Below are 84,474 nucleotides of genomic sequence, written 5' to 3' on the forward strand. Positions count from 1 at the left end.
TGAACCACCTGCAGGAGTATTTGCCAATGCTATTGTAGCTAAAATTTCTCCATTTACTCTTTCTGTAAAGGTAACATTACCAGAAATTCCTGATACTGCTTTCTCACCTAAATCGTAGGTAATGGTGTTTTCTGTTAGTGCATTTTCACCAATATCTCCTTGAGCAACGATTGTACTTAAATTATCGGAACTTAAATGAACATTAATGTAACCATCGAAGTTTAACAATTCTTCGTAGGTAATTCTTGAACCATCATCTTTGTTAGAAAATGTGGTAACACTTCTTCCTGTATCTCCATCTACTGGATTTAGACTTACTACAATACCACCACCTTCTAAAGCAGAATTTGCATGTATATGTGCTGGATGTGAACCTCCTTCTGGAGTATTATTTAACGCTAAAACAACAGTTACCGAGGCATCTTGATTTTTTATAAATCTGGCAGTACCTGAAATTCCTGCTACTGCTTTTTCTTCTAAATTATATGTTGTTGCCAAACCTGTTGGTGTTGTAAACAAGTGCTCATCATCATTATCGCAACTTGTAAAGGCGATAAATGAAAACACTAATAATAAAATCGATGTAAATTTTTTCATAATTTTGTTTATATTTTTTATTTATTTGTTAAACAAATCTAACACAATAAAATGTTTAAATGAAGTAAACTTTGAACCTATATTGGCATTTAACAAAGCATTAGCATAGTTGATATTAATTTTACTAAAGTTTTCCCAATTATGTTAAAATCAAATTAATTTAACTCAATTATTTTCTTAGTTGTAGTTTTTTTCAATAAAATGATGCAAAAGAAGCACGCTAAATTTTATGTGTTGGCTTTTTTATTACTTTCGTGCTACGATGATCATCTCAAAAAAAATATTACCTGTTATTGTTATTTCTCAATTCTTTTGTACATCATTATGGTTTGCAAGTAATGGTGTTATGAACAGTTTGGTAGCAACATTCTCTTTAAATGATAATGCTCTTAGCCTACTAACATCTGCTGTACAATTTGGTTTTATTGCAGGCACGTTATTATTCGCAGTATTGTGTATTGTAGATCGTTTTTCTCCATCAAAAGTTTTCTTTTTTAGTGCTGTTTTTGGTGCCATTTTTAATATATCTATGATATATAACAATCAATCCTTGTTTACTTTGTTCATATTACGTTTTTTTATTGGATTTTTTTTAGCTGGTGTTTATCCTGTAGGTATGAAAATAGCTACAGATTATTACAATAAAGGTTTGGGAAAGTCTTTAGGATTTTTAGTTGGAGCTTTGGTTATTGGTACTGCTTTACCTCATTTATTGAAAGATCTTCTTATTCATTTTTCTTGGAAAAGTGTACTTATTATAACTTCTATTTTAGCTGTTTTTGGTGGTTCATTGATGTTGGTTTTTGTTAAGAATGGACCATACAGAAGCCAAAGTACTAATCTAGATTTATCTGCTTGTTTTAAAGTTTTTAGAAATAAAAACTTTAGAAAAGCTGCTTTTGGCTATTTTGGACATATGTGGGAATTATATACTTTTTGGACCTTTATACCTATTTTGCTATCAATTTATGAAAATATGAACAGTAATATTTCTTTTAATATACCTTTGCTTTCTTTTTTAATTATTGGAATTGGTAGTTTTGCTTGTGTTTTGAGTGGATATATTTCAGAAAAAATAGGAATACAAAAAACGGCATTTAGTTTTCTTCTATTATCTTGCTTATGTTGTTTAATATGTCCTTTTATTTTTTTGAGTACTAATCAATATGTTTTTGTTTCTTTTTTAGTTTTTTGGGGAATTGTAGTTATCGGAGATTCGCCTCTATTTTCTACAATGGTGGCACAAAACGCTCCTAAAAAAGATAAAGGGACTGCATTAACTATTGTGAATTGCGTTGGTTTTTCGATAACGATTATTAGTATTTTAGCTTTAAACCAAATAAGAATAATTACTGAATCTAATTTGGTTTTTATGATTTTAGCTATTGGACCAATTTTAGGCTTAATTGCTATAAAAAGAAAAACTCCTGATGAACAGGAGTTTTAAGATATTTTATAACTTATAATTATTACTCATTTTGTTTTTTAATTAAATTTAAAGCAGAACCTTCATTATACCAATCAATTTGTGCTTTGTTGTATGTATGATTTAGTTTGATGGTGTCTTTGCTATCATCTGTATGTACAACTTCTAAAGTCAACTGTTTGTCTGGAGCAAATTCATTTAAATCTACAAAATTAAAAATATCATCCTCTTGAATTAAATCATAATCTGCTTCATTATCAAAAGTTAGCCCTAACATTCCTTGCTTTTTTAAATTAGTTTCATGAATTCTTGCAAAAGATTTAACAATAACAGCAGCAACACCTAAATGTCTTGGTTGCATTGCAGCATGTTCTCTAGAAGAACCTTCTCCGTAATTATGGTCTCCAACAACTACTGTTTTAATGCCCTCTTTTTTGTATGCTCTTTGTACTGCAGGTACAGCATCATATTCACCTGTTAATTGATTTTTTACAAAGTTTGTTTTTTTATTAAACGCGTTTACAGCACCAATTAGAGTATTGTTTGCAATATTATCTAAATGACCTCTAAAGCGTAACCAAGGCCCAGCCATAGAAATATGATCTGTAGTACATTTTCCAAAAGCTTTAATTAATAATTTAGCTCCTGTAATTGAATTTCCTAAAGGCTCAAAAGGGGTTAATAATTGTAATCTTTCTGAATCTTCATTAACAGCAATTTCTACATTACTTCCATCTTCTTTTGGTGCAAGATATCCATTTTCTTTTACATCAAAACCTTTTGGTGGTAATTCCCAACCTGTTGGTTCATCTAGCATTACTTCCTCTCCATTTTCATTAATTAATGTATCTTTTAAAGGATTAAAATCTAAACGACCTGCTATGGCAATAGCCGCTGTAATTTCTGGTGAAGCCACAAACGCGTGTGTATTTGGGTTTCCATCTGCCCTTTTAGCAAAATTTCTATTAAATGAATGTACAATACTATTTTTAGGAGCATTTTTAGGATCTGAATATCTAGCCCATTGCCCAATACAAGGACCACAAGCATTCGTAAAAATTTTTGCCCCTAATTTTTCAAAGATTCCTAAAATACCATCTCTATCTGCAGTGTACCTTACTTTTTCAGAACCTGGATTGATACCAAATTCTGCTTTTGTTTTTAAACCTTTATCTAAAGCTTGTTGCGCTATGGATGAAGCTCTTGATAAATCTTCATAAGATGAATTTGTACAAGAACCTATTAACCCCCACTCTACTTGCATTGGCCAATTATTTTCTTGTGCTTTTTCTGTCATAGCAGCACCAACTTCTGTAGATAAGTCTGGTGTAAAAGGTCCGTTTAACAATGGTCCTAACTCAGATAAATTAATCTCGATAACTTGACCAAAATAATCTTCAGGATTAGCATACACTTCTGGGTCAGCGGTTAAATATTCTTTAACTTTATTCGCAGCATCTGCAACATCTTCTCTTTCTGTAGCACGTAAATAACGTTCCATAGATTCATCATAACCAAAAGTAGACGTAGTTGCGCCTATTTCAGCTCCCATATTACATATTGTTCCTTTTCCTGTACAAGACATAGAAGTTGCGCCAGGGCCAAAATATTCTACAATTGCACCTGTACCTCCTTTTACAGTTAAGATTTCTGCTACTTTTAAAATAACATCTTTAGGAGCTGTCCATCCTGAAAGTTTACCAGTTAGTTTTACACCAATTAGTTTTGGAAATTTTAATTCCCATGCCATACCAGCCATTACATCAACAGCATCAGCACCACCAACACCAATAGCTACCATACCTAAACCACCTGCATTTACTGTATGCGAATCTGTACCAATCATCATCCCTCCTGGAAAAGCATAGTTTTCTAAAACAACTTGATGAATAATACCTGCACCCGGTTTCCAAAAACCAATACCATATTTGTTAGAAACTGACTCTAAAAAATTAAAAACTTCGCTACTTGTGCTATTGGCATGTTTTAAATCTGTTGCTGCACCTTCTTTAGCTTGAATTAAATGATCGCAATGAACGGTTGTTGGAACAGCTACTTTAGGCTTACCTGCTTGCATAAATTGTAATAACGCCATTTGAGCTGTTGCATCTTGACACGCAATTCTATCAGGAGCAAAATCTACATAATCTTTACCTCTTGTAAATTGTTTTGTAGGAACTCCATCCCATAGATGAGAATACAATATTTTTTCGGCCAATGTAAGTGGTTTTCCTGTTATATTACGAGCGGCATCAACGCGTTCTGTAATGTTTGCGTAAACTTCTTTAATCATATCAATATCAAATGCCATAAGTATAAATTTTTTAGTTATTGTTATACCACTAATTTAAATAAATTTATAAGGAAAACAATTGACTTCCTTAATTTTATTTCTATAAAACTATTTTTATAATCTATTTGCATTAATTAACGCGAGTTAGAGACCCTTTTAGGTTGATATCGGTTTATTTTACTAAAAAATAGTAAATCGTTATTTCTAACACTATTGAGTTAAAAATAATTTTTATAGAAAGCAGCTTTCGATGCAAATTGTGTAGCTAAGAAATTTCAAATTTAAAGTAAAATTCCTATATTTTAGTAAAAATGACATTCGTTTTAAAGAATAATAATACATTAATAATTAGCGTTTTTTAAATCGAATTCATGTTAATTTATTTTGATTTTTTCCATAAAAAAAAGCTCAAGTTTAAAACTTGAGCTTTTGTGCTTATTAGTAAACTTTATAGGTTAGCTTACTAATTGTTTTTGTGATGGTTTGAATTTTGTTAAAACAATACCGTCTACTGCTTTTTCGTACTCTGCCATTGTTGGAGTTCTTCCTAAAATTGTAGATAACACCACAACTGGAGTAGAAGATAGTAAAGATTCTCCTTTTTTATCTCCTGTATCTTTTACAACTCGCCCTTGAAATAAACGTGTTGACGTAGCCATTACTGTATCTCCTGGTTCTGCTTTTTCTTGATTACCCATACATAGATTGCATCCTGGGCGCTCTAAATATAACATATTTTGATATTTAGTACGTGCTAGACCTTTAGGAGCATTATCATCAAATTCGAAACCTGAGTACTTTTGTAAAACTTCCCAGTCTCCTTCTGCTTTTAACTCATCAACAATATTATATGTTGGTGGTGCTACAACTAAAGGTGCTTTAAATTCGATTTCGCCTTGTTGCGCTTCGATATTTTTAAGCATTTGTGCCAAAATTTGCATATCACCTTTGTGAATCATGCAAGAACCAATAAAACCTAAGTCTACTTTTTTAGTTCCTCCATAAAAAGATAATGGACGAATAGTATCATGCGTATAACGCTTAGAAACATCTTCATTATTAACATCTGGATCAGCAATCATTGGTTCAGCAATTTCATCTAAATCAATAACAACATCAGCATAATAATTGGCATCAGCATCTGGTTTTAAAGCAGGTTTAATGCCTGTTTTTAGTTCTTGAATTCTGTTATTTGCTTTATCAATTAAGCCTTGTAGCATTTGCTTTTCATTATCCATTCCTTTATCGATCATAATTTGAATACGATCTCTCGAAATTTCTAAAGATTCTATTAATGTATCTTCTTCTGATATACAAATAGATGCTTTGGCTTTCATTTCTGCTGTCCAATCTGTAAAAGTAAAGGCTTGGTCTGAGGTTAATGTACCAATATGAACTTCTATAATTCTTCCTTGAAACACATTTTCTCCACCAAACTGCTTTAACATTTGTTGTTGAGTTGCATGCACTACATCACGAAAATCCATGAAACTTTTCATTTCACCTTTAAAAGTTACCTTAACTGACTCTGGAATTGGCATTGTAGCTTCTCCTGTTGCTAAAGCAAGTGCAACTGTACCAGAATCTGCGCCAAAAGCAACACCTTTAGACATACGTGTATGAGAATCTCCACCAATAATAATATCCCAATCATCAACTGTTATATCATTTAAAACTTTATGAATAACATCGGTCATTGCATGGTACTTTTCTTTAGGATCACGTGCTGTGATTAAACCAAAGTCATTCATAAATTTCATTAATCTTGGAATGTTTGCTTTTGATTTATCATCCCAAACAGATGCTGTGTGACAGCCAGATTGATAACCTGCATCAACAATAGGAGATACGATGGTTGCTGCCATCATTTCTAATTCTTGAGAAGTCATTAAACCAGTAGTGTCTTGAGAACCTACAATGTTTACTTCTACGCGAACATTAGAACCTGCGTGCAATGTTTTTCCAGGAGTAGTACCTACAGCATTTTTGTTAAATATTTTTTCAACAGCTGTTAGACCTTGCCCATCTATAGAAACTTCTTTAGAAGGTGCATAAACTTGAGGAATATCTATACCTAATATTTTACAGGATAAAGTTTGTAATTTTTTACCAAAAACTACAGCGTAAGAACCACCAGCTCTTATAAATTCCATTTTGGGTGGAGTTAGTGCAGCAGAAATATCTTTTAACTCAACATTACCACTATATAATTTCTTTTTCTTAGTGTTGATAGTTAAAACAGTACCTGTGTTTACAGAGTAAACTTGCTTCAAAATTGGCTCTCCTTCTTGATCAACAATTGTATTGCCATCGTCATCTTTTTGCTGTACCCAATTTTTTAAATCGATACCAATACCACCAGTTACTCCAACTGTTGTTAAAAAAATTGGTGCTATACCATTTGTACCAGCGATTACTGGTGCTATATTGATAAATGGTACATAGGGACTTGAAGAGATACCGGTCCATAATGCCACATTATTAACACCAGACATTCTTGAAGAACCTACTCCCATGGTTCCTTTTTCGGCAATTAACATTACTCTTTTATCTGGATGTTGCTCTTTTAAAGCTAACAATTCTTGTTGCATTTCTTTGTTATGTTCAAACATGCACTGGCCATGCAACTCACGGTCTGATCTTGAATGTGCATCTGCTCCTGGTGATAATAAATCTGTAGAAATATCACCAACTCCTGCTATATAAGTAACTACCTCTATTTCTTCTTCTACCTCTGGTAGCTTTGTAAAAAATTCTGCTTTAGCATAACTTTCTAACAATTCTTTAGATATAGGACAACCTTTTTTGTAGGCTTCTTCTAACCTTTCAACATCAGCTTCATATAAAAATACTTGCATTTTTAGCACTTCTGCAGCTTGTTTGGCTATTTTGATATCTTTACCTAACAGCACTAAATCTAATAAAACTTTGATAGAAGTACCTCCTTTCATGTGAGACAATAGCTCAAATGCAAATTCAGTGGAAATTTCTTTAACTTTAGATTCACCAAGAATAATTTCTTTTAAAAACTTTGCTTTTACACTAGCAGCACTGGTTGTACCAGGCAAAACATTATAAATAAAAAAATTTAGAGAATCTTCTCTAAACTCATTATTTACATCTTTAATTTGGTCGATGATTTCGCTTAGTAACTCTGCCCCGTCAATTGGCTTAGGATGAAGCCCTTGACTTTTACGATCTTCTATCTCTTTGAGATAATCTTTGTAAGTATTCATGAAGTAAATCTTTTTTAAACTTATGGCTTTACAATTTGTAGTTTTTAAAAGCTTAAAGTTTGAATTTTTATAAATTTTAGCGTCGCAAACTTACATTTTTTATCTTTATTTTGAAAGATAAATAATAGATTAGCGCTATTAATAAATAAAAAAAGATTATTAACTGAAAGATTGAGTTTTTCTTAATGAAATATCAAAAAATATATCAATATTTAAAGGCTTTTAAAAAATAAAAAGCAGACTTGTAAGCCGAATTCTGTTCCTTTTTTAAAAAGGCTCTTATCATTTATCTAGTCTCGATATTGCTATCGAAATCTATCTGCCTACCCTTTAGAATCGAGCGAGTAGCTCTCAAGCTCTAATATACATGGCATTGCACCTCATAGAGTTTACCTGGTTTCACTACAGCCTAACTGTACTTGCTTTCTGTTGCACTTGTCCTCAACTTACGTTGGACGGATGTTATCCGCTATGAATACTCTGTGGTGTTCGGACTTTCCTCTGTGTTCTAAACTTTATTCGATATCTTTTGTGAAAATTATTTCTATTCACATATAAAATACGGAAAGAAGTTTAGAACAAAGCGATAAGATAAGTCTGCTTTAAATTTTAATATGTTTGATGTTGAACTTGAATTGTTTTAAATTAAAACCTTGTAATAAAATTCTTTTTATAAAAAACCCACTCAAATGAAATTTGAGTGGGAAAAATTGCTATGAAAAAGAAAAAGTGTTATTGATTTCTCAATAACGATACAAATATATATTAAAAATGATTACCAAAAAACATTTATGATAAATTTTACACCTTTTTTTTTAATTTTTAATACTTTTTTAAGAAAACATGTCTTTAACTTTCTCAAAAAATGATTTGTCCGATTTATTTGGGTTAGGTGAAAAGTTATTGTCTTCTACCATATTTTCAAAGAATTGTTTTTGCTCTTTGTTTAATTCTTGAGGTGTCCAAACATTTATATGAATTAAAAAATCTCCTGTACCATAACGTTCTATGCTAGGTAAACCTTTTCCTTTTAAACGTAATATTTTACCTGATTGTGTACCAGGCTCTATCTTAATTTTTACTTTACCTGTAACCGTTTCTACTTCTTTACTTGTACCTAAAACAGCTTCAGAAAAGTTGATATACAAATCGTAATGAATATTTGTACCTTCTCTTTTTAGGGTTTCGTGAGGTATCTCTTCGATTAAAACCAATAAATCTCCAGAAATTGAATTTTTACCAGGAGCATCGTTTCCTTTACCTCCTACTTTTAATTGAACACCTTCAGTAACCCCTGCAGGTATGTTTATTGGTACAGTTTCTTCTTTTATAACCAAACCTTGAGCATCTGCACCATTAGGTTTAGAACTAATAATTTCTCCAGCTCCAGAACAAGTACTACATGTAGTTGCAGTTTGCATTCTCCCTAAAATGGTGTTTTGAATTCTCATCTCTTGACCAGATCCATTACAAGTAGTACACGTTTTATACTTTACACCACTGGCCTGTACTTTTCTACGAACTTTAACTTTTTTCTCTACACCTTTGGCTATTTCTTCTAAGGTTAACTTTACACGAATGCGCATATTACTACCTTTAACTCTGGCTTGTCTTTGGCCTCCACCACCAAAACCCCCAAAGCCACCACCAAAACCACCTCCATTTCCGAAGATATCTCCAAACTGGCTGAAAATGTCGTCCATATTCATTCCACCGCCACCAAAACCACCACCTTGTGGACCATCAAAGGCTGCATGCCCATATTGATCGTAACGTGCTTTTTTGTTTTCATCACTTAAAACTTCGTAAGCCTCAGCTGCTTTTTTAAACTTTTCTTCTGCGGTAGTATCTCCAGGATTTTTATCTGGATGATATTTAATCGCCATTTTCCTGTAGGCTTTCTTTATTTCTGCTTGTGATGCGGATTTAGATATTCCTAATATTTCGTAAAAATCTTGTTTTGCCATTTTCTTTTAGTTTGCAGTTTGCAGTTTTCAGTGAGCAGTCAGTAATTACTGGCTACTGCTTACTGTATACTGAAAACTAATTACTGTCCTATTACTACTTTTGGATAACGAATAATTTTTTCGCCTAATTTATATCCTTTTTCAACACAGTCAATTACCTTACCTTTTAAATCTTCTGATGGTGCTGGAATTTGAGTGATTGCTTCGTGAATTTCTGCGTCAAACACATCTCCTGCATTCACTTCAATTGAAGTTAAGCCTTTTTGAGTTAAAGTGTTTTTTAATTTATCATTAATTAACTGCATTCCTTTTAATAATTCTTTGTCTTTTGCTTTTTTAATTTCTGACAGTCCTCTGTCGAAATCATCCATAATTGGCAACAAAGCTGTCATTAATTCTTGACTTGCAGTTTTAAATAGTTCTATTCTTTCTCTTGTTGTTCTCTTTTTATAGTTTTCAAACTCTGCAAATAGACGTAAGAATTTATCTTTTTCTGCTTGAATTAATTCTTCAGCAGTTGGTTCTTCTTTTACATCTTCTCGCTCAACTTCTTTCTCAACTTCTTGATTTTCTTCTGCTTGAGAATTTGTTTCTTCTTTTTTGATTTCTTCTTCTTTTATTTCTTCTTGCTTACTCATTTTCAGTAATCGTTAAATTGTTTACAATTTATTGTCAAAAACGTTGCCAATAAAAAAATAGTGTCAAATTGACACTATTATAAATTATTTTTAAACATGAGACCAATTTTCGCCAGACTTAATTCGATGTATTTGAGTATCAGAAACCCCAAAACGTTTGGCTATCATTGATATCCTTGTCCGATTATTTTTTAATTGACGTTTAATTATTTTTACTTTTCCTTCAGTTAATTTACCTATATTTTTACTTCTTTTTTCAACAACCTTATCCCAGTTTGGATGACTGAATTGATGTAACTCTTTTTCTCGTTTGGTAGCCCATTTTAAGTTATTTACCTCATTATTATCTTTATCATAATCTAAATGAATTACAAAGCACTGCTCATCGTTTTCTTTTTCTAGAAAATGTTGAGCTACTAATTTATGTACATATCTACTGGTAGATTTGTTATTTACTTCTTGTTTTAGAGATATGGTTTCGTAACCATTTATAAATGTGCGTTTTCTGAGAAATTCTTTGTCATTTTTACAATTAATTACTCTTCCGTAATTAGAAATTTTAAATTTCTCTTTCTTTGAAATTTTTTCATCAAATTGAATTTCTTTCCACTCTTCTTGCCATAAATTTCTGATCATTCTTTAAAAGTTTAATTAATAATAAACAAAACTTTTTCTTTTTCTTATTTAAAATTTTCTTTTTCTAGCAATGTTATTTTTTAATGTTCTATTCTTTCAATTTTTGCTCCAATAGATTTTAGTCGAGCTTCAATATTTTCGTAACCCCTGTCTATTTGTTCTATATTATGAATAATACTAGTGCCTTTTGCAGAAAGTGCTGCAATTAATAAAGATATACCTGCTCTAATGTCTGGAGATGTCATTGTTGTTGCTTTTAAAGTACTTTCAAAATTTTGCCCAATAACAGTGGCTCTATGAGGATCGCATAATATAACTTTTGCGCCCATATCTATTAATTTATCCACAAAAAACAAACGACTTTCAAACATTTTTTGATGAATTAAAACGGTTCCTTTTGCTTGGGTTGCAATAACCAAAACAATACTCAATAAATCTGGCGTAAAGCCTGGCCATGGAGCATCTGCGACTGTTAATACAGATCCGTCTATATAATTCTGAATTTCATAAGATTGTTGTTCAGGTATATAAATGTCATCGCCTATTTTTTCAAATTCAATTCCAAGTTTTGCAAACACATTAGGAATTTGTCCTAAATTCTCCCAGCTTACATTTTTAATTGTTAATTCTGAACGTGTCATAACAGCAACACCAATCCAAGAACCAATTTCAATCATATCTGGCAGTACTCTATGCTCACAACCTCCTAGAGTATCAACACCTGTAATTGTTAGTAAATTAGAGCCTACACCAGTAATGTTTGCTCCCATTTTATTTAACATTTTACACAATTGTTGAATGTAGGGTTCGCAAGCGGCATTGTAGATTGTAGTTGTACCTTTAGCCAAAACAGAAGCCATTAAAATATTGGCAGTACCAGTTACAGAAGCTTCATCTAACAACATATCTGTACCTACTAATTCATCTGCTTCTACTCCATAGAAATATTCTTCTTTATTGTACCTAAAGGTAGCTCCCAAATTAATGAAACCTTCAAAATGTGTGTCTAATCTTCTACGACCAATTTTATCTCCTCCAGGTTTAGGTATATAGCCTTTTCCAAAACGTGCTAGTAATGGACCAACTATCATTATAGAGCCTCTTAATGAGCTACCATCTTTCTTAAATTCAGGAGATTTTAAATATTCTAGTTTAATTTCATCGGCTTGAAAAGTATAAGAATTCCTGCTTAATTTATGTATTTTAACTCCTAATTCTCCTAGAATAAAAATCAATTTATTTACGTCTATAATATCTGGAATATTATGAACTGTAATTTTTTCTGGCGTTAATAAAACTGCACAGAGTATTTGTAAAACTTCATTTTTTGCTCCTTGTGGAGTGATGGTTCCTTGTAATTTATACCCACCTTCAATTTTAAATGATGCCATTGTTAGTACCTTTTTCTACCTTTGTTATGGTGAGTTTTTTTGTGATTATTTTTAGAATGATTTTGCCCTTGGGAATTTCTTTTTCTTAACAAATTTTTACTCTCAGTTAATATTTCATCAGAATTTCTTAAATCGATTTTACCATCAGACAAATCATATAAATGTTTAAAAATAACAGCATCATCTACAGTATCTTTGTTCCAATTTAGGTAACATTTTTTCATGTGATTGGCTATGGTAAATACTAAAGCTTCTTTCATATCTCCTTCATCCCAACTTAAAGCAACATCTATCATTGTTTGTATGTTGTTACCATAATAACGATATCTTGATGCTGATTTTGGGTACGCTAAAGGTTCTGGTTTTTCTTGTAATTCTTCTTTAGAAGGTTGTGGGTAAGGAGAATCTACATCTAAATCAAACTTTGCCATTATAAAAAGTTGATCCCATAATTTATGTTTAAAATCTGGAACATCTCTTAAATGCGGTTGTAAATTTCCCATAACATCTACAATTGCTTTTGCCATTGTGTTACGGTCTTCTTTGGTTTCTAAAGCTACACAATGATCTACTAGTTTTTGAATATGACGTCCATATTCGGGTATTATCATTAATGTTCTTTCTGAATTATATTCTAAATCGAATGTCATTTATCTATTTTTGTGAAGTATTTTATCTAATTGTAATTGAAAACTCTCAAAAAGATTTTTATTGCTTTTCAATCAAACAATTATTATATGTAGTTATTTAACGTTGCAAAATAATTAATTATTACGAATTAGTAATTATTAATTAGAATTAATTATCCAATTACCTTTAATTTTGCAAATTGTAGCAACAATTTCTTTTTACCAACTGTACTAAATTTGATTTCTGCTTTTTTATTGGGTCCTTTTCCTTCTAAAGCAATAACCTCTCCTGCTCCAAACCTATTGTGCTCAACAATATTACCTACTGCCACATCACTATCAAATAAATTTGTTTTTGTTGTGGCCTGTGTTACTTTTTTTAAATTTTTAGGAACAATAATTTCTTTCTTTTTTAAGATTTCTCTTTCCTTTTTTTTACGCTGAATAGGTTTCTGAAAACGAATTCCTTTAGGAGCATCATCAAAAATACTTTTATCAACAAAACGATTTACAGAAGGTTCTGGAACTTTAGGGGTAATGTAATATAAATATTGATCGTCTATTTCTTCTAAAAATCGGCTTGGTTCAGCATCTACCAATTTACCCCATCTGTAACGTGTTTGTGCATAACTTAAATAAGCCACTTTTTCTGCCCTTGTTAAAGCTACGTAAAACAACCTTCGCTCTTCTTCTAACTCACTTCTGGTATTCATGCTCATTGCAGAAGGAAATAAATTTTCTTCTAAACCAACAATGTATACATATAAATATTCTAATCCTTTAGATTGATGAATGGTCATTAAAGAAACACTCGGTTTATCGTTATTTTTCTTAGAATCAAAATCTGTAGCTAAGGCAACATCCTCTAAAAACGTGGTTAAAGAAGCATCTTCACCTTCTTCTATTTTATCGGTAATAAAATCTTTAATTCCGTTTAATAATTCTTGAACGTTTTCTACTTTGCTTACAGCTTCTGGTGTACCGTCTTTTTCTAAGTCTTTTATTAAACGTGTTTGTTTTACAACCGTTTCTGCAATTTCAAAAGCATTTTTAGCTTGCGATTCTATTTGTAATCGTAAAATCATATTCATAAAATTCTGGAGCTTATTTTTTGTTCCTGAATTAATTTTTATATCGATTTTATCAATATACTTTATGATTTCAAAAATGGATTTTTTATAGTGATTTGCAGCAATTGTAAGTCTATCAATGGTTGTAGCTCCAATTCCTCTTGCTGGGTAATTGATAATTCGTTTTAAAGCTTCTTCATCATTTGGGTTGATGAGAATTCGTAAATAAGATAAAATATCTTTTATCTCTTTTCTTTGATAAAAAGAAATTCCTCCATAAATGGTGTACTCGATATTTTTTTTACGCAAGGCATCTTCAATAGCCCTTGATTGTGAATTGGTTCTGTATAACACACAAAAATTATCAGGAGTCATTTGATTGGTTTTCATATTTTCCCAAATAGATTGTGCTACAAAACGACCTTCTTCACCATCAGAAATGGTACGCATCACATTTATGGAATCTCCTGCATCATTAGAGGTCCAAACTTCTTTATCTAACTTGGTTTTATTTCTTGCAATTACAGAGTTAGCTGCGTTTACAATATTTTTTGTGGATCGATAATTTTGCTCTAATTTAAAGGTTTTTACATCAGGATAATCTTTTTGAAAATTTAAAATATTCTGAATATTAGCCCCCCTAAAACTATAAATACTCTGAGAATCATCACCCACTACACAAATATTACCAAATTTATCTGCTAAAGCCCTTACAATGATGTATTGTGAGTGATTTGTATCCTGATACTCATCAACCATAATATATCTAAATCTGTCTTGATATTTTGCCAAAACATCAGGAAAACGAGCCAGTAATTCATTGGTTCTTAACAATAAATCATCAAAATCCATGGCACCAGATTTAAAACATCTGTCTACATATTCTTTATAAATATCACCAACTTTTGGTCTGCTTGCGTGTAAATCTGCTTCTTGTAAATCAGAATTATTAAAGTACGCTCTAACTGTTATTAAGCTATTTTTGAATGATGAAATTCGTCCTAAAATTTGCTTGGCTTTGTAGCGTTCTTTATCCAAGTTCATTTCTTTAATAATTGCAGTTATTAAACGTACTGAATCTTGAGTATCGTAAATTGTAAAGTTGCTAGGAAAACCTAACTTGTCTGCTTCTGATCGTAAAATTCTAGCAAAAACCGAGTGAAAAGTTCCCATCCAAAGGTTTTTGGCTTCACTTTGGCCTACAACTCCTGCAATTCTTTCTTTCATTTCACGAGCTGCTTTGTTGGTAAAAGTTAGCGATAAAATATTAAAAGAATCTACTCCAGATTGCATTAAATGCGCAATTCTATAGGTTAAAACACGTGTTTTTCCAGAACCTGCACCTGCTATAATTATCATTGGACCATCTTTTTGCAAGACAGCCTTTTTTTGTGCTTCGTTTAAAGTATTTAAATAAGTATTCAATGGTAAATTTTGAAAGAATTTAAAAACGTGAAATTAGCCAAACTATTCGTTTTTATAAAGTAACCTTGTTAGTTTTTATTCACAAATTATTTTACAAATATTCGTTCTAAAACCCGAATTAACAAGAATTCGTCTTAAAACCCGAATTTATTAAAATTCGTCTTAAAACCCGAATAATTTTGAAATTGACGATAAAAAAAGTATTTTTACTAAAAATTTACAATGACAAGCATTTTAACAGGCGATATTATAAACTCTAGAAATGTAGCTACACAGCTGTGGTTACCGATCTTAAAAGATGCATTTAATGCTGTTGGAACATCACCTAAAACTTGGGAAATATACAGAGGAGATAGTTTTCAAGTTGAAATTAATTCGATAGATGAAGCATTATTATTTGCTATAAAATTAAAAACAGCCTTAAAGAAAATTAAAAATTTGGATGTTAGAATTGCAATTGGAATTGGAGCAAAAAACGAAACGTTTAAAAACATTACAGAAGGAAATGGAGAAGCGTTTATAAATAGTGGGTTTGCTTTTGATAATCTTTTAAAAAAACAAAATTTAGCAATTAAATCTCCTTGGCCAGACTTTGATAACATCTTAAACACCTCTTTAGCTTTAGCTTTATTAACCATGGATAACTGGACCATAAATTCGGCTACTTTTGCAGAAATGTATTTAAAAAACCCAACACTTACTCAGAAAATTATCGCAAAAAAATTAAATATATCAGAAAGTAGCGCAAGTGAACGTAGAAAAAGAGCTGGTTTAGATGAAATTATGCAATTAGAACAGTTGTACAGAGATTTAATCAACAATAAAACTACAAATTAATGTTACTCTTTTTAAAATTCTTATTAGCACATATTTTGGGTGATTTTGTTTTTCAGTCAGAAAAATGGGTAACAGATAAAGAAAAAAAGAAAGTAAAATCTTTACGTTTATATTTTCATATTGGTGTGCACATTTTATCTTTATTGCTTATCCTTTTATTTGATATACAACAATACTGGTTAGGTTTTCTGTTTATAATTACAACTCATTATAGTATAGATCTTTTAAAATTATATCTTCAGAAGAAAAAAACAAAGCGAATTTGGTTTTTTATAGATCAAATTTTACACTTGTTTATGTTGATGATTGCTGTTTCTTTTTATGAAGATTTTAATTTATCTCTAGAAAATATCATCACCAAAAAAACGTTATTACTACTAATTTTTATATTGATGGTTGTTTTTGTGTCAGCCATTATCATAAAAATAATAATAACACAATGGAATCCTGAAAAGAAAAAAGAAAACGACGATTCACTTGCCAAAGCTGGTAGATATATAGGTATTTTAGAGCGCTTATTTGTTTTTACTTTTGTAATTACAAATCATTGGGAAGGCATAGGATTTTTATTAGCGGCAAAATCTGTTTTTAGATTTGGAGATTTAACATCATCTAAAGACCGAAAACTAACAGAATACATTTTAATTGGTACTTTATTAAGTTTTGGCTTTGCTGTCTTTTTAGGAATTTTATATTTGTATGTTTTAAATAAATTGTAATTTATGGAAGATAAATTGTTAGAAAGCATTGCTTACATTTTACCTGCAGCAGTAACTGGTTTTGTGGCTTATTATATGTTTAATGGATTTATTCAGCAACAAAATAATGAGAAAAAAATGATGTTAATGGCCGAAAGGAAAAAGGAATCATTACCTATAAAACTGCAAGCCTACGAGCGTATGTTGTTGTTTTGTGAGCGCATAAACCCTGTAAAAATGTTGTTGAGGGTAAAACCTTTATCTGAAGATACTTCTGATTATTTGCAGCTAATTATCGCTAATATTGATCAAGAATTTGAGCATAATTTAGTGCAACAAATTTATATTTCTAAGGATGCTTGGCTATCTATTGTTGCATCTAAAAGAGCCATTATTAATAAATTAAAACAAGTGGCAGAAGTTTCTAGTTCTGCAAACAATTTTAGAGAGAATATCTTAATAGATTATTCTAAAACTTTGCCACCTACTGAAACTGCCATCGATTTTATTAAAAGTGAGGTACGAAGATTAATATAATCAAAGAGGCTGTCTGAAAAGTAGGTTTGGATGTCGTTTTTATTGAAGTCAAAAAAATCTATGTATTTAATTATCAATAAATAAGATTTCTCCATTACAGTTGAAAATAACAAATTTTAATACTTTTCAGACAGCCTCTTCTAATTACAATGAACCATTGTAATAGGGGAAAAAACTAAAAGTGTAACCTTACCCCTATTTTGTAATTTCTACCTCTTGTTGAAAACCCAAGGATATCATCATAATCTTCATTTAACATATTGGTTATACCTCCAAAAAAGGTTACGGTTTCATTTAATACTTTATAATTAGCAGTTAGATCTAAAACTTGGTAGCTTTCTAAAATAACATCTTCTTCTGCATTACCAAAAGAACCATATCTATCAAAAACAGTTCTTTCTCCAACATTTTTATAGGTTATATTAAAAAAAGTATTTTTAAGTGGATTATAGTTGATGCTAGCTGTAAACTTATTAGCGGGTATGTAATCGTCAAAATCTTCAAATTGATCTCTATCTATAAAGGTATATGAAAAATTAAACGTTAAAAAATCTGTAGGAATAATGTTTGTATTGAACTCAAAACCATTGGCATCAGATGAACCATTGGCATATTTAAAAGTAGTATTATTAAAAATAATAGCATCTTCTTCATTTCTATTAAAATAAACAACGTCTAGATGAATCCAATCTTGATAGCCAGCTTCAAAACCTATTTCAAAAGTTTGGTTCGATTCTGGTTTTAAATCAATATTACCAGCAAAACCATCATATAATTGATACAAACTTGGTGCAATAAAGGCAGTACTGTAAGATGTAATTAGCTTTAAAGAGGTTTTATCATTTTTAAGCGCCGCAAATGCCAAGTTTCCATCATACACCAAATGGTTTCCATAAATGTTATGCATGTTATAGCGTCCTCCAACATTTACACTTAATCCAGAATTACTAATATATACCAAACTAGCATAAGGGTCAACTGTATTAAAATTGGCAATATCTTTATCTATTATTGCAAACGGAGTTTCGGTTTGATTGGAATGTTCTTGGTAATTGATTCCTGTAATTAATTGTAATTTATCAGAATATTCGTATTTGTTTACCAAATCTAAATTTATACTTTGCCCATTAAATTGATAATTGTCTAAAGTATTTGAGAAAGAATTGAATTGATCTAAACCTCTTTTTACCTTATTTAAAGAAGCTAAAAGATATAATTGCCCTTTTTTGTAAGTAAAACTAGGCTTTATTCCAAATCTTACTTGTTTTTGATTTCCCTCATTAACCTCGCTATCTGCAAAAGCACCAGTATCAAAACCATACTCAAACTCATCAAAATTAAAAAAAGATTGTATAGAAAACTTTTTATGAAATGTATAGCCTAATTTTAATAAAATATTTCTACTGTAAAAACCATCTTCCTCAAAAGTGGTATTTGAATTGCTTTTTGCAGACGACATTCCATCAACTTTAGTCATACTAAAAGAACTCAAAAAATTGAATTTCCCTAAAGTGCCATTCACAGAAACATTTTGATTGTTATCTGCCGAATTTTCTCCTTTTATTGTTGCTGTATGATTAGTTCCCACACTAGTTTCAAAAGTACCTGAAATTTTATCTTTTGATGATTTCTTTAAAATGATATTAATCACTGCAGTTGCAGCACCAGAGCCATATAAGGTAGATGAAGCACCTTTTAAAATTTCGATACTTTCAATTTGGCTAACTGCCAATAAACGCAAATCAAACTCTTGATTAATACCTGATTGATCTGTAACAGGTACACCATCAATAAGCACTAAAACCTGCCTACTTCTGCCACCTCTAACATAAATATTTCTTGGTTCTGCTGCATTAGCGTTTACACCTCTAACATCTATTCCAACAACGTTATTTAAGATTTCAATAACATTTTTACCTGCATTTTCTTGTAATTGTTTTTGGGTAATTTTAGTAATTACTTTACCTGTGTTTTCTTTTTTTAAAGCAAACTTTGTAGCCGTAACTACAATTTCTCCTAAAGATTCTACATTTTCTTTTTTCTCTTTTTGTGCAAAAAGATTTTTACTGATAAAACTGCATACCAGCAAGCTTACAATTAATAATTGTTTTTTCATTATAATGATTTAGTTTAAAATTTGTCTTTAATTATTTTTATAAAAGACAATAGTTAGTTAGTCCGAAACCATTTTCGGATTTTTTTAAATAAATCAGGTAAATTTTGTGTACAAATAGTTATTAGTACATAAACTTTTATCCCGAAAGTTTTTACTCGTGATAATGGCAGGTCTCCTGACTTGTTTTTATGTTATTTGCCTTCCCAACAGTATATGTCAGTGGCTTCAGAATAAATAACATCCTCTACAGAGGTACTGAAACTAGTTCAGTATAAACTTACAGTTGCGGGTACAGTTCTGGTTTTTCACCAGATTCCCTTTTAATTCAATACAAAATGATTTTTTGCATTAAAACCAAAATCTTTGCAAATGTATATGTATTCTTTTTAAGAATCTAATAAAATCTATCATCAATTTTATATCTTTAAAAATTCAATATTTAATGATTTATGAGAATAGAAAATGACTTAAAATTAGGTTTTAAAGATGTTATGATTCGCCCTAAACGTTCCACTTTAAAATCACGATCAGAGGTAAATTTAGAAAGAGAATTTAAATTTTTACACAGTAATATTGTTTGGAAAGGAGTGCCAATTATGGCTGCAAATATGGATACTGTTGGCACATTTGAAATGGCAATTGCTTTAGCTAAACATAAAATGTTTACCGCAATTCACAAACATTATTCTATAAACGAGTGGCGTAATTTTGCGACAAATTCATCCGAAGAAGTTTTAAAAAATATTGCTGTAAGTACAGGAACTGGAAAAGAAGATTCTAAAAAAGTAAAAACCATTTTAAATGAATTTTCTCAAATAAATTTTATCTGTATTGATGTTGCCAATGGCTATTCTGAACATTTTGTAGATTTTGTTAAAAAAATGAGAGCTAATCATCCTAATAAAATAATTATAGCAGGTAACGTAGTTACTGGTGAAATGGTAGAAGAATTATTATTAGCTGGTGCTGATATTGTAAAAGTAGGTATTGGCCCAGGTTCTGTATGCACAACCAGAGTAAAAACAGGTGTTGGATATCCACAACTATCTGCAATTATAGAATGTGCTGATGCTGCACACGGAATGGGAGGACAAATTATTTCTGATGGAGGTTGTAAAATTCCTGGTGATTTATCTAAAGCTTTTGGAGGAAGTGCAGATTTTGTAATGTTGGGTGGCATGTTAGCTGGGCATACAGAAAGTGGAGGCGAATTGATTGAGAAAAATGGCGAAAAATTTAAAGCTTTTTATGGCATGAGTTCAGAAACTGCAATGAATAAACATTCTGGAGGGGTTGCCAATTATAGAGCTTCTGAAGGAAAAACAGTAAAAGTGCCATTTAGAGGAGATGTAGAACACACCATCATAGATATTTTAGGAGGCATACGATCTACCTGCACTTATGTAGGTGCCAAAAGGTTGAAAGAATTGACCAAAAGAACAACGTTTATTAGAGTTCAAGAACAAGAAAACCAAGTATATTCATGATTAAAAAGGTATTGGTTTTTAGTTGTTGGTTTTTAGTGTTTTTTTCTTGCAAAAAAGAAATTCAAAAACCTGAAGATGAAATAGTTCAAAAAAGCAACATAAAATATGCAAAGGGTTTTGATATTATTAATCAGAATGGAAGTAAAAAGTTAATTATAAAATCGGCATTCCAAAACTCTAAAAATACTTTTGAGTTTCTTATTAAAACTAAAATTACAGATACAAATATTAATCATAAATATAAAGTAATAGAAGTTCCTGTCAAAAAAATTGTTGTTACATCAACAACACATATTCCAATGGTAGAATTATTAGGTGAAGAAGCATCTATAATAGGTTTTCCTTATTCTAAGTATGTATCGTCAGAAAAAACAAGACAATTAATTGATGCAGGTAAAATAAAAGAAATTGGCAAAGAAAGTGCTTTAAACACCGAAATTTTATTGGATTTGCAACCACAATTGGTGGTTGGTTACAGTGTTTCTGCTGCAGATAAATCATTAACCACAATTCAAAAATCTGGAATAAATGTGATTTATAATGGAGATTGGCTAGAAGAAACTCCTTTAGGAAGAGCAGAATGGATTAAATTTTTTGGTGTATTATACAATAAAGAACAAAAAGCCGATAGTATTTTTAAAGAAATTGAATCTAACTACCTAGAAGCAAAACATATAGCTTTAAAAACCTCTAAAAAACCTACAATTTTATCTGGAGCCATAATGAGCAAGGATATTTGGAACTTACCTGCTGGTAATAGTTTTGTAGCACAATATTTAAAGGATGCCAATTTGAATTATTTATGGAAAAATACAGAAGGAAAAGGAAGTCTTTCTTTGAGTTTTGAAAGCGTATTTGATAAAGCGCATAATTCTGATTATTGGATTGCACCTGGCTATTTTTTATCAAAAGAACAAATGATAAGAAGCAACAAATTATATGCAAAATTTAAAGCATTTCAAGAAAACGCTATATATACTCCAACTACTAAAAAAGGAAAAACTGGTGGTGTTCTTTACTACGAACTTGCACCTACAAGGCCAGATTTGGTTTTAAAAGATATTATTAAAATTACCAACCCAAAAGTATTACCCAATTACCAATTGACTTTTTTTGAACAAATGCAATAACTTTTATTGTTGCTGCTGTTCTTGCTGTTTTTTGTTTAATTTTTCCTTTTCTTGATATTGATTCCTTACAAGAGAAGCAGCTTTTTCAGATTCTTTTTCTTCGTTATCTTTTTCTATCATATGGTTATTGAGTTTATGTGTTTACAACTATAAACATAAATGATAAATATTAAAAATATTATTTGATTTTATTTTATAAAAAAACTCCAGAAAAACTGGAGTTCGTTATTAAAAGTTGGGGAATTATTTATTTGTTAGTATTACAAAAGTAAGTAATAGAAGTATTTTTAACTGTTTTTTATAGGGTAGTTTTTGGGTAGTTTATCAGGTATTTCATCGTATATATGTTTTATAAAATTAATTATCAGACAAGTTATACGCCTCTTTTCTATTTTTAATATGTAACTTTTCATAAATATTTTTAATATGAAATTTTACAGTATTAATAGAAATATTTATAGATTCGGCAATTTCTTTATTTGATTTTCCTTGTAAAATTAAATCAAAAATTTCTCTTTCTCTTATACTTAGATTTTGGATATTATTTTTGATTGATTTTGTTTTACTTTTTTTATTTTTTTCCTTTAAGAGATTAGAATATGTAATAATCTCTTGTGTCATAAATTCATTTTCTTTTTTTAATGCTTTCATTCTATACAATACAGCTACAGATAATACTATCATTTCTGTAAATGCACCAATTTTTATGTTGTTTTGATTTGTATGAAATATAGAAAATCCTAAAAAATTTAACACAAAAAAATCTATTGCAAGAAATAATATTATAACAAATGAAAACGCTAATATTTTAGTGTAAAAGTTCTTTTTAAATAATAAAACTGAACTAAACCAATAAATTGTTAATAAAGAAAAAACCAATATATTAACAAATAGCAGATAATAGTAATTTTTACTTTTTAAATATAATAACCCAAGTATTATAATAATGGTTCCTAATGCATAACTAAATCTTTTTAGCTTTGGATAATAATGATCTAAAAACAAATAGCTATTTGCAAATTTTGATGAAAAAAACGCTAAAAAATAATAGTTCGAAATCATCAACACATCATTAATATTTTTATCTACATTTAAATAATTTAGCATTCCATCCATAATAAAAACACCAAATGATGTGCTACCTAAAAACAACGCATAATATAAAAAAGCATCATCTTTAAAAAGCACATAATAGCATATATTATAAATTATCACTAAAAAGGCAAAACCATAATAAAACCCATTTAGCAATAAATGATTGTTCTCTTTTACAATAGAAGTTTCTAAACTATTAAGTTCTACAGGAATATAAGCGTGTAATTTAGGCGATACTTTTACATAAACATCAGATTTTCTGGTAAATTGATAGCTTAAGTAACGTTGATTTTTAAGTTTCTGTAGTTTCTTGTTATTTTGATATGCCTCTACTCCACTAATTCTTTCATAAACAATTTTAAAAATATATGCTTCCTTGGTAGAATCTGATGGAATTTTAAACCAATACACATCATCAGAATATTTTTCTAAAATTTGTTTGTCTAGTTTTTGAAAACTACCTGAAGAAATATTTTCTTTAGTGAATGTATGAGAAGAATCTTTTAAAAAATAAACTTTATTCTGACAAATACTATGTAGAGAAAAGCAAAGAAATAATAAAAATAATTTAAACCTCATTCTTTTTATGCTCAAGTGTTATTTCTCTCAAATATAAGAATAATGGAAAAGTAAATGCAACTGCAACTAAAAACGTTAAAGGAATTAAAGTCCACCAATATTTAATTTTTAAGCGAAGTGACTCAGGAATCATAAAAGCAAAAAAAGTTAAACACACTACAGTTAAATCTGCTCCAAAAGATTTACCTGCAAAATTTTGCTGTGCATCTTTAAAAAAACCAATAAAATTAGCGTCTTTTACTGTGTTAAAATATTGAATATTGTAATACCAGGTATAGCAAATTCCAAGAACAGCCAGTGCTAAATAAATATGTTTACGTTTCATCTTTTTTATCTTATAATTTAATCTCATTTGCAATGTATAACAATCCGCATTTTTATTGTGTTAAGCAATTTATTCATTTGATTCAATCAAACTTAATTGCAATTATTAAGATTTAAGCTCACATAAAATGTACCTAATTATCTTGAAATACATCTTTATTTTATTATCAATTATTGTTGTTTTTAATCAAACTCAATGTTAATCGATTAAAACGAACAAACAATAAAACTGAAGCTGTAGATAAACCTGCTAGCAAACCTAACCAAATACCAAAACTACCATACATGTTTTCTTTTCCTAAAAAGTAAGACACAGGAAAACCAACACACCAATAAGAAATAAAAGTTAATATTGTTGGTATTTTTACATCTTGTAAACCACGCAAAGCTCCTAAAACTACCACCTGAATACTATCCGAAATTTGAAAAATTGCAGCAGCCAACAATAATTTTGATGCTATAGAAATTACCTCCATATTATCTACATAATTAACAGTATCGTCTAAATCCACATAAATTTTTGGTAAAACTTGATGGAATAAAAAGAAAAAAGTCGCAAATATAGTCGCAAAAATAATCCCTAGTAAAAAAATAGAAAATGCTATTCTACGCAATTCTTTAAAATTTTGTAATCCTTTTTGATTACCAACTCTAATCATAGAAGCCACACTTAAACCCATTGCCACCATAAATGTCATAGATGACAAATTTAACGCAATTTGATTGGCTGCCTGCGGATTTTTACCCAATAAACCACTCAACCAAATGGCTGCTGTAAAAATAGCCACTTCAAAAAACATTTGCATAGCGCTTAAAGAACCCAAATTGATGATTTTTTTTATCATTAAAATGTCTAAAACAAAGAATTTCAAATTGCTGATAATTCTTTTAGAACGCGCTTTATTTTTTAACAAAAGCCATAAGTAAATCACCATAATAATTCGCGATACTAAAGTTCCGTAAGCAGCACCAACAACGCCCATCTCTGGAAAACCAAACTTTCCGAAAATGAATAAATAATTCAAAACAACATTTACAATATTGGCAATTAATGTAGCATACATTGGGTATTTGGTCATAGACATACCATCACTAAATTGTTTAATGGCCTGAAAAATAATTAACGGAATTAAAGAAAAAGCCACTAAATTTAAATACGGAATTGCCAAAGCCACAACCTCTTCTGGTTGTTGCATAAAATGCATTAAAGGTTTTGCAAAAAAGACCATTAAAAACAATAAAACACCCAAAGAAGTACATAAAAAGAGTCCGTTTTTAAAAGTTGCTCTTGCTTGTTTTAAATTATCAGAAGCATCTGCTTCTGCAATTAAAGGTGTAATTGCAGTAGAAAAACCTATACCAATAGACATAGCAATAAACATAAAACTATTCCCCAAAGAAACTGCTGCCAATTCTGCAGTACCCAGTTGCCCAACCATTATATTATCAATAAAAGCAACAAAAGTATGCCCAAGCATCCCTAACATTACAGGCGCTGCAAGTTTCCAATTGTATTTAAATTCTGATGTATACTGCCTTATATTCACGAAATTCATTGAAATTTGAACTGCGAAGATACAGATTACATATTCTTTTTTTAAGATGAACTTCACAGTTTTTACAAATCTATTTCAATAAAAATACCTATTTTTGATCATCATAAAAAAATATAAAATGGCAAATATTACATTAAAAGGAAATGCAATTCACACAGTTGGAAATTTACCTGAAATTGGTAAAGAGGCTCCTAATTTTACATTGGTAGCCGGAGATTTATCTCATAAAAGTTTGGCCGATTTTGAAGGAAAAAATATTATTTTAAATATTTTTCCTAGTATAGATACTGGTACTTGCGCAATGTCTGTAAGAGAGTTTAATAAAAAAGCAGCCGATTTAGAAAATACAGTAGTATTGTGTATCTCTAGAGATTTACCCTTTGCTCAAGGCCGTTTTTGTGGTGCAGAAGGTATTGAAAATGTTGTAATGTTGTCGGACTTTGCCAAAGGAAGTTTTGGCGCAGACTATGGATTAACTATAGAAGATGGACCACTAGCGCAATTACACTCTAGATGTATAGTAATTATTGATACTGATGGAAAAATTATTTATACAGAACAAGTTCCTGAAATAGCTGACGAACCAAATTACGACGCTGCCTTAAACGCTTTATAAAATGAAAAACCCTAAAGATGGTTTTATTAGAGGTAGAATTCGAAGTTTAAAATTCGCCTTTAAAGGTCTATGGATTTTAATGACTACAGAAGATAGTATAAAAGCTCAGCTGTTTTTTACCTTAATTGCCATAATTTTAGGGTTCTTTTTTAATATTTCTCTGACAGAGTGGGCTATACAATTTTTAGCCATCGGTTTGGTACTTGTAGCAGAAGCTTGTAATTCTGCAATAGAAGAAGTAGCAGATTTTATTCATCCAGATTATCATGTTAAAATTGGACTTATTAAAGACATCGCTGCAGGAGCGCCTACCTTTGCTGCTTTAATATCATTAGTTATTGCATGCATTATTTATATCCCTAAAATTTCTGCTTTATTTTAAGCAAATATGTATATTTACACCCTTAAAAATAGTCAACATTTTTAATGGTAAAAAAGAAAGAAAGCACTAAGAAAACAACGAATACAACAACGAAAAAATCGAATATTTTTTCCTCGTTTAAATCAAGACAAACCCAAACTATTGTTGGTTTTTTCTTAATTTTATTCGGGTTGTTTCTTTGTATTGCTTTCATTTCGTTTTTCTTTAGTTGGCAAGAAGATCAAAGTACACTAGAATACCTTACAGATAAAACTATTAAAAGTAAAAATTTGTTAGGTAAAATTGGTGCAAACTTAAGCCACTTTTTTATATACGATGGTTTTGGTTTGGCTGCATTTATTATTGCATTTCAGCTGTTTTTATCTGGTTTTTATATTTTAGCCAAAAAGAGGTTTTCAGAAATAATTATTTCTTGGAATTGGAATATGGCTGCTATGCTTTGGCTTTCTTTAGCATTTGGGTTTTTGAGTCATAAATATGCTTTATTATCTGGCGTTATTGGTTTTGAAATTAACAATTATCTACAAAATTTTATAGGTAAAACAGGCTTGGTAATTGCTTTAATATTTTTACTGATAACGTATGCTGTATTGCGTTATAAAGTAAATATTGATGCTTTTATTGAAAAAATGAAGCAAAGAAAAGCTGAACGAGAAGCAGAAAAAGAAACTCAAAAATTACAAGATTTAGAAAATACTAAATTACAAGAAAGCACAAAAAAAACAGTTCAAGAAACAAAATCATCAGTAATAGATAAACAAAAACCTGTTATTGAAGAAGATAAAGAGGATAAATCAGAATTTGAATTATCCGTTAAAAATTTAAAGCCTACAATTAGTAATTATTCTGATGTAAAAAATAACATTGAAGAAAAAACTTTAAAAAAGGAAAATGATTCTGAACCCTATTTTAAAGTAGAACAACCTCAAGAAGATACAGTTGAAGATATGAATGATGTTGGTATAGATGTAGCTGTAGCAAGAGAAGAAGAAGCATCTACAGAAAATTTATCAGATAAAATTTTAAAAGATTTTGGTGAGTTTGATCCAACATTAGAATTATCTAACTTTCGTTTTCCAACTTTCAACTTGTTAAAACAATACAATGAAAGTATTTCTATAGATCCTGAAGAATTAGAGGCAAACAAAAACAGAATAGTAGAAACTTTAAAGAATTATAAAATTGGCATTGCTGAAATTAAAGCAACTGTTGGTCCCACAATTACACTTTATGAAATTGTACCAGAAGCAGGAATTCGTATTTCTAAAATTAAAAATTTAGAAGATGACATTGCTTTATCTCTATCTGCTTTAGGAATTCGTATTATTGCACCTATTCCAGGAAAGGGAACCATAGGTATAGAGGTACCCAATAAAAAATCGACCATAGTTTCTATGCATTCTGCAATTTCATCAAAAAAATTTCAAGAATCACAAATGCAACTTCCAATTGCTTTGGGTAAAACCATTTCTAATGAAACTTTTGTGGTAGACTTGGCAAAAATGCCTCACTTATTAATGGCGGGTGCAACAGGACAAGGTAAATCTGTAGGCTTAAATGCAGTACTAACATCACTTTTATACAAAAAACATCCAGCAGAAGTAAAGTTTATTTTGGTTGATCCTAAGAAAGTAGAATTAACACTATTTAATAAAATAGAACGTCATTACCTGGCAAAATTACCTGGTGAAGATGAAGCCATTATTACAGACACCACTAAAGTTGTACATACATTAAATTCGCTTTGTATAGAAATGGACAATCGTTACGATTTGCTAAAAGCAGCCATGGTGCGTAACATTAAAGAGTACAATACTAAGTTTAAAAAGCGTAAATTAAATCCTAATGATGGCCATCAATTTTTACCCTATATTGTTTTGGTGATAGATGAATTTGCAGATTTAATTATGACTGCTGGTAAAGAAGTAGAAACACCAATTGCACGTTTGGCGCAACTTGCAAGAGCTATTGGAATCCACTTGATTGTTGCCACACAAAGGCCTTCTGTAAATGTAATTACTGGTATTATTAAAGCTAATTTCCCCGCAAGAATTGCCTTTAGAGTTACCTCTAAAATTGATTCAAGAACTATTTTAGATGCTGGAGGTGCTGATCAATTAATTGGTCGTGGAGATTTGTTATATACAAATGGAAACGATATTAAAAGAATTCAATGTGCTTTTGTAGATACACCCGAAGTTGAAAAAATTACGGATTTTATTGGATCGCAAAAAGCCTATGCAGATGCACATTTATTACCAGAATATGTAGACGATGAAAATGGCACAAGTGTTGATATAGATATAGCAGACAGAGATAAATTATTTAAAGAAGCTGCAGAAATTATTATAACCGCACAACAAGGCTCTGCTTCTTTGTTGCAAAGAAAATTAAAATTAGGTTATAATAGAGCAGGTAGATTAATCGATCAATTAGAAGCTGCTGGCATTGTTGGCGGCTTTGAAGGCAGTAAAGCTAGGCAGGTTTTAATACCGGACTTTACAGCGTTAGAAGAATTATTAGAAAACGAAAAGAATTAATAAAATGAAAAAAATTATAGTTTTATTTTTAACTGTATGTTATACGAGTATTACATTTTCACAAAACTCAGCTGCAGCAAAATCATTGTTAGATGATGTTTCAACAAAAATGTCTGCATACAACAACATGTATTTAAGTTTCAGCCAAACTTTAAGTAATAAAGAAGCTGGAATTAATGAAGGTGATGAACCCCCAATTCGTGGCGAAATTAATTTACAAGGCGAAAAATACAACCTTAATTATTTAGGAAATAACTTTATTTATGATGGCAAAAAATTATACGTTATCAATAATGAAGAAAAAGAAATTTCTATTACAGATGGAGATATGGGTGAAGATGATGGTTTTATTTATCCGTCTAAATTATTAACCTTTTACAAAGAAGGCTATAATTTAGAAATGGGCGATTTAAAAAACATGAATGGAAGAAAAATTCAATTTGTTACCTTAAATCCAATAGATAGCGATTCTGAAATTATAAAAGTTGAGTTAGGCATAGATGCCAAAACAAAGCACATTTATAAATTAATTCAAACAGGTGCAAATGGTGCAAAAACAAGTTTTACCATTACCGATTTTAAAAGCAATCAATCTTTATCTGAGAATTTTTTTAAGTTTAATAAGCAAAAGTATTTGAGTAAAAATTATATGATTGATTAAAGAATTCAATTAACAATAAATTAGTAGCATCTTACTATTTAAGATGCTACTTTTGTTTTTTTATGAAGATTTTAGATAAATACATCTTAAAGAGCTTTTTAGTACCTTTTGTAGCTACATTTCTAATTGTGCTATTTGTTTTGGTGATGCAACTTTTGTGGCAAGCTTTCGAAAACATAGCTGGTAAAGGTGTTAGTCTTATCTTTATTTTAAAATTTGTTTACTATTCTACTTTAATGATCATTCCGCAAGCGTTACCTATTGGCGTACTGCTATCCTCTATAATGGCTTTAGGTAATTTAGGCGAAAACTATGAATTTGCTGCTGCTAAATCTGCTGGTATATCATTACAAAGGTTGGTAAGACCTTTAGGCATTTTAGCCATTGGTTTAAGTTTGGTTAATTTTTTATTTTTAAACAATATTTTTCCTTATGCCAATTTAAAACAAAGAAACTTATACAGTAATATTAAAAAGAAAAAACCAGCAATGGCGCTTGTTGCTGGAAGTTTTAATTCAGATATTCCTGGTTATCAAATTAAGTTTGATGAAAAATATGGTGAAAACGAAAACCTCTTAAAAAATGTTTTAATTTACGATTTAAAAGCAAGAAGAGGTAATCAAAAAGTAATTACTGCTGATAGTGGTAAAATTGTTTCTGAAGAAGGTAGTAGATACATGACCTTGGTTTTATACAATGGCAATTATTATGAAGAACATGTAAAATCTGCCAAAACAGCTATCAAACGAAAAAAAATGGCAGCATCTAGTGCCACTTTTAAAGAATACGAATTTAATATTGATGTAGGCGACTTGTTAAATGATGGGGCTTTAGACAGCATAAATTCTAAAAATAGCCCTATGATGTTTACACTAAAACAAATCAAAGACACCATACCTAAACTAAAAGGAAATTACGATGAAGTGTTATCTTTAAGAGCAAAAAATATTTACATCAGTTCACAGGCTAAAGAATTATATCAGTATACAGATTCTTTAAAAAAGAAAAACTTAGACAGTATTACCATTAATAATTTTGAACTACAAGATCAAATAACCATTCTTAACTCGGCTATAACCAAATTAAGTAGAATGGTGAGTACTCTAAAAACCAACAAAACTAGTATTAAGTATAAACGCAAAGTATTAAATTTTTACGATACCGAATATTACAATAGAATTGCATTTTCACTATCTTGTGTAATTCTCTTTTTTATTGGAGCCCCTTTGGGTTCTATCATTCGAAAAGGTGGTTTTGGTTTACCAATGATACTAGCCATTGCAGTATATGTAACTTACTTTTTTACAAATACTTTTGGCAAAAATTTAGCAGAAGAAAGCAGTATTTCTTCTTTCTTAGGCTCTTGGATATCAGCCATAATAATGGTTCCTATTGCTATTTTATTAACAAGAAGAGCCACAAAAGACAAGGGAATATTTAATTTAGATTCCTTTTTACAACCGGTTACAAATTTTCTAAAAAAATTAGTACCTAAAAAAAAGAATAATTTATGAGTGCTCAAATTTTACATAAAAAAACGAAATTAGATACTATAGAAGCTGCCATTAACGACATTAGAAATGGTAAGGTTATTATTGTTGTAGATGATGAAAATCGTGAAAATGAAGGCGACTTTTTAGCTGCTGCAGAAAAAGTTACACCAGAAATGATCAACTTTATGGCTACTCATGGGCGTGGTTTAATATGTGCACCATTAACCGAAAAACGTTGTAAAGAATTAGAATTAGGAATGATGGTAAACAACAACACAGATCCTATGGAAACTGCGTTTACAGTTTCTGTTGATTTGCGAGGTAAAGGAGTTACTACAGGAATTTCTGCTTCAGACAGGGCGTTAACCATAAATGCTTTAATTGATAAAGAAACAAAACCATTTGACTTAGCAAGACCTGGTCATATTTTTCCTCTAAAAGCCAAAGAAGGTGGTGTTTTACGTAGAACTGGTCATACAGAGGCTGCCATAGATTTTGCAAGATTAGCGGGGTTACAACCTGCAGGAGTTATTGTAGAAATAATGAATGAAGATGGAACTATGGCTCGTTTGCCTCAATTATTGGATGTGGCTAAAAAGTTTGATATTAAAATAGTTTCTATTGAAGATTTAGTGGCGTATAGAATGGAGCATGATTCTTTAATTGAAAAGAAAGAAGATTTTGATATTGAAACTCGTTTTGGCAAATTTAGACTCAGAGCTTATCAGCAAACCACAAATAACCAAATTCACATTGCTTTGACCAAGGGAATTTGGACAAATGAAGATAGTGTATTAACAAGAATCAATTCTACCTTAGTAAATAACGATATTTTAGGAACCTTAACCAATGATGCTGATAAAAAACTGGATCAGATGTTTAAAGTAATAAATGAATCTGGTAAAGGTGCTATTTTGTTTATCAACCAACAAAATCAATCTAAAAATTTATTGAGTAGATTGCATATTCTTAAAGAAAATCAGAAAAATGGTGAAATTAAAGCACCAGCAATTGCCATGGATCAAAGAGATTTTGGTATTGGAGCTCAAATTCTGCACGACTTAAACATCAGCAAATTACAATTACTAACCAACAGCCCTCAAACAAAAAGAGTGGGTATGATTGGTTATGGATTGGAAATTGTGGATTATATTGGATATTAAATGGTATTACAAATAATAAATTTGAAGTTAAGAGAAATATCAAGATCGCTTACCTCCTACTTCAATTTTCCAACTTCTAACTCTATAGCAGATTTATCTTTTTGAAAAAGTCTTGCAGTTAACTTTCCTCGTAGATAAATTTCATCTCCTAAAACCTCTAACCAACTCCCCTCACGTAAACCTAAAACTGGGGTTTCATTAAAAACGTGAAACTCTTTAATTCTAGTTTCACGAGTTTCACCCATATGTTTAGAACCTTTTATTGGGTCTAAATAATGTGCATTGATGTTAAATGGAATACAACCTAAAGTAGTAAAACTTGGCGGATAAACAATAGGCATATCATTAGTATTCATCATAGAAACACCACAAATATTACTACCTGCACTTGTTCCTAAATATCGAGTACCATTTTCTATAGCTTCTTTTAAGGTAGCCAAAATATTATTTTTGTAGAGCTGGTTAACAAGCTCAAAGGTATTGCCACCTCCTGTAAAAATAGCCTCAGCACTTTGTACTGCTTTTTTAGGGTTATCAAATTGATGAATACCTTTAACAGTAATATTAATTGTAGCAAACGCTTCTTTAACTTTATGGGTATAATCGTCATAAGAAATTCCGCTTGGCCTGGCATAAGGTATAAACAAAACTGTTTTAGTATTTTTAAAAAAAATCTCTAGATTTGGTAGCAGATAATCTAAATAGCCACTACCATGAACAGTTGATGTACTTGCAATTATCATTTTTTTCATAAAACAAATTTATGAGTTAGAATTGATTTAATTTCGTAATTTTACAAAAAAGGCGGTAAAACATCACTCAAAAACAGCTTTTTAATCATTTTTAAAACATACTTATGAAATCTAAAATACTTATTCTTGCGTTATGTATAACATCATTATATTCTTGTAAAGTTTCTAACACGTCTTTAGTAGCAATAACTAGCAGCGATTTAGTTGGCACTTGGACAATTCAAAATATTACCATGGATAATGCCATTTTAAATGTAACAGACCCTGTAAATATAACACTTACTGGTAATGGTTTTGGTAAAAATTTTAATACAAACATTACATTTTCAGAAAATCCAAATCGTGTAAACATGACTGGAGATTTTGTTTTTGAGTTAACCTATACAGAACCAAGTGGTGTTGAAAAAACAGAAGACTTACTTTTTGATAATTTTTTCTTTAACGATAATTTCGGGTTTACTTCTAGTACTTGGGTGCTAGATGAAAACACTTTGCAATTAAGTGAAAGCGGAGAAAATTTGACAATAAATGTAATTTCTTATGTAAATAATGTGTTAACCATAGAAACAGATGTAAACAAATCAATAACCTTAGATGGGGTTACATCAACAGTTGTGGGTAAAGCCGTAATTAGCATTCAAAAATAAAATACTCTTGCATATTTCTTAAAAGCATCATAAAATTTATGATGCTTTATTCGTTTAACAAAAATTTACCAATGTGTTAATAGAGTTTTAAGAGGCATCTCTCTTTCCTTTGTTGACATGAACAATCAATTATTTCTATGTTGTTTTCTTTTTTGGGCTTTTGCTTACAGTCAAGAAAACAAAAAAAACATTACTGGAAAAGTTTTTTTTGAAGGTGATGTAATGTCGGATGTGCATATAATCAATAAAAATTCTAATATTGGTACCAATACGAATGATTTTGGCTTGTTTGAAATTTCAACTACTATTGGCGATACTTTAGTGTTTTCTCACATCAATATAAAAGCTAAAACAATAGCCATTACTAAGGAAATTTTTGTCCAAGAAATTTTTATTGTTGATGTTGAAGATAAAACTTATGTATTAGATGAAATTACTTTAAGTACAGCAAAAAGTATTTTTTTTGTTGATCCTGAAATTATGCCTCCAACAAGGGTAAATGCAAAAACACTTCATTTGCCTTACGCCAATTCAATTGCAAAAAAAGACTATTCTGTGGTTAAATTTAGGTCTGGTGGCGTAGTTAGTTTAGATAATTTAATGAATGCATTAAATGGAAATAACAGAAGACGAAAACAGCTAGAAAAAATTACTCTTGAAGATAAAAGACTCGCCAAAATTAGAAAGTATTTTACAGACGATTTTTTTATAACAGACTTAAACATCAAACAAGAAAGCATCAACCCTTTTTTAAACTATTGCTTTAAGAAAAATATTATCTATTATTTTAACAAAAACGATAATTTAAAAGTAACCACAATTTTAATGCAAGAAAGCAAGACTTTTCCTCAAGATAAAACCGAAGTAAGTTTGATTAAAAAAGATTAATTTTAGAGCTTAGTTTAAAAAAATACATACTTTTTATGCTTAAAAAAATACTTTTCCTTTTTTCTATACTTTTTACACTTATATCATCTGCTCAAAATCAAAAGCGGTTTATAAAAGGGATAGTTTTAGACTCTTTAGGAATTGTTAAAAATGTGAATATTATTAATCAAAACACCAAATTAGGTACATTTTCAAATGACCAAGGCGTATTTGGGATATATGCTTCCAAAGACGATACTTTAAAGTTTTCATCAGTACAACACATCAATAAAATTATTGTAGTAACTGATAGAATATTTTTTAAACAAAACATCAAAGCAATCCTAAAATTAAACACATATACACTAGATGAAATCACTCTTAAAAAACACAATTTAACAGGAATCTTAACTTCAGATATCAAACAAATCCCAAAAGAAAAAAGAGATTCTATTTTAAAGGATAATCTCGATTTTTCAAATATAGATATTAATCAAAAAGATTCAAGAATAGATAAAAACAATAGAGCTGAGGCTCCTGTAGTTACTGTAGATCCAACCCAAAAAAATCAAGGTATAAATCTATTGGGTTTTCTATCTTTAAAGAAAAAAAAGTTTACACCAATTGTTAAAAATGAATTTGATAAAACCAAAGTACCCCATAAAATACGAGCTCAGTTAGGTGAAGATTATTTTTTAAACAAACTAAAAATCCCCAAACAAAACTATCATCAGTTTCTAGAGTTTTGCAACTTGTCTAAAGTTATAAACCTGTTCAAAAAAGAAGATTTATTAGAATTAATTCAATTATTTGAAAATCAAAGTATTCCTTATTTAGAAACTATTAAAAAAAAGTAACTTTTTATTGCAATTAATTTTAAATTCGTTTATTGCAATTTTTAACATAAGTTTCCAGCAATTTTTTTAGGTATTCAGCAGATAAATTTATAATTTGTGGTTTGGAAATTAATCTATGCTAAAAAAACTCCTCCCTTTATTTTTACTATTATTTTTAGTAAACATAGTATCGTCACAAGAAAGAAGAAAACTTATTACAGGAAAAGTTTCAGACTCTTTACGTATTGTAAAAAATGCGAATATTATTAATTTAAAAACCAATCAAGGAACTTTTTCTAGTGATCAAGGTCTGTTTCGCATCTTTGTATCTAAAGGAGATACCTTAAGTATTTCTTCTATACAACATCAACTAAAAAAAATTGTAATCACTAAAAAAATTTTAGAAGAAAGAGAATTATCGGTTTTATTAAAACAGAATGTTTACATTTTAGATGAATTCGATTTAAAACGACATAATTTAATGGGCAGATTAACTGCAGATAGTAAAGACGTGCCAAAAGATGTAAGAGATTCTTTATTAAGAAATTTTTTAGACTTTTCTAACGTAGATTTTTCGGAAATAGACCCAACTATTGACGAAATTGAAAAGGTGAGGCCACCTATTGTAAATACTATGGAAGGTGCCATACAAATGGCTGGTGCAGGTGCTGCAGTTGTAATGCCTTTTAAAAATTCTGAAAGATTATGGGCCTTGCGTAAAAACTTAGCACAAAAAAAGGCATTTCCATATAAAGTACTATCTGAGCTTGGAGAAAAATTTTTCTTTGACGAACTAAAAATTCCGATTGAAAGATATTTTCACTTTTTAGAATACTGTAACCCTTTAAATATTGAAAACTTGCACAAAGAAGGTAGAATTTTAGAGCTTATTAAAATTCTTAGAACAGAAAGTGTTTCTTACCTTAAAATCATAAAAAAAGAGTAATTTGGCGGCATAAATTATTTTTTATATCAGAATGAAAACAAACAAAATAGCAATATTCTTTTTTATAATTCCGCTTATATCATTTACCACGCACAAATATTATTTAAGTTTAACTCAAATCAACTACAAGAGCGAAGCAAAATCCATTCAAATAATTATCAATGTTTTTATGGATGATATCGAAACTGCTTTAAATAGTGATAATAATATAGACCTGCAATTAACCACTAAAAGAGAATTAAAAAATAACGATGTCTATTTCGAAAAATATATCAAAGAAAAACTCTTTTTTAAAGTTGATGGTACTACAAAAAACTTTAATTATATTGGCAAAGAATATGATGGCGATTTGGTCTTCTTTTATTTAGAAATAGAAAATATAAACCAAGTACACAGCATAGATATTACCAACAATATTTTAACCAAACACTTTCCTAAACAACAAAATTTAATAAAATCTAAAGTTGGGACGAAAAATAAAAGTGTTTTGTTAACAAAAGAAGACAATTCAGCACAATTAAAATATTAAATCATTCAGTAATCAAACAAACAACTAATTTTATGAAAAAAATCGGATTTTTACTATTTTCTCTTGTTTTAGCGGCAAGCTCTTATGGGCAAATTACAAAACAAGGACACACAAACACCAACAAATTTAGGCAACTAAAGCAAGAATTAGCTACACCTAATTTAGAAAGAACAGCCTCTGGTGCACCTGGAAAAGAATACACGCAACAAAAAGTAGATTATGTAATGGATATTGTTTTAGACGATGCCAATACCAAAATTACAGGTTCAGAAACCATTACATATCATAATAATTCTAGAGATGAATTGCCTTATTTATGGGTACAATTAGATCAAAATATGAGAGCTGCAGATTCTAAAACTCCAGACATTAGTCCTAGTAGAATTAGAACAAAAATGAGCAAAGGCAGATACGAAAGAGCTTTTCCAGAAGAAAAATTCGATGGTGGTTTTAATATTATGAGCGTTACCAATACAGATGGTAGCGATTTATCTTATACCATTAACCAAACCATGATGCGTATCAATTTACCAAAACCTTTAGCTTCTGGTGATACTTTTGAATTTAATATTTCTTGGTGGTACAACATTAACAATCACAGAACACAAGGAGGTAGATCTGGTTATGAACATTTTGATGAAAATGATAACAACAATTACGTAATTGCACAATTTTACCCAAGAATGTGCGTATACGACAATGTAGAAGGTTGGCAAAACGACCAATTCTGGGGAAGAAGTGAATTTGCATTAGAATTTGGAGACTTTAACGTAAACATTACAGTACCAGAAGACCACATGTTAGGTGCAACAGGTGTGTTGCAAAATATTGATGAGGTACTATCTAAAAAAGAATTAAAAAGATGGGAAAAAGCTCAAAAAACATTTGATAAACCCGTAGTTATCAGAACCCAAAAAGAAGCTGAAAAGATTGAAAAAACAAAAGCTACAGGAACAAAAACATGGAAATTTGTTGCTAAAAATGTTAGAGATTATGCATTTGCAACATCAAGAAAATTTATTTGGGATGCAATGGCTGTAGACATAAATGGCAGAACTGTTATGGCACATTCTTTATATTCTAAAGAAGCAAACCCTTTGTATGGAGATCATTCTACAAGAGCTGCTGCACAAACATTAAAAACGTATTCTAAATATACGTTTGATTATCCTTACCACAAAGCTATTTCTGTAGACGGACAAATGGGGATGGAATACCCACAAATTTGTTTCAATCCTGGTAGACCAGATTTACCAAATGGTGGTTACTCAGATAGAATGAAATACAGAATGATTAAAGTTACCATTCACGAAGTTGGGCATAACTTTTTCCCAATGATTGTAAATTCTGATGAAAGACAATGGACATGGATGGACGAAGGTTTAAACTCTTATATGGAAATGTTAGCAGAGTTAGATTATGATAAAGATTTTCCAATAGTAAGAGGATACCCTAAAAATATTGTAAGATACATGTCTGGTGATCAATCTAGAATTGCACCAATAATGTCTAAAGGAGATAACGTTTATAGTTTTGGTAGTAATGCTTATGGTAAACCAGCAACTGCCCTTTGGATATTAAGAGAAACCATTATGGGTAAAGAATTGTTTGACCATGCTTTCAAAACCTATTCTCAAAGATGGATGTTTAAACACCCTACTCCTGCAGATTTCTTTAGAACTATGGAAGATGCTTCTGGTATAGATTTAGATTGGTTTTGGAGAGGTTGGTTTTACACCACTGATGTTACAGATATAGGTATTAAAGGTGTTAAAAAATTTGCAACTAAAGAAGTAGCAAATACAGTAGAGTTTGTAGAAGATACTTCTGAAGGTTTAGGTTTTTCAAAAAATCAAAACAAATATCATTATGAAATTACTTACGAAAAGCCAGGAGGTTTAGTAATGCCAATAATTGTAGAATTTACTTATAAAGATGGTACAAAAGAAAAGAAAACCTATCCTGCACAAATTTGGAGGTATAATGATAAAGAAGTAACAAAAGTGTTTACTTCATCAAAACAAATACAAAGTATTCAAATTGATCCTGACTTAGAAACTGCCGATGTTGATACTTCAAACAACAGTTTCCCGAGAAAAACAGACAATAAATTTGATCAATTTAAAAAGAAAATGAAAGGTTAATTTTTATTAAAATTATATAAAAAGGCAATATGAAATCATATTGCCTTTTTTTTTGGTAAAGGTTTGTTAAAATTTAACAATTTGTTATCATTTTACATTCAAATTCTTAATTTTAACGTGTTAAATACAAATCAAATCAAATGAAAAAAATCTCTTTATTCGTATTTTCTTTATTCTTTGTAGCAACTGCAAGTTTTGCTCAAGAAACTAAAGAACAAAAGAAAGTACAACAAGGACACACAGACCAAAACAAATTCAGACAAATGAAAGATGTTTTGGCAAGTCCAAACGACCAACGAACAGCTTCTGGAGCTCCTGGTCATCAATATACACAACAAAAAGTGGATTATGTGATGGACATTCGTTTAGAAGAAAGTACCAATAAAATTTATGGTGATGAAAATATTACTTATCATAATAACTCTAAAGACCACTTAGAATATTTATGGGTACAATTAGATCAAAACATGAGAGCAGACGATTCTAAAACACCCTTAGCAAAATCTAGTGGTGCTTCTGCCTTTTTAACGCCTAGTAATTTTAAAAGCACCTTTTTAAAAGAAAGTAAGGGTTTCGGATTTAACATCGAGAAAGTTGAAAGTGATGGCAAACCACTATCTCATTTCATTAATAGAACAATGATGAGAATAAATTTATCACAACCTTTAGCTCCTGGAGAAATTTTTAAATTCAGAATTAAATGGAATTATAAAATAAACGATATTAATAAAGATGGTGGTCGTTCTGGTTTAGAAACTTTTCCTGATGGAAATAATAACTACACTATTGCACAATTTTTTCCTAGGCTTTGTGTATACAATAACGTTGAAGGATGGCAAAATATGCAATTTTGGGGACGATCTGAATTTGCATTAGAATTTGGTGATTATGAGGTAAATTTAACTGTACCTGCAGATCATATTGTAGAAGCTACTGGTGTTCTACAAAACGAAAAAGATGTGTTAACCAAAGAACAACGCAAGCGTTTGGCAAAAGCAAGAAAAACATTCGATAAACCAGTACTAATTGTAACTCAAGAAGAGGCTGAGAAAAACGAAAAAGGACGTTCTACAAAAACAAAAACTTGGCAATTTAAAGCTGAAAAAGTCAGAGACTTTGCTTTTGCAACTTCTAGAAAGTATATTTGGGATGCTATGGCTACAGATATTAACGGTAAAACTGTTATGGCTGTGTCATTATATCCAAAAGAAGGAAACCCATTATGGGAAGAGCACTCAACAAGAGCTGTTGCCACTACATTAATTGAATATTCTAAATTAACTTTCGATTACCCTTATCCAAAAGCAGTTTCTGTACATTCAGAACGTCAAGGTATGGAGTATCCAATGATTTGTTTCAACTTTGGTCGTCCAAATCCTGATGGAACCTATTCAGACAGAACTAAAAAAGGAATGTTAGGCGTTATTATTCATGAAGTTGGGCATAACTTTTTCCCAATGATTGTAAATTCTGATGAAAGACAATGGACTTGGATGGACGAAGGTTTAAACTCGTTTGTAGAAATCTTAGCAGAAGAAGTATATGACCCTGAATTATTTGCATCAAACCCTGCCAAAAACATTACACGTTATATGGGTGGAGATCAGAGTAACATCTCTCCTATTATGTCTCAAGGAGATTATGTAAAACAGTTTGGGCCAAATGCATATTCTAAACCAGCTGCTGGTTTATATATCTTACGTAAAACAATTATGGGGCCTGAGTTATTTGATCATGCATTTAGAACTTATTCTCAAAGATGGATGTTTAAACACCCAACTCCAGCAGATTTCTTTAGATCTATGGAAGATGCCTCTGGTATGGATTTAGATTGGTTTTGGAGAGGATGGTTTTATACTACTGATGTTACAGACATAGGAATCAAAACAGTAAAACCATTATATTTAACTGATAAACCAAGTGAGAGAGTTGCCAAATTAAAAGAACAATACAAACAATATTTTGATAATTTAGGTGATTTGGTATATATTACTGATAAAAAGGAAGACGCAAATCCTAAGGCAATGGATAAATATGTAGCTGCTGGTACAGAAATACCTAGCTACATCTATTCTGTAGAGTTTGAAAAACCAGGAGGCTTAGTAATGCCGTTAATCGTAGAATTAACTTATGCAGACGGAACTAAGGAAAAACAAACTTTTCCAGCTCAAATCTGGATGAAAGACGACAACACTGTAAAAAGAGTATTTTCTTCAACCCAAGAGATTAAAAGCTTTAAAGTAGATCCTGATTTAGAAACTGCTGATGTTGATTTATCAAACAATAGTTGGCCAAAAGAAGATAACGATAAGTTTGACCAATTTAAAAGCAAAGTTAAAGGATAAATAAAACTTTTCTTTACAATTTAAATTAAAAAAAACCTCATTTCGGATTGATATATCAATTTGAAATGAGGTTTTGTAATTCAATTCTGTTATACAGAAAACCCAAAACTTTGACTCACTTAAAATGATGTGTATTAAAAAAATCAATAATAATTATTGCAAAACTCAAAAATGATTTTATATTTGCAATCCTTTACCAAGCGAAAGTAGCTCAGTTGGTAGAGCGTCAGCCTTCCAAGCTGAATGTCGCCAGTTCGAACCTGGTCTTTCGCTCAAAAAGACTTAATTAGAAATAATTAAGTCTTTTTTTTGCTATTATTTAAAATTATTGTGAATTAAAAATGTGCATAAATAGTGCACAATAAAAAATGTAGAAAAACTTACAATTAACTATTTTTTTAGATTTAAAATCTCTTTAATTTATCGCCAAAAAAGAGTAATAAAGCAATGGGTATGGCTAAAGCTATTACAAAAATAGAATTTGTTTTAATTAACACCGGATTTAAAACAAGTGTTAAAACAAAACCACCAATTGCACCTCCTAAATGGGCAGCATGTCCAATATTACCCAATTGATTTTTCATTCCGTAAATCGAATATAATAAATAACCTACACCAAAAATATATCCAGGTATGGGTATGGCAAAAAACAGATAGAGTTGCATTCCTGGAAATAATAAAATTGATGAATATACAATTCCTGATACTGCACCAGAAGCACCTACAGCACTGTAATACGGTTCATTTTTATGATTATGCAAAGTATATAAACTACCTGCCAATAAACTTCCAAAATAAATAATTAAAAAAGACGTAACGCCTAAAATATTAGTAATTATATTTCCGAAAGCATACAAAACGTACATGTTTAAAATAAGATGCATCCAATCTACATGTAAAAAACCAGAAGTAAGCATTCTAATTTTTTCATCACCCCTTACTCTATTGATTTGAAACTTGTATTTGTCTAAAAAAGCATAATCGTCAAAGCCTTTCATAGAGAATAAAACATTAGCCACAATAATGAGCAAAACAATAGGATTTGTACCATCTAACATTTTACAAAAGTAGCAAAATCCGACTGGTTTTACTATATAGTTTTAATTTTAATATAGATATTTGCAATATTAAAGTACAACAATGCAATTCTTAATTTTTGTTATCGTTTATCCTTTTGTTTGGCTACTTTCTAAACTACCTATGCGTATTTTATATGTTGTTTCTGATATTCTTTTTGTATTTGTATATCATATTTTTAAATATAGAAAAACGGTTGTTTTAGAAAACCTAAATATGGTTTTTCCTGAAAAATCTTCGGCTGAAAAAAAGAAAATATCTAAAAAATTCTTTCAGCATTTTACCGATTCGTTTATAGAAACTATAAAAGCAATTTCTATTAGTAAAAAAGAAATTTTAAAACGATATCAATATAAAAACCCTGAATTAGTAAAAGAGTTTTTAGACCAAGGAAAAAGTATTGCTTTTGTAAGTGCACATCAAGCAAATTGGGAGTGGTTTGCAAGTGCACCAATGATTTTAAACTGCAGAGCTAGAGGTGCATACACTAGCATTGGAAATAAATATTTTGATAAAATTGTAAAAGATTCTAGAGAGCGTTTTGGTTTTATATGTTATGAATCTGCAAAAACCGTTAAAGCGTTTTATGAAGATTACAAAGCCAAAAAACAAAGTATTTATTTACTAATTAGTGATCAATCTCCCCAAATTGATCACACTTTATATTGGGCATCTTTTTTAGGTATAAAAGTTCCTTTTCATGTAGGTGCAGAAAGTTTAGCAAAAAAGTTTGATTTGGTGGTCATAAATTCATCAACCAAAAAAATGAAAAGAGGTTATTATGAAACTGAATTTGAACTAATTTCTGAGAATCCGAAAGAAGTTAATAATTACATAATTACAGATAAGTATATCGAATTAACCGAAAAATGTATCAAACAACAACCTGAATTTTACTTATGGTCTCATAAACGATTTAAACATCGTCATCGTTTTGAAGAGTGGAAGGCCTTAAAAAAGAATAGGCGCAAAAAGAAATAGTTTTCAAATCAAAAACCCTAATTACTTTCTTTGAATTATTAATACGATATTTGTTTTTTAATTTATGTTCATGAATTTTATTATTTTCTGTTTTACATATCCGTTAATTTGGCTGTTTTCTAGACTGCCCATGTTTGTTTTATATTTAATTTCAGATTTTTTTTATGTTTTGCTGTATTATGTATTCGGTTATAGAAAAAAGGTAATTTTAAAAAATCTCTCTTATGCTTTTCCTGAAAAACAAGATCATGAAAAACAAGAAATTGCCAAGAAATTTTATCGTCATTTTACAGATATTATGGTAGAAAGTATAAAATCGTTCTCTATTTCTGAAAAGCAAATTTTAAAAAGATACAAATACATAAATCCAGATGTTGTAAATCAATACGCTAAAAAAGGTAAAAGTATTGCACTTGTTGGTGGCCATTTAGCAAATTGGGAATGGTCTTTTGGAATACCTTTGGTTTTAAATGTTGATGTTTTTGGAGCGTACAATAAGTTACGAAACGAAACTTTTGAAAAGACACTGAAAGAAAATAGAGAAAAGTTTGGTGTAAAAGGGGCAACTACTTCCAATTTTATTAAAATGATAAAAAGTAATTTCCAAAATAATATTCAAGGTGCTTATATTTTATTGAGTGATCAATCTCCATTGATAACGAAAACCTATTATTGGACAGAATTTTTTGGAGTAAAAGTGCCTGTGCATACAGGAGCGGAAATGCTAGCAAAAAATCATGATTTAGTGGTTATTAACTATAGATCTAAAAAAATAAAAAGAGGTTATTATGAGGTTGACTTTGAAGTAATTGCTGAAAACCCTAAAGATTTTAAAGATTATGAAATTACAGAACAATTTTTACGCATTACAGAACGAAATATAAAAGAACAACCAGAGTGTTATTTATGGTCTCATAACCGGTTTAAATATAAAGACCAGTTTGAGAAATGGCAAGCAATACAACAAACTAAACAGCAAACCAAGAAGTAACCAAATCTTTCTCAATTGGTGTAACCGTTTTATGAATATAATCGTTCTTTATTGAATCGTATGTATAATCTTTAGCCCAATCTTGGATATGCTCTGATAATTGTTGTAATGATTTACACACAAAATCTAACTCTGTATTGGTAATTGTTGGATGCAAAGACAAACGTACCCAACCTGGTTTTTCTGTATTACAACCCTCTAAAATTTGATGATGTATTTTAGTAGATGTTTCTTGATCTACATTTAATAAAAAATGGCCATAAGTACCAGCACAAGAACAACCACCTCTTGTTTGAATCCCAAAGCGATCGTTTAATAATTTTACCACCAAATTAAAGTGATACTTTTCAAAATAAAAAGAAAATATGCTCAAACGTCTTTTATGATTTGGAGCTAATATTTTAACGCCTCCTAAATTTTCTAAAGTGTTAAAAATTACTTTATTAATTTCATCTTCTCTTTTTTTAATGTTTGCAGTGCCCATTTTTTCTTTTAACTGAATGGATAGTGCAATTTTTATGGTTTGTAAAAAACCTGGTGTCCCCCCATCTTCTCTTGTTTCAACATCATCAAAATAATCGTGCTGACCCCAAGGATTTGTGTAACTTACAGTACCACCTCCTGGATTATCTGGTATTGTATTTTTGTATAATTTTTTATTAAAAACCAAAACTCCAGCACTTCCAGGTCCGCCTAAAAACTTATGTGGCGAAAAGAAAATAGCATCTAACATTTCTGTTTCATCCTTTGGGTGCATATTAATATCTACATAAGGTGCACAGCAAGCAAAATCAACAAAACACAATCCATTATATTTATGAATTAATTTTGCGACCTCATGATATGGGGTTTTTATACCTGTAACATTAGAGCAAGAAGTAATAGAAGCGATTTTAATTTTTCTATGCTTGTATTTTTGAATGTATTGTTCAAAAAGCTCTAAACAAACCAAACCTTCATCATTACAAGGCACAACTTTTACATCAGCAATGGTTTCTAACCAAGAGGTTTGATTAGAGTGATGCTCCATATGTGATACAAAAACAATGGGCCTTAAATCATCGGGAATTGAAGTGTGGTTTTTTAAATTTTCTGAGACCTTTAAGCCTAATATTCTTTGAAATTTATTAACAACTCCTGTCATTCCAGAACCCGTAGTAATTAAAACATCATTATCATTTGCATTTACATGACGCTTAATAATTTTTCTAGCTTCGTGGTAAGCTAAAGTCATTGCTGCACCAGAAGTTGATGTTTCTGTATGTGTATTGGCTACAAAGGGGCCAAACTCGTTACATATTTTTTCTTCAATAGGTTTGTATAATCGTCCACTTGCAGTCCAATCACAATATACTAAATCTTGTTCTCCATAAGGTGATGTAAATGTTTGATGAATACCAATGATTTGATTTCTAAATTGTAAAAAGTACTGTTCTAAATTCATACCCAATTAGTTTATGATTTCTTTAATTTCTGAAATAAAACGATTTGCTAGAGCATCTGCAGCATCTTGAGATTTTGCTTCTGTATAAATTCTTATAATTGGTTCTGTATTTGATTTACGCAAGTGAATCCATTCTTCTGCAAAATCAATTTTAACACCATCTATAGTATTTACATCTTCATTTGCATATTTTTCAGCCATCTTCACTAAAATTTCATCAACATTTATTTCTGGAGTCAATTGAATTTTATTTTTACTCATAAAATAACTTGGGTAAGAATCTCTTAAGGCTTTACAAGATATTTTTTGATGCGCCAAATGCGATAAAAATAAAGCAACACCCACTAAAGAATCTCGGCCATAATGGGCATCAGGATAAATAATTCCGCCATTACCTTCTCCACCAATTACAGTGTTGGTTTCTTTCATTTTAATTACCACATTAACCTCACCCACAGCAGAGGCAGTATACATTCCTCCATGTTTTTCGGTAACATCTCTTAAGGCTCTAGAAGATGATAAGTTAGAAACAGTATTACCACCACCAAGTCTTCTTAAAACATAATCTGCACAAGCTACTAAAGTATATTCTTCACCAAACATAGAGCCATCTTCAGACACAATTGCGAGTCTATCTACATCTGGGTCTACTACGATTCCGAAATCTGCTTTTTCTTTTACGACCAATTCAGAAATATCGGTTAAGTGCTCTTTTAAAGGCTCTGGGTTGTGTGGAAATTGTCCGTTTGGAGTACAATACAATTCTACACACTCAACATTCAATTCTTTTAATAAGGCAGGTATAAATATACCGCCTGTAGAATTTACACCATCTACAACCACTTTAAAATTTGCTTTTTTAATAGCTTCCACATCAACCAAATCTAAATTTAACACTTCCTGAATGTGTTTCTGTAAGTAAGAATTGTCTTTTTTGTAAGTTCCTAAATCATCTACTTCAGCAAAATTAAAATCTTCATTTTCTGCTAATGTTAAAATTTCTTTACCTTCATCAGCATTTAAAAATTCACCCTTTTCATTCAATAATTTTAAAGCATTCCATTGCTTTGGATTATGAGAAGCCGTTAAAATAATGCCTCCTTCTGCATTTTCTAAAGGCACTGCAACTTCTACTGTTGGTGTTGTAGACAGTCCTAAATCTATAACATTAATCCCTAAACCAACCAAAGTATTGGCTACTAAACTAGAAATCATTTTACCAGAAATTCGAGCATCTCTACCTATTACAACTTTTACCTGTTCTGAACATGTTTTAGAATCTTTAGTGTGCTGTTTTCTTTTTTTTATAAATGTTCCATAGGCAGAAGCAAATTTTACAGCATCTATAGGTGTTAAATTATCCGCAGTTTTACCGCCAATAGTACCTCTAATTCCTGAGATAGATTTTATTAAAGTCATAGTTTAAATTTAAAAACACAAATATAATTGATTCAAAATAGATATTTTTAAAATTGTTTTTAAGGAATAGAAAAACTACGTTATTGTAAGAAAAAAGTTATACTGTAGCGTTACTAATTTATTGTATTTAAGAAATTTAAATGATGATTTTTTTTAATAAGTAAATCTTTATTTGAAGAAAGAATAGCGTAGGAATATAAACAGAGTTTGCATTTTTAAAACTGAACTTTTTATCAAACAATACAAAATGAATCAATACACTATAATAAAAAAAATCGCCTAAAAACTACTTTCAGGCGACCTTAATTTTAAAGAATTGTTAAATTCATTAAATCTTTTTAACTTTTACAGCATTCATCCCACGCATTCCTTTTTCAAGCTCAAAAGAAACTTTATCGTTTTCTGCAATAGTATCTATTAAACCACTAACGTGTGTAAAATATTTTTCGCCATTATCAGAATCTATAATAAAACCGAAACCTTTAGAAGAATCAAAAAAGTTAACTTTTCCTTTTCTTACAGGATCTTCTTCTGGTAGATCTTCTTTTTTGGTTGTAGATATTTGAATATCTTCCAACTCATACTCTACCTTTAATTCTGGATCTGGTGGCGTATCTGTTAAATTTCCATTATGATCTACGTACGCAAATTGAATACCTGAAGTTCCTTCAGCTTCTTTAGCTGCTTTTCTAGCCTCCATCTTCTTACGCTTATCTTCACGTTTTTTTAAACGTTTTTTTTCTTTTTCACTTTTACTAAATGTTTGTTGCGATTTTGCCATTAACTATATAACTCTGTTTTAATTTGATTTTAATCTTGTTCTTGAAGAAATCTTAATACGCTAAAAACAAAACATTAGGCCTTAAAAATTTATCTAAAACGTTTTTTTTAGATAAAATAATGATTATAATAGTTTTTTTAAAACTTCTCAGTTATACAAAGATATCATAAATAAAGACGTTTTCAAAATCCAATGATATATAAAACTCTTTTTTGTTATTAAAAAGCAGATGTTAAAAAAATATTAATAAAATAAAATCTTTTTATTTTTGATAGTAATGCTATTATATTTGCAACCTAATATTTTATAATGAAAGATTTATTATCCGCCTTAAAAATATCAGTACCTAGCAAGATATATATAAAAGATCCTGAAACTTCTGAGTTAGGGAAAAGAATTATAGAAAGTAGTATCATTTTAATTAATGACATTGGTTTTGAAAGTTTTACTTTTAAAAAATTAGGTACTAAAATTGGTTCTAACGAAAGCTCTATTTATAGATATTTTGAGAGTAAACATAAACTACTTTTATACCTGTCTTCTTGGTATTGGGCATGGTTAGAGTACCAATTGGTTATAGAAACTTTTAGCATTTCTGATAAAAACCAAAAGTTGGTAAAAGCTATAGAAGTTGTAACCAGAACTGTAGAAGAAGACAGTAATTTTTCGCACATCAATGAAACTTTGTTGTATAGAATTATTGTTAATGAAAGCTCTAAATCTTTCTTAACTAAAAAAGTAGACAAAGATAATAAAGAAGGCTATTTTGAGATTTACAAAAGATTAATTAATCGCTTAAAGGTAATGATTGCAGAAGTAAAACCCAATTACAAATTTGCTATGAGTTTAGCAAGTACTATTTTAGAAGGAGGTTTACATCAACACTTCTTAAACGAGCATTTTCCTTCTATTACAAACTGTAAAGAAGGCCAAACCCCAACTGATTTCTACCAACAATTAGTCTACAAAACACTCAATTAACTTATGGAAAATAAACAATTAACTCCATGGAAAAGATTCATCAATCTTATAAAATTGGAGAAAAAAGATATATTTCAAATATTTTACTATGCCATTTTTGGAGGTTTTGTTGCCCTAACATTACCTTTAGGTATTCAGGCAATCATTAATTTAATTCAAGGTGCACAAGTATCAACATCTTGGATTGTTTTGGTAGTTGTGGTAACTTTAGGTGTTATTTTTTCAGGAGCTTTGCAACTAATGCAATTAAGAATTATTGAAACCATACAACAAAGAATTTTTCTAAGATCTTCTTTTGAGTTGAGTTATCGTTTTCCGAAAATAAAAATGACCGAATTGCGCAATTTTTATCCGCCAGAATTGGCCAATCGTTTTTTTGATACCCTAACCATACAAAAAGGACTTTCAAAAATTTTAATTGATGTACCCACTGCATTATTACAAATTATTTTTGCATTGATTTTGTTATCATTTTATCATCCATTTTTTATCATTTTCGGCATTCTTTTATTATTGCTGATTTTTATTGTTTTTAAATTTACAGCGCAAAAAGGTTTGCAAACAAGTTTAATGGAATCTAAAATGAAATACAAAGTTGCACATTGGATTCAAGAAGTTGCAAGAACAGTGGTGAGTTTTAAGCTTTCTGGAAACACAAACTTGGCAATGACAAAAAATGATTATTTGGTTGATAAATACTTAAAAGCTAGAGAAAATCATTTTAAAATTCTGATACTACAGTTTACTCAAATGATTGGTTTTAAAGTAGTTGTTACAGCTAGTTTATTGTTAATTGGTGGTGCATTGGTGTTAAGTCAAGAAATGAATATAGGGCAATTTGTTGCCGCAGAAATTATCATTTTATTGGTTATTGCATCTGTAGAAAAATTAATAATTGGTTTAGAATCTTTCTATGATGTTTTAACTTCTATAGAAAAAATTGGACAAGTTGTTGATAAAGAACTCGAATCTCAAACTGGTGAGAAGCCAATGTTTAAAGATTCATTTTCGATAGAATTAGATAATGTGCATTATAAAGTAGAAGATAGAAATAAACCTATTTTAAATGATATTTCCTTAAACTTAAAACCATCTAGTAGAATATTAGTTATGGGAGAAAGTGGTGCTGGAAAATCGACATTGTTGCGATTAATTTCTGGTGTTATTCGTCCTACTTTAGGTAATATTTACATCAATAATTTATCATTAAACAGTTTAAATTTAAACCATTACCGCTCTCAGCTAGGGCTTTCTTTATCTGAAGAAACACCTTTTGAGGGTACATTAAGAGAAAACTTAATTTTTGGTACAGGTAAAACTAAAGATCAACTAATTTTTGATATTTTAGATATAGTTGGTTTAAATCAGTTTATAAAAGAACAACCAAACGGATTGGAAACTGTTATTTATCCTGAAGGAAAACAAATGTCTTATACAGTGGCTAAAAAGCTAATTTTAGCAAGAGCTATTATAAAACAACCTAAAATTATGATTTTAGAAGATCCTTTAGATCAATTTAACTTAGAAGAAACACAACGTATTATTTCTTATCTAACAGCACCAGAAAGACCATGGTCTTTAATTGTAGTAAGTAGTAAAAAAAGCTGGCGTACCAAATGTACTCAAACCATTACCTTAGAAAAAGGTCAAATTAAATCTATAAACTAAGAAACAATGTTAAATATTTCTAACACAGAATGGCAACAAGATGTAGATTTAAAAAAATTTAAATCTGGAAAAGAAATCTTTAGTAAAAAATACTACAAAGCACTTAATCGGTTTTTAATTGGTTTTGGTATTTTATGCTTAGTTGTGCTCTTTTTACCTTGGACCCAAAATATTACTGGTAATGGTTTAGTAACTACATTAACACCAGGTCAACGACCACAAACTATTCAATCTCAAATTCCGGGAAGAATAGAACAGTGGTTTGTAAGAGAAGGAGATTATGTACAAAAAGGCGATACTATTCTGCGAATTTCTGAAGTAAAAAGTGAGTATTTTGATGATAGCCTATTGGTAAGAACAAGACAACAAATTACGGCGAAAACATTTTCTGTTGGGGCTTATCAAGGCAAAGTAAGCGTTTTACAAATCAGAATAAATTCTTTAAAAGAAGAGCGAGTTCTAAAATTAGAAATGGCAAAAAACAAATTAATACAAGCTAAACTTAAAGTAAAAAGTGATAGTATAAAGTTTGAGGCAGCCAAAACAAATATAAGTATCGCTGAAAGACAATACAATCGAGATTTAACCTTACAAAAAGAAGGTTTAAAAGCGGTAAAAGATGTTGAAGCTAAGCGTTTAAAACTGAGGGAGACTCAAGCCAAACTTATTGAAAGCGAAAACTCTTTACTTGCTGCAAAAAATAATGTAATTAATGCTAAAGTAGAAATCGGCAGAATAAAAGCCGAGTATGCCGAAAAAATCTCTAAAGCAGAAAGTGATCAATTTTCAGCTCGCTCTAACCAATTAAATTCTGAAGTAGAAGTATCTAAATTAGAAAATAAAAATAGTAATTATATGGTTAGAAATAGCTTGTTATTTATAACAGCTCCTCAAAATGGCTACATTAATAAAGCTATAATTGGTGGTATTGGAGAAGCCTTTAAAGAGGGTGAAGCTTTGGTAAGTATTATGCCTGCTGATATAGATTTAGCTGTTGAAACCTTTGTAAGACCTATAGATTTACCCCTAATTCATTTAGGTGAAAAAGTAAGAGTTCAGTTTGATGGTTGGCCTGCAATTGTTTTTAGTGGATGGCCAAATGTTTCTTATGGTACGTATGGCGCAAAAGTAGTAGCCATAGAACGTTTTATAAGTGAAAATGGAAAGTATAGAATTTTGTTATCACCTGATGAAACTGATCACGAATGGCCTAGTGAAATAAGAGCCGGCTCTGGTGCAAGAACTATTGCTCTTTTAGAAGATGTACCAATTTGGTTTGAGCTTTGGAGACAATTAAACAGCTTCCCTCCTAACTATTATCAACCAGAAGGCAATGCAAAAAGCAAGTCTGATGGAAAAAAGAAAAAATAAATATCAGTTAATTTTTTAGATGTTTAAATCGATGAAAAAATACACTTTAATATTGTTTTTACTGATGTTTGCCCAATTTTCTGCCCAAGAAAAAGTAACTTCGGTAATGACCTTATCTGAATATTTAGGCTATGTAAAAACCTATCACCCAATTGTAAAGCAAGCAAATTTAGTCATAAATAATAGTGAGGCAAAATTGTTAAAAGCAAGAGGGGCTTTTGACCCTAAAATTGAAGTAGATTTTGATAAAAAACAATTCAAAGAAAAAGAATATTACAATAAATTAAATGGCGCTTTTAAAATACCTACCTATTATGGTTTAGAATTTAAGGCTAATTTTGAAAATAATAGTGGTGAATTTTTAAGTCCAGAGGCTAATGTACCTACTGATGGTTTGTATGCAGCAGGTGTTTCTGCATCTTTGCTAAAAGGCTTATTGATAAACAAAAGAATGGCAGCTTTAAAACAGGCTAAATTTTTTGTAAACCAAGCAAGAGAAGATCAACAAATTTTAGTAAACGATATTTTATATAATGCCTCACTTTCTTATTTCAATTGGTTAAAAACATATAATGAAAAGCTGGTTTATGATGATTTTTTAGAAAATGCAGTAATAAGGTTCAGCAATACAAAAAGAGCTTTTGAAGAAGGTGATAAAGCAGCAATAGATACTTTAGAAGCAGGTATTACCCTAAAAACCAGAAGGCTAAATTTGGAAAAAGCACGCATTAAATTGGTCAAAGCATCACTAGAATTGTCTAACTTTTTATGGCTAAATGACAATACACCTGTAGAGTTAAAAGACAATATTATTCCTGATGTATCTACACTACAAAATATAGATACCACATTTAATATTGCACTTTTTAATGATGCTAATTTTGATATAAATAGTCACCCTAAAATTAGATCTTTAGAGTACAAAATAAAAAGTTTAAATATCGATAGAAAGCTAAAAATGAACAACTTACTTCCAAAACTAGATGTTCAATATAATTTTTTAACACAAACACCTAGGCAATCGAATTCTTTAATTGTTGATAATTACAAAGCGGGTATCAATTTTAAGCTACCAATTTTCTTACGAAAAGAAAGAGGTGATTTAAAACTGGCTAAAATTAAATTACAAGATGCTAAGTTAGAAAATGAAACCGCCAAAGTAACCATAAAAAACAAATTAAATGCTGTACAACAAGAACTAGAATCTTTTATTGTACAGAGCAACTATATAACCACTATTGTAGATGATTACGGAACACTTTTAAAAGCAGAAGAACGAAAATTTTTTCTTGGAGAAAGTTCTTTGTTTTTGGTAAACTATCGCGAATCAAAATTAATTGAAACTAAGTTAAAGGCTATTGATGTTGAAAATAAGTTTTTTAAATCGAAAGCAAATTTATTTAAAGCTGCTGTTATTTCTATAGCAGAATAAATATTGTGATCATTAAGATAGGCCTAAGCAATTTTATAATTAATTATAGTTTAATCATCATCCTCTAAAGCAAAAAAATCATTTACTGGAATCTTAAAAATAGCTGATAATTTTAAGGCTAAAACTGTAGATGGAACATACCTGTTTTTTTCTATGGAATTAATCGTTTGTCGAGAAACACCAATTTTTTTTGCTAAATCATCTTGCGTTAAATCTAAAATGGCGCGTTGTACTTTTAAGGTATTTTTCATATTAACGATTCATTCTTTTTAGTTGCCAAAAGAACATCAATTGTACAATCAACATAAAAAATAATACCTGAAAATAATTAAATCCTTTTAGGGTTTCATTTTCATCAAATAACAAACCAACTCCATAATTAATTAAAGGTTGTACCAAAGAATACACAATGGCTAACAAAAAAGCCAACCTGTAAGATTGTGAGCGTAAACTATCTATAAACTCATCTTCTTCTTTACTTTTCGATAAAGAAATGATCAACAAACCAACCAACAAAAAGGCTTGAAAGACTGGCCTTATCCATTCTCCATTGTCTACAAACTTTCTACCAAGCAATAAAACAAAAGCAGAAATAGCAATTACTAATCCGATTTTTTTATAACGATAATTCAATTGAAACTTATTCATTTTCTCTAACTGACTTCGTTCTCTTTCACAAATTGACTGTCTAGACATCTTATTTATTTTACAAATTGACAAATTAACTTATTAATATGTCAAATATACTTTACATTTTAAAGAAACACAAATATTTTTATAAAAAGTTTTAAAAATGTGAATAATCACTTAATATTGTATAAACTAATTTTATGAAAAATGCATTTAGGCTTTGTCTTATATTTATAGGTATCACTGTACAAATTTCAGCTCAAACTTCTTATTTTGATATCAATGAAAGTAATTCATATAAAGATCAGTATAAATCAACCACTATTTTAAGCGTTTATACTACTCCACAAAACCTTACTATAATTGCTCGAAAAAGCAAATCAACATTAATATTTGAAAGTTTTGATGAAAATGCGAAAGGAAAAAAAATTAAATCTGTACCATTAAGTAAAAAAGAAAGCTTTGTTGGTGAATTTTATTATGACAACCAAGTAAGAGTTTTTATGGTAGAAAGTCCGTCAAAAACAAAACGAATTTTAAACTGTTATACGTTAAATATATCAACATTTACATCTACAAAAGCAACCTTATTAGATACAAATGTAGAAAAGAAAAGTGCGTTATTTTCTGGTCAGAATAAAAGACAAACAAACTTTTCAATATCACCCAACAAAAAATTTATTGCAATAACTACAGATAATGTAAAAAAGAATTCAAACTCTTATGATGTACATCTTTTTGATGCCAAAACATTATCTTCTGTTTTTACTAAAGCCTATTATGCTAATGAAGAAAAGTATTACACATCATCAGATATGGTTGTAGATAACAACGGAGTTGTTTTTAGCATTGGTAAAGAGTACTTTAAAGGCAGACGCGAAAGAAAAAAAGCAAAAGCAAATTATTCGTATGTGCTTACAAAAATTGATATTGATAACATTACTACTGGTAAAATAGAACTTACAGAAGATGAATATATTAAAAGTATGAGTTTGTCTTTTTATAAAGATAATTTAAGGCTAATTGGGTATTACTCTCAAGATAAAGTATTTGGAATTAAAGGAGTTAGTCAATTTTCTGTTGACAAGAATACACTATCTGTTTTGAATAAAAAGAAAGCGCCTTTGCCTAACAAAGTTTTTGAAGATTTATATGGCTATAGAAATGCAAAGAGTAAAAAAGATTCAGAATTAACTAGCTTTAATTTAGATTATATTTTAGAGGATGAAAAGGGCAATACTTTTTTAATTGCAGAAGAATTCTATGTGGTTCAAGTTTATGTGTCTAATGGAATGAATGGTGGATACTATGTAACAACCTATCATTATGATGATATTTTAATTACAAAATTAGATGCAAATGGCAATTTAAAATGGGGAAGAAGTATTTTTAAAAGAGCTACAGAACCATCTTACAATGCATTTTTAAAGAATGATAAGTTGTATATTTTATTAAATTCTGGAAAAAAACTCTCTGATAAAAGTGATGGAAGATTAAAAGTTTCTAAAGGCTGGTTTGAATCTACGTCTTTATATGCGTTTGTTTATGATATAGATGGTAATTTAGATTATGAAAAAATTCAAGATAATAAAGGTAAAACCACTTACATTCCTTACTTAGGAAGCTACAATAATGGAAAATTTGTAATGTACAATCATTCTAAAGGAAGAAAAAAAATAATGATGTTAAATTGCAAGGAATAACAACCCCAAAAAAATTAGGTATTCATTTAAAATTACTCATTAACTGATTAAAAAAGAAATTGTTATATTTATCATCAATCAACTAAACTTTTAAAATTATGGCAACAACTACAAAACCTTCTAAATCTTTCTGGATAATTTCTGTTTTAGCACTTATCTGGAATGCAATGGGTGTTATGGTGTATTTAGGACAAGCTTTTATGACAGACGATATGAAAGCGTTAATTCCTGCAGATCAGTTAAAATTAATAGAAAATACTCCATCTTGGGTAACAGCTGCTTTTGCTATTGCTGTGTGGTTTGGTCTATTAGGATGTATTTTACTTTTAGCACGCAAAAAAATAGCACATAAAGTATTTGTCATTTCTTTATTAGGTGTTTTAGTGCAAACAGCTTATTCTTTTTTTATGACAAACGCTTTAGAAGTGTATGGCAACACAGGTTTAATTCAGCCAATTATTACTATTTTAATTAGCTTTTACTTAGTATTATTCGCTAAAAAAGCTGAAAATTCAGGAATTTTAGCATAGCATCAAAAATTTACTTATTCGAATAAAGCCACCAAAAATTCAGCAACACAAGCGGGTTTTTGGTGGTTTTTTATTTCTATTGTACAAGTAAAGGTTATTTTAATTCCGTTGTTTTTTAAATCTTCTATAGCTTTAATGCTAGAATGCATTCTTAATTTGCTATTTACAGGAACAGGATTTGGAAATCGAACTTTATTTAAACCGTAATTTAAGCCCATTTTTACAGATTTAATTACAAAAGTTTCTTCCAACATTCTAGAAATCATAGCAACAGACATAAAACCATGAGCAACTGTACTTTTAAAAGGAGACTCTTTTTCAGCTCTTTTTTCATCAATATGAATCCATTGTTTGTCTAAAGTTGCATTAGCAAAATCATTAATCATTTGCTGTGTTATTGTGTACCAATTACCAACAGGCAACTCCTTACCTATCATCATTTTAAAATCTTCAAAATTTGTAAATTCTAATGGTTTCATATTCTAATATTTAACTTTTATTGAGTATTAAATTATTACAATTCATTAAATTAGTCAAAATTTTCAATTAAATGAGACCAATCCTACTTTTTCTTACCTTTTTATCAATTTCAATTTACGGCCAAGACAATCCACAATGGATGAGGCATTCTTCAATTTCTCCAGATGGAACACAAATTGCTTTTACTTACAAAGGCGATTTATACAAAGTGAGCACTAATGGAGGTACTGCAAAACAACTAACCTATCATAATGCGCACGATTACAAAGCTATTTGGAGCAAAGACGGTTCTAAAATCGCTTTTGCATCTAATAGATATGGTAATTTTGATATTTATATAATGAATGCTGATGGTGGAGCTGCAACCAGATTAACGTTTCATTCTAATGATGAAATTCCGTTTTCTTTTACTTCAGATGATAAAAATGTTGTTTTTGGAGCGTTAAGACAAGATGATGTAAATCACAGACAATATCCTCACAGATCGCAATCAGAATTGTACAGTGTTCCTGTTGCAACTGGTAGAGTTTCGCAAATATTTACAATTCCTGCAGAATATGTACAGTATTCTAAAGACGGACAAACCATGTTGTATCATGATAAAAAAGGTGGCGAAAACGAATGGCGAAAACACCATACATCATCTATAACCAGAGATATTTGGATGTACAATGCAAAGACAGACATTCATAAAATGATTACAACGCATAATGCAGAAGACAGACATCCATTTTTTAGCGACGATGAAAAAAGCATGTATTATTTAAGTGAAAGAAGTGGTTCTTTTAATGTGCATAAAATGAACTTAACTAACAATTCTGATGAAAAACTGACCAATTTTAGTTTGCATCCTGTGCGTTTTTTAAGTGTTGCAAATGGTGTGATTTCTTTTGGATATGATGGAGAATTATATACCCTAAAAGAAGGAGCATCACCTAAAAAATTAACCATAAAAATTATTACACAAGACAAAGAAAATACAGATAAGTTTGTTTCTGTAAATGGCGGAATTCAAGAAATGGCTGTATCTCCTAATGGAAAAGAAATTGCATTTATTGCCAGAGGCGAAATTTTTGTTACTTCTGTAGACAAATCTTTTACTAAAAGATTAACAAACACACCAGAAAACGAACGTTTTGTTTCTTGGGGGCCAAAAGGAAAATCAGTAATTTATAGTAGCGAAAGAAATGGAAAATGGAGCGTTTATAAAACTGAAAAAGTTAGAAAAGAAGAACCTTTTTTCTACGCTGCAACTTTAGTAAAAGAAACTGCTTTAATAGATAATAAAGTAGATAATTATTTGGCAGAATACTCACCAGATGGAAAAAAAATAGCTTTTATAGAAGGCAGAAGAACACTTAAAATAGTAGATGTTGCTTCTAAAAAAGAAACAACACTGTTAACTCCAAAAGATTTATTTCATATGAGAGATGGAGATAAATATTTTACTTGGAGTCCAGATAGCAAATGGTTGTTGGTAGATTGGAGCAAAACTTTAAGCAATAGCGAAGTATTATTAATGGCTGCAGATGGTTCTAAAAGAATAAATTTAAACGAAAGTGGTTATTATGATTATTATCCAAAATGGGTAAATGGAGGGAAACAAATGTTGTGGTTTAGCAATAGAAACGGATTAAAATCTTATGCAACAAGTGGTCGTTCGCAATCTGATGTTTACAGTATGTTTTTTACACAAGAAGCTTGGGACGAATTTAATTTAAGTGATGAAGAATACAAATTGATGCAAGCCATAAAAGAGGAAGAAAAAAAGAAAAAAGAAGAAGAAAAGAAAGACAAAAAAGACGACAAAAAATCGAAGAAAAAAGATAGCAAATCAAAAGACGCTAAAAAAGAAGACAAAACAAAAACGCTTGAGTTTGATTGGGCAAATATGAAAGATAGAACCAAAAGATTAACGATTCACTCTTCTAGTTTGGGTGATGCTGTGCTGTCTAAAAAAGGTGATTTTTTATATTATTTAGCAAGTTTTGAAGGGAAATCAAATCTTTGGAGCACTAATTTAAGAACCAAAGAAACTAAAATGTTAATGCCTTTAAACACACGTTCTGGAAGTTTACAGTGGGATAAAGAAATGAAAAACCTTTATTTACTAAGCAGTGGAAGAATTACAAAATTAAATCCTGCAAGCAAAAAACGAGAAGGCGTATCTATAAAAGGTGAAATTTTGTTAGATGAATACGCAGAAAGAAAAGCCATGTTCGATCATGTTTGGATTCGTACCAATGCTATTTTTTATCACCCAGATTTTCACGGAATCAATTGGAAAATGATGAAAGAAGAATACCAAAAATATTTACCACACATTTCTAACGGTTATGAATTTTCTGAAATGTTATCAGAAATGTTAGGAGAATTAAACGTTTCTCATGCAGGTGCTGGTTACAGTGGCAGCAACGTTTCTAATGCAGATGCAACAGCCTCTTTAGGCATTTTTATCAATTACGACTTTAAAGAAGATGGAATTTTAATTGATGAAATTATTGCAGGAGGTCCTTTAGATAAAGCAAAATTCAACATCAAAAAAGGCAACATTATTACAAAAATAAATGGGGTTACCATTTCTAAAAATGAAGATTTAGCAAAATATTTCAACAGAAAATCTGGTAAATTTATGTTGTTAGAAGTTTTAAACCCTGAAACAAAAAAGACGCAAACCATTACTGTTAAACCAATTTCTTTAGGTTCAGAAAGTAGATTATTGTACAATAGATGGGTAAAAATCAACGAGAAAGAAGTTGAAAAAGAAAGTAATGGCGAGTTAGGTTATGTACATATACCTGGAATGGGAGATGGACCATATAGAAGTATTTACCAAGATATGATGGGTAAATATTTTGATAAAAAAGCGGTGATTATTGATACGCGTTTTAATGGTGGTGGAGATTTAGTAGCAGATTTAGCCATGTTTTTTACTGGAGTGCCTTTTATAACGTACGCAACTGAAGATAAAGTAGTTGGTGGTGAACCTACTTCACGTTGGACAAAACCAACATTATCTATTTTTAACGAAAGCATGTATTCTGATGGGCATTGTTATGCACAAGGTTATACCGATTTAAAAATTGGAAAAACAGTAGGTATGCCAGTTCCTGGAACTTGTAGTTTTGCAGGTTGGGAAGGTTTACAAAATGGTGGTTATTGGGGTGTTGTGCCAGTTAGTGCCAAAAATAAAGCTGGTGAATGGATGGAAAACAACCAAACAGAACCAACTATAAAAGTGAAAAACATGCCAGGAAAAATTGATAATGGAATTGACCAACAATTAATACGTTCGATAAGAGAGTTGTTAAAAGAAGTAAAATAAAATATTTTGATATATAACAAAAAGCGAAACATTTACAGTTTCGCTTTTTTTATGTTTTACCAAATAAATCATCTTTAATTCTGGGCAATTGCAAATGAAATTTCACGGCAATCAATCGAACAGTTACAATTACTGATGCAGAAATAATGAAAATTAAATCTTTAGAAATATCAAAATAAGATAATATCAAATATGTTATACCACCAGCCAAACAAGCTGATGCATAAATTTCTTTTTCAAAAATTAGCGGAATTTTATTAGTTAAAACATCACGTAAAACACCTCCAAAAACTGCTGAAATCATCCCCATAATTAAAGCAATAATAGGGTGCAAATCAAAACTTAAACCTTTTTGCAAACCCAATAATGTAAATACGCTAATGCCCACTGTATCAAATAAAAAGTGAGTTTTATATAAGGGTAATATTTTACTTTTAAATAAAAAAGTAGCAACAACAGCAATTAATATTGTCCATAAATAGTTTAAATCTCCAATCCAATTTATGGGATGTGCATCAATTAAAACATCACGTAGCATGCCACCACCAACAGCCGTTACAAAAGCAATAATAACTACACCAAATAAATCAAATTTTTGATCAGAAGCCACTAAAGCTCCACTAATTGCAAAAGCGAATGTACCTAAAATATCTAAAACATAAATGAAATCCATTTAAACTGTAACTTCAGTAAATTTAATCTGCAATTCTTTTTGAATTTGATGAATTTTCTCTAATTCTGATGGCAATATAAATGCCAAAGAAGTACCTGTTTTTCCTGCTCTTGCAGTTCTACCACTTCTATGGGTATAATATTCTAATTGTTCTGGTAATTGATGGTGAATTACAAACTCTAAATCTTTTACATCAATACCACGTGCAGAAACATCAGTAGAAATTAAATATTGTAAACTTTCATTTTTAAAAGCACGCATTACTTTATCTCTTTCTTTTTGTTGCATATCTCCTTCTAATGCAGCTGTAGAAAATCCTTCTTCAATTAATTGTTTTGCTAAATTTTGAGCACCAGCTTTTGTTCGGCAAAAAATAATTCCTCTTTGATCGTTTCTTTTTTCTAAAAACGAAATGATATCCCCTACTTTTTCTTTTAATGATGTTTTGGTGTATTGATGACGAATATTTGCATTTACCAAAGCATTTTTATTTACTTCAATTCGTGGTGCATTTGCATCCATATACGTTTTTACAATTCTTTTAATTTCATCTGGCATTGTAGCAGAAAATAACCAAGTTTTTCGATCTGCTTTCTTTGTAAATTTTAAAATTCGATTTAAATCTTGCTTAAAACCCATACTCAGCATTTCATCAGCTTCGTCTAAAATAACGGTTTTTACATGGCTGATATCTATTGCTCCTCTTTCTATCAAATCTATTAATCTACCAGGAGTTGCAATAACAATATGCGTAGTTCTTTTTAAATTATTCATTTGACGATCAATTTTTTCACCACCAAAAACTGCTTCTAAAAATATACGTTGGTCTACATATTTTGTAAACTTAAATAACTGTTTTTTAATTTGTTGCACCAATTCTCTTGTTGGCGATAAAATTAAGGCTTGAATATGCTCAGAATCTGCATCAATTTTGCTTAAAACAGGCAAACCAAAAGCTGCTGTTTTTCCAGTTCCTGTTTGTGCCAATCCAATAAAATCAGTTTTAGAATTTAATAAAATTGGTATTGCTTTTTCTTGGATTTCAGTTGGCTTAGAAATCCCTATTTCTTTTATTGATTTTATATAATCTTTATGAATTCCGAGTGCAGAAAATGTTGACATTGTTTCTTAATTTTGTGCAAAGATACTTTTATTAATGTGTAATAAAACAAATTACATAAATTGCTCCAAAAAAAATGGCCTAAATTAATTTTAGATTTAGAAAGATTTTATCATTTAATTTTTAAAATTATAACGATTTAATTTAGCAGTACTTTTAATACATCTTCTCTAATTCTTGCAGGTTTAAAGGTTTTAGCATTTAACATTGCCCAAACTGTTTTGGCTTTTACAAGCAAAACATCACCTTTATAAAACTCCATAAAACGTACAGAAGTAATTCCTTTGGTTTCACCAACCCAAGTTTTTACAGTAATTTCATCGCCCAAACCCGCTTGTTTTAAATAATCTATTTCGTGCCTTACAACAACCCAAACGTATTGAGGCAAAGGATGATCTTTGGTTAAAAATGCCCAATGTTTTGTGGCAATGATATCCATCCATTTTACATAAACCAAATTGTTTACGTGTTGTAAATTGTCTATATCATCCGTAGAAACTGTAATTTTTAGTGTAAAAATCTGCTGCATTTTATAGCTTTTGGCAAACTTAAAGATTTTAATATTTGTATAGTAATTATTGATGATAGATTTAGATGAATCTTTTTATAAATGTTGATATTTGCAGCTTCTTATGACAAAGTTAGCAAACGAATTAGGTACAGAAAAAATTGGTAAACTCTTAATAAAACAAGCAGTTCCTGCCACAATTGGTATTTTGGTTATGTCTTTAAACATGATTGTAGACACCATTTTTGTTGGGCAATGGGTAGGTGTTTTGGCTATTGCAGCCATAACAGTTGTTTTACCAATTGCATTTTTAATTTCTTCTATTGGAATGGGAATTGGAATTGGAGGAAGTTCAATTATTTCTAGAGCTTTAGGTGCAGAAAACTCAGAAAAAGCTTTTTTAACTTTTGGTAACCAGATTTGTTTAACCCTTATTTTAGCCATTATTTTTGTTTTATTAGGAAACTTTTTTAGTGTACCAATTTTAAATTTATTTGGTGCTAAAGGTGATATTTTACCAATTGCATCAGAATATTTTGCAATGGTTATTTTTGGAGTGCCATTTTTGGCTTTTGCAATGATGGGAAATCCAGTAATTAGAGCAGAAGGAAAACCAAGATTTGCTATGTATGCCATGATAATTCCTGCTGTATTGAATATTGTTTTAGACATAATTTTTATCAAGTTTTTTGATTGGGGAATGACAGGTGCTGGTTTAGCTACTTCCCTTTCTTTTGCTAGTTGTGGTTTGTTTATTTTGTATTTCTTTCTATCCTCTAAAAGCGAATTGAAAATTATTCCTAAAAACTTTGCTTTAGATGGAAAAATCGTAAGAGAAATTGTAGAATTAGGTGGAGTATCTGTAGTAAGACAGGGTGCTATAAGTATTTTAATGATTGTTTTAAATTATTCTCTTTTTACATATGGAGGAGAAATTTCTATATCTATATTTGGTATTATAAATCGAGTAATGATGTTTGCCTTATCTCCTGTTTTAGGGGTTTCTCAAGGTTTTTTACCTGTTGCAGGTTTTAATATTGGTGCAGAAAAAAATGATCGAGTAAAAGAAACCATTAAAAAATCTATTTATTTTGGTTCGGTATTGGGTACAATTATATTTATCGGTATTATATTTCTAAAGGAAGAGATAATTTGGATTTTCACTAACGATACTACTTTACTTTCGGAAACCCCAAATGCTATGATTATTGTATTTTTAGCTACACCTATTGTAACTATGCAATTAATTGGTTCTGCTTATTTTCAAGCTGCAGGAAAATCAATTCCCGCTTTATTTTTAACACTATTAAAACAAGGAATATTTTTAATTCCTTTAGCTTATGTGTTACCAAAATATTATGGAGTTGTTGGTGTTTGGTGGTCTTTTCCTATTGCTGATGTATTATCTACTGTAATTACAGTTTGGGTTGTAAAACGAGAAGTTGATACAAATTTACAATAGATCTACACGCTCTTTAACTAGTTTTTACGACATCCATTTTTTTAACTAGCATGTAATTTTACTTTATAAAAAACTTTGTAGAGCCATCTCATAGCCTTTTAAGCCAAAACCAAAAAGAACTCCTTTTGCTGCAGGAGCAATATGACTATGGTGCCTAAATTCTTCACGAGCGTGAACATTAGAAATATGTAATTCTACCACAGGTGTATGAATAGCTTTTACAGCATCACCAATTGCTACAGAAGTATGCGTGTACGCTGCAGCGTTTAAAACAATTCCATCGTAATCGAAACCAACTTCATGTAATTTATTGATAATAGCTCCTTCACTATTAGATTGATAATACGACAATTCTATATTTTTAAATTTCAATTGTAATTGTCTAAAAAAATCCTCGAAAGTTTCAGAACCATAAATATCTGGTTCGCGTTTTCCTAATAAATTTAAATTTGGTCCGTTAATAATGATTAGTTTCATAAAACATTTTAAGTTGTAAATATAAACTTTATTTTTAGCAAATGAAATGGCAAAATGCAATTAAAGATTATCAAAGTTATCTAAAAATTGAAAGAGGATTATCTAAGAATACGATAGAAAGTTATACGAGAGATTTAGAAAAATTGACTTGGTTTTTAGATAAAAATGATATCAACACCTCACCTATTGTTATAGCTGAAAATACGGTACAACAATTTATTTATGAAATTGCTAAGCAAGTAAACCCTAGAAGTCAAGCAAGAATTATTTCTGGTTTACGAAGCTTTTTTGATTATTTAATTTTTGAAGATTATAGAGAAACGAATCCTACAGATTTAATTGAAGCTCCAAAAATTGGTGTAAAATTACCAGATACTTTATCTGAAGATGAAATTAATGAGTTAATCTTAGCAATCGATTTAAGTCATCCTCAAGGAGAAAGAAATAGAACTATTATAGAAACCATGTATAGTTGTGGTTTACGGGTTAGTGAGTTAATTTCTTTAAAAATCTCAGATTTATTTTTTGAAGAAGGTTTTATAAGAGTTATTGGAAAGGGAAACAAAGAACGTTTTGTACCCATTCATTACAATGCCCAAAAATACATTACTATTTATATTGATGAAATTCGTTGTCATTTAAAACCGGTTAAAGGTTATGAAGATACACTGTTTTTAAATCGGCGTGGCAAAGGATTAACTAGACAAATGATTTTTACTATTTTAAAAAACGTAGCCACAAAAATAAATCTAAATAAAAAAATCAGTCCGCATACATTACGTCACTCTTTTGCAACTCATTTATTAAAAAATGGTGCCGATTTAAGAGCAATACAACAAATGTTAGGTCATGAAAGCATTACTACTACAGAGGTTTATGTACATTTAGATAGAAGTTATTTAAAAGAAGTAGTTGAAACATTTCATCCAAGAAAAAGTTCATCCTAACTTTCACAAAGAGAAAAGCACTATATTATTGATAATAAAGTATTTATGTAATCATTTCTTGATAAAATTTATTTCTGATTTTACTTATTTACCCTTTTCATCAACATTGATTGCATTATTAAAAATAATATTCTTTAACGTGAGTTCGATTTAAAAACCACCAATTATTAACATACTATAACTTTTATTCTTTGAAACGAATGCCATTTTTACTGAAATTGAGAAATCTTAATTTAACGTTGAGATTTCTCAGCGACACTATTTTCGAAATGACAATCTACTGTTTTTCTACAAAATAAACTTATATCAAACTCATGTTCTTTATTTAAAACAAACTTTGCTGCGTATCATCATCTGTATTTTCCTTTTTCTTTTGAATTGCTTTCTTTAAAAGCTCGTTCTTTTTGTTTTCTTTGCTTTCTGCATCTATAGTTGCAGGTTTTTCAACCGCAGGAATTTCTAATGGTAATTTATCTTCAATCACTTCTTCTTCAACCACTTCAACATCTTCCGCTTTTTCTTCTTCTGGTTCTTCGTAAGGTAATGATTCTAATAAATTTACATTTTTAATACGCTCTGTTGTTAATTGATTTCCAAGAGCTTTTATCCCTTTTACAGCAATAAATTCTTCGAAATTAACTTCTTCATTAGCTAAACTTCTTTTAGAAAATTGCACTTCTGCAATTGGTCTATAATCTGTAGCAACAATTTCTAATTTAGATTTTGGATGTTCAGAAATAAAAAGTTCTTCTTTTTCTGGTGTTTCTATCAAAAAGCGTTTTACATAATATTTGGCTTTTTCACCATCAAAATAAATTGCAGAAATGGGTTTATTAGGTTTCCATTTTTCTAAAACAATCATATCATCATCAAAATGCATTGCCAAATCTGGTTTTACAGCTTTCGCCTTACCCTCTTGAGTTATGATTAACAGCTTATCTTCTGCTCTAAATTCACCCAACAAATCTCCTCTTTCATCAACATTTAAACGTTGTACAGTTTCATCGAACCAAATTTTACGAGGTTTTAAAGTGGATACTCCTGCAGATTTAAAATCGATACTTTTAATAGCAAACTTGGTAATAGTATTTCCACGAACTCCTCTACCTTTTACAGCTAAATCAGCAAAATCGATGTCCCATTTTAGTTTTTTAATACTACCAACAGCTCTTAAATTTATGGTAACCACTTCTGCTTCTCCATTCGGATTTGCAGAAAAATATAAGACTTTAGAACCTTTACTACCATTGGTTAAATCGTATTCTTTATCACGAGTTACAGCAGTAACCGCAAAACGTTTCATATAACTTGGACCTCTTGTACCATCTTTATACATAAAATTATAAATGGTTCGTTTATCTTTCTTTTTAAAGACGGCAATGTGAATAATATCTTTACCTACAAAGGTTTTAGCATCGATTTTGGTTACCATCATTTTACCATCTCTTCTAAAAACGATAATGTCATCAATATCAGAACAATCTGCTACAAATTCGTCTCTTTTTAAAGAAGTACCAATAAAACCTTCTTCTCTATTTACGTACAATTTAGCGTTTTTCATAGCTACTTTTGATGCCACAATATCATCAAAAATTCTAATTTCAGTTTTACGCTCTTTACCTTTTCCGTATTTTTCTTTTAGGTTTTTAAAATAGTCGATTGCAAAATCAATAAGATGATCTAAATGATGTTTTACACCTGCAATTTTTTCTTCTAAACTTTCTATATGTTGTTTGGCCTTGTCAATATCGAATTTTGATATTTTCTTGATTCTAATTTCCGTTAAACGAACAATATCTTCTTCAGTAATTGCTCTTTTTAAATGAGTTATATGTGGTTGTAAACCTTTATCAATCGCTTCAATTACACCTTCCCAAGTTTCTTGTTCTTCAATATCTCTATAAATCCTATTTTCTATAAAAATTCGTTCTAAGGACGAAAAATGCCATTGCTCTTCTAGTTCGTTTAACTGAATTTCTAACTCACGTTTTAACAATTCTACAGTTAAATCTGTGGAATGTTTCAACATATCAGAAACTCCTGTAAACACAGGTGTATTATTTTTAATAGTACACGCTAAAGGCGATATTGATGTTTCGCAATTGGTAAATGCATACAAAGCATCAATAGATTTATCTGGTGATACGTTTGGTGGCAAATGCACCAAAATTTCTACTTGAGCTGCAGTATTATCTTCAATCTTTTTTATTTTGATTTTACCTTTATCATTGGCTTTTAAAATGCTATCAATTAAAGAAGAAGTTGTTGTAGAAAACGGAATTTCATTTATCACCAACGTTTTTTTATCTAATTGCGAAATTTTTGCTCGAATACGCACCCTTCCTCCTCTTTTACCATCATTATAATTGGTAAAATCTGCAATTCCGCCAGTTAAAAAATCAGGCACAATTTTAAAACTTCTACCTTTTAAATATTTAATAGAAGCATCTATCAACTCATTAAAATTGTGTGGTAATATTTTAGTTGATAAACCAACTGCAATTCCTTCTGCTCCTTGCGCTAATAATAAAGGGAATTTTACAGGTAAATCTATAGGTTCTTTTCTTCTACCATCATAAGACAATTTCCATTCTGTTGTCTTCGGATTAAATACAACTTCTAAAGCAAATTTAGACAAACGTGCCTCAATATATCTAGATGCTGCAGCTCTATCTCCTGTTAAGATGTTACCCCAGTTTCCTTGCATATCAATCAGCAATTCTTTCTGACCAATTTGAACCATAGCATCAGCAATAGAAGCATCTCCATGTGGATGATATTGCATAGTATGCCCAACAATATTGGCTACTTTGTTGTAACGTCCATCATCTAAATCTTTCATAGAATGCATAATTCTACGTTGTACAGGTTTTAATCCGTCTTCTAAAGAGGGTACTGCTCTTTCTAAAATTACATACGAAGCATAATCTAAAAACCATTCTTTATACATACCAGTAACTTTGGTAATGGTTTCTTCTTGAGGCGAATCTAATTGTTCACCTTCGTTCGTTAATTCTTCTTCGTGTTCGTTCTCGTTTATTTCTTCACTCATTCTTTTTAAACGTTTAATTGTTTAATCGTTTAATTGTGTATTTGTTTCTTTGGGCGTTCCCTAAAGGTCGGGCTTTACGTTATATCTTTTTTATGAAAAATAAAAAAGGATGCCACTCCAATCCCTAACGCAGGCATACTTGCTAATTATTTGCAATTACGTAATTAATTTTCTATCAATTTATTTTGTTTCTTTCAGACCTCACAGGTTTTAAAAACCTGTGAGGTCTTTTTAATATGTTTATTATTTAAATTATAACCAAAATTGTAATTTTTATTTACTATAAACTTGCTCAAAGTCCTTTCCTTTGGAAAGGATTTAGGATAGGATTCATCTAAATCGTTGAAAACTAACTCTATATTTTTGTCGTAATTCGTTCATTTCTTTTTGATGTCTTCAATTTCTAATCGCAAATTTAAATTATCACTTAGTAAATCTCTCATTTTTGTAAATATTCTAATAATTTTAATATTTACAGCAATAGCTCTATCACTTCTCAACAGGTCACAATTTATTTTATAATTTTCCTTTTATCTCTTGTAACTGTTGAACATCAAGTAAATCTTTAGGTCTTTGTGCCTTTAACTTACTGTCTATTAGGTCATCATAAGATAAAACTCTCCATTTTAATACTTTTTCTCCCTCTATAATTGCTTCTTCACTGTTTTTATATGCCTCATCAAATGTTTTTACTGATGAAAACCGTGTAATTAATTCTAAATCTAAATCAACAGGTGAAAATTTTACAGAAATATTTTGCATATTAGCCTTCACCTCTTTTGGAAAATCATCAATTTCATAATCCATACTTCTAAATACTTGTATCAAGTTTTTTAGATTTTCATCAGAAGTTGAAATCCAAAAATCTACATCAGCAGAATGTCTTTGATAGCCGTGAAAATTAACAGCACCTCCACCAACCATAATCATTTTTACCTGAAACTGATTTGCTAAAGCTATGAACTTATTTATTTTACTCTCCCAAAGTTTTTGCATCAATTACGATTTTAAAATTTTCATTATTTTCTTTCTTATGAGATGGAAAATCCTTCAATTGATACATCAACTTAAAAAAACTTTGTACACGCTGAGAAGGATTAAGTTTTAAAAACTCATCTAATTGGTTTTGATTACTTTGTTTTTTTGTTTGAAATTTTATTTCCATACTGTGTTACATTCTATTTAATTCCAAATTATAAAAATAAAAGGATTTTAGGATAGACTTTCCTCAACATAATCTAGTTCCACTTTTAAATTTTGGATGATAAACTTTTGTCTGTCAGGTGTATTTTTACCCATATAAAACTGTAGCATTTGTTCAATAGACATTTCTTTGTCTAACATTACAGGATCTAAACGAATATCATCACCAATAAAATGAACAAATTCATTTGGCGAAATCTCACCCAAACCTTTAAATCGTGTTATTTCTGGTTTTCCTCTTAACTTTTCAATTGCCTCTCGCTTTTCTTCATCAGAATAACAGTAGAATGTTTGTTTTTTATTTCTTACTCTAAATAAAGGCGTTTCTAGAATATATAAATGTCCTTCTTTTATCAATTCTGGGAAAAACTGTAAGAAAAATGTGATTAATAACAAGCGAATGTGCATACCATCAACATCGGCATCAGTAGCAATTACAATATTGTTATAACGTAAATCCTCTAAACCATCTTCAATATTTAAAGCAGCTTGTAAAAGGTTGAATTCTTCATTTTCGTACACAATTTTTTTACTTAATCCGTAAGAATTTAAAGGTTTCCCTTTTAAACTAAAAACGGCTTGTGTATTTACATTTCTAGATTTTGTTATTGAACCAGAAGCAGAATCTCCCTCAGTAATAAACAAGGTCGTTTCTAAATAATTTTCCTTTTTAATATCACCTAAATGAATTCGACAATCTCTTAATTTTTTGTTGTGTAAACTCGCTTTTTTAGCCCTATCTCTTGCTAATTTTCGAATTCCAGAAAGTTCTTTTCGTTCTTTTTCTGCTTGCAAAATTTTCTTTTGAAGCTTATCTGCAATTTCTGTATTTCTGTGTAAAAAGTTGTCTAATTTTGTTTTAACAAAATCGTTGATATAAGTTCTAACTGTTGGCAATTCACCACCCATTTCTGTAGAACCTAATTTTGTTTTGGTCTGACTCTCAAAAACGGGTTCCATCACTTTTATAGCAATTGCTGCTATTACTGATTTTCGAACATCAGAAGCTTCGAAATTTTTACCAAAAAAATCTCGAATGGTTTTTACAATAGCTTCTCTAAACGCAGCTTGGTGTGTACCTCCTTGTGTAGTATGTTGCCCATTTACAAAAGAATAATACTCTTCTGAATATTGCGTTTTACTGTGTGTAATAGCAACTTCTATATCATCTCCTTTTAAATGAATTATTGGATACAACATGTCTTCTGTATTGTTATTATCCTCTAACAAATCTTTTAAACCATTTTTAGAAAAGAACTTTTCTCCATTAAAAATAATGGTTAAACCCGGATTTAAATACACATAATTTTTAAGCATTTTGGCTACATATTCATTTCTGAATTTGTAATTCTTAAAAATGGTTTCATCCGGAATAAAAGAAACTTTAGTTCCTTTTCTGCGCGAACTTTCTTCTAAAAACTCTTGGTTTTCTAAATTTCCTTGGCTAAATTCTGCTGAGGCAGATTTTCCTTCTCTAGAGGATTCTACTCTAAAATAAGAAGACAATGCGTTTACAGCCTTTGTACCTACACCATTTAATCCTACCGATTTTTTAAAGGCTTTAGAATCGTATTTACCACCTGTATTCATTTTAGAAACCACGTCAACCACTTTTCCTAAAGGAATTCCACGTCCATAATCTCGAACTGTAACCTTGTGTTCTTTAATGGAAATTTCAATGGTTTTCCCTGCACCCATTACATATTCATCAATAGAATTGTCTAAAACTTCTTTAACAAGTATGTAAATTCCATCGTCTGCAGAAGAACCATCACCTAATTTACCAATATACATTCCAGGACGCATTCTAATGTGTTCTTTCCAATCTAAAGACCTGATATTATCTTCGGTATATTTTGTTTCTTGACTCATAAAATCTTTACTGTGATTAGGTTTGATGTACTGGACAATATAGCATTATCATCATTTAAATAAAACAGCAAAATCAATTAGTTATTAACATAATTTCAACGATAGTTTTAGCTTTTGGCAACTCGCTTTTAACTGTTAGCAAATAGCGAAAAGTGAATAGCTAACAGCCGAAGAAAATCACAAAAAAAAACAATATGTTATATTTTTAAACAAAACATTAAATACTCAACATTTTAATTACTTTTGGTGCGTAAATCAAATTAAAACAAAGTGGAAAACACACAACTTTTGGCGTTAGCAAATAAATACGGAAGTCCTTTATATGTTTACGATACAGATAAAATAGAATCGCAATACAACAGATTAACCAATGCATTTAGCAATGTAAAAAATCTGAAATTAAATTATGCTGTTAAAGCACTTTCTAACATAAATATTTTAAAATTCTTTAAAAATCTAGGTTCTGGTTTAGACACAGTTTCTTACCAAGAAGTGCAATTGTGTTTAACAACTGGAATCGAGCCTCATGATATTATTTTTACACCAAATGGAGTTTCTTTAAAAGAAATTGAGGAAGTTGCAAAATTAGGGGTTCAAATTAATATTGATAACCTTTCTATTTTAGAACAATTTGGTCAAAAGCATCCAGAAATTCCTGTTTGTGTACGTATCAATCCGCACATTATGGCTGGTGGAAATTCAAAAATTTCTGTAGGTCATATCGATTCTAAGTTCGGAATTTCTATTCACCAAGTACCTCACATTAAACGTGTTGTAGAAAACACAGGAATGAATATTAACGGAATTCACATGCACACTGGTTCTGATATTTTAGATATCGACACTTTTTTACGTGCTTCAGATATTTTGTTTGATGTTGCTCGTCAGTTTAAAAATATTGATTTTATCGATTTCGGAAGTGGCTTTAAAGTTCCTTATAAAGAAGGAGATATTTCTACGGATATTGAGCAATTAGGTGTTCAATTATCAGAAAGATTCAACGAATTTTGTGCAGAATATGGTAAAGACATTACGTTAATGTTTGAGCCTGGTAAATTCTTGGTTTCTGAAGCTGGTGTTTTCTTAGCTAAAGTAAATGTGGTGAAACAAACAACCTCTACAGTTTTTGCGCATGTAGATTCTGGTTTTAATCATTTAGTAAGGCCAATGATGTACGATTCCTATCATCATATCACTAACATTTCTAACCCACAAGGAAGAGATCGATATTATTCTGTGGTTGGTTATATTTGCGAAACTGATACGTTTGCATCGAACAGAAGAATTTCAGAAATTTCTGAAGAAGATGTTTTATGTTTCCACAATGCTGGTGCGTATTGTTTTTCTATGGCATCGAATTACAATTCTCGTTATTTGCCTGCAGAAGTAATGTTGGTTAATGGTCAAGATTATTTAATTAGAAAAAGACAAACAATTGAAGATATTTTAAACAATCAAGAAGTTGTTGAATTTTCTTCAAAAAAAAAGACTAAAAAAGCAGAAGTAACTGCTTAAATTTTATAAAATATTTTTCTATAAATCCACTAAAGAATTCATTTTTTTAGTGGATATTTTTTTACATTTACTCAACTATAAAAACCAATAACAATAATGAAAATTTTAGGAATAGGAAGTAATTATGTTACCGATTTAAAAGAAATTGAAGAAAAAAAGAAAGGTAAAAAATTTATTTTCTCTAAACCAGAAACAGCATTGGCTGTAAACTGCAATGTTCCTTATCCAAGTAGTATTACCAACCAATTAATCTACGAAGTAGAATTGGTAGTAAAAATTGGCAAAGAAGGTAAAAACATCAGTAAAGAAGAAGCAAATTCTTACATTTCAGAAATTGCTGTGGGTATCGATTATACAGCTACTGATATTTTAAAAAATGCTAGAGAAACTAAACATCCTTGGGAATTTGCCAAAGGTTTTGATGGTGCTGCACCAATTTCTAGTTTTCAACCGGTTTCTGATTATAATTTAGGTGATATTGATTTTGATTTAAAAATTAATGGAGAAGAAAAACAAAAAAGCAATACAGCATATATGATTAACGATTTTGCTGATATTATTTCTTTTATTTCTGAATACATGACCTTACAACCTGGCGATTTAATTTTTACAGGAACTCCGGCTTTGGGTAAAGGAGAAATTTTTAAAGGAGATCATTTACAATGTTCTGTAAATGGAGAATTGTTATTAGATTTTAAAATGATATAATTTTTTATTGATGAAAATCAGACTTTCTAAAATTGAGGATATTCCGCAAATTGCAACAATTATAAACGATGCAAAAGAGCTTTTAGCATCTCTTCATATTGATCAATGGCAAAATGGCTATCCAAACGCTGAACAGGTAGAAAACGACATCAAAAATAATGAAAGCTATGTAGTTGTAAATGATGAAGGAACAGTGATAGCAACCTCAATGTTTACTTTAAGAAAAGAACCTACTTACAAAGAAGTTATTGATGGCAATTGGCTAATTTCTGAAGATGAAGTATATGGCGTAATCCATAGAATGGCCATTAAAAAAGAATACAGAAAATTAGGTTTAGCAACTTTTCTTTTTGATGAATTTCATCAACAATTAAAAGACAAAAACATACAAAGTTTAAAGATAGACACACACGAAGATAATTTGGGTATGCAGTCTTTAATCAAAAAATTGGGCTACAAATACTGTGGAATTATTTACACCAGTTACAACGCAAAACGTTTGGCTTTTGAGAAAGTAATTTAAAACAATTACCAATAAAAAGACCCTTCAGGTTTTTAAAACCTGAAGGGTCTAAAGCAAAATAAAACTATATTTACAACCTCATAAATTCATTTTTATGAGGTTTCTTTTTTCAAAAAAATCAATTCAAAATGCAAATTCATCAGTACATCATTCAACAAACACAGATTTCAGAAAAGTCTATAAAAAACACGCTTTCATTATTAAATGAAGACGCTACCATTCCTTTTATTTCTAGATATAGAAAGGAAATGACTGGCAATTTAGATGAAATTCAAATTGGTGAAATTGTAAAATTTAAAGAGCTTTTTGAAGCCTTAGAAAAACGTAAAAAAGCAATTGCAAAAGCTTTAGAAGAACAGAATGTTTTAACTCCAGAATTAACTTCAAAAATCAACAACACAAAAGATATTACCTCTTTAGAAGATTTGTATTTACCTTTTAAAAAGAAACGAAAAACCAAAGCAGAAACAGCACGTTTACATGGTTTAGAACCGTTGGCAAAAATGATGATGAGTCAACGCGTAAATGATTTGGAATATACTGCTTCTAAATACACCTCCAACGAAGTTGAAACAGTTGAGAATGCTCTAGAAGGCGCACGTTTTATTATTGCAGAATGGATTAATGAACGTACAGATATCAGGAATAATATTCGTTATCAGCTAGAACGTTTTGCTACAATTTCATCAAAAGTAATTAAAACTAAAAAGGAAGAGGAGAAAGCACAAAAATTCAAAGATTATTTTGATTGGAATGAATCGTTAAACCGAATTCCATCACACAGATTATTAGCCATTTTACGTGCAGAAAAAGAAGGTTTTATTCGTGTTAAGATTGAAATCGATACAGAACGTGCCTTGCAAAAAATGGAAGACAGAATTATTCGTACTAACAACGAATGTACAATACAAATTCAATTCGCTATTCAAGATGCCTTTAAACGCTTACTATTTCCATCTTTATCCAATGAAGCCTTGTCAAAAGCCAAAGAAAAAGCAGATGATGAAGCTATTGTTGTGTTTTCTAAAAACCTAAAACAGTTATTATTAGGCGCTCCTTTGGGTGAAAAAAGAGTTTTAGCTATTGATCCAGGATTCAGATCTGGTTGTAAAATAGTTTGTTTGAATGAGCAAGGTGAGTTACAACACAACGAAACTGTTTTTCCTCACGCTCCTCAAAATCAATCTTTTGATGCGATTAAGAAAATTAGTTCTTTGGCAGAAGCTCATAAAATTGAAGCCATTGCTATTGGAAATGGAACTGCTTCTAGAGAAACAGAACAGTTGATTAAAAAAATTCAATTTAAAAACCCTGTAGATGTTTTTGTAGTGAGTGAAGCTGGTGCTTCTATTTATTCCGCTTCTAAAATTGCCAGAGATGAGTTTCCAAATTTCGATGTTACAGTTCGTGGAGCAGTTTCTATTGGTAGACGTTTGCAAGATCCTTTGGCTGAATTGGTTAAGATTGATGCAAAATCGATTGGAGTTGGACAATATCAGCATGATGTAGATCAAACCAAGCTAAAAAAATCTTTGGATACAGTTGTAGAAAGTTGCGTAAACACAGTTGGTGTAAACATCAACACTGCAAGTGAATCTTTATTGAGTTATGTATCTGGAATTGGCCCAAAACTAGCAGAAAATATTGTACAATATAGAAACGAAAATGGTGCTTTTACCTCAAGGACTGCAATAAAAAAAGTGCCACGTTTAGGAGGCAAAGCATACGAACAAGCTGCAGGATTTTTACGAATTAAGAATGGAAAAAATCCTTTAGATGATTCTGGCGTACATCCCGAAAGTTATGCTTTGGTTGATAAAATAACGAAAGATTTAAATACTAAAGTAGCTGAAATTATTGGTAATAAAGAGTTGCTTCAAAAAATCAATCTTAACAATTATATCTCAGATACAGTTGGTTTACCTACGTTGCAAGACATCATCAAAGAATTAGAAAAACCAGGGGTTGACCCAAGAGCGAAAGCTAAAGTGTTTTCATTTGATAAGAATATAAAAACGATGGCTAATTTAAGAATTGGACAACTCTTACCAGGAATTGTAAATAACATTACTAATTTTGGCTGTTTTGTAGATATTGGTATCAAGGAAAGTGGTTTAATCCACGTTTCTAATTTATCAGATACTTTTGTAAAAGATGTCAATGCCATTGTTTCTCTACAACAACAAATTGTGGTAAAAGTATTAGAAGTAGATGTGGTTAGAAAACGAATTCAATTGGCTTTGGTTAAATAAAAATTTAATACATTTAGATTATGACTAAAAAAGAAAAAACAGACTCTTGGGATGACTTAAGTGATTTTCAAAAAAATGAAATACAACAAGAGGTTAACGAATTAAATAAAAAGAAAAAAGTCTCTTGTGATGATGTTAAACAAAAACTTTCAAAATTGAAATAAAACACATTTTTATTAAGCATTAGAAATAAAAAATTTTAAATATTATTTAGTTTTACAACAACAATTTGAGGTAAATGTATTAGAAATTGATGTGGTTAGAAAACGAATTCAATTGGCTTTGGTGAAGTAAATTTTATTTTAACAAATCAAAAAACACTTAACCCTTCAGGTTTTAAAAACCTGAAGGGTTTCTTTTTTATTAACAATTTTAAAAGAAAATAATTAAATATTTTATATTTTCTTATTTTCGACCTCGTAAAAAACATAAATGAAAGTCTGTATCGCCGAAAAACCAAGTGTAGCAAGAGAAATTGCTAACATCTTAGGAGCCAACACAAAACGTGATGGTTACTTTGAAGGTAATGGCTATGCTGTAACCTATACTTTCGGACATTTATGTACCCTTTTAGAACCAAAAGATTACAAACCACATTGGAAAAGTTGGGATTTGAATAACCTCCCCATGTTACCAGAACGCTTTGACACAAAAGTAACAGGAGATTCTGGCATTAAAAAACAGTTCAATATTGTAAAAAGTTTGTTCGAAAAAGCAGATGTTGTCATCAATTGTGGGGATGCAGGAACAGAAGGAGAACTCATTCAACGTTGGGTAATTAATCAATGTAATTATAAAGGAAAAGTACAACGTTTATGGATTTCTTCGTTAACTGAAGAAGCCATTAAAGACGGATTTAACAATTTAGAATCCGCAGAAAAATACGACAACCTCTATTATGCTGGCTATTCTAGAGCAATTGGAGATTGGCTTTTAGGTTTAAATGCAACACGTTTATACACTGTAAAATTCGGCGGTTATAAACAAGTTTTGTCTGTTGGTAGAGTGCAAACTCCTACTCTAGCCATGTTAGTGAACAGGTATTTTGAAATCAAAAATTTTAAACCACAACCTTATTGGGAATTACAAACTACCTATAGAAATACACTATTTAATTATGAAGATGGTCGTTTTCTTAAAAAAGAAGATGGTCAAGTATTGGCAAACAAAGTTGCTGAATCTGATTTTGAAATTGTTTCTGTTACTAAAAAGAAAGGTAAAGAATACGCACCTAAACTTTTTGATTTAACAGGTTTACAGGTATATTGTAATAATAAATTCGGGTTTTCTGCGGATGAAACTTTAAAAATCGTTCAGAAATTATACGAAATGAAAGTAGTTACCTACCCAAGAGTTGATACTACTTTTTTACCTGATGATTTGTATCCTAAAATTCACGGAATTTTATCAAAATTGACAAATTATAGCGAACTTACGCAACCACTCTTAGGTAAGAAAATTAAGAAAACAAAGCGTGTTTTCGATGATAAAAAAGTCACAGATCACCATGCTATAATTCCAACAGGAATTCAAGGAAATTTGCAATACAATCAGCAACAAGTTTATGATATTATCACAAGAAGATTTATTGCTGTTTTTTATCCAGATTCTGATGTTTCTAACACATCTGTAATGGGTAAAGCTGCAGAAGTGCCTTTTAAAACTACTGGTAAGGAAATTATAAATAAAGGTTGGCGCGTTGTTTTTGAAAATCCTAAAGTCATTGCGAACGAAGTGAAGCAATCTCAACCTGACAAACAGATTACTTCGTCGAAAACTCCTCGTAATGACAAAAATGTCTTACCCTCATTTGTAAAAGGTGAAAAAGGAACTCATGAACCTTCGTTTTTAGAAAAAGAAACCAAACCACCAAGAAATTATACAGAAGCTAGTTTATTACGCGCCATGGAAACTGCAGGAAAACAAGTAGATGATGATGAAATGCGCGAATTAATGAAAGAAAATGGAATTGGAAGACCATCAACCAGAGCAAGTATTATTGAAACTTTATTTAGAAGAAAATATATTGAACGTAAGAAAAAACTGGTTTTACCAACACAAACCGGAATTGATTTAATAAATATTATTGATAACGAACTTTTAAAATCTGCTGAATTAACGGGTAGATGGGAAAAACGTTTAAAAGAAATTGAACGTGGCGAGTTTAATGCTGGAACTTTTATCAACAATATGAAAAAAATGGTTGATCAGTTGGTTTATGAAGTACGTTCTAATACTACTAAAAAACGAATTTCCTCTGTCATTGCGAGTGAAACGAAGCAATCTTCAAATAATCAAAAGATTTCTCCACAAGGTCGAAATGACAAGAAAAAAAAGCAAGTAGCTGGAAAAACTTGTCCGAAATGTAAAACAGGAAAACTGTTAAAAGGTTCTACTGCTTTTGGTTGTTCTGAGTATAAAAATAATTGCGATTTAAAAATTCCTTTTAAAATTTATGATAAAAAAGTTTCTGAAAATCAGATTATAAGATTAATTGATAAAGGTTGTACTACCAATTTAAAAGGTTTTGTTTTAAATGATGAAAAAGTTGAAGGTTTAATTCGTTTTGATGATAATTTTGCTTTAAAACTTGAACCTAAAAATAAGATTTCTCCACAAGGTCGAAATGACAAAAACAGTGCAGAGCAATCATCAGAAAAAATTTTTTGTCCTAAATGTGCAACAGGAACCATTTTAAAAGGTAAAACTGCTTACGGCTGTTCTGAATACAAAACCGGTTGCGATTTTGTGTTTACGTTTGAAAACATCAAAAAAATAGCCAATGGAAAACCATTGACTAAAGAATTGGTATTACAAATATTAAAAAGTTAACTTTTTTATTTTTTGGAACTTTGTTTTTTTAATCATTTTTTAAAGGAATGAATTCCATCATATTCAGTAAAATCATTTGTTCAGAATAAGAATTCTAGTTCGCATCTTTTTCTGTAATTTGTAAAACGTTTAAAAATCCATGTACATTGCTTGTTCCAAGGCCGCGAATATTTATATCGATAATTCCTTCATCATTAGGTAGAACATCAGTAATAGAAATTAATTCATATAAATTATTCTTATGGTTTACAGAAGCTGTAGCGTTATTGATACTTATTTCAGTAGCAGTTCCAATATAATTTCTAGAACAAAAAGCTATAAAATCATACGCCTTAGTTGTATCTAAATTAGAAAGCCTTAAGGTTGATGTTGATCCATTTGGTGTTTTAAAACAATCTCTTTCAGCTTCGTATGGAAAGTTTGCTAAAGGATCATCACTTGTACCAGAAAAGTGTGCATCATGGTTTTCAAACGGAGCGATAACTTCTATATCTATACCTGATTCTGAGGCTGTAGTAGTGCTTAAATTTGTAAGTTTAGCTCCAGTAGATACTCCAATACCAGGATTGCTAAAGCTATTCCATGGAAAAACCAATTCATACCCATTTACACTTCTTCCGAAATCTATTTGAATTACCATTGCATTTGATACAACAATAACTTTATCAATTCTTTCTTGTAACTGCTCTTTAAAATTACCATTACTTAAAGCTGAAACCAATTGTTGTGCAATGTTTAAGTCGCTTTGCGATTTAGAATTTTCTAAATTTTCTACAGCTACTTCAGCTTTTAATCTTGAAGAAATTAGACTTTCATATGCTGGATGATATCCGACATTAATCAAAGCGTTGTTGTTGCCTAAATTTTTATAATTTATAGACTCTGAATGGTTGTCAAACCCTTGGTATTCTATACTTGAAATATTTGCATCAGCATCTATTAATAATGATAATGAATGTTCTCTAAAAGAATCATCAACATCCATAAAATCTAAAGAGAGTGTAACTGTATTTTCTTTTTTAGATTGATTAATTTTAGTGTTTTTTGAAGATATTAAATATTCATAAACCGAATCTATAGTTGCCATCCACATATTATCTAGGCCAGATGCACCATATCTAGAGGCTAACCCTTCCATAACCCATTTAAAAGACTCGAACCTCATAGAACCACCATTGGTAGTTTCATTTTCACCCAAGTTAATTCTGTGTGTTCCTAATGTAATCCACACGTGTTGATTATTGTCTGATTTGGCATTTGTTAATAATGTTTCTATAAAATCGAAATCGCTAGAAGTTCTGTTGATGGTATTATCTTTCCAAGTATCAAAATCTCTAGACAAACCTAAAGCAGGTTTTGTTATCCAATATTCTGCGTATCTGTTCGAACTATGACCAAATTCGTTATTAGGATTGTTGATATTATTCACCAATTTTAAATAGCCTTGTTCTGCCAATTCTATAGTTATTGGATCATAAAGCGGATCGTTACTTGGAGCTGTAAAATTTCGTAACTTTAAACCAAGTACTTCTTTTAACTTTTTGTAATTTTCGGTTATTTGAAAAAGTATTTCTTGATCTCTAATCTCAGGGTCATTATTAAAACCAGGTGATGTAAATTGATTTTGTGCAGACCAACTATGATTTGTTATTGAAAAATTTTTCACATAACTATCCTTCAACATAAATGCATTCATGTTACTAATTGGATTATCATCAAAATTAATTGAACTCATATTTACATTTAAAGTGGCCGAAAACGGAATATTATTTCCTGCCCCATCTGTATAAAATAACCCTGGATAATCAGGAATACTTCCTTCATTATGTATTATGGTTCCTCCAGTAAACATGGGTACAGCCACTCTATATTGGCCCACTAAACCATCATCTAAATCAAAACTAAACGCAAATTCTTTATCGTATTTGTAAAATGCCTTTTCAACATTTACATAGGTTGGTTCAGCATCAAAAGTGATTGTGATTTTTTTTGAATTTGAAGCATTCATCTGCGTTTCAGAAAAAAATATACCCGAATTTATACCTTGTGCATGCGCTACTGTAGTAAATAACCACAAAAAGAAAGCTATTTTTTTCATACTCTATAAAAAGTTTTTTATTGATACTACTAAAAAGTGAGTACCATCAAAAATAGTAGTAATAAGGTTTTTAGAGTTTGCATTCAAATCCATAATTGGAGTAATCTTATCAGGAAATAAAAATTGATTTCCGTAATCTAATGTCCATTGCCCAGTGGCATCTTGGTTAACCAAAAACATATAAGTTGCTCCTAATATCGGGCTTGTAGGATTCTGTAAAATGGTGTCTTCAGTTAATACAATTTTATATAGGTTACCTTCTGTACCACTCCAAGAAATACTGCCTCCACTTGAGTTTAATATGTTAATTTTATTGCTAATAACTCCTGATAATTGAGCAGTTGAACTAGCTTCTAAATAGGAATTTCCGGCGATACTATCTGCAGTTTTAGCATGCAAAGCAAAAGGTACACTTAATATTTGACTTGTTGCTGATATGCTATAATTTGCTCCACCAGTTAAATCAATTTCAGTTTTAATAAAATAAGTACCAACAGACCAGTTGATATTAGAAAAATCACCAGTTAAAACAGCCCCTTCTCCAATTTCTAAACTCACTAACCCATTATTATTGGTTGTAGGTGTTTGCGTTTCTACATATACAGGAGTACTTCCTTGTAAAATACTGATTTGCATACCTACTTGTTGACTTACAACTAAGGTATTATTGACATCTCTTAATACAGCTTGGTAACTCATTTTTTCTGGAGCTTGACCATAGGTAAATAAAGAATTTAAAATAACGATAACTACAAATACTATTTTTTTCATAATGATTTATTTCTTGATAATTTTCAGAGCTTTTAATAATAAATTAGATTTGGTAACTTTTAGCAGATAAACTCCATTAGAAATATCTTGTATTTCAATTGTTGTTTTTGTGTCAATAATTCGTCCACTCTTTAATTGTTTTCCTTGAAGATCAAAAAGAGCGTACTCCAATTTATCTTGAGGCGTATTAGATGTTTTTAAAACAAGTTCACCAGAAGTTGGATTTGGATAAGTGGTAAGCGTAAGGATCATAGATTTATCATCTAAAACACTGAGCACCTGAAATTCAAAAGGCTGTTGAACTCCTTGAGCAACTGAACCAGTATTACTAGAGGCAGTTGTATACACTAATTGACCAAGAGTAAAGGCTACAGAACCTGAATTACTACTATTAGTAATACCTGAAGATGTTATGGAAGTTTGTGAATATAAAAAAGGTGTTATACATAACAACACACCCAAAAAGATGTTTTTTTTCATAGCTTTTTCTTTTAAAATAACTTTTTTAATCTTCTCCTTAATACTAAAGAATGATGATCATTACAAAAATACTTTTTTTTTTAAAACAGGCAAATAAATAACTTTTTTAAGTTTAAAGGAACCCTATTATTTAGTTCATTCATCATTTAGATTTTTTATCAAACAAAAATAAAATGATAACGTCGACTTAAATCATTTGCCATTCTACCTTAGCCAATCTACCTTAAATAAGGTAAAAATATTTTATCACAGTAAATAAATTGTACGGTTATCCGTAAAACTCAAATAAAATTCAAATTACTAAGGGTCTCTTTTGTTATTAACTTATAACAATCCATTCATCAAATAAACTTTTGAATAATTTTATGACTTGAGTGCTGCATAACTTTTCTGGTATAATATGTTGAAAATTAACTGAATCTCATTTTGAGCTTTACATCATAAATTTTAAAAATAATCTCAAATAAACTACTCAAAAGCTTGATCTTTATATTATATTAGTAACTTCTTGAATAAAAAAATAATAAGCCAAACTTTTAATGGATTTTACAAACCCGCTAGTATATGGTGTTCCTTGTTTTTTAGCGCTCATTTTGGTAGAGTTAACTTACAGCAAACATCATAAAAAAAAGAAAAATATAGACCTTTATAAATGGAAAGATTTAGCAGCTAGTTTAACCATGGGAATTGGTTCTACAATTATAGCTCCACTAACCAAAACCATTGCTGCTATTGTTCTTTTTAATTTTGTTTATGATGTTTTTAACCCTGTAATTGATGGTGTTAGAACTAATATTATGGGCTATGATTCTTTTGGATATGCTTGGTATATTTGGATAATTTGTCAGCTTTTAGACGATTTTAGTTATTACTGGTTTCATAGACAAAATCATAATGTTCGTTTTTTATGGGCTGCACATATTGTACATCATTCTTCAGATAATTTTAATTTAGGAACTGCTGTAAGAAATGGTTGGTTTACTATTTTCTACAAACCCTTTTTTTATATGTGGATTCCTGCTATAGGTTTTCCGCCAGAAATGTTAGTCGTTTGTTTAGGAATTGAAGCTTTATGGCAATTTCAATTGCATAGTGTGTATATTCCGAAGTTAGGTTTAATCGAAAAATTTATGAATACACATACCATGCATCAAGTGCATCATGCACAAAACATAGAATATATGGATAAAAATCATGGTGGATTTTTAAATATTTTTGATCGTGTTTTTGGCACTTGGAAACCACTTGACGAATCTATTGATATTAAATACGGAGTTACAAAACCACCAAATTCTTACAATCCGTTTGTAATTCTTACCCACGAATACAAAGATATTTGGTTAGATATGAAAAAATCTAAAAATTGGTATCATAAATTTATGTACGCTTTTGCAGCTCCTGGCTGGAGCCATGATGGAAGTACTTTAACCATAAAGCAACTACAGAAGAAAATTAAAGAAGATAATAAATAGTGCTTTTTTTAAGCAAGTTTGTTGGCAAACAAGTTTAGGTACTATCTTTAATTCCTAATTTATTCTGTTAATTTTTCATTATTTTTGTTTTAACAGAGAGGAAACACA

At 30.1% G+C, this 84,474-nt stretch carries 69 protein-coding genes, 1 tRNA gene, 1 other RNA gene and 1 riboswitch; of the genes, 38 read left to right on the top strand and 33 right to left on the bottom strand.

Translation table 11 applies throughout. The annotated features are described in order from the left end of the window. The coding region (locus ACW9UN_RS13535; protein WP_518525018.1) for a CHRD domain-containing protein at positions 1 to 597 on the bottom strand (597 nt) is incomplete at its 3' end. A 262-nt stretch (positions 598 to 859) separates the two neighbouring features. On the opposite strand from ACW9UN_RS13535, the gene ACW9UN_RS13540 reads away from it, so the two are divergent. Continuing rightward, the gene (locus tag ACW9UN_RS13540) at positions 860 to 2,044 is read left to right on the top strand and encodes an MFS transporter (RefSeq protein WP_459486835.1); all 1,185 of its coding nucleotides are present in this window, start codon (positions 860 to 862) and stop codon (positions 2,042 to 2,044) included. 22 nt (positions 2,045 to 2,066) lie between these two features. On the opposite strand, the gene ACW9UN_RS13545 is transcribed toward ACW9UN_RS13540, so the two are convergent. The 9 genes from ACW9UN_RS13545 to ACW9UN_RS13585 form a co-directional block, all read right to left on the bottom strand. Further along, positions 2,067 to 4,334: an aconitate hydratase gene (locus ACW9UN_RS13545; protein ID WP_459486836.1), complete on the bottom strand. Its 2,268-nt coding sequence runs from the start codon at positions 4,332 to 4,334 to the stop codon at positions 2,067 to 2,069. Positions 4,335 to 4,771: 437 nt separating this feature from the next. After that, complete coding sequence (locus ACW9UN_RS13550; RefSeq protein WP_459486837.1) at positions 4,772 to 7,552, bottom strand: bifunctional aconitate hydratase 2/2-methylisocitrate dehydratase; 2,781 nt, start codon at positions 7,550 to 7,552, stop codon at positions 4,772 to 4,774. A gap of 229 nt (positions 7,553 to 7,781) precedes the next feature. Beyond that, positions 7,782 to 8,069: RNase P RNA component class A (rnpB, locus tag ACW9UN_RS13555), an RNA gene on the bottom strand. A gap of 316 nt (positions 8,070 to 8,385) precedes the next feature. Continuing rightward, the gene (gene dnaJ / locus ACW9UN_RS13560) at positions 8,386 to 9,519 is read right to left on the bottom strand and encodes a molecular chaperone DnaJ (protein WP_459486838.1); all 1,134 of its coding nucleotides are present in this window, start codon (positions 9,517 to 9,519) and stop codon (positions 8,386 to 8,388) included. Positions 9,520 to 9,599: 80 nt separating this feature from the next. Beyond that, positions 9,600 to 10,157, bottom strand: coding sequence for a nucleotide exchange factor GrpE (locus ACW9UN_RS13565; RefSeq protein ID WP_459486839.1), 558 nt, complete (start codon positions 10,155 to 10,157; stop codon positions 9,600 to 9,602). Positions 10,158 to 10,247: 90 nt separating this feature from the next. After that, entirely contained in the window at positions 10,248 to 10,793 is a 546-nt protein-coding gene (locus ACW9UN_RS13570; protein ID WP_459486840.1) for an NUMOD4 domain-containing protein, read from the bottom strand. 80 nt (positions 10,794 to 10,873) lie between these two features. Then, positions 10,874 to 12,184 carry a UDP-N-acetylglucosamine 1-carboxyvinyltransferase gene (gene murA, locus ACW9UN_RS13575; protein WP_459486841.1) on the bottom strand — a complete coding sequence of 437 codons (1,311 nt, stop codon included), beginning with the start codon at positions 12,182 to 12,184 and terminating at the stop codon, positions 10,874 to 10,876. A 2-nt stretch (positions 12,185 to 12,186) separates the two neighbouring features. Next, on the bottom strand, positions 12,187 to 12,834 hold the full coding sequence (locus ACW9UN_RS13580) for a DUF4290 domain-containing protein (RefSeq protein ID WP_459486842.1): 648 nt from the start codon (positions 12,832 to 12,834) through the stop codon (positions 12,187 to 12,189). A 152-nt stretch (positions 12,835 to 12,986) separates the two neighbouring features. Next, positions 12,987 to 15,308, bottom strand: coding sequence for an ATP-dependent helicase (locus tag ACW9UN_RS13585; protein ID WP_459486843.1), 2,322 nt, complete (start codon positions 15,306 to 15,308; stop codon positions 12,987 to 12,989). Positions 15,309 to 15,530: 222 nt separating this feature from the next. On the opposite strand from ACW9UN_RS13585, the gene ACW9UN_RS13590 reads away from it, so the two are divergent. From ACW9UN_RS13590 to ACW9UN_RS13600, 3 genes are read left to right on the top strand one after another with little or no spacing between them, the layout of a single operon-like run. After that, positions 15,531 to 16,145 carry a transcriptional regulator gene (locus ACW9UN_RS13590; protein ID WP_459486844.1) on the top strand — a complete coding sequence of 205 codons (615 nt, stop codon included), beginning with the start codon at positions 15,531 to 15,533 and terminating at the stop codon, positions 16,143 to 16,145. Beyond that, positions 16,145 to 16,864, top strand: coding sequence for a DUF3307 domain-containing protein (locus ACW9UN_RS13595; protein WP_459486845.1), 720 nt, complete (start codon positions 16,145 to 16,147; stop codon positions 16,862 to 16,864). The genes ACW9UN_RS13590 and ACW9UN_RS13595 overlap by 1 nt, the downstream gene beginning before the upstream one ends. Positions 16,865 to 16,867: 3 nt before the next feature. Next, positions 16,868 to 17,380 (top strand): DUF7935 family protein, encoded by a 513-nt coding sequence (locus ACW9UN_RS13600; RefSeq protein WP_459486846.1) that lies wholly within the window; start codon positions 16,868 to 16,870, stop codon positions 17,378 to 17,380. 175 nt (positions 17,381 to 17,555) lie between these two features. Here ACW9UN_RS13600 and ACW9UN_RS13605 read toward each other — a convergent pair whose 3' ends face one another. Next, positions 17,556 to 19,496 carry a TonB-dependent receptor plug domain-containing protein gene (locus tag ACW9UN_RS13605; RefSeq protein ID WP_459486847.1) on the bottom strand — a complete coding sequence of 647 codons (1,941 nt, stop codon included), beginning with the start codon at positions 19,494 to 19,496 and terminating at the stop codon, positions 17,556 to 17,558. 148 nt (positions 19,497 to 19,644) lie between these two features. After that, positions 19,645 to 19,870, bottom strand: a riboswitch (cobalamin riboswitch). A 75-nt stretch (positions 19,871 to 19,945) separates the two neighbouring features. Between ACW9UN_RS13605 and guaC the strand changes: the two genes are divergently transcribed. Both guaC and ACW9UN_RS13615 read left to right on the top strand, forming a co-directional pair. Continuing rightward, a complete protein-coding gene (gene guaC / locus ACW9UN_RS13610; RefSeq protein ID WP_459486849.1) occupies positions 19,946 to 20,983 on the top strand; it encodes a GMP reductase in 1,038 nt (345 codons plus the stop codon). After that, positions 20,980 to 22,113, top strand: coding sequence for an ABC transporter substrate-binding protein (locus ACW9UN_RS13615; RefSeq protein WP_459486850.1), 1,134 nt, complete (start codon positions 20,980 to 20,982; stop codon positions 22,111 to 22,113). The genes guaC and ACW9UN_RS13615 overlap by 4 nt, the downstream gene beginning before the upstream one ends. Before the next feature lie 357 nt (positions 22,114 to 22,470). Here the strand turns inward: ACW9UN_RS13615 and ACW9UN_RS13620 are convergent, their stop codons facing one another. The 3 genes from ACW9UN_RS13620 to ACW9UN_RS13630 form a co-directional block, all read right to left on the bottom strand. Next, positions 22,471 to 23,787 (bottom strand): LuxR C-terminal-related transcriptional regulator, encoded by a 1,317-nt coding sequence (locus ACW9UN_RS13620; protein WP_459486851.1) that lies wholly within the window; start codon positions 23,785 to 23,787, stop codon positions 22,471 to 22,473. Further along, positions 23,777 to 24,112, bottom strand: coding sequence for a DUF2834 domain-containing protein (locus tag ACW9UN_RS13625; RefSeq protein WP_459486852.1), 336 nt, complete (start codon positions 24,110 to 24,112; stop codon positions 23,777 to 23,779). Before ACW9UN_RS13625 ends, ACW9UN_RS13620 begins: the two co-directional genes overlap by 11 nt. Positions 24,113 to 24,278: 166 nt before the next feature. Beyond that, positions 24,279 to 25,667, bottom strand: coding sequence for an MATE family efflux transporter (locus ACW9UN_RS13630; RefSeq protein WP_459486853.1), 1,389 nt, complete (start codon positions 25,665 to 25,667; stop codon positions 24,279 to 24,281). A 118-nt stretch (positions 25,668 to 25,785) separates the two neighbouring features. Between ACW9UN_RS13630 and tpx the strand changes: the two genes are divergently transcribed. From tpx to ribB, 6 genes are all read left to right on the top strand, one after another. Further along, positions 25,786 to 26,283 (top strand): thiol peroxidase, encoded by a 498-nt coding sequence (tpx, locus tag ACW9UN_RS13635; RefSeq protein WP_459486854.1) that lies wholly within the window; start codon positions 25,786 to 25,788, stop codon positions 26,281 to 26,283. Position 26,284: 1 nt separating this feature from the next. Further along, a complete protein-coding gene (locus ACW9UN_RS13640) occupies positions 26,285 to 26,665 on the top strand; it encodes a diacylglycerol kinase family protein (RefSeq protein WP_459486855.1) in 381 nt (126 codons plus the stop codon). Positions 26,666 to 26,709: 44 nt separating this feature from the next. Then, on the top strand, positions 26,710 to 29,205 hold the full coding sequence (locus ACW9UN_RS13645) for an FtsK/SpoIIIE family DNA translocase (RefSeq protein ID WP_459486856.1): 2,496 nt from the start codon (positions 26,710 to 26,712) through the stop codon (positions 29,203 to 29,205). Between the two features lie 4 nt (positions 29,206 to 29,209). Further along, positions 29,210 to 29,866, top strand: coding sequence for an outer membrane lipoprotein periplasmic chaperone LolA1 (lolA1, locus tag ACW9UN_RS13650; RefSeq protein WP_459486857.1), 657 nt, complete (start codon positions 29,210 to 29,212; stop codon positions 29,864 to 29,866). A gap of 62 nt (positions 29,867 to 29,928) precedes the next feature. Then, positions 29,929 to 31,380, top strand: coding sequence for an LptF/LptG family permease (locus ACW9UN_RS13655; RefSeq protein WP_459486858.1), 1,452 nt, complete (start codon positions 29,929 to 29,931; stop codon positions 31,378 to 31,380). Further along, positions 31,377 to 32,522 carry a 3,4-dihydroxy-2-butanone-4-phosphate synthase gene (ribB, locus tag ACW9UN_RS13660; RefSeq protein ID WP_459486859.1) on the top strand — a complete coding sequence of 382 codons (1,146 nt, stop codon included), beginning with the start codon at positions 31,377 to 31,379 and terminating at the stop codon, positions 32,520 to 32,522. Before ACW9UN_RS13655 ends, ribB begins: the two co-directional genes overlap by 4 nt. Before the next feature lie 56 nt (positions 32,523 to 32,578). Here the strand turns inward: ribB and pepE are convergent, their stop codons facing one another. Continuing rightward, positions 32,579 to 33,274, bottom strand: a complete 696-nt coding sequence (pepE, locus tag ACW9UN_RS13665; RefSeq protein ID WP_459486860.1) for a dipeptidase PepE — start codon at positions 33,272 to 33,274, stop codon at positions 32,579 to 32,581. A 104-nt stretch (positions 33,275 to 33,378) separates the two neighbouring features. Between pepE and ACW9UN_RS13670 the strand changes: the two genes are divergently transcribed. From ACW9UN_RS13670 to ACW9UN_RS13705, 8 genes are all read left to right on the top strand, one after another. Next, the gene (locus ACW9UN_RS13670; RefSeq protein WP_459486861.1) at positions 33,379 to 33,921 is read left to right on the top strand and encodes a hypothetical protein; all 543 of its coding nucleotides are present in this window, start codon (positions 33,379 to 33,381) and stop codon (positions 33,919 to 33,921) included. A gap of 117 nt (positions 33,922 to 34,038) precedes the next feature. Continuing rightward, a complete protein-coding gene (locus ACW9UN_RS13675; protein ID WP_459486862.1) occupies positions 34,039 to 34,809 on the top strand; it encodes a BamP family beta-assembly machinery protein in 771 nt (256 codons plus the stop codon). A gap of 35 nt (positions 34,810 to 34,844) precedes the next feature. Then, complete coding sequence (locus ACW9UN_RS13680) at positions 34,845 to 35,645, top strand: peptidase associated/transthyretin-like domain-containing protein (protein WP_459486863.1); 801 nt, start codon at positions 34,845 to 34,847, stop codon at positions 35,643 to 35,645. Between the two features lie 115 nt (positions 35,646 to 35,760). Next, on the top strand, positions 35,761 to 36,570 hold the full coding sequence (locus ACW9UN_RS13685) for a peptidase associated/transthyretin-like domain-containing protein (RefSeq protein ID WP_459486864.1): 810 nt from the start codon (positions 35,761 to 35,763) through the stop codon (positions 36,568 to 36,570). A 31-nt stretch (positions 36,571 to 36,601) separates the two neighbouring features. After that, a complete protein-coding gene (locus ACW9UN_RS13690) occupies positions 36,602 to 37,099 on the top strand; it encodes a DUF6702 family protein (protein ID WP_459486865.1) in 498 nt (165 codons plus the stop codon). 32 nt (positions 37,100 to 37,131) lie between these two features. Next, complete coding sequence (locus ACW9UN_RS13695; protein ID WP_459486866.1) at positions 37,132 to 39,243, top strand: M1 family metallopeptidase; 2,112 nt, start codon at positions 37,132 to 37,134, stop codon at positions 39,241 to 39,243. A gap of 140 nt (positions 39,244 to 39,383) precedes the next feature. After that, positions 39,384 to 41,588 carry a M1 family metallopeptidase gene (locus ACW9UN_RS13700; protein WP_459486867.1) on the top strand — a complete coding sequence of 735 codons (2,205 nt, stop codon included), beginning with the start codon at positions 39,384 to 39,386 and terminating at the stop codon, positions 41,586 to 41,588. Between the two features lie 200 nt (positions 41,589 to 41,788). Beyond that, positions 41,789 to 41,861, top strand: a tRNA-Gly gene (locus ACW9UN_RS13705). A gap of 131 nt (positions 41,862 to 41,992) precedes the next feature. On the opposite strand, the gene ACW9UN_RS13710 is transcribed toward ACW9UN_RS13705, so the two are convergent. Continuing rightward, a complete protein-coding gene (locus tag ACW9UN_RS13710) occupies positions 41,993 to 42,646 on the bottom strand; it encodes a rhomboid family intramembrane serine protease (RefSeq protein ID WP_459486868.1) in 654 nt (217 codons plus the stop codon). A gap of 82 nt (positions 42,647 to 42,728) precedes the next feature. Between ACW9UN_RS13710 and ACW9UN_RS13715 the strand changes: the two genes are divergently transcribed. Both ACW9UN_RS13715 and ACW9UN_RS13720 read left to right on the top strand, forming a co-directional pair. Beyond that, on the top strand, positions 42,729 to 43,646 hold the full coding sequence (locus tag ACW9UN_RS13715) for a lysophospholipid acyltransferase family protein (RefSeq protein WP_459486869.1): 918 nt from the start codon (positions 42,729 to 42,731) through the stop codon (positions 43,644 to 43,646). Between the two features lie 70 nt (positions 43,647 to 43,716). Continuing rightward, the gene (locus ACW9UN_RS13720) at positions 43,717 to 44,637 is read left to right on the top strand and encodes a lysophospholipid acyltransferase family protein (RefSeq protein WP_459486870.1); all 921 of its coding nucleotides are present in this window, start codon (positions 43,717 to 43,719) and stop codon (positions 44,635 to 44,637) included. Here the strand turns inward: ACW9UN_RS13720 and ACW9UN_RS13725 are convergent. The 3 genes from ACW9UN_RS13725 to ACW9UN_RS13735 form a co-directional block, all read right to left on the bottom strand. After that, positions 44,615 to 46,081 carry an aminotransferase class V-fold PLP-dependent enzyme gene (locus ACW9UN_RS13725; protein WP_459486871.1) on the bottom strand — a complete coding sequence of 489 codons (1,467 nt, stop codon included), beginning with the start codon at positions 46,079 to 46,081 and terminating at the stop codon, positions 44,615 to 44,617. The two genes, ACW9UN_RS13720 and ACW9UN_RS13725, sit on opposite strands and share 23 nt — an antisense overlap. 6 nt (positions 46,082 to 46,087) lie before the next feature. Beyond that, a complete protein-coding gene (gene glmM, locus ACW9UN_RS13730) occupies positions 46,088 to 47,500 on the bottom strand; it encodes a phosphoglucosamine mutase (RefSeq protein ID WP_459486872.1) in 1,413 nt (470 codons plus the stop codon). A gap of 328 nt (positions 47,501 to 47,828) precedes the next feature. Beyond that, positions 47,829 to 48,281, bottom strand: a complete 453-nt coding sequence (locus ACW9UN_RS13735) for a cold-shock protein (RefSeq protein ID WP_459486873.1) — start codon at positions 48,279 to 48,281, stop codon at positions 47,829 to 47,831. A 309-nt stretch (positions 48,282 to 48,590) separates the two neighbouring features. Here ACW9UN_RS13735 and ACW9UN_RS13740 point away from each other — a divergent pair, with 309 nt between their 5' ends. The 4 genes from ACW9UN_RS13740 to ACW9UN_RS13755 are packed head-to-tail and all read left to right on the top strand — an operon-like array spanning position 48,591 to position 53,733. Next, the gene (locus ACW9UN_RS13740) at positions 48,591 to 49,262 is read left to right on the top strand and encodes a TetR/AcrR family transcriptional regulator (RefSeq protein ID WP_459486874.1); all 672 of its coding nucleotides are present in this window, start codon (positions 48,591 to 48,593) and stop codon (positions 49,260 to 49,262) included. A 3-nt stretch (positions 49,263 to 49,265) separates the two neighbouring features. Then, entirely contained in the window at positions 49,266 to 50,930 is a 1,665-nt protein-coding gene (locus ACW9UN_RS13745; protein WP_459486875.1) for a peptidase domain-containing ABC transporter, read from the top strand. A 6-nt stretch (positions 50,931 to 50,936) separates the two neighbouring features. Then, positions 50,937 to 52,301, top strand: a complete 1,365-nt coding sequence (locus ACW9UN_RS13750; protein ID WP_459486876.1) for an HlyD family secretion protein — start codon at positions 50,937 to 50,939, stop codon at positions 52,299 to 52,301. Positions 52,302 to 52,332: 31 nt separating this feature from the next. After that, positions 52,333 to 53,733, top strand: coding sequence for a TolC family protein (locus ACW9UN_RS13755; RefSeq protein ID WP_459486877.1), 1,401 nt, complete (start codon positions 52,333 to 52,335; stop codon positions 53,731 to 53,733). A 50-nt stretch (positions 53,734 to 53,783) separates the two neighbouring features. On the opposite strand, the gene ACW9UN_RS13760 is transcribed toward ACW9UN_RS13755, so the two are convergent. Together ACW9UN_RS13760 and ACW9UN_RS13765 are read right to left on the bottom strand one after the other, a co-directional pair. After that, positions 53,784 to 53,984, bottom strand: a complete 201-nt coding sequence (locus ACW9UN_RS13760) for a helix-turn-helix transcriptional regulator (protein ID WP_459486878.1) — start codon at positions 53,982 to 53,984, stop codon at positions 53,784 to 53,786. Position 53,985: 1 nt separating this feature from the next. Continuing rightward, the gene (locus ACW9UN_RS13765) at positions 53,986 to 54,429 is read right to left on the bottom strand and encodes a hypothetical protein (RefSeq protein WP_459486879.1); all 444 of its coding nucleotides are present in this window, start codon (positions 54,427 to 54,429) and stop codon (positions 53,986 to 53,988) included. Positions 54,430 to 54,563: 134 nt separating this feature from the next. On the opposite strand from ACW9UN_RS13765, the gene ACW9UN_RS13770 reads away from it, so the two are divergent. Both ACW9UN_RS13770 and ACW9UN_RS13775 read left to right on the top strand, forming a co-directional pair. Next, positions 54,564 to 56,066 (top strand): hypothetical protein, encoded by a 1,503-nt coding sequence (locus ACW9UN_RS13770; protein WP_459486880.1) that lies wholly within the window; start codon positions 54,564 to 54,566, stop codon positions 56,064 to 56,066. A gap of 98 nt (positions 56,067 to 56,164) precedes the next feature. Next, positions 56,165 to 56,596, top strand: a complete 432-nt coding sequence (locus ACW9UN_RS13775) for a hypothetical protein (protein ID WP_459486881.1) — start codon at positions 56,165 to 56,167, stop codon at positions 56,594 to 56,596. Positions 56,597 to 56,610: 14 nt separating this feature from the next. Here the strand turns inward: ACW9UN_RS13775 and ACW9UN_RS13780 are convergent, their stop codons facing one another. Continuing rightward, a complete protein-coding gene (locus ACW9UN_RS13780) occupies positions 56,611 to 57,075 on the bottom strand; it encodes a MaoC family dehydratase (protein ID WP_459486882.1) in 465 nt (154 codons plus the stop codon). Positions 57,076 to 57,146: 71 nt separating this feature from the next. Between ACW9UN_RS13780 and ACW9UN_RS13785 the strand changes: the two genes are divergently transcribed. After that, positions 57,147 to 60,401, top strand: coding sequence for a S41 family peptidase (locus ACW9UN_RS13785; protein ID WP_459486883.1), 3,255 nt, complete (start codon positions 57,147 to 57,149; stop codon positions 60,399 to 60,401). 49 nt (positions 60,402 to 60,450) lie between these two features. Here ACW9UN_RS13785 and ACW9UN_RS13790 read toward each other — a convergent pair whose 3' ends face one another. From ACW9UN_RS13790 to ACW9UN_RS13800, 3 genes are all read right to left on the bottom strand, one after another. Beyond that, positions 60,451 to 61,074, bottom strand: coding sequence for a trimeric intracellular cation channel family protein (locus ACW9UN_RS13790; RefSeq protein WP_459486885.1), 624 nt, complete (start codon positions 61,072 to 61,074; stop codon positions 60,451 to 60,453). Further along, positions 61,075 to 62,196 (bottom strand): DEAD/DEAH box helicase, encoded by a 1,122-nt coding sequence (locus ACW9UN_RS13795; protein WP_459486886.1) that lies wholly within the window; start codon positions 62,194 to 62,196, stop codon positions 61,075 to 61,077. A gap of 137 nt (positions 62,197 to 62,333) precedes the next feature. After that, entirely contained in the window at positions 62,334 to 62,780 is a 447-nt protein-coding gene (locus ACW9UN_RS13800) for an acyl-CoA thioesterase (RefSeq protein ID WP_459486904.1), read from the bottom strand. A 46-nt stretch (positions 62,781 to 62,826) separates the two neighbouring features. Here ACW9UN_RS13800 and ACW9UN_RS13805 point away from each other — a divergent pair, with 46 nt between their 5' ends. Then, entirely contained in the window at positions 62,827 to 64,164 is a 1,338-nt protein-coding gene (locus ACW9UN_RS13805) for an MATE family efflux transporter (RefSeq protein ID WP_459486887.1), read from the top strand. 63 nt (positions 64,165 to 64,227) lie between these two features. On the opposite strand, the gene aroQ is transcribed toward ACW9UN_RS13805, so the two are convergent. Continuing rightward, complete coding sequence (gene aroQ, locus ACW9UN_RS13810; RefSeq protein ID WP_459486888.1) at positions 64,228 to 64,641, bottom strand: type II 3-dehydroquinate dehydratase; 414 nt, start codon at positions 64,639 to 64,641, stop codon at positions 64,228 to 64,230. A 41-nt stretch (positions 64,642 to 64,682) separates the two neighbouring features. Between aroQ and xerD the strand changes: the two genes are divergently transcribed. Further along, the gene (gene xerD / locus ACW9UN_RS13815) at positions 64,683 to 65,588 is read left to right on the top strand and encodes a site-specific tyrosine recombinase XerD (RefSeq protein ID WP_459486889.1); all 906 of its coding nucleotides are present in this window, start codon (positions 64,683 to 64,685) and stop codon (positions 65,586 to 65,588) included. 325 nt (positions 65,589 to 65,913) lie between these two features. On the opposite strand, the gene ACW9UN_RS13820 is transcribed toward xerD, so the two are convergent. The 4 genes from ACW9UN_RS13820 to ACW9UN_RS13835 all read right to left on the bottom strand — a co-directional run bounded on the left by ACW9UN_RS13820 (position 65,914) and on the right by ACW9UN_RS13835 (position 71,715). Next, positions 65,914 to 68,640, bottom strand: coding sequence for a DNA gyrase/topoisomerase IV subunit A (locus ACW9UN_RS13820; protein WP_459486890.1), 2,727 nt, complete (start codon positions 68,638 to 68,640; stop codon positions 65,914 to 65,916). A gap of 516 nt (positions 68,641 to 69,156) precedes the next feature. Next, positions 69,157 to 69,636 carry a DUF6036 family nucleotidyltransferase gene (locus ACW9UN_RS13825; RefSeq protein ID WP_459486891.1) on the bottom strand — a complete coding sequence of 160 codons (480 nt, stop codon included), beginning with the start codon at positions 69,634 to 69,636 and terminating at the stop codon, positions 69,157 to 69,159. After that, positions 69,614 to 69,805, bottom strand: coding sequence for a hypothetical protein (locus ACW9UN_RS13830; protein WP_459486892.1), 192 nt, complete (start codon positions 69,803 to 69,805; stop codon positions 69,614 to 69,616). The genes ACW9UN_RS13825 and ACW9UN_RS13830 overlap by 23 nt, the downstream gene beginning before the upstream one ends. A 47-nt stretch (positions 69,806 to 69,852) precedes the next feature. Further along, a complete protein-coding gene (locus ACW9UN_RS13835) occupies positions 69,853 to 71,715 on the bottom strand; it encodes a DNA topoisomerase IV subunit B (RefSeq protein WP_459486893.1) in 1,863 nt (620 codons plus the stop codon). Between the two features lie 270 nt (positions 71,716 to 71,985). On the opposite strand from ACW9UN_RS13835, the gene lysA reads away from it, so the two are divergent. The 6 genes from lysA (at position 71,986) to ACW9UN_RS13865 (ending at position 79,545) form a co-directional block, all read left to right on the top strand. Further along, positions 71,986 to 73,230 (top strand): diaminopimelate decarboxylase, encoded by a 1,245-nt coding sequence (lysA, locus tag ACW9UN_RS13840; protein ID WP_459486894.1) that lies wholly within the window; start codon positions 71,986 to 71,988, stop codon positions 73,228 to 73,230. Positions 73,231 to 73,326: 96 nt separating this feature from the next. Then, complete coding sequence (locus ACW9UN_RS13845; protein ID WP_459486895.1) at positions 73,327 to 73,938, top strand: fumarylacetoacetate hydrolase family protein; 612 nt, start codon at positions 73,327 to 73,329, stop codon at positions 73,936 to 73,938. 10 nt (positions 73,939 to 73,948) lie between these two features. After that, positions 73,949 to 74,461: a GNAT family N-acetyltransferase gene (locus ACW9UN_RS13850; RefSeq protein ID WP_459486896.1), complete on the top strand. Its 513-nt coding sequence runs from the start codon at positions 73,949 to 73,951 to the stop codon at positions 74,459 to 74,461. Positions 74,462 to 74,589: 128 nt separating this feature from the next. Then, positions 74,590 to 76,713 (top strand): Tex family protein, encoded by a 2,124-nt coding sequence (locus ACW9UN_RS13855; RefSeq protein WP_459486897.1) that lies wholly within the window; start codon positions 74,590 to 74,592, stop codon positions 76,711 to 76,713. A gap of 20 nt (positions 76,714 to 76,733) precedes the next feature. Further along, the gene (locus ACW9UN_RS13860) at positions 76,734 to 76,877 is read left to right on the top strand and encodes a hypothetical protein (protein WP_459486898.1); all 144 of its coding nucleotides are present in this window, start codon (positions 76,734 to 76,736) and stop codon (positions 76,875 to 76,877) included. A gap of 268 nt (positions 76,878 to 77,145) precedes the next feature. Beyond that, the gene (locus ACW9UN_RS13865) at positions 77,146 to 79,545 is read left to right on the top strand and encodes a DNA topoisomerase 3 (RefSeq protein ID WP_459486899.1); all 2,400 of its coding nucleotides are present in this window, start codon (positions 77,146 to 77,148) and stop codon (positions 79,543 to 79,545) included. Between the two features lie 94 nt (positions 79,546 to 79,639). Here ACW9UN_RS13865 and ACW9UN_RS13870 read toward each other — a convergent pair whose 3' ends face one another. Genes ACW9UN_RS13870 through ACW9UN_RS13880 form a run of 3 tightly spaced genes read right to left on the bottom strand, consistent with a single transcriptional unit; the run spans position 79,640 to position 82,894 of the window. Beyond that, on the bottom strand, positions 79,640 to 81,643 hold the full coding sequence (locus ACW9UN_RS13870; RefSeq protein WP_459486900.1) for a hypothetical protein: 2,004 nt from the start codon (positions 81,641 to 81,643) through the stop codon (positions 79,640 to 79,642). 3 nt (positions 81,644 to 81,646) lie between these two features. Continuing rightward, a complete protein-coding gene (locus ACW9UN_RS13875; RefSeq protein ID WP_459486901.1) occupies positions 81,647 to 82,414 on the bottom strand; it encodes a DUF8740 domain-containing protein in 768 nt (255 codons plus the stop codon). A 6-nt stretch (positions 82,415 to 82,420) separates the two neighbouring features. Beyond that, positions 82,421 to 82,894, bottom strand: a complete 474-nt coding sequence (locus tag ACW9UN_RS13880; RefSeq protein WP_459486902.1) for a T9SS type A sorting domain-containing protein — start codon at positions 82,892 to 82,894, stop codon at positions 82,421 to 82,423. A 539-nt stretch (positions 82,895 to 83,433) separates the two neighbouring features. On the opposite strand from ACW9UN_RS13880, the gene ACW9UN_RS13885 reads away from it, so the two are divergent. Then, on the top strand, positions 83,434 to 84,366 hold the full coding sequence (locus tag ACW9UN_RS13885) for a sterol desaturase family protein (protein WP_459486903.1): 933 nt from the start codon (positions 83,434 to 83,436) through the stop codon (positions 84,364 to 84,366). The last annotated feature ends 108 nt before the right edge of the window (positions 84,367 to 84,474 follow it).

This window comes from Polaribacter litoreus (genome assembly GCF_054584775.1).

What these genes read in the sequence shown, in the direction of transcription:
- ACW9UN_RS13590 (WP_459486844.1), top strand. Translation starts at nt 15,531, where the DNA reads ATGACAAGCATTTTAACAGGCGATATTATAAACTCTAGAAATGTAGCT.
- ACW9UN_RS13695 (WP_459486866.1), top strand. Translation starts at nt 37,132, where the DNA reads ATGAAAAAAATCGGATTTTTACTATTTTCTCTTGTTTTAGCGGCAAGC.
- ACW9UN_RS13580 (WP_459486842.1), bottom strand. Translation starts at nt 12,834, where the DNA reads ATGACATTCGATTTAGAATATAATTCAGAAAGAACATTAATGATAATA.
- ACW9UN_RS13880 (WP_459486902.1), bottom strand. Translation starts at nt 82,894, where the DNA reads ATGAAAAAAAACATCTTTTTGGGTGTGTTGTTATGTATAACACCTTTT.
- ACW9UN_RS13720 (WP_459486870.1), top strand. Translation starts at nt 43,717, where the DNA reads ATGAATTTTATTATTTTCTGTTTTACATATCCGTTAATTTGGCTGTTT.
- ACW9UN_RS13830 (WP_459486892.1), bottom strand. Translation starts at nt 69,805, where the DNA reads ATGGAAATAAAATTTCAAACAAAAAAACAAAGTAATCAAAACCAATTA.
- lolA1 (WP_459486857.1), top strand. Translation starts at nt 29,210, where the DNA reads ATGAAAAAAATTATAGTTTTATTTTTAACTGTATGTTATACGAGTATT.
- murA (WP_459486841.1), bottom strand. Translation starts at nt 12,184, where the DNA reads ATGGCATCATTTAAAATTGAAGGTGGGTATAAATTACAAGGAACCATC.
- ACW9UN_RS13785 (WP_459486883.1), top strand. Translation starts at nt 57,147, where the DNA reads ATGAGACCAATCCTACTTTTTCTTACCTTTTTATCAATTTCAATTTAC.
- ACW9UN_RS13860 (WP_459486898.1), top strand. Translation starts at nt 76,734, where the DNA reads ATGACTAAAAAAGAAAAAACAGACTCTTGGGATGACTTAAGTGATTTT.
- ACW9UN_RS13850 (WP_459486896.1), top strand. Translation starts at nt 73,949, where the DNA reads ATGAAAATCAGACTTTCTAAAATTGAGGATATTCCGCAAATTGCAACA.
- ACW9UN_RS13670 (WP_459486861.1), top strand. Translation starts at nt 33,379, where the DNA reads ATGAAATCTAAAATACTTATTCTTGCGTTATGTATAACATCATTATAT.
- ACW9UN_RS13790 (WP_459486885.1), bottom strand. Translation starts at nt 61,074, where the DNA reads ATGGATTTCATTTATGTTTTAGATATTTTAGGTACATTCGCTTTTGCA.
- ACW9UN_RS13700 (WP_459486867.1), top strand. Translation starts at nt 39,384, where the DNA reads ATGAAAAAAATCTCTTTATTCGTATTTTCTTTATTCTTTGTAGCAACT.
- tpx (WP_459486854.1), top strand. Translation starts at nt 25,786, where the DNA reads ATGGCAAATATTACATTAAAAGGAAATGCAATTCACACAGTTGGAAAT.
- ACW9UN_RS13615 (WP_459486850.1), top strand. Translation starts at nt 20,980, where the DNA reads ATGATTAAAAAGGTATTGGTTTTTAGTTGTTGGTTTTTAGTGTTTTTT.
- dnaJ (WP_459486838.1), bottom strand. Translation starts at nt 9,519, where the DNA reads ATGGCAAAACAAGATTTTTACGAAATATTAGGAATATCTAAATCCGCA.
- ACW9UN_RS13620 (WP_459486851.1), bottom strand. Translation starts at nt 23,787, where the DNA reads ATGAGGTTTAAATTATTTTTATTATTTCTTTGCTTTTCTCTACATAGT.
- pepE (WP_459486860.1), bottom strand. Translation starts at nt 33,274, where the DNA reads ATGAAAAAAATGATAATTGCAAGTACATCAACTGTTCATGGTAGTGGC.
- ACW9UN_RS13775 (WP_459486881.1), top strand. Translation starts at nt 56,165, where the DNA reads ATGGCAACAACTACAAAACCTTCTAAATCTTTCTGGATAATTTCTGTT.
- ACW9UN_RS13680 (WP_459486863.1), top strand. Translation starts at nt 34,845, where the DNA reads ATGCTTAAAAAAATACTTTTCCTTTTTTCTATACTTTTTACACTTATA.
- ACW9UN_RS13740 (WP_459486874.1), top strand. Translation starts at nt 48,591, where the DNA reads ATGAAAGATTTATTATCCGCCTTAAAAATATCAGTACCTAGCAAGATA.
- ACW9UN_RS13745 (WP_459486875.1), top strand. Translation starts at nt 49,266, where the DNA reads ATGGAAAATAAACAATTAACTCCATGGAAAAGATTCATCAATCTTATA.
- ACW9UN_RS13835 (WP_459486893.1), bottom strand. Translation starts at nt 71,715, where the DNA reads ATGAGTCAAGAAACAAAATATACCGAAGATAATATCAGGTCTTTAGAT.
- ACW9UN_RS13820 (WP_459486890.1), bottom strand. Translation starts at nt 68,640, where the DNA reads ATGAGTGAAGAAATAAACGAGAACGAACACGAAGAAGAATTAACGAAC.
- ACW9UN_RS13755 (WP_459486877.1), top strand. Translation starts at nt 52,333, where the DNA reads ATGAAAAAATACACTTTAATATTGTTTTTACTGATGTTTGCCCAATTT.
- ACW9UN_RS13715 (WP_459486869.1), top strand. Translation starts at nt 42,729, where the DNA reads ATGCAATTCTTAATTTTTGTTATCGTTTATCCTTTTGTTTGGCTACTT.
- ACW9UN_RS13760 (WP_459486878.1), bottom strand. Translation starts at nt 53,984, where the DNA reads ATGAAAAATACCTTAAAAGTACAACGCGCCATTTTAGATTTAACGCAA.
- ACW9UN_RS13885 (WP_459486903.1), top strand. Translation starts at nt 83,434, where the DNA reads ATGGATTTTACAAACCCGCTAGTATATGGTGTTCCTTGTTTTTTAGCG.
- ACW9UN_RS13735 (WP_459486873.1), bottom strand. Translation starts at nt 48,281, where the DNA reads ATGGCAAAATCGCAACAAACATTTAGTAAAAGTGAAAAAGAAAAAAAA.
- ACW9UN_RS13550 (WP_459486837.1), bottom strand. Translation starts at nt 7,552, where the DNA reads ATGAATACTTACAAAGATTATCTCAAAGAGATAGAAGATCGTAAAAGT.
- ACW9UN_RS13645 (WP_459486856.1), top strand. Translation starts at nt 26,710, where the DNA reads ATGGTAAAAAAGAAAGAAAGCACTAAGAAAACAACGAATACAACAACG.
- ACW9UN_RS13865 (WP_459486899.1), top strand. Translation starts at nt 77,146, where the DNA reads ATGAAAGTCTGTATCGCCGAAAAACCAAGTGTAGCAAGAGAAATTGCT.
- ACW9UN_RS13595 (WP_459486845.1), top strand. Translation starts at nt 16,145, where the DNA reads ATGTTACTCTTTTTAAAATTCTTATTAGCACATATTTTGGGTGATTTT.
- ACW9UN_RS13570 (WP_459486840.1), bottom strand. Translation starts at nt 10,793, where the DNA reads ATGATCAGAAATTTATGGCAAGAAGAGTGGAAAGAAATTCAATTTGAT.
- ACW9UN_RS13600 (WP_459486846.1), top strand. Translation starts at nt 16,868, where the DNA reads ATGGAAGATAAATTGTTAGAAAGCATTGCTTACATTTTACCTGCAGCA.
- ACW9UN_RS13875 (WP_459486901.1), bottom strand. Translation starts at nt 82,414, where the DNA reads ATGAAAAAAATAGTATTTGTAGTTATCGTTATTTTAAATTCTTTATTT.
- ACW9UN_RS13675 (WP_459486862.1), top strand. Translation starts at nt 34,039, where the DNA reads ATGAACAATCAATTATTTCTATGTTGTTTTCTTTTTTGGGCTTTTGCT.
- guaC (WP_459486849.1), top strand. Translation starts at nt 19,946, where the DNA reads ATGAGAATAGAAAATGACTTAAAATTAGGTTTTAAAGATGTTATGATT.
- ribB (WP_459486859.1), top strand. Translation starts at nt 31,377, where the DNA reads ATGAGTGCTCAAATTTTACATAAAAAAACGAAATTAGATACTATAGAA.
- ACW9UN_RS13870 (WP_459486900.1), bottom strand. Translation starts at nt 81,643, where the DNA reads ATGAAAAAAATAGCTTTCTTTTTGTGGTTATTTACTACAGTAGCGCAT.
- ACW9UN_RS13605 (WP_459486847.1), bottom strand. Translation starts at nt 19,496, where the DNA reads ATGAAAAAACAATTATTAATTGTAAGCTTGCTGGTATGCAGTTTTATC.
- ACW9UN_RS13565 (WP_459486839.1), bottom strand. Translation starts at nt 10,157, where the DNA reads ATGAGTAAGCAAGAAGAAATAAAAGAAGAAGAAATCAAAAAAGAAGAA.
- ACW9UN_RS13770 (WP_459486880.1), top strand. Translation starts at nt 54,564, where the DNA reads ATGAAAAATGCATTTAGGCTTTGTCTTATATTTATAGGTATCACTGTA.
- ACW9UN_RS13855 (WP_459486897.1), top strand. Translation starts at nt 74,590, where the DNA reads ATGCAAATTCATCAGTACATCATTCAACAAACACAGATTTCAGAAAAG.
- ACW9UN_RS13690 (WP_459486865.1), top strand. Translation starts at nt 36,602, where the DNA reads ATGAAAACAAACAAAATAGCAATATTCTTTTTTATAATTCCGCTTATA.
- ACW9UN_RS13630 (WP_459486853.1), bottom strand. Translation starts at nt 25,667, where the DNA reads ATGAATTTCGTGAATATAAGGCAGTATACATCAGAATTTAAATACAAT.
- ACW9UN_RS13795 (WP_459486886.1), bottom strand. Translation starts at nt 62,196, where the DNA reads ATGTCAACATTTTCTGCACTCGGAATTCATAAAGATTATATAAAATCA.
- ACW9UN_RS13625 (WP_459486852.1), bottom strand. Translation starts at nt 24,112, where the DNA reads ATGAAACGTAAACATATTTATTTAGCACTGGCTGTTCTTGGAATTTGC.
- ACW9UN_RS13685 (WP_459486864.1), top strand. Translation starts at nt 35,761, where the DNA reads ATGCTAAAAAAACTCCTCCCTTTATTTTTACTATTATTTTTAGTAAAC.
- ACW9UN_RS13640 (WP_459486855.1), top strand. Translation starts at nt 26,285, where the DNA reads ATGAAAAACCCTAAAGATGGTTTTATTAGAGGTAGAATTCGAAGTTTA.
- ACW9UN_RS13540 (WP_459486835.1), top strand. Translation starts at nt 860, where the DNA reads ATGATCATCTCAAAAAAAATATTACCTGTTATTGTTATTTCTCAATTC.
- ACW9UN_RS13765 (WP_459486879.1), bottom strand. Translation starts at nt 54,429, where the DNA reads ATGTCTAGACAGTCAATTTGTGAAAGAGAACGAAGTCAGTTAGAGAAA.
- glmM (WP_459486872.1), bottom strand. Translation starts at nt 47,500, where the DNA reads ATGACTTTAATAAAATCTATCTCAGGAATTAGAGGTACTATTGGCGGT.
- ACW9UN_RS13545 (WP_459486836.1), bottom strand. Translation starts at nt 4,334, where the DNA reads ATGGCATTTGATATTGATATGATTAAAGAAGTTTACGCAAACATTACA.
- ACW9UN_RS13725 (WP_459486871.1), bottom strand. Translation starts at nt 46,081, where the DNA reads ATGAATTTAGAACAGTACTTTTTACAATTTAGAAATCAAATCATTGGT.
- ACW9UN_RS13845 (WP_459486895.1), top strand. Translation starts at nt 73,327, where the DNA reads ATGAAAATTTTAGGAATAGGAAGTAATTATGTTACCGATTTAAAAGAA.
- ACW9UN_RS13710 (WP_459486868.1), bottom strand. Translation starts at nt 42,646, where the DNA reads ATGTTAGATGGTACAAATCCTATTGTTTTGCTCATTATTGTGGCTAAT.
- ACW9UN_RS13750 (WP_459486876.1), top strand. Translation starts at nt 50,937, where the DNA reads ATGTTAAATATTTCTAACACAGAATGGCAACAAGATGTAGATTTAAAA.
- aroQ (WP_459486888.1), bottom strand. Translation starts at nt 64,641, where the DNA reads ATGAAACTAATCATTATTAACGGACCAAATTTAAATTTATTAGGAAAA.
- ACW9UN_RS13825 (WP_459486891.1), bottom strand. Translation starts at nt 69,636, where the DNA reads ATGCAAAAACTTTGGGAGAGTAAAATAAATAAGTTCATAGCTTTAGCA.
- ACW9UN_RS13805 (WP_459486887.1), top strand. Translation starts at nt 62,827, where the DNA reads ATGACAAAGTTAGCAAACGAATTAGGTACAGAAAAAATTGGTAAACTC.
- ACW9UN_RS13780 (WP_459486882.1), bottom strand. Translation starts at nt 57,075, where the DNA reads ATGAAACCATTAGAATTTACAAATTTTGAAGATTTTAAAATGATGATA.
- ACW9UN_RS13655 (WP_459486858.1), top strand. Translation starts at nt 29,929, where the DNA reads ATGAAGATTTTAGATAAATACATCTTAAAGAGCTTTTTAGTACCTTTT.
- xerD (WP_459486889.1), top strand. Translation starts at nt 64,683, where the DNA reads ATGAAATGGCAAAATGCAATTAAAGATTATCAAAGTTATCTAAAAATT.